Here is a 115343-nt window from a genome sequence, read left to right as displayed (position 1 = left end):
TCGTCGGCGCCGCGCTCGCCGCCACGGTCGTCGCCGACGCCGACCCCGCCGACTTCGGCACACTCGTCTCGTCCTGACACGCCGTCAGCAATGCCAGCGCCACAGCCGCGATCGATACTCCGGCGATCCGCTTCATGGGATTCCCTCTTCCCTCGGTGCTACGAGTATTTCGCGAATCACCCGCGAACCGTTGCGCTTCTGTTCGGACGGACCAGCGACTACGCGGCCGGGCCGCATCCTGGATTTCCTCCCGGAGCCCTACCGTGGCCGGATCGAATCCCACAAGGTCGGGTCCACCATCTTCTCCGCCGCTCCCGATTTCGCACACGCCGTACAACCACACCGAATACAAGGAGGCGGCCCGCATCGAGCGGGCCGATGGGTAGGCTGCTGTTCGACGCGGCCGAGTGGCCGGGCAGGGGGGCTGGATCATGCTCGAGGTGTGGGGGCGGCGGAACATCATCCGGTTCGGGGCGGGGCGGCTGGTCACCCAGCCGTTGCAGGCCGACGACGATACGGCGCTCGATGTGCCCGTCTCCGAGTTGCGCCGGGCCCGGCTCGCCACCACCGACGACGGGCGCATCGCGGTGCTGTTGTTCTTCCGGTCGCCGGAGTTCGTGGTGAACGGGGTTGCCACCGAGCATCATCCGGTGCCACTGTTCCTGGAGCCGGAGGTGCGGGAGCAGGCCGCCGAACTAGTGCGGGCCGTCGAGCGGGAACTGCTGGACGCCCAGCGCTTCTCGCCGTCGCGGCCGGATTTCACGCCACCGCCGCTGGAGCCCTCACCGCACGGCCCGATGCGGCGGGACGTCACCTGGGCCGCGCAGCGCATGCGTTCCACGGCCCATACGCTGCGCGAGATCACCGCCGTGCAGACCATCGCGCGGCCGGACGAGTACGTGCTGGAGCTGGCGCAGGCCGGCTATGCCGGTATGCCGGGCCTGATCGCGATCACCACCGTGCGGTTGCTGTTCGTCAGCGCCGCAACGGTTCACGAACTGCCGGTCGCGGCGCTGGACCGCGCGGAGGTGGTGGATCCGCCAGCGCCCGGTGTGGTGGCGACCCTGCGGGTCCGGGCCCACTCCACCGTCCTCGAGTTCATCGACTGGGTACCAATGGATTTCGCGCGGTTCGCCGAGGCGCTGCGGCTGGCCTGCGAGGTCCAGCACGTCGACGGATCGGTCGTCGCGGCGCGGCCGTCCTCGGCGGATCTGTTCGCCGAATGGCAACTGCTGGTGGAACACCGCCGCCTCGGCATGGTCGAGGACGAGCCGTTCCAGCGCCAGGCCGCCGGCATCCTGCTGGCCACGACGAGCTGACTACGGCTCGGACGCTCCGAAGATCGGAGTGCCCGGATGCAGCGCGACCCGTCGCCACGGGCTCGACGGCCGGGTGTACAAGCCGAGCATCATGTCCCGGCGCTCACCCACCTGTTCCCGCGCGGCGGCCAGATCCCGGGTCGCCGCCCAGAAGATCGCTCCGGTCAGGAAGCCCGAGACGAACTGCCGCCAATTGCGGTAGTGCTCCTGCGCGATGGCGAGTCCGGTGAGCATATGTTCCCACGCTTCGTCCTCGGCGAGATAGCCCGCGGTGTGCGCGGAGCGGGCGATGAACACCACCCGGGCCAGATCCCACGCGGTGGCATCGGTGTTCAGCGGCTGCGGCAAACCCTCGACGATGCCGAGTTTGAGGGCCTGCAACCACGCGTCGTAGTCCCGGTCGAGTCCGGCCGCACCCTCGTAGCCCCGGAACTGGGACAGGATCTGGAGGAATTCCCGATGCCCCGCGGCCAGTCCGGGCCGGCCGGGAATGTAGGACTCCCCCGCCGCGGTCACCGCCAGCGGATGGATCAGCGTGAACAGCGGCGCGTGCATACCCGCGAGCAGCCGCCGGATGGTGTCGCGGGCGTCCTCGGCGTTGTCGACGCCCCAGGCCTCGTGCAGGGCCTCGATGGTCGCCTCGCGCCGGGTCTCCGAGCTGCCGGGCAGGTCCGGCGCGAAGGCGACCGTGTCGTTGTAGGCCCGCCAACTGCGGCAGTAGTACGCACCGAGGGCCAGCGCCCGGATCCGGTCGTCGGAGATGTCGGCGCCGGACCACAGGTCGCGCCTCGAACTCACCTCGGACATCGGAAATCCGGTGATCCGCACAGCGCCGCCCGGTCCCACCTCGACCACCAGCCCTACCCCCCTCGCACCCGCGGACACCGAATCCTGCGGGCCAATTCTAACGGCCGGTCCGCCCCCCACCGGCACACAGCCCGGCCTCCCGGACCACCCTTATCCGGACGGATCGATATCGCGTAATGCGTGGCCGATCAACCGAATCGGTTCCGCACAGGACCCGTACCGGGCCCGCGAATCCTTCGCGAGCGATTTGTCCAGAATGGAGGCGACCGCATGCGGAATCCAATGCTGCCGCCGCGACACGTCCGGCGGCTCGGCGGACACCTGGGCCCGCGCGATCGCGTACCGGCTCGACCCCGGAAACGGCGGTCGCCCGGAGAGCAGCTCCACCGCCGAGCACGCCAGCGCGTACTGATCGGTCGCCGGCCCCAGCCGCCCACCGCGCAACAATTCCGGCGCCGCGTACGGAACCGAGGCGACGACGAACCCGTCCCGCACCCCCGACGGCTCGTCGAACCGCCGCGCCGACCCGAAGTCCGTCAACTTCACCGACGCCGGATCTGTCTGGTGCACAAGCATATTCGCCGGTTTGACATCCAGGTGCAGCACACCCCGCCCGTGCAGATAGTCCAGCGCATCGGCGATATCGGCGAGCACCTTCAGCACCACCGCCAAATCCCGGCTGTCGTGCAACGCGGGAGCCAGTGCCGAAGCCGCCACCCCCTCCACATACTCCGCCGCCAGCCACAGCCGCCCCGCGACTTCCCCATGCCCCCACACCCGCACGATATCCGGATGATCCAGTCCCGCAGCGATCTCGAACTCGTGCAGGAACCGGGCCCGCCCCGCCGCCGACCCACTCTCCTCCGCCCCGAGCACCTTCAGCGACACCACCCGCCCCCGCGCCACCTCCTCGGCGAGATACACCTCACCACTACCCCCGGCCCCCAGTAACGCCCGAACAACGAACCCGCCGAACCGATCCCCCGGCTGCACCAACACCACCCCACCCTAAGCCGTCGGTTCCCCAGCCGGATCCGCGGCAGCCCGTCCGTCGGCGGCCTCGCGAATATCGTCCTCGGCGAGTAGATCTCGGGCCAGGAGGGTGGCGCCGGCGACCGCGCCCGGCATGAGGAGGACGGCGACGAACGGGATGAGGAAGGCGGCGGCCAGGGGGGCGCCGAAGCCCCAGACCAGGGCTTTGCGGGAACGCAGGAGGGTCAGTCGGTCTCGGAGGGCGATCGAGCGGCGTTGCAGGGCGATCGCGGTCAGTTCCTCGGTCAGGAAGAATCCGGTGACCAGGATTGCGGCCACGGGAACGACGGTCTGACCGACCACCGGCAGGAAGCCCAGGGCGAACAGCAGGATGCCCCACAGGGCGGTGCGGACCAGGATTCGCAGGCTGTCGCGGGCGGAGATCCACAGTTGCCGCCACAGCGGCAGATCGGATTCGGGGGCGGTGCCGTCCGGCGCGACCGAGCGGTCCACCCGCGCCGACAGCGTTTCGTAGACGGGCTGGCCGAGCAGCAGGGTCACCGCGGTGAAGCAGGCCACGGCCAGGGACAGGAACAGGACGAAGATCAGGACCGTGAGCAACCCGCGGATCAGGCCCGGCCACGGGCTGGGCCAGTGGCCGGCGAAGGTCGTCAGGGCCGTGGACAGGTCGTAGCCCCAGGTGATGAGGGCGGCCAGGGTGGCCAGATACAGCAGCAGGGTGAAAACGCCGGGCAGCAGGCCGAATCGGTAGTCGCGGGCATGCCGGGCCATCCACCGCTGACCGTTCAGCAGGTAGGTGAAGCCCGCCCCGAAATCTCGCACGGCGCACAGCGTAGCGGGGCGGGGCGCGCTCGGCTTCAGACGCCGGAACCGAAGGCGCCGACCATGAATTCGATGACGGCCTCCTGCGCCCGGGGGTCGAGGACGGCGGCCGGTCCGGTGAATCCGGCGCGGGCGAGGATCATGCCGGTGAAGGCCTCGGCGGCCAGTGCCGGATCGAGCGTGGCGGCGATCTCGCCGCGACGCTGCGCGGCCCGGAAGACCTCCTCGACGACGGCCATGCACCGATCGATCGAGTCGCGGCGGAACGCGGCGTAGATGGCCGGATAGTCCTGGGCCTCCTGCATACACCGTTGCAGGATCTCGATCCGGGGGCTGGTGAACACCGCGGCCACGGCGGGCATGAGGGCACGCAGATCCGTGCGCAGCGTGCCGGTGCCGGGCACGATCAGACCGGCGGCCAGCGTGCCGAGGGCGTCGACGACGAGTTGGTCGCGATCGGGCCAGCGGGTGTAGATGCCGCGCTTGTCGATGCCCGCCCGCGCGGCGACGCTGTTGGTGGCGAACCCGGCGATCCCGCGCTCGGCCAGCTCCTCGACGGCGGCCTGGAGTACGCGGGTATCGATCGAGGGGTCGCGGCGGCGGCCACGCCGTGGTGTCGATGCTCCCATTGCCAACTCCGAGTAATTGATGCACCATAGTAGTGCATTAATTGATGCGGGCCGATCCGGATCCGGCATCGGCAGGGAGATCAACTATGCCACCCACAGCGGTCCGGCCGCTGCCGGTGGCCGGTGCGACACCAATTCAGCCATACCACAGGAGAATTCGAGATGTTGCAAGTGGGCGACCAGGCACCCGACTTCGAGTTGCTCGACCAGCGCGGCGAATCCGTTCGGCTGAGCGAGCTACTGACCAAGGGTCCGGTGGTGCTGTTCTTCTACCCGGCCGCACTGAGTCCCGGATGCACGCGGGAGGCCTGTCACTTCCGTGACATCGTCGGCGAATTCGCCGAGCGCGGCGCCGCCATCCTGGGCATCAGCGCCGACGACGTCGACAAGCAGAAGCGGTTCGACGACACCCACAGCCTCGGCTACCCGCTGCTCGCCGACACCGATTCGACCGTCGCGCGCGCCTACGGCCTCAAGCGCCGCATCCCGGGCATCCCGGCCAAGCGCGGCACCTTCGTCATCGGCGCCGATCAGCGCATCGTCGCGGCCATCCACAGCGAGCTGAACATGAACATCCACGCCGACGAGGCGCTCGGCGCACTCGCGCACTGACGTCCGCGCGGTCGTCGGAACATCTTGGCGCACACCGACTCCGGTGAGGCGTGACAAGTAATGTCATCCGCCGATCGGGCTGTGGCGGGACACCCACCGGCGTACCGTGACCCGGTGCGCAGCGGCGGCCCGGTGGTGCTCGTCGGACTCGGCACACCCGAGGTCACCTTCACCACGAACGATCTCGTCGCCCGCCGGGCGACCCTGGCCGGGTCCACTCCCCTGGGCAACCCCGCCGACGTCGAGGCGGTGCTGAACATGATCGCCACCGGCGAGCCGACCATCGCGGTACGGACGATCGGCTTCGACGACATTCCCGGCGGCCTCGCCGAACTCGCGGCGGGCCGGGTGTCCGGACGCCGGCTGGCGGTATCGCCCGCGGCCTGACCGCCGTGGTCGGTGAACGGCGGTGCGGCCCACCGGATGCGGTTACGGTGGGCCGGTGACATCTGTGACTTCCGGTGGCAGGCAATACGGTGGCCGGTCGGTCGCCGATCGGCGCGCCGAGCGTGAGCAGCGTTTCGTGACCGCCGCGATCCGCCTGTTCGCGGAGCGCGGCTACTCCCGATGCTCGCTGGCCGATGTCTGCGCGGCCGCCGGATTGTCGAAACGCCAGTTCTACGAGGTGTTCCAGACCCGCGAAGATGTGCTGATCGCCGCTTACGACCGGATCCAGGACGAGGCTGCCGCCGCGGTCACCCGCGCGCTGGCGGCCCTGGGCGAGAATCCCGATCCGCACGCCGCGGTCACGGCGGTGTTCACCGCCTATCTGATGTCGTTCACCGGCGATCCGTATCGGCCGAAACTGACGCTGATCGAGTCGGTCGGCGTCAGCGACCGGGTCGAGCAGCACCGCCGCGAACGCCGCCGGATGTGGGCCCACCTGCTGACGATGGCCGCGGCCCCCGTCGCGGGTCGCGGCCGCCGCTCGCGCGGCACCGTGCAGTTGGCGGCGGCGGCACTGATCGGCGCCAGCAACGGCGTCGTCCAGGAATGGCTGCTGGCCGACCCTCGCCCGCCGCTGACCGATCTGCTCGAGGTCCTCGTCCCGACCGCCCTGGCCTTCATCGATCCGGCCGGCGACCGGACCGCGGTGCAGCAACATTCCGACAAACTCTGAGACCATGCGGTTTCGCAATATTGCCGCAGGTCTCCGATTGCGTTGCACCACCTGATCTTTCCTCGCCCGATTCCGGGAAAAATGTGAGACCGAACGGCCTCAACGCCTAGAGAAACCGTGTTACTGTTCGAGGGATCGCAGGACGCCCGGACATCTCGTCGGCCGCCACCGCGAGGCGGGACACCGCAGCGACGGCGCCGCGGTGGCGTTCAGGGAGTGTTGCGATGAACAGACGATGCGGCCGCCGAATCTGGTCCCCGATCGGTCGCCGCGTCGCCGGCGCACCCGTGACCGAGAGCAGCTGAGCACTCGGCTACCGGCGAGCATCCTCGCCGCCCGTCCCCGCCCGGCTCGCCGGACCGTCCACCGTTTCTTGCGCACTTCGAGGTGACCCATGACGATTTCGCAACCGGAGGTGACAGCGCCTGCCGCCCGCGGTGCCGGCTTTCCGCTGCGCCGTCCGCCCGCGCGCGGGAAAGTGCCCGCACCGCAACGCGATCACACCGGCCCCGCCCCCGATACGGTGCGCAGGCTGACCGAAGCCCTGGCGGCCTGCGGCGCACTGCCGAGCCGGCTCGTGGCCGGCCGGAACCAGGAACCGGCGGCCGCCGGGCTCGACGGCTACCGGCCCCTCCCGCAGCTTCCACTGCTCGGCCCGGCGGCCGCCCGGTGGGCCCGGGACAACGTGCCGCTCGACGCCCTCCTCCACGCCGTATACGCCGACGCCGGCACCGTGCTGGAGCACGCCGCCGCGGCCGCGACACCCCGCTCCGCGACCCGGGCCGACCTGGACCGCCTCCGCCACACCGGCCACGCGCTCGGCGCGGCGATGCGCACCATCACCACCACCCTCACCGCCGCCTACCTGCGGGAACTTCAGGCCATGGCGGCCGAGCAGCACGCCCGGGCCCTCGCCGCGGCACTGCTCGGCCGGCAACAGCACACCCCCGAGAAGACCGACGCCGTCCCGCCGGCGTCCCGCTATGCCGTTGTCGCGGTACACATTCCGCACCCATCCCGGCGATCCACCCCGGACGCCCGCGACGAGGCGGTGGCCCGGCTGCGCCGAGTCCACGCCGCGCTGGCCCTCTACTACGGCGAACCCACCCCGGCGCTGCTGAGTGTCCACGGCGGGACGATCCTGATCCCGTGCGATCCCGCCGCCGGCGACGACCTGGACGCGCTGCTGGCCGCACTCGACGAGGCCGCGCGCCTGCCGTTGCTCGCCGCCGTCGTGATCAGCGGCCACGACGGCATCGCCGCGGCCGCCGACCACGCGCACCACCTGCTCGACACGGTCATCCGGGCCGGCGCCGCCCGGGGCCTGCACCGGCTGGAAGACCTGGCCGTGGAATATCAACTGGCCCAACCGGGTCCGGGCCGCGACGCGGTGGCCGCGATCCTCGACCGGGTCGAGGACCACCCCGAACTGATGACCACCCTGCGTGCCCACCTCGCCAACAACAGTCAGCGCCGGGTGACCGCGCTGCAACTGCACATCCACCCCAACACCCTCGACTACCGGCTGCGGCGCATCGCCCAGCTCACCGGCTACAACCCCGCCCAGAGCGCCGGGACCTGGCGATTGCAGACGGCCCTGGCCGCCCGCGGCTACCTCGTCACCCCGGGCATGGGGCCCACTCCGCCCGCCCTGCCGGTCCCGCTCGGACCCGGCGACATCCCGGCAGCGGCCGTGACCACAGGCCCCGCGGAACCGGACCGGGCCGGGCACGAATCCACCGCCGACCGCGGCATACCCGACCTCACGACGCCGGCACGGTGAGGTAGGCAGCAGCGCCGTTCGATCGTGCGGGAGCAGAGCATGTCCGCCGAGCTGATCAACCGCCGGATCCTGTTGCGCCGCCGGCCGCCGCGCCGATCCGAATCACGGCCCGGGACCCGTCACAGCAGCCCGATCTGGATCGGATCGGTCACTGCCGCAACGGGTTTCGCGCTATCGGATCACTTGGCCGGGGCCGGCTGGGCCGGGTCCACGCAGTACGCACCCGCACCCGTGCAGGGAGCGGTCACCGTGGTGAAGTACTGGTAGGCCGACCACAGCACGACCGGACCGGTCACCAGCGCTGTACCGGCCAGTGAACCGAGGCTGCCGATCGTGGCGGCGCCGGCGACGCAGCCGACCAGCGCGCCCGGCACCACGCCGGCCAGCAGGGTGGTGATGGCGGTGGACACCGAGCCCACCACACCGCCCGCGACACAACCCACGGTGAGACCGACCAGCGCACCGATCGCGGCGCCCGCCACCGAGGCCACACCGGCCCGGGAGGCGAACAGGCCCAGTGCGCTGGAGTCCCGCGGCGTGAACGATTCGGCCACGTCCTGCGCGCGGGAGACGTCGTGCCCCCTGGCGATATCGGCCGGGGTGATCGGATCCACCACCGGCCGACCGTCGGTCGACGACGGGGTCAGGCGCACGGAATGCGCACCGATCTCGGCCGCGATCGGGAAGACCTGGTCGTCCTTGCGATAGGTCAGCGGCAGCGAATCATTGAATCGCCCTCGGGTGTCGGTGACGACCACGCTGTCGCCGACCGTCTGGAACGCGCCGTCGGGGGCGGTGACGACCAGCGAGCCGCCGTCGCGGTCGAAGGTGAAATGAACGCCGTTGAGTTCCGCGGTCCGGTGCTCCGACACCGGTTGCGGCGCCTGCAACGGTTCGGCGTGGCCGGTACCGGCGGCGATGCTCACGGCGCCGACGATCAGTGCCGCGCCCGCAGTGAATTTCCTCATCTGTTTTCTTTCTTTCATCGGATCACGAGCCGGCGGTGGCGCGTCAATACGCCACGCCACCACCGACTCCGGCCATCCGGGCGGACCGCTGCCCGCGGTCTCGCCCGAATTACTCGCCCCGGACCAGGCGATATCGCCCTGCCATCCCCATGCCGGCGCCCTGCTCCGACCTGGTCGGAGCAGGGCGAAGAAAGCCTTGCCCGAGACGAATTCTCGAATTCCCCGGCCGTCATGGGACAGCGCTGGAGAAAGTGCTACTGCGGCCGAATTGCCGAATCGGTTCGACTCGGTCGCGTCGGCCGTCGGCGCGCCGGGAACCTGCCCGGGCCGGCGCGCCGGATGTCAGTCGATCGTTCCCACACCAGCCCTCATCACGTGAAATGAAATTTCACACATCTGCCCTTGTGTGAATTTTCGGTACGCAACGGATGCTGGCCGAAGAAGATGAACACCGGCCTACCCGGTGGAGAAAATTCGCTGGCGCAACGATGGACACTGTCGGGCCGCGATCCCGCGCATCCGGCGCCACAGACGACAAAAGCGCTGGTCGACCGGTACGGGACCGGTCGACCAGCGCGGGTACTGCGATTCGGCGGCTGCCGAGGGGAACTCAGAGCGTGCCGAAGAACTGCCAGATCACCGCGGCGGCGTCGAACTGGTGGCTGACCTTGCCGATGATCGCCTGCGGCAGGTACTGCCTACCGCCGGGCCAGGTGTGCCCGCCGTCGGTGACCGAATAGAGCTGCACCTGACTGCCGTTGCGGCAGCCGGTCGTCACCGACACCGTGACGGTCGTGCCGTCGTGGGCGGTATCGGGCAGGTCGCTGACCGCCGGAGCCGTGGTGCACCCGTCGAGGGTGCGCCACTGCTGCTGATTCGCGTCGACCGGCAGCACCGGGACGGCCCCGGCCCGGCCGTTGCCGCCGCTGGTGACCCGGACCGGACCGCCGTTGTAGGGCACGATCGGATCCCCGGTGCCGTGGATCTCGAGGACCGAAACCGGTTGCGCCGGTTGACAGGCCGTCGCGCCCGGCTGCGAGAGGGTGCCGGCGACCGGCGCGATGGCGGCGATCCGGCCCGCGAGCCGGCAGCCCAGATCCTCGGTGAAGATCGCGCCGTTGGACATTCCGGTGGCGTAGATCCGGGCCGGGTCGGCATGATCGTCGGCGATCAGGCGATCGATGATCGTCGACACGAATCCGACGTCGTCGATCCCGGCCGCGCCGGCCTTGGTGTCGGCACCCCGGGTGTCGCTCCACGACCGCTCGTACCCGGCCGGATAGACCGCGATGAATCCGGCGGCGTCGGAGAGCTGGTCGAAGCCGCTGTCGCGCTCCATCTCCTGCGCGGTCCCGCCACCACCGTGGAACGCCAGCACCACCGGCAGCGGCCCGGCCGCCGGGCGAGCCGGTGCGTGCACAAGGTATTCCCGCTGGTGGCCGCCGACATCGAGGGTCACCGTCGTCCCCTCGGCCGCGTGCACCCGACCGGCGCAGCCGGCGACGGACCCCACGGCCACACCCACCGATACCGCCACCATCGCCGCCGCTGCGCGCCGTCGCATCATCGTGCCTTCTCCCGCCGTCGCCGATACCGAGCACCGACGCTACGGCCGGCCCATTGCCGAATCGGGAACGTTTCGATGTGAAGACGATGAGAAATGCCGAACGGCGCAGGTCGGGCCGGCGGAGTGACGAGGATGTCACCCCGGCCCGCGGTACCCGATGGGCGGTGAGGAGAGCGAGAACGCTGGAGCAATCCCAATGGGTTAGAAGGAAGCCTTCCCATGGCCTCACCGTCGATCAGCCTACCGGATCAGCCCGGGATCAGCCCACCGAGATTCGCGGGGGTGACGACCACCGAGCCCTCCGGGAGCTTCTCCGGGCGCTCCAGCCCGATGTAGGTGACCGGTTCGCCGACGGTGTCGGGTTCCCCGATCCGGGCGTCCACCAGCTCCGCGAGGTAACCCACGGTCAGGTAGCGGCGGGCGAGGATGCTGCGGACGAGATCCGTTGTCGTGGCCCGGTTGTTCTCCACCTGGTTGAATCCCGGATCCCCGGTCAGGTACAGATGCAGCCAGACCGCTTCCCAGCCGTCGGCGTCGCGGACGAAAACCAGTGGCAGCGCCACCCGGCCCTGGCCGCGCAGCTCGGACTTCATCCGCACGGTCCGCGGCTCGTAGGGCGCGCCCTCCTCGCTCGCGTCGCGGATCATGTATCCGAAGAACGACTCCGCCACCTGCTCGAAGCCCTCACCGTCGTAGATGTTCACCTGCGGCACAACGACACTCGACGGGATCAGCGGCAAGGTCAGGTCGATGAACTCCGACGCGCCCTCCGGCGCCGACGTGATGTCGCCGGAGTGACGGCCACCGAGGGTGCCCAGGTTGGTGAACGACAGCTGCGCCGGATTGCGGAAATCGCTGTCCAGCAACAGCGCCGACAGATCGAAGTCGGTGCGCTGCCGGGCCTGCCGCCAGTGGACGAAGAACCGCAGCAGCTCACCGTCGACCCTCGACCGCGATCCCCGCGGCAGCGTCCCGAACCCGGAGGCGACCGACTTCCCCGAGATCGGCAGCGCCACATCCAGTATCGCCGGATCGACCACCCAGCGGGGGCCGGTGAGGCGCTCGCGGAGGTGACCGTCCAGCGCCGCGGTCAGCGTGGCGACCACCTCGTCCGCGATCGGCGGGCGGGTGTCGTCGGCGATGTGGCCGCGGGCGTGGCGGTTGACGAACACCCGCCGGCCACCGGCGGACCGATCGGCCAGATGCTCACGCAGCGACAGCAGTACACGGCCGGACACTCGGGATGCGCTGTCCGCGAGCCGATTCGCGATCGCCTGCTGCCCGGTGGCGGTGGCGGTGGCCCGCAGCAGCCGATCCGCCGACCGGTACAGCATTCCGGGCGCCGACCGCTGCAACAGCGCCGCCGCCGCATCCGGCTCGCCGGCGCCGAGCAACTCCTCCACCCGCGAGGCCGTCGACCGCACCCGCTCGTCGCCGCGCGCCACAGCGAACACCTCGCCCGCGTGCGGCCACTGCGGGAACTCGTGCGGATGCAGGCGCTCGCCGAGCCGCTTCCACTGCTCCCGATAGCGATTCACGTCGGCGAGCGCATCCCGGTTCGCCGCGATCACGCCGTCGAGCGCGGCCAGCAACCCCCGCCGCGTCGCGCGGCCGAACGGCCGGAATCGGGTCGGCTGGGCCAGCGTCACGTCACCGTCGGAGAGCGCGCACGCCAGTCGCAGCACATCGGTCACCGTATTCGCCAGAACCGGCGCACCCGCGGCCAACCGCACGGCATTGATCAGCGCCCGGTTCTCTCGCACCGGAATGTCCTGCGGCTGAACCTCATCGGAGGCGCACCGCGCGGCCAGCACCCGCAGCGCGGCGCGATCGTCGTCGTTACCGGGCGTGGTCGCCCCGGCCATCCGCAGGTAGAGTTCCCGCGCCGCCACGACCGGATCCCCTCCGCGCGCAAGGACTGTCACCCGATCCCCGGCGCCGTGGACGAATTCCGCATGGGCGGCCAGCATTTCGTCGTAGCTGTGCAGATATCGGCCGTAGCGCGGCAGGCTCAGCAGGTTCAGCGTGCCGAGCAACGCGGTCTCACCGTGGACGCGGGCCGCCGCCTCCGGATCAGCGAGCGCCTCGAGCAGGCATTCGGTCCAGAACTCCATCGTGTCCGGCACATTGCGCGGGAAGTCCCGGAAATAGACATTGTGCTGAACGTGATCGCCGACCAGCCGGCGGACCGTGTCGAGCACCCGCACCGCGAGATCGAGCACCGCACCGGCCGACAGCGCGCACAACCCGGCGAACAGCTCGGGTGAGAGCTTGAATCCCACCGACATCAGGGCCGCATCGAACTGGCGGGCCACGGCCGAACCGTCACCCGCCGGTCCGTCCGGTATCGGAACACACAGTGTCCGCTCGATGATCAGTCGCTCGACATCGGTACTCATGAGGGCAGTCTCCCCTGCTTTCCCGCGTCCGTCACCACGATTTCCGTTGTGCCGGTGTTCAGTCCGTCCGCGGCCCGCAGGCGAGCCGTCGCGGCCGCGGCCGGGATCTCCCCGCCGCGACGGGCACGGCCGCGGCGGGGTTCCCCGGTCAGCCCTTGCGCGCCCGCCGCGAGGACTGCACGGCCAGGGCCACGGCGACGATCAGGACCACGCCCTCGAACAGGTCGCTGATCCACGCCTGCGAGGGCCATTTCAGTTTCAGGCCCTTGACCCCGACCGCCAGCAGGTAGATCGCGATCACGGTGCCCCACACGTTGAACCGGCCCGGCCGGACCTGGGTGGCGCCCAGGAAGGCGGCGGAGAACGCGGGCAGCAGGTAGGACGCGCCCGCGTTGTAGGGGGCGTTGCCGAGCTGGGCGGCGAAGACCACCCCGGCGAAACTGGCGACCGTGGCCGAGACGATCAGGCCGGTCCACTGCAACCGCAACACTTTCAGGCCCGCCAGCCGCGCCGCGGCGAGATTGGCGCCCACCGCGTACAGATACCGGCCCGACGGGCGGTAGTTGAGGAAGTACCACAGCGCGAGGGCGATGAGGGCGAAGAAGTAGACCGGCAACGGGATCGAGGCGATCTTCTCGTTCCCGAAATCGACGAATCCGGCCTGGATTCCGGTGGTGACCGCCTGACCGCCGGTGAGCCAGTAGGAGACCGCCGCGAGGATCGAGGACATGCCCAGCGTCCCGATCACCGAGTCGACATGCAGCCTGGTCACCACGATCGCGTTGAGGACGCCGATCACCGCGCCGCTCGACACGGTCAGCGCGAGGGCTACGCCCCAGTGGTAGCCGTGCTCCTGGAGGTAGCCGACGAACAGCACCGCCCAGGTCATGTTCGCCGCGATCGACAGGTCGAACACGCCACAGATCAGCGAGACCATCAGCCCGAGGGTGATGATGCCGGTGATCGCCTGGCTGGACAGCACCAGCCGGAAGTTCTGCGAGGTGAAGAAGGTGCTCGGCTCCATCAGGGAGTAGACGACCACCAGGATCACCAGCAGATACAGGCCGCTGAACCGGTCCAGCCCGACGGCGGGCAGCCACTGCCGGGGCGGCCGCGCTCGCGGCGCCGTCGGCCGATCCGTCTGTGCCGGTGATGTTTTCGTGTCGGTCACGCCGATATTCCTTCCTCGGCCACACCGAGGCTCGCCCGGGTGATCGCAGCGCGGGTGATGTCGTCGCCGAGGAGTTCGGCGCTCACGTGGCCCCGGCTGAGCACGAGGACGCGCGTGCACAGCCGGACGAGCTCGGTCTCGTCCGAGGAGGCCACCAGGACCGCCGCTCCCTGGTCGGCGGCCTTGTCGACGAGCCGGTGGACCTCGGCTTTGGCGGCGACGTCCACGCCCTGGGTCGGCTCGTCGAGCAGCAGGACCTTCGGGTTCGTGCGCAGCCATTTGCCCAGCACGACCTTCTGCTGATTACCGCCGGACAGGGCGGTCATGGCGACCTCCGTACCCGGGGTGGCCAGCCCGAGGCGACGGCCCCACTCCACCACATCCGAGCGTTCCCGCTTGGTGCGCAACACGAATGCGGACAGGTAGTCGCCGAGCCGGGGCAGCGTCATGTTCTCCCGGACCGACATCTCCATGACCAGTCCGTGCGCGGCCCGGTCGGCCGGCACGAATCCGATGCCGGAGGCGGCGGCGAGATCGGGGCGGTCCGCCGGGATCTCGCCGCCGTCGACGCGCACGGTCCCGGTGCGCGGGGCGCCGCCGAAGGCGGCCATGGTGATCTCGTCGCGACCGGACCCGTTGATCCCGGCCAGGCCGACGATCTCGCCCGCGTGCACCACCAGGTTCAGCTCGCGCAGCACCCGCGCCGAGACGTCGCGCAGTTCCAGCATCGGATCGCCGAGCTCGCGCACGGCCCGCTCGCCGACGTCCACACGGCTGCCGGCCATCAGGTCGGCCAGCTCACGCGGGCTGGTGTCCGCGACGTCCAGCGTGGTGATCAGGTGCCCGTCGCGCAGCACGGTGACCCGATCGGCCAGCGCGAACACCTCGTCCAGATGGTGCGAGACGTACAGCACCGACGCGCCGCCGGCCCGCACCCGCCGGACCAGGTCGTACAGCGTGTCGACATCGTGGGCGGGCATCGTGGCGGTCGGCTCGTCCAGCACCAGCAGCGCGATCGGGTTCGCGGCGGGGCGCATGGCGCGGGCGATCGCCACGGCCGTGCGCTCCACCGCCGTCAGCTGCCGCATCGGGGCGCGCGGGTCGATGTCGTGCCCGAGGTCGTGCATGAGTTCCCGTGCGTGCCGGTACTGTTCGCGCCACCGGATACCGCCGGTGCGCCCGGTCGGGTAGCCCGCGCCGAGCGCCAGGTTGTCGGCGGTGGACTCGGTCATCACCAGACCGAGGTCCTGATGGACGAACCGGAGCCCGGCGGTGTGCGCCGCCGCCGGGTCACCGGGCGTCAGGACGGTATCCCCGACGCTGATCGTGCCACCGTTGTCGTCCGCCTTGTGGAAGCCCGCGAGGATCTTGATCAGAGTCGACTTGCCGGAGCCGTTCTGACCGACCAGCGCGTGCACCGCACCGGGCCGGATGTCGAGGTGGACCCGATCCAGCGCCACCGTCCCCGGAAAGGTCTTCGACACGTCCCGCAGCGACAGGACCGTGCCGTCGGTCGACTCGGTCATCTCACCCGACCTGCCAGAGCTTCTTGAACTGTGCCGCATAGTCGCTCGGGCTGACCGGCAGCGTCGCGGAGCTGTCGTCGGCGTCGGTCAGGATCTGGATCGGCACGATGTCGTCCAGCGCGGGCTTGCCGGTATCGAAGTACCGGGCCACCAGATCGACCTCCAGCCAGGCCTGCACCTCGGTGGAGGTGGCCAGGTTCGCGACCATCCGCCCGGCCTTCAGATCGGCATAGGTCCCCGCCGACGCGGTGGAGGCGACACTGTTCACCTTGATCCCCGCGGTCTGCAACGCCGCCGGCACCCCGATCGACAGATCCCCGTACGGATAGAAGACGTAGTTCACGCTCGGATTCGCCTGCAACTCCGAAACCACCTGCTGCGGTAACCCGTTGCCGATCTGCTGCAACTGCGCGTTGATCGTGGTCACCGTGCACGCCGGGCACTGCGCCGCCAATTCCTTGGTGAATCCGGCGTTCTCGACGGTGAGCGTCTTCTGATCGGGGACCGTGACGATCGCGATGTTCGCCTTACCCCCCGACGCCTTGATGATGTAATCGGCCGCGATCTTCCCCTCGGTGGTGAGGAAGTTGTTGCCCAGCGAGACACCGGCCGGCCCGCCTTCGGCCAGCGTGGTCGGCGTATTGGGCACCCCACCCACGAACACCGGAATCCCGGCCGCGTCCGCGGCCTGCAACGCCTTGGTGAAGTGCGACTGATCCTCCCCGGACAACAGGATCGCGTCCGGCTTCTCCGAAACAGCCTGCGCCATAGCGGTCGCCAGCGAGGCCGGATCACCGGCATACGTCTCCGTGGTCACCGACCACCCGAGCTCCTTGGCCCCCGCGGTCACATCCTGACCGATGGTGGCCGTGAGCGGAGCCGCGGTATCGGCCAGATACACCAGATGCTTCCCCGGAGCCGGCTTCGCCTTCAAGGGTGGCAGATCCAGCGCCGCCTGCCCGCTGTACTGGCTGACCACGGCACTGACATCGGCAGATACGGCACCGGCCGACCCACCGCTGGAAGCCACGGCCGAGCTCCCGTCCGACCCGCTGCTGCACGCGGTGAGAAATACCCCCACCACACCCGCCGCACCGGCAGCGGCCACGGCTTTGAAGGTCCCGGAAAGGGCGATCGTCTTTGATCTCATGTTCTCTTGTTCTCCAGTAGGCGCAGTATTCACGCGACGGGCGCTATGGTGCGCAGCCCTTCGTTATCGCCGGCGTTACGCCCGTCACACCGGCGTCCCGGTAACGGTGATGTGCCCTCAACAGCATCGATATCCGGTGCCGGCTCGATGGTTCTGCTGCCCTACCGCTTTCGGCCCCACCCCACCTACCGATCGCAGCGGTGAAGTATCCGACCCCGATCACCGGGGAGGCGCGCCCCTCAGCGCAGCGGCGGTTCGGTCCGATAAGCGGGATCACGACCGTGGTTCGGCGTGGTCCGGACACGACATCGACATTGCGTTCCGGCCCCGCCCGGACGGTGGCTTCCACGCACACGTCGGTGTGCAGACCTGCCGTAATGAGCCGGGTAATGCCGCGGCTGCGCAGCATCGGATCCAGTTCGGTATGGGCGAAGAAGCTGTGGCGGGTCTTGTCGAGTACGAGATCACCGTCGTCTTCATGGATGCAAGCCTGTTGTCGTGATCGATCTACGACCCAGCGGATCGGCCGGCTGTCGCTGTACGCCGTACATGACCGACCTGCGTGCGGTCCAGGTGACCGACCGCAGCAGCGCGTCTCACCGATGAGCCGTCGGGCCGGATCCGGTGACAGGGGACGATGGTGTCCATGCAGAGCACGCTGATCGAAGTGAAGACGGGTTCGCGCGAGACCGTTCATGACCTCACGCCGCACTGTTCGGCGTTTCTGCGCGAGGTGTCGGGAGGTGGGGACGGGTTGTTGCACGTCTTCGTCCCGCATGCCACGGCGGGTGTCGCGCTGATCGAACTCGGGGCGGGTAGCGACGACGATCTGCTGGCCGCGCTGCGGGATCTGCTGCCCGCCGACGAGCGGTGGCGGCACGCGCACGGCGCCCGGGGGCACGGGCGGTCGCATGTCATGCCCGCGCTGATCGCTGCGTACGCGAGCGTTCCGGTGCTGGGCGGCGAGATGGCGCTGGGGACCTGGCAGTCGGTCGCGATGGTGGATCTCAACGTCGACAACCCCGTACGGCAGGTGCGATTGTCGTTCCTGGCCGGCTGATCCTCGATCGGGGGTGGTGCGCCGGCTCCGCCGAGGCCACGATGGAACCCAGTGGTGAAGGGAGTTATCGGTGTTCTTCGACTTGGGTGTCCGCGATTTCCTCGATCGCGCCGAAACGGTCTACCCCGATCGCATCGGCGTGATCGACGAACCGGACCAGCCCGCCGCCTCGTGGGGCGCGGTGACCTATCGGGAGATCGCCCGCCGTGCCCGCGCGCAGGCGGCCTGGCTGGACACCCTCGGGGTACCGGTGGGTGGCCGGGTCGCCATCGTGTCGCACAACTCCGCGCGGCTGCTGACCTCGTTCTTCGGGGTGTCGGCGTGGGGCCGGGTGCTGGTGCCGGTCAACTTCCGGCTCTCCCCCGCCGAGGTGGGTTACATCGTGGAGCACTCCGGGGCCGAGGTGCTGCTCGTGGATCCGGAGCTGGGACATCTGCTGGAGACCGTGCACGCGAAACACACCTTCGTGCTCGGCGACAGCGACGATGTCGTATTCGGTTCCACCGCACGGCCCACACCGTGGGCCGGTGACGAATCCGCCACGGCCACACTCAATTACACCTCCGGGACCACCGCCCGTCCCAAGGGCGTGCAGCTGACCCACCGCAATCTGTGGCTCAACGCCACCGTATTCGGCCTGCACACCACCGTCACCGACAACGACGTCCTGCTGCACACCCTGCCGATGTTCCACGCCAACGGCTGGGGCATGCCCTACACCGTCACCGGCCTCGGCGGCCGCCACATCGTGCTCCGCAAGGTCGACGGCACCGAAATCCTGCGCCGCACAGCCGAACACGGCGTCACCCTGCTGTGCGCCGCCCCCGCCGTCGTCACCGCCGCCCTGGACGCGGCGAAAACCTGGGACGGCGAGATCCCGGGCCGCGACCGCGTCCGCATCGTCGTCGCCGGCGCCCCGCCACCGACCCGCACCATCGAACGCGTCCGCGACGAACTCGGCTGGGAATTCATCCAGATCTACGGCCTCACCGAAACCGCTCCCCTGCTCACCATCAACCGGATGCGTTCGGAATGGGCCGAATTCGACCCGAACGAACAAGCCCGGCTGCTCGGCCGCGCGGGCGCCCCCGCACTCGGAGTGCGCATCGCTCTCGACACCGACAACGAGGTCCTCGCCCAGTCCAACCACAATCTCGACGGCTACTGGCAGAACCCGGACGAATCCGAACGCGTCCAGGAAGGCAACTGGTTCCACACCGGCGACGGCGGCTCCGTCACCGACGGCTACCTCACCATCGCCGACCGCAAGAAGGACGTCATCATCAGCGGCGGCGAGAACGTCTCCTCCATCGAGGTCGAAGACGCCCTCAACTCCCACCCCGCCGTCCGCGAAGCCGCTGTCATCGGCATCCCCGACGAGAAGTGGGGTGAACTGGTCACCGCCCTCGTCGTCACCGACGACCCGGCCACAACCGCCGACGACATCATCACCCACTGCCGCAACTACCTGGCCGGCTACAAATGCCCGAAACGAGTCGAATTCGTGGCGGCCCTGCCGCGCACGGCAACCGGCAAGATCCAGAAATTCAAACTGCGGGAACCCTATTGGCGAGGCTTGGATCGAAAGGTGAACTGAGGCCGCACCGGTCACTCAGTCGTCCTCCGACAGCGCGATCGCCAGTGTCGGGCACGCCGCCTCCGCGGCACGCAGATCCAGCAGGACGCTGTGGTCCAGGTGGTCGGCGACGACGTGGGAGAGGTCGTCGTCGCCGACCTCGAATACGTCCGGGGCGATCAGTGCGCACAGGGCATGGCCTTCGCATTTCTTCACATCGATCCGAACTCTCATCGCGATTCTCCGAATTCGCCCGTCGGTTTCGTCATATGTACAGTCCGCCGTTCACACCGATGAGCCGGCCGGTGCGGAAGCCGGCCGCCGCTGCCACCGCGAAACCGATGCCCGAGGCCGCGCCGGTGACAATCGCGACCCGGGCGGAATTATCGTCACGAATCCCGGCCTCGGCCATGTCACGCCCTCGTTTCTCGTGAATCCTCACGACGCGGGGGTGAATTCGATGTGCAGGGACCGCAGGCCACGCGGGATATCGGTCGATGTCACCGTTCGGCTGGAAGGGCAAGGGCGGGAACGGACCCGAGGGTGCGACGCAACTGGAGAAGTGGTCGTGGTTGCGGTACACCTCGACCGCGACGTCGTGGTCGGTCACGGCCAGCACGCCGTGGTGCGGCTCGCGCACGATCGGGCCTGCGGCACGCCGTGATTCGAAGTACGGATACGGGTCGGCGACGATCGAATCGTGAGTGAAGAAATCGATCTCATCGAACATGCTCACGGCTAACTCCTGGCGAGTTGAGTGCAGCATCGGCACGCGGCCACCGGACGACATGTCTGCCTCACAGCGGGCCGGAATCCCGCCACCGCGCTGATCAAGCGCTCAGCAATGCTGTACACATGATTAGCATCCGGTGGTCCGCCGGTCAAGACCACTCTCACCATCGGGGGGAATGCCGTTGCCGGACTTGTCGTTTCACAGCTCCTCCGGCCCCCGCTCAGCCAGCCGTCGCAGCTGCTTCTCGACGAAGGCCAGGGTCTCCTCGTGCGCCTCGGTCATACCGAGGGCGGTCTCGAAGATCATGGCCCGCGAGACGCTGGCCATGACGAACGCGACCACCGGGGCCGGCCACCGCTCGACGTCGATGCCATCTCCACCTCCGCACCTCTCCACCACCCGTCCGCGCAATGCTATCGTCCGCATCGGCATCCGTTCCGCATCCGGCCGCGGGGCCTCGGCCACGCAGGCGGCCCGGTGGCGCCGTCGCCGATCTCGTTCCCAGGCAACCGATCAGCGGCCGGTCCACCCGTTCCGGCCGCTGTCGACCCGACTCCGCCCGACCGACAGCCTCGCGGACTCCGCCCGCGGCTACCTCGACCGTCATCCCGGCACGGCCCTCGCGACCGTCGGCGGGCAGTTCGTCCTCGGCGTCCGCACCGTGCGCTGTCTGGTACTCGACATCTGCACCGGCCGTTTCGCTTTCGAGAAGTTCGTGCGCCAGGCGGCCTTCATGGCGCCGGCGGCCATGCTGCCCACCCTCTTCGTCGCGCTGCCGATCGGGGTGCCGCTGTCGATCCAATCCGGTTTGCCGGCAGCGCAAGTCGACACCCGAACCCGTTGCGCGGAAACGGAAGTGGCTCAACCGCCTCGGGCCGATCGCGCTACCGCTGATCCGGCGGGTCAGGATGCGCGCACCGCCACACCGCGTAACACGGTGTCGCGCACATGGATCAGGCCCCGCTCGGTACCGAGCTCGTGCAGGATGTTCTCCGGAATCCACTGCTCGCCGATCACGCACCGCGCCATCATCTCCGCCGACGGGCCGTCGACGCGCAGCTCACCGGACTTGCGGCCTTCGGACAGCAGCGATCTCATCTGCCGGACCCGGGTCGTGAACGACCATCCCGGATCGGCGATGTCCGGCGGGGAATGCCGCATCCAGGCCAGCTGGATCCGGAACTCGTCCGGAAATCGTTCCAGCGCATTGATGTTCACCCAGCTGAGGGCGTCGAGCTGCTCCAGCGGCGTGGCCGACGACCGCAGCACGGCCGTCCACCCGGCTCCCACCTTCTTGCCGAACGACAGCATGATCGACTTCAGCAGTTCTTCCTTGGAGCCGATCAACCGGTAGACGGTGCCCAGTGTCAGGCCCGCGGCCGCGGCGATGTCGCGCACGGTGGTCATCTCGTAACCGCGGCGGCCGAATTCGGCTCTGGCGACGGCACGGACATGGGCCGCTCGTTCGCCCGCCGCCGCGTCCTCGCCGGCCCAGGTGCCGATCACCTGCTCGGCGGCGGCGAAGGCCGCGGAGCCGTTCAGCGCCGCGTCCGTCGGGGATCGCGTTGCCAGCCCGTGCAATTGGATGGTACCGATCGCCGTGGCGACCTGATCACTGGAGGCCTTGTGCCGGATCACGTCCAGCCCGACGTGCAGCATGCTCTGGCAGATCCGGTCGGCCAGCGTCGGCAGATCCACCTCCGCGCGGATGTAGCCGGCCTCGCGACCGGCGCGCAAGGTGTGCAGCATCGCCTCCTGCGCGGTCGTCCAGCGACGCTGGGTCAAGGCGATGAGTTCGGGATCGGTACCGGGACCTTCGTAGAACGACATCTGCAAGGCGGCCCGGTGCTCCACCGCGCAGCGGGCGATCGCGCGCCCCAGGTCGAGGATCCGCTCCGCGGGCGGCCGTAATCCGGATGCGCCGAGCTGTGCCAGCGCGACCGTGCCGAGGCGATCGAGTTCGTCCTGGTAGCGGCGGACCAATTCGACGAGGATCGCTTCCTTGGAGTCGAAATGATGGTAGAGACTGCCCGGGAGAATCCCCGCCGCATCGGCGATCTGTTGCAGTGACGCGCGCAGGCCCGAGGTGGCGATCACCGCATTGGCGGTCCGCAGGATCTCGGTGCGGCGAGACGCGTCCACCTCCGTTCCGATGGCCGGTACAGCATTCCGGGAACCCGGTGCCGCGGCGCCCCGATCGACACCCGAAGGTATCTGCGCGGTCATTCGACTCCTTCGGGTGTCACCACAACAAAATTCGGCGCCGGCACGTCCCGGCCATCCGCCGAGTTTACCCATCGGCGGGGCCGGGAACGGCGCGGCCGTTTACCGGGCCCGGCTCAGCTCGGCAGATTCGAGACCAGATTCAGCACCGTGACCGTCTCCGTACCGGTCTTGCGCAACCGTTCCGACGAGCGGTAGCCGAGGTCGACCCCGGTGGCCCGGGACCGCAGCGCACCCACGGTGAGCTGTTCGCGGGGATTGTGCCGGAACAGGTCGAACGAATACAGCCGGGCCGCGTTGCGGTGCGTGATCCGGTCGATCTCGTCGTCGGACAATCCGTCGAGATAGATGTCCAGGGTTTCCGGCGCCTGCGGCCAGGTGGAATCCGAATGCGGATAATCGCATTCCCACGAGATCATGTCGAGGTTCAGCTTGCCGCGGCTCTCGACGCCGAATTCGTCGTCGATGAAGCACAGGGCGATGCGCTCCAGAAAGACCTCGCTGGGCAGCCGGTCGCCGAAATCCTGATGGGTCCAGGCGCGATGCATCTTGTACACCCGGTCGATCCGTTCCAGGAAATACGGCACCCAGCCGATGCCCCCTTCCGACAGCGCGAAGGTGAGGTCCGGGAATTTGCGCAGCGTCGGCGACCAGATCAGATCCGCGGCGGCGTTGACGATGCTCATCGGCTGCAAGGTGATCATCGTGTCGATCGGCGCGTCCACGGAGGTGATGACGACCGACGACGACGATCCGATGTGCAGATTCACCACCGTGTTCGTATCGCTGCACGCCGTCCAGAACGGATCCCAGTGCGGATCGTGCAGCGACGGATAGTTGAGCTTGGTCGGATTCTCCGAGAAGGACACCGAGTGGCAGCCCTTGCGCGCCAGCCGCCGCACCTCGTCGGCCATCAGCTGTGGATCCCAGAGGGGTGGCAGGCCCAGCGGGATCATCCGGCCCGGATAGGCGCCGCACCATTCGTCGACATGCCAGTCGTTGTAGGCGCGCAGCACCGCCAGGCCCAGCCCCTTGTCCTGGGCGCGGGCGAAGTACTGCCCGCAGAACTGCGGATAGGACGGGAAGTTCATGGAGGCGGCCACGCCGTTGGCGTTCATGTCCGCGATCCGCGCGTCGATGTCGTAACAGCCCTCGCGGATCTCGCTGAACTTGGTCGGCTCCGCGCCGTATTCGTCCGGTGGCCGACCGGCGACGGCGTTGAGGCCCACATTGGTGGCCTCCTGGCCCTCGAACACCCAGGCGTCGGTACCGTCCTTGCGCTGCACCACCTTCGGCGCCTGGTCGCGATACTTCGCCGGGATGTGGTTGCGGAACATATCGGGCGGTTCGACGAGATGATCGTCGACCGACACCAGTACCAGGTCGTTCATGTCCATGTCGTCCTCCTAGTTTCGTGGGCCGGGAAAGGCGCGGCGGGATCGGTCATGCGTGCCGCCCGACCAGTGCCCGCCCGACCTGTTCCAGATGGCTGTCGGGGCCGCCGAGGAATCGGCTGAAGCTCAGCAGCCGTCGGAGATACGGATGCGCGTCGTGTTCCCCGGTGTAGCCGAGACCGCCGAACACCTGGACGGCCCGATCGCGCACGCCGGCCAGCCGTCCGGCGAACGCCTTCACCCGCAGCGCCGCCAGGTGACGTTGCGCGGGGTCGGCGGCCCAGGAGCCGTACAGGACCGCGCCGCGAGCGAGCTCGACCGTCTCGTCCATGTCGGCGCCGTACTCCTTGCCGAACCGTTCGGCCTCGTGCGGATAGGAGAAATCCACAATCTTCCTTCTCGATGAAGGCAATTGGCCTTGCCCGAAGGCGATTGACTGCCGGTGGTCCGGACTCTACTTTGGAACAGATATTTGGTCAATACCGCGCTCGACGGTGAGGAGTCCCGTGACGGACGAGGTGGAACGATTCACGATGCTGGCCTCCGCCCTGGCGGGCCGCACGGTGGCGGTGGCCGCCGCGGCGGCGGGCGGGCCGGCCTGGACCGACGGGCGGACGGTGTACCTCGATCCCGCGGCCGCCCCGCACATCGGGCTGGAATCGCTTGCGGTACAAGCATCCTTGCTCGCGGCGGGCGGGCTGGAACCCGGCATCGTCGCCCGGCTCGCACGGCGGCGCACGCTCGCCGAGCGGTACCTGGCGGTGGAAGGCCCGCGCGCACTGCTCGCCAACGAGCGGCTGCTACCCGCCGCGCTGCGACCGCTCCCACCGGAACCGATCATGGTCGCGTCACCGGCGGAATCCCTGGCCGTGGCCGCGAGCCGCCGCCCGATCGCGAGCCCGCCGCCGAGCTTCGGGGTGATCCGCCCGGCGGCGCTGCTCGCCGCGCACCGGGCCGCCGGGGCACCCGGCCCGGAGGCCGCGCACCAGCCGCGTCGCCCGAGCACCGACGCACTGCCGGACCTCGATGCGGACGAGGACCCGGAACACGCAGGCACCGATCCGTTTTCGAGCCCGGTCGGCGGGGGCGGCGTCATCGGCGCGGTGCTGGCCCGGCTGCTGCGCCGGACGAGAAGGCTCGGTGGTGGCGGACCGCCGGGGGCGGACGCGCCGACCAACTCCCGGCGCTCGGCGACCGGCGGCGCCGGTGCGGTGGTCTCCACGGCGACCATGAGCGCGGAGGACACCGCCGCGGACAGCGGCAAGACCGGTATCCGCTATCCCGAATGGGACGCTCACCGTGGGCGATACCGGCCGGACTGGTGCACTGTGATCGAAACCGATTCGCCGCGTTGGCAATCCGGATGGTCCGATCCGAGCGACCCGGCCCTGCGCCGGTCGCTGGCCCGCCTCGGCGCCGCCACCGACGCGGCGGCGCTGCGCCGGGTGTTCGGCGCCGCGGCCCATGCGACGCTCGGGCATCCGGAGCAGCTGGGCCGGCTCGCCGGTCCGTTGTTGCGGCCGGCGCTCGACCGCGCGGACATCCGGCGACGGCGGCCGTCGTGAGGACGCGCGCCGATCACACCACCGCATTCCGGTCCGCCGGAACGGTTGTATCAAACATCTGTTCCGAGCTACGCTTCGGGCGGCCCGGTCCGGATCCGCGACACGGGACTCATGAAGGAGAAGTGATGTCTGGCACCGGCGCCGGCCGAACTCCCGGCATTGCGACCCGAAGAGTCCGCGGATGACGATCTCCGCCCCCTCCAAGCCGCGCCCCGACGCGGCCGCGCCACTGCCCCGCCCGTACTACGTCCCCGTACTCGACGAGGAAGCGGTCTTCAAAGCCGCTCACCGGCAAGGACTTTCGATCGTCCTGAAGGGCCCGACCGGCTGCGGCAAGACCCGGTTCGTCGAGGCGATGGCACACGATCTCGGGCGACCGCTGATCACCGTCGCCTGTCACGACGATCTCACCACCGCCGACCTCGTCGGCCGATACCTGTTGCGCGGCGGCGATACCGAATGGGTCGACGGCCCGCTGACCCGCGCGGTGCGCGAGGGCGCCATCTGCTATCTCGACGAGGTGGTCGAGGCCCGCCAGGACACCACCGTCGTGCTGCATCCGCTCGCCGATCACCGGCGCCAACTGCCGATCGAGCGGCTCGGCGAAACCGTCTCGGCGGCACCGGGATTCGGTCTGGTGGTGTCCTACAACCCCGGCTATCAGAGTGTGCTCGAGGATCTCAAGGACTCCACCCGGCAGCGGATGGTCGCCATCGAGTTCGGCTTCCCGGAGCCGGAGGTGGAGCAGCGCATCGTGGCCCACGAGGCCGGCATCGACGAACACACGGCGGCGATGCTCGTGCAACTGGCCGGGGCGATCCGCCGGTTGGAGGCCGGCGGCGTGCGCGAGGTGTCCTCCACTCGTGTCCTGGTCGCCGCCGGGCGGCTGATCGCCGCAGGGCTCGACCCTCGCGCGGCGGCGGTGGCGGCCGTCGCCGGTCCGCTCACCGACGATCCGCGGGTCACCCGCGGCCTGATCGAGATGATCGACGTGTACCTGCGGGCGCCGGACGAGTGAGCTCGCCCGCCGGATCCGCGGACCGTCATGCCCACTGAAAAACAAATATTCGTTCGTACTACGGGAGGTCACGTGTCGTACGAGAGCACCGCCGAACCGATCAAGGTCGGCTATCTGATGGATTTCACACTGCCACCGGGCTTTCCGCAGCAGATGCGGGACGACTTCACCCAGGTGTTCGACCTGGTCTTCGAGGAGGCCTTCGAACAGGGCCTGATGGACCGCCGGGTGCAGATGATCTACCGCGAGGTGGAGGGCCTGCCCAAGGGCAGTGTCAAGGCGGTCATCGATGCCTACGGCGAACTCGTCGACGCGGGCTGCCTGGTGATCTTCGGCCCCAACATCACCGACAACGCCGTGCCGGTGCGCGAGGCGATCGAGGAGCGGTTCCGGGTGCCGGCGATCAGCGTGACCGGTACCGACGACTGGCTGGGTGAGTGGACCTTCTCGTTTCCGCAGGGGTCGATGACCGACGAGCCGATCTTCCTCGTCGACCTGATCGCCAAGCGCGGGATCAGCACCATCGGCGTGCTGGCCGAGCAGAGCCTGATCGGTGAGAGCTATCTGCGCAATCTGCGGAATGTCGCCCGGCGCAAGAGCATTCGAATCGTCGCCGAGGCGGTGATCGCGCAGACGGCACAGGACATCACCGCCGCGGTGCGCACCCTGCACGAGGCCGGGGCCGGGGGCATCGTCCATCTCGGCTTCGGTTTCGGCATCGTGTTCATCAATCCGGCGCTGGAGGCCACCGGGTGGGATCCACCGCGGTTCACCACGACTGCCTTCCAGAACGCCTGGGTCAACCCGATCATGTGGAACGCGTTCATGGGCTGGGTCGGCGTCGATCAGTACGACGAGGGCAATCCGGTCGGGCAGGCGTTCCTCGACCGCTACGCCGCGAAATACGACGGCCGCCGCCCCGAATACTGCGTGCCGGTGGTGAATCACGACATCGCCGCCACCCTGGTCCACGCCTTCACCGACGCGCATCCGCTCAGCCCGCGCGGAGTGAAGGAGGCGCTGGAGCGGGTCAAGATGCTGCCCGCCGCCTCCGGCGCACCGGGAACCCGTGTCTCGCTGGGCAAATGGACACGCCGGGCCTGGATGGGCGCCGGCTACCTGGTCGCCCGCAGCCTCGATGCCGACGGCGCCAACTCGCACCTCGTCGACCGCTTCGGTCAGGAGTGAACGATGACGACCGAACCCGCACACCGCACCGCCGACCTCCGCGACCCCGCACCCCGAAAACGCCCGCTGTGGCCGGTGATCGGGACCGCACTCGCCCTCGTCGCACTGATCCTGATCGGCTGGAACGCCCGGGTGAGCGCGGTGTCCGCACGCATCCGCACCCCCGGATTCCCGGACGGTCCCGCGCCGCGACCGGTGCAGCCGCTGTTCGGCTACCACCACTGGGTCACGCTGCTGCAAATCCTGACCGTCGTCATGATGATCCAGCTCATCGCGCTCGTGATCTGGGCGGTGCGACGGCATCCCGGCCACCCCTACCTGCTGATGGGCATCGTCACCACGCTGATCGTGTGGCAGGACCCGATCATGAACTGGTCGCCGTACGCGGTCTACAACCCCGATCTGTCGCACTGGCCGGAGGATTGGCCGCTGGTGTCGTTGTCGCCGACGGTCGAGCCGTTCCTGGTGATCGGCTACGCGACGTTCTACTTCGGCCCGTTCTTCCTGGCCAATCCGGTGCTGAGGCGGATTCAGGCCGCGCGGCCGACGGATTCGTTCGTCTGGCGGCATCCGCTGATTTCGCTGGCCTGGCTCATCCTGGTGTTCGGCTTCGTGATGGACATGATCCTCGAGGTCACGCTGGTGCGGACCGGAATGTACATCTACTCGCAGGTCATCCCGTTCGGCTCGATCTTCGTCGGCCGCCCCTGGCAGTTCCCGCTGCTGTGGGAATCGACGCTGGTGTGCGTGGTGATGATTCCGGCCGGTGTGCTGGTGTATCGCGACGATACCGGTCGCACGGTGGCCGAAAAACTCGCGCAGCGGGCCAGGCTGTTCCCACGACGGCCCGCGCTGGGCATGTTCGCGGTGATGTTCGTGATCGTCAACATCGCGTACTTCTGCTACGGCTGGGGATTCCAGCTCATCAAAATCAGCGGCGCGGCCACGTCGGTGGCCTGCCCGTGGCCCTATCCCGAGGCCAAAGTCTACGACCCGCAAGGCATGTACGAGAAGAACGGCCAACCGGGCCCGTATTCGGTGGGTATCTGGTCCACCTGGATGAGCGGGCAGCCGCACGGCCGGCCCGATATCGCCCTGCCTGCCGCCGGCGGCCGCTGCGCGCCGGAGCCGCACCATGGCTGAGCAACGCACCGTCCTCATCACCGGCGCCTCGCGCGGCCTGGGCCTGGCCTCGGCGATACATCTCTACCAGCGGGGGTGGACCGTCGTCGCGGCGATGCGCTCCCCCGAGCCCGGACTCGCCCGTCTTCGCGCTGAAACCGTTGCACCACAGAATGATCCGAGACTCCTCGGCATCCGGCTCGACCTGACCGATCCGGCCTCCATCACCGCGGCGGCGGCGACCGTCCTGGAACGGGTGGGTGCCCCCTACGCGCTGGTGCACAATGCCGGGATCTCCGCCGCGGGCATGGTGGAGGAGGCGCCGCCGGAGCTGTGGGAGCGAATGTTCGCGACTCACCTCCTCGGACCCGTGGCGTTGACCACCGCGCTACTACCCGCCATGCGCGCGGCCGGCCGCGGCCGGATCGTCCTGGTCTCCAGCGCGGGCGGGGTGCGGGGCATGCCCGGCATCGCGCCCTACTCCTCGGCCAAGGGTGCGCTGGAACGCTGGGGCGAATCGCTGGCCGGGGAGATCGCCCCCTTCGGGCTCGGCGTCTCGATCCTGGTGACCGGCACCTACGACACCGACATCATCACCGACGCGGGCACCACCGACGATCGCGACTTCGCCGGGCCCTACGCGCGATTGCACGAATCCACCGACCGGCGGGGCCGATTCGCCATCCGATTCGCCCGGCCGCCACAGCGTTTCGCGGCCGGCCTGAGCAAGGCGCTCGACCACCGCGGCCCGTTCCGCCGCCGCGCCGTCGGCCCCGACGCCCGAATGTTGTTGCTGGCCGCCAGAATTCTGCCGCCGTCGGGCATGCACCAGATGTCCCGGCTGGCGATGGGACTGCCGCGGCACGGCGCACTGCGCGGTGGCCCGGTCCGCGTCACCGCGAGCCGGCGCGCGATGATCACCGCCGCGCGCGTCCTGCCCGCACCCGCAATGCAGCGAATCGCCGTGCTGGCCATGCGTTTCGCACCCCAGCCGAGCGCACCGGAAGGCCCGAAGCCGGACAGCGACACCCATGCCTGACACCCTGAAGGTCGCCAACGACGGTCCCTACGGCCTGGCCGGGAATGTCATGTCGAGTTCGCTCGAACACTCGCCGGCGGTGGCGCGCCGATTGCGCGCCGGATTCATCGGCCTCGGCGGCGGAGCCGGTTACGGCGCCGACGTACCTTCGGCGACAGCACGGCACGGCCGGATTCGGCCGGTACACCGAGACCAAATCCGTCGCCAACCCGGTCGATTGAAAGAGGAATCAGTAATGGAACTGTTCGACGACCTCCAGGATTTCGGCGCCTTCGACGACGCGGTGTCGGGAAATGTCCGCGACCCCTATCCGGAACTGGCCCGGCAGAACCGCGAGGAACCGATCCAGCGCATCGACATCTCGGGGATGCCCGGCGAAGAGGGTAAACCGGTATTCATCGTGTACCGGCACGAGGACATCATCACGATGCTGCGGGACAACGAGACGTTCTCCTCGGCGATCGTCATCAGCGCGTTCGGCGACGTACTCGGCAAACACGTCATGCTCGGCATGGACGAACCGCAGCACCGCCGCCATCGCGCGCTGGTCTCCACATCGTTCTCGGCGAAGGCGCTGGCGCGCTGGGAGGACGAGCTGGTCGGCAAGGTCGGCGGCGAACTGATCGACGGCTTCGCCCCCGACGGCAGGGCGGATCTGGTCAAGCAGTTCACCTTTCCCTACCCCACCCGGATCATCGCCCGGCTGCTGGGACTGCCGCAGGAGGACTATCCGCAATTCCAGCGGTGGTCGATCTCGCTGCTGAGTTTCACCATCAACCCCGAACGCGGCAAGACGGCCTCGGAGGCATTGGTCCGATATTTCGCGCCGATCCTCGAAGCCCGCCGCGCGGAACCGCGGGACGACTTGATCAGCAGCCTCGCCCAGGCGGAGATCGATGGCGAGAAGCTCACCGACGAGGAGATCTACTCGTTCCTGCGCCTGCTGCTGCCGGCCGGTATCGAGACCACCTACCGGTCGCTGGGAAACCTGCTGTACGGCTTGCTGTCCCACCCCGACCAGTTCGAGGCCGTCAAGGCCGACCGATCCCTGCTCCCGCAGGCCATCGAGGAAGTGGTCCGGTGGGACGCCCCGCTGCTCACGATCACCCGGGTCACGACCCGCGACACCGAATTGGGGGGCGTACGGATCCCGGCGGGATGTTCGGTGATGCCGATGCTCGGCGCGGCGAACCGGCAGGAGGACCGGTACACCCATCCGAACGATTTCGACATTTTCCGATCGAGCAGATCCCACGTCGGATGGGGACACGGTGTGCACGTCTGCCTGGGCATGCACCTGGCCCGCCTGGAAATGCGGACCGCGATGAACCTGCTGATCGACCAGCTGCCGAATCTACGCCTGGACCCGGATGCCGAGGACGTCCACATCCGCGGTCAGGTGTTCCGCTCACCCGCCGCGCTGCCCGTCGTATTCGACACTCCCGCATAGCAACCGCTCATCCGTTCCCACCGAGGAAGATCAGATGACAGAGAGCTTGGCCGGTAAGGTCGCGTTCATCACCGGAGCCGCGCGCGGCCAGGGCCGCGCACACGCCCTCGCCATGGCGAGCGAGGGCGCGGACATCATCGCCGTCGACATCTGCCGGAACATCGAGTCGAATCCGTACCCGCTGGCCACGCCGGAGGATCTCGAGGAAACCGCCCGTGGCGTCGAAAAACTCGGCCGCCGCATCGTGGCCCGCATCGCCGACGTCCGCGAACGCCACGAACTCCGGGACGCGATCACGGCGGGGGTGGCCGAATTCGGCACGATCGATATCGTCGTCGCCAACGCCGGAATTCTGCCGATGGCGATGGGCAAACCCGATCCGATGCATTTCGTCGACGCCAGCGATGTCGATCTGCTGGGTGTCATGAACACCGTCGCGGTCTCGATACCGCATCTGCCCGACGGCTCCTCGATCATCGTCACCGGCTCCACCGCCGGAATGATCCGTGGCACCACCGACAATCCCAACATGGGACCCGGTGGCAGCGGATACGGCTGGAGCAAGCGCGTCGTCATCGAATACGTCGAGGAGATGAGCCTGCACCTGGCCCCGCGGATGATCCGGATCAACGCGATGCACCCGACCAACTGCAACACCGCACTGCTACAGAACGACGGCATGTACAGCATGTTCCGGCCCGACCTCACCGCCGTCGGCAAGAAGGCCACCCGCGAGGACGCCGAACCGCTGTTCTCCCTCTTCCAGGCCATGCCCATCCCCTACGTCGAGCCGGAGGACATCGCCCATCTCGCGGTATTCCTGGCGAGCGACAAGAGCCGCTACATCACCGGCCAGCAGATCCGGGTCGACGCCGGCTCGCTGCTGAAGTGGCCCAACGGCCCCGGCAAATAACGGAATACGCGTCCGGGTGCCGAGCGGCGGATCCAGTCGGCACCCGGACGCTCCTGATTCCACATCGAAAGGGATACGGACATGGGCGCTTTCGTCATGCTGGCCACGCTGTTCGGACTGATCCTCCTCGCCTTCGCTCTGGTGTACCGCCTCGACCCGGAAGCCCGCCGGAACTCGGACCGGAAGGGGCAACAGTGAGCGGCTCACTGACGCCGATCATGAAGGCGGGCATCGCCTTCGCCTATATCGGCGGCCTCGGCTTCCTGGCCGCCGGGACATATCTCAGCATCCGTCACCGCCGGCTGCATCCGCTGTTGCTGCTGTGCCTGTCGGCGATCTCGTTCTCCTGGATCGAGGCGCCCTACGACTGGGCGATGTACGCGCAGTTCGCCCCCGCCATCCCTCGCATGCCGTCCTGGTGGCCGTTGAACAAGACCTGGCACGGACTCCCGTCCCCGGTCCCGCCGGGTTACATCTCCTATTTCGTGCTCCCCGCCCTGATCGGCACCGCGCTGGGCCGCTGGACCAGCGCGCGATTCCACTGGCGGCGGCCGATCGCTCTGCTCTCCGTCGGCCTGGTCGTCGGTTTCGTGTGGGCCCTGTGCTTCAACGCGATACTGGGCGCGCGCCTCGGTATCTTCCACTACGGCAAGGTGATTCCCGGACTGGCCCTCTTCGAGGGCAGCACACACCAATACCCGCTCTACGACGCCCTCGCGATGGGCGTGCAGATGATGGTCTTCACCTATCTGCTCGGCCGCACCGACGGCGAAGGCCGCACCGTCATCGACACCTGGGCCCGGACCGTGACCACGAACCGGATCGGCGCGTCGATCCTGTCCGTCGTCGCGGTCGTCGTGCTCGGCAACGTGCTCTACGGCGCGGTCTTCGCACCCCACCTCGCCGCGAAGATCCAGGGCTGGGAGACAGCCGGTCCCACGGACCAGCTGTTCCCGGGCATCCCGAATCAGCCGCGATGAGGGTCGTACAGCGCCGCATGCCCGGCGGAGGCGAAGAACAGCCCGTATTCTTCTTTCCTCAGATCGGCCGCTTTTCGTAGTGCCGAATTCAACGCGACATTGAACGGATGCTCCGGATCATCGAAGACCGCCCTGTCGTCACCCGAGAGAAATCGTTCGGTGAGCGAGAGGTCGTCCACGCCGTAGGTGCCGGTCTCCGTGGCCAGCTCGACCTCGAACCCGGCCTGCGTGAACACCTCGAACGGATGCAGCGCCTCGGTATAGAACAGACCGGTCTTCGTGCCGTCGGGATAGATGACGCCGTGATAGCTGCTGATGGCGATCAGCGCCTTACGGGGAAGCTTCTCGGGCATGATTCACCTCGTCGAGTCGTTTCTCGTTGATCGGCTGCGGCGCGCACCCGCACGTGATTCCGAGCCGACGATCACCCACTCTCGGCCGTTCATTTTACGGGCACCGCGGCCAGGGCCGCCCGCGCGGCCCGCTCGAACGGAGCGCTGTCGGCGGCGGCCCGGCACAGGACCTGTGCCCCCTCGAGCAGCGCGATCAACAATTGCGCCAGGTCGGCCGCCGCTTCCGGGGACATCCCGGCGCCGGCGAGCGCGGCGGTCAACTGCTGCGCCCAGGCGGCGAAGGTCGTCGCGGCGATATCCCGCAGTTCGTCGCCCTCCGCACCGGAGCCGACCGTGACGGCCGCGATCGCACAGCCGCAGCCCCGGACCGAATCCTCGATGACCGGCCGCACCATGGTCAGGAATTCCTCGGCCACCGCGCGCGGCCCGGCGCCGGACAGCTCCGCCAGCCGCTGGTCCACCTCGTGCCCGTGCAGCCGGGCCGCCTCGGCGACGAGTTCGGCCTTCCCGCCGGGAAAGTGGTGGTAGATCGCGCCGCGCGCGGCGCCGCTGGCCGCGAGCACCTCGGTGAACGACATCCCCGCCAACCCCTGCCGGCGCAGGCCGTCCACCGCGGCATCGATCATGCGGGCGCGCGTGGGTTTGGTCATCGATCGCAGCTCCTCACTTGACTAGTACGGCCATACTAGTGGACGATGCAATCGCTAGTACGTACGTACTAGACTCCTGACAATGACAAGGACCCTGTCGTGCCGTTCACCGTCATCGCACCCCGTGGAGTTCTCACCGCATCCGGCGAGCAGCAACTCCTCCCCCGACTCGTCGACGCCTTGATCGAATTCAGCGGCCTGGCGGGCAACTCCTTCTTCGCCCCGATCGTCGGCGGCCACCTCCACCTCCTCGAACCCGGCCACATCGCCACCGGCGGCACGAACCGTCCCGTGCTGCTGATCGAGCTCACCCTGCCGGGCATCGCACTGCCCACCCCGTCCGACCGCGCGGCCTTCATCGCCACCGCCACCGCGGTCGCCGCGAAACACACTGTGCCGCACCACCCGATCGCCGACATCTGGATGAACATCGGCTACGCCGCCGACGGCGGCTGGGGCATCGGCGGCATCGCCTACACCGGCGACGCCCTCGTCGCCGCCATCACCGCCGCCTCCTGACCACCGGTCGCCCGTGCCATCGGCGACCGGTGGCACGGGCGGAACCCGGGGCCGAGTATCCGAGATGGCTCCGAGAAATGGCCACGCAACCGGGTGCGACGTCGCGAAAGCAGCCACAGACCCCTGCGGGAAAAGGTTGCCGGACTGGGCGCGACGCCTCGGCAGCCCCGCACGCTCGTCAGGAAGGTGCCGCCGGTCCGTGCGCGATGTCGTGGACGGCGGCCCGCAGCAGCGCGGTGATGCGCTCGGGATCGGCGTCGGCCAGGCCGTCGAACCGGAGCAGGTGGCGGCCGATCACCACGCCGATGGTGAGCGCGCCGATGAGCCCGGCGCGCAGGTCCGCATCGTCGCCGGCCAGATGCTGCGCGGCCTGCTGCTGCCGGGAGACCATCGCGGACCGGACCTCGGCGGTGGCGTCGGGATGGGTGAACATGGATCGGATCGCGGCCAGCGCATCGATCGGCGTCGCGGCGAGTTTGTGTTCGAGCGCGAGCAGCAGTTGCTCGGCCGCCTGCGCGGGCGTGCCGGTGATGAGCTCCTCCGCCTCGAATCCCGACGCCTGCGCGAAAAGCTGGTCCTTGGAACCGAAGTAGCGCATGACGAGTCCGGGATCGGTCTCCGCCTCGGTCGCGATCGCGCGGACCGTGGCCCGGTCGTAACCGACCTCGGCGAACAATCGCCGAGCCGCCGCCAGGATCCGGGCCTCGGTGCGTCGGCGCTGCTCAGCGCGGCTGACGGGTTCGGAACTCATGAATTCAGTCTACATCGGTTGACCGAATCCGGATCCGCGCGCTAGTCTCAGTCTACGTTTGTTGACCGAATGCCCGGTCGGCGCCTCTTCCTCGAAATACCCTGTGCCACTTGTCGATCAGGAGTAGTCATGACGCCCGCAACCATCCCACCACCCCGCCTGCGTATCGCCGTCATCGGCCCCGGCGGTATCGGCAGCACCTTCGCATTCCAGCTCTCCAGGGCAGGTCACGACGTGACCGTCGTCGCGCGCGGCGCCCGGCTGGAATGCCTGCGCCGCGATCGGGCCATCGTCACCACCACCGGCGAACACGCGGCCGTACACGTCGCCGAGGTATTGGATACCACCGTGTCATGGGACCTGGTACTGGTCACGGTTCTCGTCTCGGAGACCGACGTACTGCTGCCACGCCTGGCAGACTGCGCCGCAGACGCGATCATGTTCATGTTCAACACTTTTCAGCCACTGGACCACCTGCGTGACGCGGTCGGCGCACACCGCACGGTGTTCGGCTTCCCGGCGGTGGTGGCGAGTATCCGCGACGGCCGGCTGGAGTCCGACATCCTGCGCCGCGGTGTCGCCTCCACCGTGTCGGAAAAGCGTTGGGCGACAGTCTTTTCCGACGCCGGAATCCCCGCGGCCGCGCACCCCGACATGCAGAGCTGGCTGCGCACCCATGCGGCGTTCATCGTGCCGGTGCTGCTGGCCGGCCTGAGCGCCCATCGCAGCGGTCACGGCGTGGACCGGCGCGAGGCGACCGTACTGGCCCACGCCCTGCGCGAAGGGCTGGGTCTGGTGCGCCGACTGGGAAACACCGTCACTCCCGGCCCGATTGGCGTCCTCGGCCGGCTCCCCGTGCCGATGATCGCGACCCTGCTGTGGATGGCCACCCGGATTCCGGCGTTCATCCGAACCAGTTCGGTGGCGCCCCCGGACGAGCCCGCGGTACTCATCGACGAAATGATTTCCCTTGCGCCCCAGGACATACCGGCGCTACGCGCCGTCCGCCCCCGATGAGCCCGGCGCCGGCACCGGATCGAACCGCGACCGGTTGATCCTCGCCACCCGCCGGCTCGTCCGCCGCGCGGCGGAACCATCCGTCCCACCATCGAAGCAGTCCGATCCCGACGGGCTCCCGCGATCACCGCGAGGCCGACCAGGTTCCGTGGCAGCCCGCGGGTACCCGGACCGGGAGATACACCCGCGCCACTGCCCGGCGCGGCACCGACCGGCGAACACTATGAACAGCGTTGGCGGACAACGCAAGAGTGAATCACCAGCCCGACTCGACGCACTTGCGCCGCCACGGCCGTGGGACTACCTTGGCCGTTCGAGCCAGTCGGTCAGCAGCCGGAGGTGTTGTTGCAGTGGGAACCTCGACCGGAAGAACAGCAATCGTCACAGGTGCGTCGAGCGGGATCGGGCGCGCCATCGCGTTGCGGCTGGGTGCGGCCGGAATCCAGGTATTCGTGGCGGGCCGCCGGGCAGCCGCACTGGCGGACACCGTGGCGGCGGTGGTCGCCGGGGGCGGCACAGCCACGGCCGTGGCGGCGGATCTGCGCGACCTCTCGGCGATCGAGCGCCTGGTCGACCGGGCGACGGCCGATACGGGGCGGCTCGATGTGATGGTCAACAACGCCGGAGTGTCCTACCGGGGCACCCTCGCCGACGGCGACCTGGACCAGTGGCGAGAGATGCTGGAGATCAACGTTCTCGCGATGGCGGTCGGGTCCCGGGCGGCGGTCCGTGCCATGCGGGCGTGCGGCGCCGAGGGGCATATCGTCAACATCTCCTCCAGCGCCACCCGGCTGGAGTCACCGGGCTTCTACGGCGCCACCAAGACCGCGGCCGACGCCATCACCGCCTCGCTGCGGCGCGAACTGGAGAACGACACGATCCGGGTGGTCAACATCGTCCCCGGGGCGACGGCGACCAATCTCGCCCGTCACCACCCGGAGGTGGTGCTCGGCCTGGCCACCGCGGTCGGCCAGGACATCGAGCCGACGGACGGGTTGTTCACTGATCGAGCGCTGGAGCAGGTCGCGAATGCGGCGGGCCCGGCCCTGGCGCATCCGGACGATGTGGCGCGGGCGGTCCTGTTCGCGATCACACAGCCCATCCAGCTGAACATTTCCGAGATCACCGTGCAGCCGGCCCGGCGTCCGCCCGCCCGGTCGTGACCACCCGCAGCCACCGGCGTCCCGTTCGTGCCCCGATCGAACACGACATGAACACGCGGCGGCCGCTCACCATCCAGCCGGCCCGTGCGGTCGGCAACATCATCGATCACGGAGTCCGGCCGGAGTGCTGGGTGGTACCGAAGATGTTGCTACTTAACCGAATTGGCCAATTGATCGGCGTACGGTGCGATGTACTTTCCGACGATGGGCAACTCGGCCCGGACGCCACCGGTGTTGTTCGCCTGGACCATGGCCATGATCCAGATCACGAGGGCGAAGACGCCGACCACGAGGCTCACGAGGCTGAAAATGATCCCCAGGACTCCGAGGAACGAGCCCACGATGCTCAGGACGACATTGAGAACCGTAACCGCGCCGAAGAAGATAATCGATTGCGAGGCATGGAATTTCACATCGGGATCGTTCTTTCCCACGAACAGGAAGACGATTCCGGTGAGCCAGCCCAATACGTAAGACAGGATCGCGCTGGTCTTTTTGTCGAGACCGGCGGGCGGCGGGTTCACGGGGTGCTGCGGGGACGTCATGATTTCAGCTTTCATGTTCAGGAGGCTGCCGACGCAAGCATTATGAAGTGCCGTGTCCGTTTTCGCCATCGGAATCCGCAATGGTCGGCAACGTTAGTGAGGCAAAGTAATATTCATCGCTCCCGATGCATCGGAACGCGGATGTCATTGCGAGCCTTGCGGTGCCGGTCGGATCGAAGCTGACGCAGATGCGCCACGGAATCAGCGGCGGCCCGGAAGGGACCGCCGCCGCGAACCGATGGTCTCCGGCAGCCGGGATCCACCGCCAGCACCGGGCCGTCCCGCCCGGCGGTCCCCGTGCGGCCCCATTTCCGTGATCCGAAATCGACGATCCCGCGAACGAATCCGGGCGGCGGCCCGTACGGTGTTCCAGGGAACGACCGACGTCACCCGCACCGGCATTTCCCGGCGGGTGTCGCCGCGAATATTCCCGTGCCCCGGTTCCGCTGCGAGGCAGAAAAATTCGCAGCGGCCCGCCGCCGAGCGCCACCCCCTGATCAGCCCGGACACCGCGTATCGAGCAGGCCCGGGAGCCGGACTCCGCGACGGCATTTGCCCGAATTTCAGTAATGTCCAGTATGGTTCTTTCCCCCATGAAAAAGGGGATACGGAAATTTGCGGATGAATATCCGGAATGTTGTAACAACGGCCGCCCCACCGGCGTTTCATGTATTTACAGGAGCGCATTGCCATCGATGCCTCCGCCGGATACACCGTAGGGCGGGAAGGGGGTGAAGACGATGATCATCACGTTCCTCGGCACATTGCTGGCGACGCTGCTCGGCCTGATCGGGCTGTGAGCGCCGCAGCCGGGGACGGCATGAGCCCGGCCGGCGGCCCGTCAGCAGGCCACCGGCCGGATGGAGAAGACCCTCCTGAACCATCCCGAGAGTCGCTGCTCATGATAGACCCGGCCGACCGCCCGCCACGGAGGTTCCGTGGCGGGCGGTCCTGTTCGCCCGAAATCTTCGATCGCGCACACCTCCGGCGCGTAGTGTCCGGACAGAGCGACCTCCGCCCCTACCGCGCCTTGACGCGGGTCCGTGGTCGGCATACGCTCCGGCATTGCCATTGAATTCCCGCGCAGGAATTGCCGTGGCTCGACTACATATCCGCGGAGGAGCGCCATCGTGGCCGGCACCACAAGCACCGATCCAGACCCTGTCACCGTCGCGCGAGCGGCCTTCGCTTCCGGCCGCACCCGGTCGCTGACCTGGCGCCGCGCACAACTCGAAGGGCTGGTGCGGATGCTGGCCGAACGCGGCGACGACATCCGCGCCGCGATGGCCGCCGATCTCGGTAAGAGCGATGTCGAGGCGACCCTCACCGAGATCAGCACCGTGAGCGGGGAAGCCAAACTCGCGCTGAAGAATCTGCGGCGCTGGACGGCCGACCGGCGGGTGCGCGCACCCCTCACGCTGGGGACGGCACGGGCGACGATCCATCGGGAGCCGCTGGGGACCGTCCTGATCATCGGCCCCTGGAACTATCCGTTCCATCTGCTGTTCATGCCGCTGGTGGGCGCGCTCGCGGCGGGCAACGCGGTGGTCCTGAAGCCGAGTGAGGTCGCGCCGGCCTGCTCGAAGGTCGTCGCCGACATCGTGCCGCGCTACCTCGACACCGAGGCCGTGCAGGTGGTGGAAGGCGGGGTGGAGGAAACCACCCGGCTGCTCGACGGCATGTTCGACCATATCTTCTACACCGGCAACGGCCCGGTGGGCTCGATCGTCATGGCCGCCGCGGCGCGCCGGCTGACCCCGGTCACGCTGGAACTCGGTGGCAAGTCGCCGGTCTGGGTCGACTCGTCGCTGCCGGTCGAGCGTGTCGCCGGGTCCCTCGCGTGGGGGAAGTTCGCCAACTGCGGACAGACCTGCGTCGCACCGGATTACGTACTCACCACACCGGAGCTGGCGGAACCGCTGGCCGCGGCCCTCGGGGCGGCGGTGCGGGCCTCGTACGGCGAGGATCCGCTGCACTCCGAATACTACGGCCGCATCGTCAACGAACGGCATGCCGCGAGGCTCGCCGCCCTGCTGCCGTCCGGCCGGGCGGTCGTCGGCGGGACCGCCGAGGCGTCCGCCCGGTACGTCGCGCCGACGGTGCTGCTGGATGTCGCCGCGGACTCGCCGGTGATGCAGGACGAGATCTTCGGTCCCATTCTGCCGATCGTGACCGTGGCGGACCACGACGCCGCCATCGACTTCATCAACGAGCGGCCGAAACCGCTTGCGCTCTATGCCTATACCAACCGCGCGGAGGTCCGGGAGGCGATCATCGCCCGCACCTCGTCCGGTGGCGTGGCCTTCAACACCGTGATGACGCAACTCGGGGTTCCGGCGCTGCCGTTCGGCGGTGTCGGCCCCAGCGGCATGGGGAGCTACCACGGCGAACGCAGCCTGGTCACGTTCAGCCACGAGCGCAGCATTCTACGCAAGCTCCCCGGCCCGGACCTGACCACCATGGCGCGGCCGCCCTTCAACCCGCGCATGCGAAAGATGTTGCTGCGCGGATGATCTCGACTCCGACCGGGGCGGGCCGTCCGCGTCGACCGGCACACGGCGTGGTGGCCCCGGGACCCGGGGTTGCGCGGCCGCCGGGTGGCGGTGATCGGCACCGGAGCCAGTGCGGTCCAGCTCGTTCCCGAGATCGCCGGAGTCGCGGGCGAACTCACCGTCCTCCAGCGTTCCGCCCCGTATGTGATGCCGAAGCCGGATCGGCTCTACTCGCCCGCCCTGGTTCGCCGGTATCGGCGAATCCCGCTGCTGCCGTGGCTGGTCCGGCAGTCGATGTGGCTGGTGCTGGAGGCGTTCACCCTCGCCTTCTGGAAGTGGCCCGGGATGACCCGGACCCTGGAGTCGCGGCACGCGGCCCGGCTGGCGGCCACGGTCACCGACCCCCGTACCCGGGCCGCGCTGACGCCGGACTACCGGGCCGGCTGCAAGCGCATCCTCATCTCCGCCACCTACCATGCCTGCTTCAATCGCGACGACGTCGCGGTGGTGACCGCCCCGATCACCGCGATCGATGCCACCGGCGTCCGGACCGCCGAGGGACATCACGAGGTCGATGTGATCCTGTGCGCCACCGGATTCCGGACCGACACCTTCGTCTCGTCGCTGTCCGTCACCCGGCCGCGGCGGCATCTCACTGCACGAACAGTGGCGCGACGGAGCGCGGGCGTTCCTGGGGATCTCGGTGCCGCGGTTCCCCAATTTCTTTCTCGTGTACGGCCCCAACACCAACCTCGGCTCCGGCTCGGTGCTGTTCATGATCGAAACCCAGGCCACCCACATCCGCACGGCCGTCGACCTGGCGACCGCACCACCCGGTCCCCCCAGGGCGAATGATCAGCAATCACAAGCAAGTATCAAGTATATGGACACACGGACGGCCCTATCCCTAAGATCACGAACATGGCGATCCCGGCGGCCGAGACATGCCACGAATATGTGGACGCGCCACAGGAATTCACTACCCTCGACAGAGTCACCCACCGGGTGTCCGGTCGACGGACACCCTCGCCGCCCTGATCCCGAGCCGGATCGGCGCCGCGGCGGCGCCTGTCGACCGGACACCCGCGGGACAGGGCTCGGCCCCGCGCTCGCCACGAGCGCCGGGCGAGCAGTGTTACAGGAGGACATGCAGTGCAGTCGGCGAATGCGGGGGCACGAGACCGCCGGCGGGTCGTCCGGGTGCGATTGCTCCACGACGTGGCGGACGCGGTGCGTCCCGCCCGCGAATGGTGACCGCCGCCCCGCCACGGACAGCTCCGGCTTCGGCGCTGGCGCGCCGCGTCTTCGCCGCGAACGACACCCGGCGGCGGATGATGTGCGGGCTGCTCACCGCCGGAATCGTCTCGGCGGTGCTGGCGACGGCGAGCCCGCTGCTCACCGGCCGGATCGTCGACGCGCTCGGCCATCACGCGGCGCCCAGGACGGTGGTGGGTCTGGCCGTGGCGGTGGCCGTCGCCGGGGTCGCCGAATCCGGCTGCGACCTGATCAGCCGGACCCTGTCCGCGACCATCGGTGAGGGACTGGTCCTCGAACTGCGCACCGAACTCTTCGATCACCTGCTGCGGATGCCGGTGTCCTTCTACACCGAGACCAGGACCGGCGCGCTGGTCTCGCGGTTGAACACCGATGTGGTCACCGCCCAGTGGGCCTTCGTCGGCACCCTCTCCGGCGCGATCTTCAACATCGTCACACTGGTGCTGATCCTGACCGTCATGGCGGTGATCTCGTGGCCGGTCACCCTGCTCGCCCTGCTGATGGCGCCGGTCCTGGTGGCCACCACCCGGCAGATCATGCCGCGGCTGCGGAACCTCTACCACGAGGCCGCCGAGCTGAACGCCGACCTCGGATCGCATATGACGGAACGGTTCTCGGCCGGAGGCGCGACGCTGCTGAAACTGTTCGGGCGGCCCGAACAGGAATCGCGCCAGTTCACCCGGCGCGCGGAACAGGTCCGCCGGGTCGCCGTGCGGATCGGGATCACCCAGGCCCGCTTCACGGTCGGCCTGACGACGTTGTCGTCGCTGACCATCGCGCTGGTCTACGGAGTCGGCGGCTATCTCGCCGCCAGCGGTCATCTCGCTCCGGGCGCGATCGTCTCGCTCGCCCTGCTGATGATGCGGCTCTATCCGCCCTTGACGTCGCTGACCACCGCCCGGGTGGATCTGACGAGCGCGCTGGTGAGCTTCGAGCGGATCTTCGCCCTGCTCGACCTCGTTCCGGCGATCACCGACAAACCCGGTGCCCGGCAGGTGCCGGAGGGGCCGGTGACCGTCGAATTCGAGGACGTGCGATTCGGTTATCCGACACGGGATTCCGAGGCGCCGGCCGATCCGGAGGCGGCGCCCGCGGACCCGGCCGCGGTCCTGAACGGGGTGAGCCTGCGGGCCGAACCCGGCGAGATCACCGCGCTGGTGGGCACTTCCGGCGCGGGGAAGTCCACCATCGCGGCCCTGGTCTCCCGGCTCTACGACACCGACGAGGGCACGGTCCGGCTGTCCGGTATCGATGTCCGCGATCTGTCGGCCGCCTCGATCCGCGAGACCGTCGGGGTGGTGCCGCAGGACGGGCACCTGTTCCACGACACCATCCGCGCCAATCTGCTGCTGGCCCGGCCGGACGCGGGCGACGATCAGCTCTGGCAGGCCCTGACCCGCGCGCGGCTGCGGGACACCGTCCTGGCCATGCCGGAGGGTCTGGACACCGTCGTCGGCGACCGCGGCTATCGGCTGTCCGGCGGCGAACGCCAGCGGCTCACGATCGCGCGACTGCTGCTCCAGCAACCGCGGGTGGTCATCCTCGACGAGGCCACCGCCGCGCTGGATGCCGTGAACGAAGCGGCGGTGCACGCCGCCATCGTCGAAATCCTGCGTGGCCGTACCGCATTGGTGATCGCGCACCGGATGTCCACGATCACCGCCGCGGACCAGATCCTGGTGTTGCACGACGGCCTGGTGGTGGAACGCGGGCGGCACCACGAGCTGATCGCGACCGGCCGCCACTACACCCGGCTGCACAAAGCCGGATGAGTGGTCCGCCGGGGCGCGATCAGTCCAGGCTTGGCGATCAGTCCAGGGTGGCGAGGCCCTCGGCCAGCGGGCCGAGCACGGCCGGGGTGTGCGGCGGCGCCAGGTAGACGATGGCCAGATCCAGCCCCTCCGCGCCCAGGGCCGCGATATCCTCCAGCGCCGGGCCGATCTCACCGCCGGCGCCCAGCCGGACGTGGCTCGACAGGGTGATCTCCTTCGGGTCGCGGCCCACGTCCGCGCAGTGCGCGTACAGCACATCGCGTTTGCGCGCGAATTCCGCCGCGGTGCCGCCGCCGAAGTTCCAGTGCTGCGCGAAACGCGCCGCGGTGCGCAGCGTCCGCTTCTCCCCGTTGCCCCCGATGCAGATCGGCGGGTGCGGCCGCTGCGGCCCCTTCGGCTCGTTGCGCGCCTCGGTGAGCTGATAGAACCGGCCGTGGAAGGTGGTGGTCGGCTGGGTCAGCAGACCCACGAGCACCTCGCACGCCTCCTCGAGGCGATCGCTGCGATCGCGAATACTGCCGAGCTCGATGCCGTACGCGCCGGACTCCTCCTCGTTCCAGCCCGCGCCGATACCCAACTCCAGCCGACCGCCCGAGACGATGTCCAGGGTCGCCGCCATATTCGCCAGCACCGCCGGATGCCGATAGTGCACCCCCGTGACCAGCGTGCCCAGCCGCAACCGCTGCGTGGCCTGCGCCAGCGCGGTCAGCGTGACCCAGCCCTCCATACAGGGACCGGTCGAATCGGAGAAGATCGGATAGAAATGGTCGAAGTTCCAGCCGGATTCGAAGATCTCGATATCGTCGGCCTCCTGCCAGACGGCCAGCATGTCCGCCCAGTTCGTGTTCTGCGGCGATGTCTTGAAACCGAAGCGCATGTCCCCCAGCCTAGGCGGCGCCACCCGGCGGCACGGCGCTGCACCGGCATCGGCGCGTCGAGCGCCCGGCCCGGCCGTGGTGGACAGGGCTCCGGATGGTGATCTAGAAAAGACCGGAGAGGGTCGCGAGCGCGACCCGGAGTCGGAGTGGGCACGTGACGGATACGGTCGAAGTCACCAGGCACGGGCAGATCACCGTGATCACGATGCGGCGCGAGGCCAAGCGCAATGCCATCGACGCCTCCATCACCGCCGGAATCGACAAGGCGCTCAACGACTTCGAGGACGACCCCGATCAGTGGTGCGCGGTGCTGACCGGCGGCACGCTGTGTTTCAGCGCGGGCGCCGATCTGGCGTCGGGGCCGGGTGAGCCGACACCCCGCGGCGGAATCGGCGGGATCATCACCCGAATCCGGAGCAAACCCCTGATCGCCGCGGTCGAGGGAGTCGCGCTGGGTGGCGGCCTCGAACTGGTGCTGTGCTGCGACCTGGTGGTCGCCGCCACCGACGCGCGGTTCGGGCTGCCCGAACCGAAACGCGGACTGATGGCCGATTTCGGCGGCGCGTTCCGCGTCGCGCGGCACTTCCCGCCCAATCTCGCCCGCGAACTGCTGCTGACCGCGGAGCCCATCGGCGCCGCGCGCGCGGAACGGCTCGGCTTCGTCAACCGGCTCACCGAACCGGGCGCGGCGCTGCCCGCCGCGCTCGCGATGGCCGAGCAGATCTGCGCCAACGCCCCGCTGGCCGTCCGCGCTTCGCTGAAGGTCGCCGAGGCGGCGATCAGCGGCGACGAGTCCGCCCTGTGGGAGCTGTCCGACCGCACCCACGCCGGCCTGCTGCGGACCGCCGATGTGGCCGAAGGCGTCGCGGCCTTCCTGGAGAAGCGCCCGGCACACTGGACCGGAAAGTAGCGGCGGGCCCGGTCAGCACGAGGCCGCGACGGGCCGGGGCGGGGCGGGCTGGTCCTCGTCCCGGGTGCGGAACGGCGCGGTGAGGGTGCCGCGCAGCTGCCGGCGGTTGACGATCAGGGCGACGGCGGCGATCACCAGGTAGACGCCGGTGAGGATCAGGCGGCCGTGGGTGCCGGTGACGGGGAACTGGATCGCGAACAGCGCCAGCAGCGTCCAGGCGGCCCAGCGATGGAAGCGCAGACCGAGGATCACCGCCACACCCATCAGGGTCTGCGCGGCGGTGAGCAGCAGTTCCTCGGTCTGGCGGGAATCCAGGACCAGGCTGCTTCCGCCACCGCCGGCCAGGTGCGCGATCGGCAGCGAACCGATCAGCAGCGTCCACTGGTTGACCTTGCTGGACACCAGGGTGGCCAGCGCGGCGGTGCCCTTGCCGCGCGCGGCGAAGATGCTGGCGATCACGAACTCCGGGGCCTCCGAGGCCAGCGGAGCCAGCCACTGCACCAGCAGGAAGCGGTCGACACCCAGTTCGGTGCCGGCGTCGACGAGGCAGTTGGCGAACGGCTCGGCGCAGGCCAGGATCACCACCGCCGCGACCACGAACATGGCCACCACCGTCGCGCGCCGCGTGCGCGTGGACAGGGCGCCGATGGCCGCCGCGGTGCCGATCAGATCCGGCTCCTCGACCTCGCCGCGGGTGAGTTTGTACAGGTAGAACCCGAACCAGGCCAGCAGCGCCAGCCCGAACACCAGATGGATGTGCCCGGTCGCCGGGGCCAGGAAGGCGGCGATACCGGCGATGAGCAGGAAGCCGAGTTCGACCCGGCTGCCCGGTTCGAGGATCAGCTCCCGGACCCTGCGCCCACCGGCCCGATTCGCGACGGCGACGCCGATCAGCACCACCACCGGCCAGCCCAGGCCCATCAGCAGGCGGTTGGATCCGGTCATGTTCGCCGCGGCGTACTGCACGTACGCCGGGTCGTGGCCGGAGGTGTAGGCGTAGTAGAGGTCGACGGCGTATTCGGGTAGCACCGCGATCAGTGCGAGCACGGCGATGGCCAGCCCGCCGGAGACGTCGACCTGCGCGGCCTCGGCCGCCCAGGCCAGCAGGAAGCTGGCCGCGACCACCGCGGCGCCGTAGAGCGCGAGCGACACCACCGCGTCCGGATGCGCGCCGGAGACCCGCAGCACCACCGCGGGCAGGATGAACACCGCGGCGATCAGCAGGGACCGGATCAGCACGCGCGGGCCGGCCGCCGTCGTCTCGGGCCGGGTAGTGCCGTGGTTCATCGAGGATGTCCTTCGGTGTCACAGCCGGGCCGAAGAACCGGGAAAAGGGGTTGCTTCGGCCGACCACTGGAGTGTCGTCCGAAGGTCTCGCTCGCCGACCGGCCACCGATTCGGTGGCCCGCGGTGGACGACCGGGCACCACCAGGTGGCGCCAGCATGTCGACCGTCCGCCCGGCCGCGCCGGAAATCCGCCGCGGCCGGGGAGCTACTCCCCTTCGCTGCTACGACCGTAACCCGAAAGTGACGACCGCGCAAAATCGGCAACCACACGAAATCCGTTGAACGTGAATCCCAATATAAGAATCAGGGCTGGTCCTCCCGGTGCGGACGGGTACCCGGCCGATCGAGTTCGGGTCACAGAACATTCGGCACCGGACCACCGGATACTTTTCGGCAAACTACAGCGACGAGAACCCGGGGTGCAGCAGCGGCGTCAGCCCCTGCGCGGCGGCGACCCGTTGCAGCAGGCCCCGCAACTGTTCCCGTTCGCCCGGATCCAATCCCTCGCACATCGCCTGTTCGTGCGCCATGCCCACCTCGCGCAGCCGCCCGAGCAGTTCCTCGCCCTGGCCGGTCAGGTACACCGCGTGCAATCGGCGGTCGTCGGGATTGCGGCGGCGCTCGATCAGCCCGCGCCGCTCGAGTGTGTCGGCGAACGGGACGAATCGGCTCGGCGGCAGTCCGAGCGCGTCGGCCAGTTCGCGCTGACTGCGACCCGGCGACACCGCCAGCAGCCGCAGCAGGCCCGCTTGCGGCGGGGTCAGGTCGAGCGCGGCCACCCGTTCGGCGAAGCGGCTCGTCGCCTGCGCCCCGATCTGGGCCAGCAGGAATCCGACGCCGCCACCGCGCGGCGGTCCACCCGTCTCGGGATTCGTTTCCACTTCGGGATCGTATCACCTTGACAATCGTTACAGATTGTAATCATTATATTTAGTATACGAATCCGCTCGAACGGAGGACCCCATGACCGCCACCGCCCCGGAACACCCCACCCCCACCCGGCGCCCGCAGTCCGGACCGCCACTGTGGCTACCCGCCACCGTGTTCGCGGTGCTGACCATCGCCTACGTCGTGGTCAACCGATCCACGCCGCATCCCGACGCGACCGCGCTCGACGTCCTGCGTTACGACGGAGACCATGCGGGCGCACTGAAACTCGGTGCCTTCCTGATGCTCGGATCCGCTGTGCCACTGGCGATCACCAGCGCCGTGACCTACCGCAGGCTGCGCGCGCTCGGCATCACCGCCCCCGGCTCGGCCATCGCCCTGGTCGGCGGCGCGCTGGCGGCGAGCACGCTGATGCTGTCGGCGATGTTCGCCTGGACCGCGGGCCGGCTCGGCGCCGACAGCACACCGGCGCTGGCCAAGGCCCTCGCCGACCTCGGCTTCGTCGCGGGCGGCCCGGCTTTCGCCACCCTGTTCGGCCTGCTCGTGGCGGGTATCGCGGTGCCCGGACTGCTCGCGAGACTGCTGCCCGCCCCGCTGGCCCTGATCGGCCTGGCCCTGGCGCTGGTCGCCGAGGTCGCCAGCCTGGGCCTGCTGGTGCGGGCCCTGACCTATCTGCTGCCGATCGTCCGTTTCGGCGGTCTGATCTGGCTGCTGGCCGCCGCGGCCGTACTGCCGCTGCACCGCCCCCGCCGGACCGCCTGAAACCGCTCCACCACAAAGGATTTCCCATGAAGAGCAGCTATCCGGACCTCGACGGCAGAATCGCGGTCGTCACCGGCGGCTCGCGGGGCATCGGCGCGCAGACCGCGCGCTCGCTGGCCGCGCAGGGCGTCGCGGTCTGCGTCGTCGGCCGCGACCGGGACGCACTCGCCGCGGTCGTCGCCGGGATCAGGGCGACCGGCGGCACCGCTGTCGCCGAGGTCACCGACGTCACCGACGAGCACGCGCTCGAACATCTCCGCGCGGTGGTGGCGGCCGACCTCGGCCCGGTGGACATCCTCGCGGCGTTCGCCGGCGGCGAGGGCTACCCGGTGCCGTCACCGCAGCTCACCCCGCAACGCTGGCGGGCGGTCCTCGAGGCCGACCTCACCTCGGCCTTCCTCACCGTCCACGCCTTCCTGCCCATGATGCTGGATCGTTGCCGCGGGTCGATCATCCTGATGTCGTCGGCCTCCGGCCGTCAGCCCAGCCGCGCCAACCTCGCCTACGGGGCCGCCAAGGCGGGACTCACCATGCTCGGCCGGCATCTGGCCACCGAGATCGGTTCCGCGGGTGTGCGCGTCAACACCATCGCGCCCTCCTCGATCCTGACCGAGAAGTCCGCCGCGAACATGCCGGAGGCGGTCCAGCGGCAGGTGGCCGCCGGCCACCCGCTCGGACGCCTGGGTACCACCGGCGACGTCGCGCAGACCGCCCTGTTCCTCGCCTCCGACGTCTCCTCGTACCTGACCGGCCTGACCATCGACGTGGCGGGCGGGCGCATCACCAACTGACCCGGCGCCGGGCCCGAGGCCGCGAGGCGGTAACGACCTCGTCGCGATCACCACACGGCGCTCCGGCGCCGGTGCGTCAGCGGTCCCACAGGGTTTGCTCGTTGAATACTCGGGGGATGACATCGAGTCGGCTGTCTCGCAGAACTGTGCTGGCACTGGCCGCCCGGCTACCTCTGGGTGTGGTGACGATGGGACACGCGGCAGCCACGATGCCACCGATGCGGTACACGATGACGGCGTTCACCAACACCAGCCAGACCGACGTGTGGGTCTACGAATCCAGCGATGCCACGAATTTCACCCTGGTCCGGGCGGCCGCCTACCGGCCGCCCGAGGCCGACCCCGCCGACACCCCGGCGACGGCGGCCACCGACAAGAAGGGCCTGTGCCGCGACCCCAGCGTGTTCCGCCACACCGACGGCGCCTATTACCTGACCTACACCACCGCGTGGGACGGCAACACCATCGGATTCGCCCGCAGCAGGAACCGGATCGACTGGACCTTCCTGTACGAGTACCCGGTGCCGCTGCCGAATGTCGCCCACACCTGGGCCCCGGAATGGTTCGTGGACGGCCGGCAGCGGGTGCACGTCCTGGTGAACATCGACGACGGCACCGGCTTCCGGCCGCACCTGATGACCGCCACCCGCAGCACGCTCACCCTGGAGCAGTGGGCGGCACCGGTGCCGCTGCTCGGACTCGATCCCGCCGCGGGCAGTCTCGGGTACATCGACACCACGATCGTCTGGTCGCGCGGGCTCTACCACGCCTTCGTCAAGAACGAATCGACCAAGAACGTCGAGGTCGCGGTGGCCGACGACCCGGTCGGGCCGTACAGCCTGGTGCGTACCGGCAACTGGGCGCACTGGGGTGGGCCGGGCGAGGGCGATCCCCGGGAGGGGCAATGCCTGATCCCGCTCCCCGACGGCCGCTGGCGTATCTATCTGGACGCCTACGACCTCGACAATCCGCACCACGGCCGCTATCTCTACAGCGACACGGTGACCACCGACCTGCTCGGCGACTGGACCACCCCCGACGAACTGCCGGTGCTGTCCGGGTTCGTCCGCCACTTCACGGTGTTCCCCGAACAGCTGCCGTCCGCACAATGACGGCAGCGCAACGGTTTCCGGTGCCTCAGGCGCCGCAGACGCTGCTGGTGCCGTAGGACTCCGAGCACCAGAAGTAGCCGACGTTCGAGTCGTTCACCGAGGCGTCGCTGTGGTTGCCGAAGTGCAGCACGGTGACCTCGGTGTCGGGTGCGGTGACCAGCGCCGCCTTCCAGAACACGCCGGAGCTCAGCGCGCCGCCGGTGCCGGCGCCGTACAGCGCGGTCCGGTCCTGCAAGGTGATCGTGACGTCGCCCGCGGCGTCGTTGCGGACCCATTGCACGTTCCACTGCTCACCGTCGGCGGCACCGGTGAACAGCGAAATGGTGCCCAGGCCGTCGTAGTACAGCTCCATGCTGCGGTCGTGGCCCTGCCACTTGTGGTCGTACTCCCCGATGCCGGGCAGCAGAACGTCGATCGGCTGCGCCTGCACGACGGCGCCCGGGGCATCCGCCTGCGCGGCCGCGGTACCACCCAGGACACCGGCGGCGGTGATCGCCGCCACCAACACCGCGCGTGCACGATTCGCGAACATTGTGGTTCTCCTCTGCCGGGATCTTCGGGATTCGTTGTCCGACACAAGAAGTGTCCGGCGCGACGGCCGCGGTGGCCAGACACCCCAGGGTCATGCCGTCCACACCCTCGGTGGTGTCCCGGACCCACACCTTCGGCGCGGCCGGACCGCCGTGCGGGTCAGGACGGTTCGCGCTCGGCCCGGGCGACCTGCCCGCGCATCGACGCCAGCCGAGTTCGGATCAGCCCGAGCGGCATCGGTGACCGATCGGCGCGGGCTTGTTACCGTCGCCCGGTGAATCTGGATCTGGACGGAAAACGCGCCATCGTGACCGGCGGTAGCCGGGGTATCGGACTGGCCGTGGCGCGGGCGCTGGCGGCCGAAGGGGTCGACGTGGTGATCGCGGCCCGCTCGGCCGAACCACTCGAGGCCGCGGCGCGGGCGGTGGCCGGGGAGACCGGGCGGCGGGTGCTCGCCGTCCCCACCGACACCGGCGACGACGAACAGGTGCGGCGGCTGGTGGAACGCACGGTCGCCGAACTCGGCGGGGTCGACATCCTGGTCAATTCGGCCGCGACGCCGTGGAGTGCGGGCGCGAGCACCGATCTGGCCGGGACCGATGACGATCTGGTCCGGCGCGAGGTGGAGATCAAGGTGCTCGGATATCTGCGCACGGCCCGCGCGGTGGCGCCGCATCTGGTGGCGCAGGGCTGGGGCCGGATCGTCAACATCAGCGGACTCGGTGCGCGGCAAGCGAATTCGATCGCGCAGACGATCCGCAACGTCAGCGTCTCGGCGCTGACCAAGAATCTCGCCGACGAACTCGGCCCGCACGGCGTGAACGTGACGGTGGTGCATCCGGGCCTGACCAGAACCGAACGGCTCACCCAGCGATTGGCCACGGAGTCGGCGAAATCCGGCACCCCGCCGGCCGAGCTGGAACGCGACCTGGCGCGAAACTCGTTGCGGCGGATCATCGATGCCGAGGACGTCGCCGCCGTGGTGACCTTCCTGGCCTCCCCGCGCAGCGTCGCCGTCACCGGCGACGCGATCGCGGCCGGCGGCGGGGTCCCGGGGCCGATCTACTACTGAGCGCGGGGACCGTTCCGTGACCTTCGCGTCCGGTTCCGGGGTCCGTGTCACGATCCGTCATTCCCGGATCGCAGCGGCCCCGGTCGGGGACGGCGGCCGATGATCGAGGTCCTAAGACCCTCGGCGGGGTGCGGCCGGGCTCCTACCGTGGACACCATGAACAGTGTCCCTTCCGGAGAAGTCGTCGAGAAGGCGGTCCTGCTGGCCGGTCGCGCTCCCTCGTTGCACAACAGTCAGCCGTGGCTGTGGGTCTTCGAGGGCGGCACCCTGCAATTGTTCGCGGTCCGCGAGCGATCGCTGCCCAATACCGATGCCGGCGGACGGCAACTGGTGCTCGGGTGCGGCATCTCGCTCGGGCATCTGTGCGCCGCGCTGGCGGCGTCCGGATGGCGGACGTCGATCGACCGGCTGCCGGACCCGAATCGGCGGGACCATCTGGCGACGGTCCGCTTCGCCCCGGCGCGGATCGTCACCGATGCCGACCTGGACCGTGCCGCCGCCATCCCGCGGCGGCACACCGACCGGCTGCCGTTCGCCGCGCCCGCGAACTGGGACGATTTCGAGGCCGTGCTGCGGTCGATCATCGATCCGGCGGACGCCGTGCTCGACGTGCTGCCCGAGGACAGCCGCCCGGCGTTGGCCCGGGCGTCGCAGCTGACCGCCGATCTGCGCCGCTACGATGCCGGATACCAGGCCGAATTGCAGTGGTGGACAGGGCATGTCATCGGCTCGACCGGAGTGCCGGCGGACGCGCTGACCAGCGCCGAGGAACAGGTGCGGGTGCCGGTGGGACGGGCGTTGCCGGCGACCACCGGCGCGCCGCGGCGGTCCGAGCAGCCCGCCGACCGGTCCACCCTGCTCGCCTTGTCCACCGAGACCGACGACACGGCGGAGGTGCTGCGCTGCGGGACCGCGCTGTCGACCGTGCTGCTGGAGTGCACGGCGGCCGGCTACTCCACCTGTCCGCTGACCCACGTCATCGAATATCCGCGCAGCCGCGCGATCGTGGCGGACCTGCTCGGCGCGGCCCGGCAGCCCCAGGTGCTGGTCCGGGTCGGGACCGCGCCCGACGACCGGGACGAACCGGCGCCGACCCCGCGGTTGCCGCTGTCGGAGATCCTGCGCTTCACCGCCCCGCCGCCGTGACATCCGCGTTCCGGCCCCGCGAAGCAGCGGCCGCTCATGGAACGCCTCGCCAGGCGGCGCTGTACGCCTCACAGCGGCGCACCGCCGAGGACGCCGGGCACCGAGTTCAGCCGGCGGTCCGCGGCTGGTCGGTGAGCCCGAGCCGGAGGTGTTCGCTGTGGTAGACGGCCTCGTCGAGCAGTTGGGCGACGTGGTTGTCGTAGAGGCTGTAGACGATGCTGCGACCGGTGCGGGTGCCGACGACCAGGCCGAGATTGCGCAGCAGGCGCAGCTGATGCGAAACGGCGGACTGTTCCATGCCGACCGATTCGGCCAGTTCGGTCACCGGCAGCGGCCCCTGCCGTAACCGGCTGAGGATCAGCAGGCGGCTGGGAGTGGCGAGCGCCTGCAATGTGGTGGCGACGTGGGCAGCGGCGTCGGCGTCCAGTCGCGCGACCGGTCGGTCGCGGCCCTCGACTCCGTGTCCCATATCGGTGTAGCCTACCCCACACCATATATATGAAGAGACGTTCATGTCTTCAGTTATTCTCGGAAGCGGACGAATTCCGCACGGTGGAGGTGATTCGGTGGTCGCACCGACGGTGGTACCGCTCGGCCCGGCGCGTACCCGGCCGGTGGCCCGGACCGGACTGTTCGCGGTGCCGGAGGTCCGCTGGGCGGCGGCCGCGCTGGCGCTGTTCGTGACGGGCCTGGCGGTGCACGCGAGCGGGGGCCCGGCCTGGCTGCGCTGGGGTGCGTACCTGGCCTGCTGCGCCACCGGCGGCTGGGAACCCGCTCTGGCGGGGCTGAAGGCGTTGCGGGACAAGACCTTGGACGTGGACCTGCTGATGGTGGTGGCCGCGGTGGGCGCGGTGGCGATCGGGCAGGTCACCGACGGCGCGCTGCTGGTGGTCATCTTCGCCGTCTCCGGCGCTCTGGAGGCGCTGGCCACCGCCCGCACCGAGGATTCCGTGCGCGGGCTGCTGAACCTGGCCCCGGACACCGCGATTCGGGTCACCGCCGACGGCGAGGAGCCCGTGCCGGTCACCGCGCTCGAACCCGGGGATGTGCTGATGGTCCGGCCGGGCGACCGAATCGCCGCCGACGCCACCGTGATCGACGGCGCGGGCGAGGTGGATCAGGCCGGCATCACCGGCGAGCCGCTGCCGGTGGACAAGGTCCCCGGCGACGAGGTGTTCGCGGGAACCGTCAACGGCACCGGGGCGCTGTGGATCCGGGTCGATCGCCGCGCCGCCGATTCGGTGGTCGCGCGCATCGCGGCGCTGGTGGAGTCGGCAGGACGAACCAAGGCGCGCACCCAGTTGTTCATCGAGAAGGTGGAGCAACGGTATTCGACGGCGATGGTGGCGGTGACCGTCGCGGTGTTCCTGATCCCGCTGCTCGCCGGTGATCCGTTGCGCCGGGCTCTGTTACGGGCCATGACGTTCATGATCGTGGCGTCGCCGTGCGCGGTGGTGCTGGCGACGATGCCGCCGTTGCTGGCGGCCATCGCCACCGCGGGCCGCCACGGCGTCCTGGTCAAGTCGGCCGTCGTCATGGAACGGCTCGGCGCCACCACATGTCTGGCGTTCGACAAGACCGGCACCCTGACCCGGGGCGCCCCGGAACTCACCGAGATCCGGGTCCTGGATTCGCAATTCGATGCGGAGCAGGCGCTGCGGCTGGCTGCCGCGGCCGAACATCCCAGCGAGCATCCGCTCGCCGCGGCGATCATGCGGGCCGCGCGCGAGCGTGGGCTGTCCCCCGCCCCCGCCACGCATTTCGCCGCACATCCGGGTCGTGGCGTGACCGCCCGGGTCGACGGTCACGACATCGCCGTCGGCTCGCCCGCGGCGCTGCTCCGCGACGACGAGAGTGCCTCCGCCGCTGTCGAATCCGTGCAATCCGCGGGCCACACGGCAGTGGTGGTCCGCTGCGGGCCCCGCCCGGTCGCGGTGCTGGCGATCACCGACGAGGCCCGCCCGGAGGCGGCCGCCGCGGTGGCGGCGGCGCGGCGGCTGACCGGCGCCACACCCGTCCTGCTGACCGGAGACAACCGGGCCGGCGCCGAGCGGATCGCCGCCCGGCTCGGGATCACCGACGTCCGCGCCGAATTGCTGCCCGACGGCAAGGTCGCCGAGGTGCGGCGACTCCAGGCCCGCCCGGCGACGGTCACGGTGATCGGTGACGGCCTCAACGATGCCCCCGCCCTGGCCGCCGCCGACACCGGGATCGCGATGGGTGGCGCGGGCTCGGACCTGACCCTCCGGACCGCCGACGCGGTCGTCATCCGCGACGACCTCACCGCCGTCCCGGCCGTCGTCGCGCTGTCGCGGCGGGCCCGCCGGATCGTGACCGCCAATCTCGTTGTCGCCGCGACCTTCATCGGCGCGCTGGTGATCTGGGACCTGGTGGGCACCCTGCCGCTTCCGCTCGGGGTGGCCGGGCACGAAGGTTCCACCGTCGTCGTCGGCCTCAACGGGCTACGGCTGCTCCGCACCGCCGCCTGGCGCCGTGCGGCGCGGACCTGAGGGGTGTGCTGACCCGAGTGGCGCCATCGCGCCGCTGCGGACAGCCGGCCCCGCCCGCACCCCGGCCTCGGCCGGTCGCCGTCCGCCACCGGCGCTTCCGGCCGCGCCGATCATTACGCCGATGGCAGGTCCAGGCGCCCCGGGCCGGACAGGGTCACCGTGTCGCCGGGTTCGGTCTCGCCCGCGTACAGCGGATCCTCGGTGGCGAGGACGAGGACGAGGTGATGGCCGAGGGGAACGCGGTAATCGGTTGCCTGCAAACGCACTTCGATCGGGACCGGCTGTCCGGGTGCGGTGGGGTGCACGGTCGCGGGCGCATGCGTGACGATGCGTAGACTGCCGGTGAGCGGGTTGAAGTCGAAGAGATAGACCACGACGGTGACGGCCGCGCCGGAGGTGCCCACCGTGATCCGGAATTCGGGAATGCCCGCGAGGTGGCGTGGTTTCAGGAACGGCGCCGGAGTCCGCCACACCGCGGCCGTGGTGCGGTCGACGTCGGCGAGTTGCTGCCGCACCGGCATCAGCAGCCGCTCCAGAAAGCCGTCGAACACCAGCTGATTCACGGCGTGGACGTGCGGATCACCGGCCCGGATGGTCTGTTCGAACGACGTGGGCTCGGAAACCAATCTGCCGTCCCGGCTTTCGCCGGTGGGCGGCGCGAGGTGATACGACCGGGCCGGCTCGGACCACGACGCCAGGTCGCGGGACGCGGTCATGGTGAAGCTGTACATGGTCTCGGTGTGCACCGCACCGTCGCTGTCGATGCCGTTGTCCACGCCGCGCACGTAACGGTCCAGCCAGTCGTAGGCGGCCTCGGTGGTGCGGGTGTAGACACCCAGCAGCAGACCCGGAATCTCCACCGCGCCATGGTCGCCGACGGCCAGATCGAGGCGTTTGGGTCCGGGGAATCGGGAGAAATAGTCCAGCAATTGATTCTGCGGGAAGATCGTCTCGTGCCAGTAACTGGTGAAAAAAGTGGGCACCGAACGCAGTTCGTGCGGCGGGATACCCGCGGGCGAACGGCGCCGGGCATATTCGAGCACCCGGTCGATATCGACGTTCTCCCGGAAAGCCCGGAGCACGTCCAGTAATTCGGCGCTGGGATGTTCACTGATGCTCGCCAGCGCGTCGGCGGCCATGATGTGGCGGGTGTGGTCGCTGTAGAGCGCCTCGCCGAGGTCGGCCCAGGTGCTCAGGGCGACAACGGCTCTCACCCGCGGGTCGGCCTGGGCGACGAGCTGGCTGATGCCGGAGCCGTAGGAGATTCCGGCCATGCCGATCCGCTCGGGATCGGCGTCGAGGTCGGGATGCGCCAGCGCCCAATCGATCACCCGGCTGCCGTCGACCACATCCTCGGGACCGGCCACGGTCAGCTCTCCCTCGGAACCGGGCAGTCCGCGCTCGGTGTACGCGACGACGGCGTAGCGGCGCAGCAGCAGCCTGATCACGGCTCCCGAGTACATCTTCCAGCCCGTCGGATCGAGTCCGGCGGGCAGTACGATCAACGGGTGCGGGCCACCGGTGAGCGGCCAGGCGGCGATGGCGTCGAGCAGAACGCCGCCGGCGCCCGGTATTTTCACCTGGCCGAACCGGGACAGCGGCCGGATCGCGGCGATGTCCTCGGCCAGATAGGCGGGGACGCCGGTGGCGTCTCCGGTGAGCAGGTCGTCGACGACCGCGAGTACATCGGCTTCCTGATCGGGAGCGAGCAGACGCAGTTGGTCCGGGCGAATTTCGGACATGACCGTATCCTTTCGATTCTGCGTGTATTCCGTTGCGACAGAAATGCTTCACGGCGAAAGGCGATAACGCGGGGCCGGATGACCGGACACCCCACGTACGGCAATCGTACAGCGCCGACGGCCGCAGTACGGGTCGAATCGATCGAACGCGGTTGTCGTACAAATGGTTCAGCGGCGCTGTCTCAAACCTGTTCTGTCTCCCGGTGATACGCCAGCAGGGTGTCGACGAACAGGCGGCGCTGCGCCGGGGTCAGCGGCGCCAGGGCCCGGCGCCAGGCGTGCGCGCCGGGCGCGAGCCAGGTTTCGATGGCGGGGCGATGCGCGTCGGCGATCCCGATGATCCTGCGCCGGCGGTCGCTGTCGTTCTCGTGGCGGGTGAGAATGCCCTTGCGGCTCATGTCGCCGACCATCAGGCTCACCGTCGTCGGGGCCACACCGAGGCGGGCCGCCAGTTCGTTCACCGTCATCGCGCCGTCGAACAGCAACAGCGACAGCAGTGACAGGTGACGCGGGGTCAGCTCCATGGTCCGCAACTCGGGGGGTACCGGCAGGCGCTTGACCCGGCCCATGATGCGCGGCATCAGCAACAGCAGTTCCCGGACCGACGCGTCCAGTTCGCCGTCCGGCCCGAGCCCGGCATTGGTTGACACCGCACCACCCTCCAAATACCTTTGTTTGCAAAGCTGTTTTGCTCTGCGTCGGAGTCTCCGGCGATCCCTCCCGACAGGACCGACATGACCATTCTCGTAACCGGTGTCCGCGGCGGCATCGGCGGCCGGGTCGCCACGCTGCTCGCGGCGGCCGGGCGCCACGTCCGGGGCACGACCCGCACGCTCGACGGACCCCCGGCCCCCGGCGGCGTCGAGCTCGTGGAACTCGACATCGACGACCCGCGTACCGCCGACGCCGCCCTCACCGGCGTCGACACCCTGTTCCTCTACCCGACCAGGGGCGATTGCGAGACGTTCCTCGCCGCGGCGCGGGATCACGGGGTCCGGCATGTCGTCCTGCTGTCGTCGCCGGCCGCGTTCGAGGCCGGTGAGCACGACCGGCTGATCGGCCACATCCACCGCGCGGCCGAGGACCGGGTGCAGCGCAGCGGCCTGCCCGCCACGATCGTCTATCCGAGCTGGCTGGCGACCAACGCCCGCCGCGACTGGGCCGCGCAGATTCGCGAGCGGGACCACCTCGCCCTCGCCTACCCGGACGCGCAGATCAACCCGATCCACCTCGACGATGTCGCGGAGGTCGTCGCGGACCTGCTCACCCGGGACACCCACCGCGCCCGCTGGCACGTGCTGACCGGCCCGGCGGTGCTGCGGGTCCGCGACGCCGTCGCCACCGTCGCCGAGACCATCGGCCGCCCGCTGCGCATCGACGAACTCGACCGGGCACAGGCCCTGGCCACCCGTCCGCCCGCCATGCCCGAGGCGGTCCTGGAAGTGCTGCTGGACGTGGCGGCCACGGCCGTCGACACACCCCCGCTGGTCACCAACGCCGTCGAACGCATCACCGGCCACCCGGCCCGCAGCTTCGCCGACTGGGTCGCCACCCACCGCGAGTCCTTCTTGCCGTGAGCCCGCACTCGCGACACTGCCGGTGACCCCGCAGGTGGTGTCCGGACTGCCGGATCCGCGGCGCGCCGAACCGGGACGACCGTCCGCACCGGCGACGATCGGTGCGGACGTAGGCTGAGTGCTCATGACGCTCGACGAGGTCGCCGCCGAGCTCTACGGGTTGCCACCCGCGGAGTTCGTGGCGGCGCGCACCGAGCGTGCGCAGCGCGCCCGCGCCGCCGCAGACAAGACCCTGGCGTCCGCGATCGAGAAGTTGCGTCGACCCACTGCCGCCGCACAGGCGGTGAATCTGCTGGCGCGAGCCGCGCCCGAGGACGTCCACGCACTGCTGGAACTCGGAGAGCAGCTGCGCGAGGCCCAGCGGCGGCTGTCCGGCGTCCAGCTGCGCACCCTCAGCACCCAGCGGCAGCAGCTGATCAACGCGGTCGCCCGCCGCGCCGCCGAACTCGCCACGGCCGCCGGACGACCTCCGAGCGACGCGACCCTGCGCGACATCGGCACCACCCTGCACGCGGCCCTGGCCGATGCGGCGGTGGCCGACCACGTCCGCGCCGGAACCCTCGCCACGGCGGCCAGCTACGAAGGCTTCGGCCCCGCCGCAACGACGTCCGGGCCCGCTGCCGACACAGCGGAACACCGCGGAGCACCGTCCGCGGACCCGCCGCAGGACAAGCCCGCCCGATCCGGGCCTGCCGCACACCGGGACACCCCTTCCCGGAAACGAGTCGCGGCCGACTCCCGCCGCGAACAGGCCCGGCGCGAGCTCGAGCAGGCGCTCGCCGACATCGAAACCGCCCGCGCCGCAGTCACTTCCGCAGCCACCGACCACGACTCCGCCGCCGCCGAGCTGGCGGGGGCGCAAACCCGGGTCACCGGCCTGCGCGCCGAACTGGCCGAAGCCGAGGATCAGCGCAGGACCGCCGCGACGGCCGAGCGGCGAGCAGCTGTTGCGCCGGGCCGGGCAGCAATGGGAGCGGGCAGAGCAACGCGCCGAGCACCTGCGCACCCGCACCGACGCCCCCTGACCCGGCGACAGTACGGGTACCGGGCCGAATCCGAATCCACCGTCGATCACCCGCGCGCCGAATCGGCCATGGCACCGGATCCTCGCCGCACCGGCCGAGCGCGGTCGATCGTCCGGCGACCGGAGTCCGGTGGCGAGGGTTACCGGCGGCCGCCGGAGCGCCGTCGCTGTCGCCGGGTCCGTGAAGCGCGTCACGCGCTCACATCGGCCGTCGGTCCGAACCCGTCGATATCGACCTCCCGGACCATCTTGCATAAGTGAGCGCTTACTGAGAAGTTGGAGGTGTACAAGGCCCGCCGCCGGCACCGGCCCGCGGCTGCGACGACCGAGGGCCGGACCCAGACATGAGGAGAGCGCACGATGCCGAGGCCGAACTGGCAACTGCTTCCGGATCCGGAACCGCAGGAGCGTAGTTACTCGATCATCTCGGTGGACGACCACCTCACCGAGCCCGCCGACATCTTCGTGAAGCGCTTCCCGGCGAAGCTGCGCGATCAGGCGCCGCAGGTCATCACCACACCCGACGGCTCGGAGGCGTGGGTCTACCGGGACCGGCTCTACCGCGACAACGGGATGAGCGTGGTGGCCGGGCGGCCGCAGACCGAGTGGAGTCTCGATCCGCTCAATTTCAGCGAGATGCGCCGGGCCGCATGGGATGTGCACGCGCGGGTGCGCGACATGGACATCGACGGCATCTGGGCGTCGCTGTGCTTCCCGTCCGGCGCCTGGGGTTTCACCGGCCGGGTGCTGTCGATGAACAACGACACCGAGGTCGGGCTGGCCGCGGTGCGGGCCTGGAACAGCTGGATGCTCGAGGAATGGCACGGGGCCTACCCGGAGCGGTTCATCCCGATGCAGTTACCGTGGTTCAAGGATCCGGTGCTCGCCGGTGAAGAGGTGCGCCGCAATGCCGAACTGGGCTTCACCTCGGTGTCCTTCCTGGAGTCGCCGCATCTGCTGAAGCTGCCGCCGATCACCGACCACAAGCACTGGGAGCCGTTCTTCAAGGCGTGCGAGGAGACCGACACGGTGCTCTCGCTGCATTGCGGCGCCAGCGGTTTCGTGTTGCAGGGCTCCCCCGGCGGCGGCCTGAACGTGCAGACCTCACTGTTCCCCGCCGGCGCGTTCTGCGCCGCCGTGGACTGGGTGTGGGCCGGTATTCCGGCGCTGTACCCCAACCTGAAGATCGCGCTCAGCGAGGGTGGCATCGGCTGGGTGCCGATGGCGATCAACCGCCTCGACTACGTGCTCGAGCATTCCGGCGCCAGCGGCGGGTGGAACTACGACGTGACGCCGAGCGAGGCGCTGCGCCGGAACTTCTACTTCTGCATGCTGGACGACCCGGGCACGCTGGACCAGCGGCACATGATCGGCGTCGATCACATCATGTTCGAAACCGACTTCCCGCACGCCGATTCGACCTGGCCGAACTCACAGCAGTTGCTGCGCAAGCGATTCGCCGATCTGCCGGAGCACGAAGCGGTCGCGATCGCGGGCGGCAATGCCGCCCGGTTGTTCCGGCACCCGCTGCCCCAGGGCGGCGACTGGCCGGCCATCCCGGCGCAATAGCGCCCCGGCCCACCCGGAGCCGCGAGCCCGCCGGGGCCGCAGCTCCGGGGCCGGCCCTACGGCATGCGCCGCTGGGAACACCGTTGCGCCGCAAGGTGATATCGCGGGCGTCAGGCCGGGCAGCTCCCGTCCCGCACCGCGGCGATCGCGCACAGGGTGGCGTGCGGGTAGTACGGGCCCATGATTCCGGCGGCCTGCTCGGCGGTGCCGTCGACCGGCACCTGCTGCACGGCGTACGGAAACTCACCGGCGGGCAGCATGTTCCGCACCAGCATCACCTCGGGGGTGGCGGGGTGCGCGACGGACATCGGCACGAACGTCGCGCCCGGGACGGCCTCGATCTCGGCGCGCTGCGCCTCGGTGCCCACCACAAAGGTGTAGTCGCCCGCGGCATCGAGCGCGGTCTGCTCGTCGGTGCGGCAGCCGTTGTCCGCCGAACCGTCGGCGGCGGGGTTGACCACTACCGGACCGGGCAGCATCGCCAGATTCGTGCAGAACGAGAAGTAGCGGACGTCGGTGCCGGAGCCGGGCGGCCACACCGTCGGCTCGGTCCCCGCGGGAGCCTTCGGCGCCCGGCCCCGCACCACCATCACCCGGCCGTCCGCCGGTGGCGTGAATGTCGCGCTGAGATAGGCGTTGTCGACGTTCGGGAACGCGCCCGCGCCGCTGACCCGGCGGAACTCCTGACCGCCGGAAAGCTTGCCCGGCAGGCCGATTCCGGCATCGCCGAGGACCTGCGACACGGCACCGAGGACGCCGCCGCCGCCGACACACGATCCCAGTGTGCGCGTACCGGATTCGTCGCTGATACGTACCTCCGGCAGCACCGGCCCGGCCCCACCGGCGGGCAGGTATTCGCGGAGGATCAGGTAGCCGTTGCCCGACCGCACCCCGTCCGGCGCGAGCGGGAGGGTGTTGGGCCCGCCCGCGGTCGCGGCGACCGTCACGGTGTAGGCGCCGCCCTCGCCCGGATGCTGCCAGGGGTTGTTCGTCCCCGGATCCGCCTCGATCCGGTAGTCGGGCAGGGCGGAAGCGACGCCGCCCGCGGTGAAACTGCTGAACCGCGCGTCGTAGGTGTTGAACGACATGTATCGCGCCTGCGGGAAGCGGCCGGTGACCGTGATGGTCGTGCCGGGCCGCACCTGATAGGGCATGATCCAGTACCACGCGCCGGTGTCCGGCAGCGCGACGTTCACCTGCTCGATCGTGCGCGGCGACACCTCCGCGTTCCAGGCGCACGACGAATCCGGTTGCGCCACCGGCTCTCCCGCCGACGCCGTGGCGCCGATTCCGGTGGCCGCGACGACGGTGACACCGACGCTCAGGACCGCGTTCACAACATCTCGCACGCGCCTGGATCCTCCTCGTGAACGAACGGCCGATACCGGTTCGGCACCACCGTTTCCCGAAGGCTAGGAATCGCCTTTCGAATTGTCAATCGGACCGCCGGCGATTCCGCACCCGGCCGGAGAATCCTCATCGAAACCTGATCTTTCACCACCGCAAAGGATTTCGGAGCTGCCGCCGGCGAGCCGCCGCGCTCAGGCGTCCGGCGGGTCCGCCGGCTCCGCACCCGCGTACGCGAGGCCGGTGAACAGCCAGGTGAGCGCATCCTCGAACAACTGCTCGGGTACCGCGTCCCGGTCGATGCGGCGCTGCTCGACCAGCCCCTCGTACAGCGCGAACACCACCGTGGCGATCCGCTCGATCGGTGGATGCTCGGCATGCGTTCCGCGCCGCCGGAATTCGGACAGGATGAGTTGTTGCAGCGATCGGTGCGTCGCGCGCATCCCGTCCGACAGCGTGGCCATGACCGCGGGATTGCGGACTGCGTACAGCCAGAATTCGGCGTGCAGCGCGGCGGCCCGCACATCGTTGTCGGCGGCGTCGGCCATGACCCGGCCCAGTCCGCGGGCCGCCGTGTAGCCCTCGCCGCCCGCGGTGGCGATCGCCTCGGCCGCCGCGGCGACCCGGTCGCCGGCCCGGCTGCTCAGCAGTTCCAGGAACAGATGGTCCTTGCCCTCGAAATTCGAGTACAACGCGCCGATCGAATACCCGGCCGTCTCCGCGATCTCCTCGTTCGACACCGCGTACGGCTCGGTCGTCTTCGGCGGCGACACCACCATCACCCCGAACACGGTGACGCTGGCCCGGGGCGCGGACGTGCTGGTCCACGAGGCGATCGACCTGCGCATCGTCGCGGCGAGCGGTCTCAGCGCGGAGCAACTCCAGCATCACCGCAGCGCGCACTCCGATGTGACCCGGATCGGCGGCGAGGTCGCCGCGCCGGCCGGCGTGGGCACGCTCGTGCTGACCCACCTCGCACCCGGTAACACCCAGATCCCCGATGCGAGCTGGCAGGCCCAGGCGAGCATCGGATTCGGCGGCAAGGTCGTGGTCGGCACCGATCTGATGCGGATTCCCTTGCCGCACTGATCACTCGGGACTCTCGGCCTGCTCGTCGTGGATGCGATTGAGGACCCAGGTGTCACGGCCGCTGGCCTTCGCCCGGTACAGGCCGGTGTCGGCGTCGTCGATCAGTTTCTCGGTGTCGACGCCGACGATCGGGGTGAGAACCGCGCCGACACTCGCGGAGATCGACAGCACCTCGTTCGCGCCGATCGGGATGGGCTGCCGCAACGACGCGAGCGCGATACCGGCCGCGCCGTTCACCGCATCGGCGTCACACGGCGGTGAGAGCAGGACGACGAACTCGTCGCCACCGATCCGGGCCAGTGTCACCGTCGGCGAGCCCAGCGCCGCGACCAGCCGCCGGCCGACCTCGATCAGCACCCGGTCGCCGGTGTTGTGCCCGTATCGGTCGTTGATCACCTTGAACGAATCCAGATCGATGAAGCACAGGCCGATCAGGTCGGCGGGGTCCGCGGCGGTCACGATCTCCTGGAGCCGGTCCAGCAGGCACCGGCGGTTCGGCATGCCCGTCAGCGAGTCGTGGTGGGCCTGCCACTGCAATTCCTGTTGCAGTGCCCGGCGCTCGGTGATGTCCTCGCCGACGGCGACGATGTAGGTCTCCGGCGGGGAGGCGCCCTGTACCAGCGTCATCGTCCAGGAACCCCAGGCCAGCGCGCCGTCGGCGCGGCGGAATCGGCCCTCGAAATGGGCGGTGCCGTGGCGGCGTTTGAGCAGCCGAGTGACGGACAGTCGCAATTTCTCCCGGTCGCCGCCCGCCATCAAATCCAGCCCCGACATCCCCAGCAACTCCTCCCGGTCCAAGCCGACCATGCGGGCGGTGGTGGGATTGGCATCGAGGGTGATGCCGTCGATGTCGTAGAGCGCGATCGCCACCGCGGCATTGTCGAACACCACGTGGAAGAGCTGTTCCGCCGTTTTCAGACGGCTGGTGCGGGTGGCCAGCAATTCGGTGGTGTAGCCCCGGCCCAGCTCCGCGACCAGCGACCCCAGCCGCCGCGTCACATCCTGGCTCAGGGTGCGCTCGGCCAGTTCGACCAGCACCGACGAGGTCGGGACCAGCACCGCCGGCGTGGTCAGCTGCGCCCGGACCATGGCGGACCCGATCCGGAATCCCGGCTCCGGATCGAAGTCCTCCGCCGACAACGCGGCATCCAGTTCCGCGATCCAGCCGGCCATCCGATGTTCGATGCCGTCATACGCAGTCGAGGGCACGGAGTGGCAGTCCGCAATGGCGGCCGACCACTTCCGCGCCATATCGATGACCTCGCGACTGTCCACCGCGGGGGAACCTTCCTGCACGGCCGATGTCCGGATACCGTCCACTAACCACCACCCAGCATACGAAACCGGACCGGCTCGCCGCGCCGCCGAGTCACGACGCAGCTACGGCACGGTCGGGGCCGCCACCCGCGCCGGGGCGACCGGGCGGGGCAGCGTCAGCGACACCAGCGACCCGAGCACTATGCCCGCCGCGGCCAGGAGCACGGCGGTGCGGCTCCCGTCGGCCAGTCCGGTGCGCAGTGCGGCGCCGGTGCGCCCGGACAGCCCCGCGCCGGCGATCGCGACGAGTACCGCCAGTCCGATCGCGTTACCGAGATTCAGAGCGGTCGAGGCCATTCCGTTCGCGACGCCCTGCTCATCGCGCGAAACACTTACGGCCGCAGCGATCCACATCGCCGTCCAAGTGGTGCCCTGCCCGATCCCGGACAGGATCAGGCCCGGCACTGCGGCGGGCAACGTGGCGGAGGCCGAAAAGCCCAGGGCCAGAACAGCTGTACCGATCACACCGATACCGAAGCCGAGCGCCAGCGTGACCCGCGTGCCGAGGCGGGTGGTCAGCCGCTCCCCCAGTTGGGTGCCGGTCGCGATGGCGATCGAGGGCATCAGGAACACCAGCCCGGTCCGCAGCGCGGAATACCGGTGCACACTCTGGAACAGTACGGTCAGGAAGTACGGCAGTGTGCCGAAGGTCGCCATGTAGATCGCCGTGGCGAGCACGCCGACCACCAGGCTGCGATTGCGGAACAATCGGAACGGCACCAGCGGATCGGCGCTGCGGGCCTCGATCGTGACGAATGTCCCGAACAACGCTGCCGCGAACCCACCGGCGCCGACGACCACCGGCGCCGACCAGCCCAGCTCCGGCCCCTGCACCAGCGCGAACACCAGCAGGGTCGCACCACTGGTCACGGTCACCGCACCCGGAATGTCGAACCGGCGCGACCGTCGACCGCGAGGATCGCGAGGAACGACCACCAGCGCCGCGACCGCCACCAGCCCGGCCAACGGGACGTTGACGAAGAACACCGCCGACCAGCCGAACGCCTGGGTCAGCAGGCCGCCGAGCAGCGCCCCCACGGTCAGCCCGGCGGCCCCCGCGCCACCCCAGGCCGCCAGCGCCCGATTACGCGCGGGTCCCTCCTCGAACAACGTACCGATCAGCGAGAGGGTCGACGGCAGCAGCAACGCACCACCGACACCCTGCACCGCGCGAGCCACGATGACCACCGCCGGCGCGCCGGCCAGCCCACCGGCCAGCGAGGACACCACCCACTGCTGGGTCTGCTGCGAAAAGCCCAGGGCGCGACCGATTTCCGGTAACGCCACGTACACGATGTTGAGGTCGAGGGAGAAGATCAGCTGGGCCAGCGCCAGCAGTGTCAGCGACAGGCCCAGCCGCGGGGTGGCCGTCCCGCGCAGGTGAATTCGGACAGCGGACATTCGATTTCGCGCACCTTCCACTCTGGGCAGGCATCGTCGGCTGCGCAACAGTTTGATAGTTCGTATGTTTGCGTACAATCGAACGAAAGGCAAGACCGTCCGACAGTACGTATATCCACCGATGGTGGTCTCATAGTGGGTGCGGGCCATGCGGTCCGCACCGAGCGGAAGGAGAGGGCAGCACGTGCCCGCCGAATGATCGCCCAGCACCCCGAACGCGACCAGATCCTGCTCGAGAACGTCCTGTCCGCACTCGGAAATCCCCTGCGGCTGCGGATAGTACGAGTCCTCGCCGAAACCGGCGAGCGTCCGTGCGGCAGCATCCTCGACGGATTGTCGAAATCCACGCTGACCCATCACTGGCGGGTGCTGCGCGACAGCGGCGTCATCTGGCAACGACCGGCCGGCCGGGAGAATCTCCTGTCCCTGCGCCGGGAGGACCTCGACGCGCGATTCCCGGGAATGCTGGACGTATTGCTCGCCGCCGCCGCGCGAAACGAGCAGGGCGGCAATCACATCGACGCATCCTGAGGCGCCGCGGCCCATGGCCCGGCGCGACCTTCGCCGACGCGGTCGTCCGCCCCGCGCGGTCCGCCCCGCACGGCGCACCCCGGTTGCACGCGCTGCTGGACGCCTGGATCGCCTACATCGAAGGGCCGTTGCTGCCCGGCGGCTGCTTCTGGAACGCGAATCCGCCCGAGTTCGACAATCACCCGGGACCGATCCGGGACGCCCTGGTCCGGTGGCGCGACGGCTGGCTGAACATCCTGGCCACGGAACTCGGGCATGCCACCGCCGAGCTGCGGCCCGCGCCGGACCTCGGCCTGCTCGTCTTCCAGCTCGAGGCCGCCGTCGCCGCCACCGATATCGCTCTGCGACTGGGTGATTCCGACGGCGCCGGGCGATTGCGCCGGGTGATCGACGCCCTGGTGCCGCCGAATCCCGATCTGCTGCACGACCGATCGTCGTGACCCGGTCCGGCTTGTGTGCTCTCACAACGGTTCCGCCACGACACCGGCACGGCTGCTAGCGTCGCCGGGTGGGTATACCGAAAGTGACGCGACGACGCGTCCTGACCCTGTCCGCCGCCGCCCTGGGCGCGTTCACCGCCGCCGCGGCCGTCGCGGACGCACAGGCCCCCACCGACGATGCCCGCTACCCGGGCTATTCCGCGCAGGATCGGGCACAGCCGTACGCGCACTACATGGCCGACCGCACGGCCCCACCGCAGGCCGTCGTCACCGACGCCTACGCGGGACCGCCCACCCCACCGGATCGGATCCCGCCGTTCTCGGCGCTGACCACCGACCTCGCCCCGGCGGGCTACTCCCCCGTCGAAACCGGCTACGGCCAGACCGCGGACGGCATCGTCTGGGCGGCAGCCCGCACCGAGATGCCCCGGGTCACGGCGGCCATGTGGGACTGGTGGTTCGGCTGGCACCTGGTGGAATCCGCCCGCTACAAGCTGTGGCATCCGGACGCGCACATGTACGCCGAGGTCGCCGCCGATCGCCTCGGCACCCCGCTGCCCGACCGCGCCCGCTACCTCGACAACATCTCGTACGTCGACGAATACATCGGTCCCCGGCTGCAACAGCTGGCGATCGCCTTCCACGATCCGGTCGCCCACGGCTTCACCGTCCCCGCCGACCACACCATCGTCTTCGGGCGCGTCGGCAGCGGCATCGCCCCCGTGGACCTGGGCTGGCTGGCCCACCAGGTCCGTCCCGTCCCCGGCGGCGCTGAGATGCGCAGCCGCTTCCACCTCCGCCTCTACGGCGCCCACACCCCCGACCCGCTGCACACCGCCCGCGCCGTCGCCCGCGGCGCCGCCGCCGACCCCGGGGACCTCCTCCCCGACCTCGGCCTGGCCCGGGACCTGATGCTGCACTGCGGTCAGGAGATGAACCACCTCTCCCGCTTCCTGCCCGAGCTGTACCACGAATTCGGCGCCTGACGCGATGCGCCGACTCGACGCCGCCGAGATCGAGGAGTTGCTGAGCCGCGACCTCGTCGCCCATCTGGCCACCGTCGACGCCGACGGCTACCCGCACGTCGTCCCGCTCTGGTTCCTCTAAGCGGACAACAGATTCCACCTGACCAGCTACACCGACCGCCCCCATCTCCACCGCATCCGGCACGATCCGCGCGTCGGCCTGACCGTGGACGCCGAGGACCCGCTGCGTCCCGACGGCGAACGCCCGAACCGCCAGCTGCGCGTCGTCGGTGACGCGACCCTGAGCCCGGACCCGGACGGGATCTGGACCGCCCGTGTCCGTTCCAGATATCTCGACGCCCGCATCGCCCCCGGCGCCGCCGGGCGCCCGCCGCCGCGGGCCCGGACGCTGATCACGGTCACTCCCCGGTGCCTGCGCGCAATCGCCAGCGTGTGAACGCCATTCGCCGCCCGCGCCGGGCCGGACCGGACACTGTCACACCGGGGACGACGCCCGCGGGGTGGCGGCTACTTGTCGGTAGGGTCCGATATCGTCGGCTCGCGGATTCGGGTTGGAACCCACGGATGCGAGGCGAGGGAGGGCCCCATGGGCGGGATGAACGTCGGGTCGTACGCGGTACGGCTGGCGGAGGTGATGCGGCACTTCCGCACCGGTGACGAACGGAGTCTGGCGGCCCTGGTCGATGTGCTGGGACCCGAAGTGGATGCGCTGGGCGAGGGCTGGGCCCGGGAGGAGTACGGGCGTTCGCCCCGGGATGTGCTGCGCCACATGGTGCGGGGTGTGAACGACGACGGGCTCGATATTCGGGACGACTGTGCCGACGACTTCCTGTATATCGCCTGCTTCGAACTGGTGGTGCGGCACTACGGGGAACCGCTGGACGGCTGGGATTCGATCCGGTCGAGCTGGTTCGGGCGGGCCGATGGCGTCCTCGACGAGGCGGGGGTCGACTTCTCGATCTCGAACCTCGTCCGCACCGGAATCGACGGAGTGCCGGTGCTGTCGGACCATGCGTCGGCGGGCTGTCTGAGGTACGACGAGATCCCCGCGGCCCATACCGTCCTGGCCCGGCTGCGGCGCGGCGATCTGCCGCTGCACACCATGTATTACGTTGCCGACGTGCGTGATTGGCTACGGCAGTGCCTGGCCGGCGGACGTGATCTGGTCTGCATCGCGGGTGGCCGCCCGACCAGTTCCCGGTCACGCGACCGGCGGCGGCTGTTCCCGGAGGAGCGACCGGCGGGCACCTGGCAGCAGTATGTCGACCAGCAACTGGTGGCGGTGGGCCCGTTCTGCCATGCCGCGATCTACGGGCTGGACGGCCGGAAGTGGGCGGCCAGCCCCGGATTCGAGGTGTCCGCCGCCGAATTGTCCGCGCTGGCAGCGCCGCTCGCGGATCCGAGGCTGCCGACCGCCGGCGGCGTGCGGATCGCGGGCCGGGATTATTCGGCGAGTTCGCCGGTGCAGGGCCGTCTCACCGGTTCCGATCGGACGTGCCTGCTGACGGTCCAGCAGACCAGCAAGGCCGTCGTGATTCTGCTGGAGGCCAGATACCGGCCGTTCAAGGAGAGTTCCGAACTCGAGGAACAGCTGATCGACTTCATCGAGACGTTCGGCTGACGGATCAGCCCGCCGTCTCCAGCACCTCGAGCGCGGCCTCGATCTGCGGGAGTGCCGGCGGGCCGTACCCGGCCACCACCGTGGCCAGCGCCCGCGCCACATGCGGCCCGACGGATGTGGCGGTGAGCAGGTCCTCCGCCAGCACGATGCCGTTGACCACGTGGGCGGCCCGGATGCGCTGGTCGGCGGTGACCTCGTAGCGCCAGTCGCCCAGTTGCAGGCGTTCCGGTTCGGAGCGGAACAGGCTGCGGCGGGCCGGGGTCCGGACCGCGCCGGGCACAGCGGCGAAGACGGTGAACACCAGCCCGGCGCCGCCGGGGCCGTGCAGCGCCGCGGCGATCACGCCGGCCGCTCGCTCCGAATCGAAACTCGGTGCGCCCATGGGCTAATCGCCCATCGGCAGCACGAACTGCGGAGTGATGGTCTCGGGCTCGCCGGTGCGGCGCACGGCGGTACCGGCCGCGTAGAACTCGACCGTGTGGTGGCCCCAGGCGTAACTCTCGATCTGGAAGTGCACGCCGGTCACGCCGATGCCGCCGTCGCGTTCGGCCTCGGCCTGCATCCGGCTCATCGCCAGTTCGCGGGCCTGGTAGTTGCCCTGTGTCCACTGCGGCATCTCGACATTGGTACCGATCTGGCGCATCGACTGCATGAAACCCTGTACGGCGACGTGGAATACGCAGTTACCCATCACGAACGCGACCGGCGCGAAACCGGACCGCAGCAGGGTCACCATGTCCTGACCGGAGAGATGGCTGGTGAATGCCTGCCCGTTGGGCCGCCGGAACTGCCCCGGCTCGCGGACGTAGCGCACGGCGGTGCCGACGGCGATGAACTCCAGATGATTGGCCTCACCGCCGACATGCCGCCACTGCAACCGCACCCCGACGATGCCGTCGGCGCGCAGGGCATCGGCCTCGGCCTGCATCCGCGCCATCGCGTTCCAGCGCGCGCGATAGGTGGCCTCGGTGAGCACCTGGAGTTCGGCCTGCTGCCGCAGCCCGGCGAACTGGAAGCCCACGTGATACACCGACACCCCCATGACCAGGTCGATCGGCTCGAATCCGGCGCCGTGCAGCAGCGCGAACTCGTTGACCGACAGGTCGGAGGTGAAGATCCGCCCGGCATGGGACAGCCGCTCGCCCGCGGTCGGTTCCAGCGGCGGTTCGGAATTCGGTTGCACGCGCCTCACACCTCTCTAGGGAGCACCACCGCCACTGTACGACGCGCCGGTCGTCCCGGGGCGGCGTACACGATGGCGATCTCGTCACGACCGGCAACCTCGGGGCGCACCGGGGAATTTGTCGGTGGGTGTGGCTAGGGTGGGTCTCGATCACGGCAAGGCAATGGGGAGGGCCATATGACCGGATTGACCGAACTGATCACACAGCTGGCACGGGAATTCGCGGAAACCGGCGCCACCGGAGGCACGCTGACACTGCACCACGGCCCCAGCGGTTACGGGGTGAGCGCCGCCGAGGCCGTCGGGATGATGGCGCCGCTCCCGTCGAGCGGCATCGGCGAGGTGGCCGCGGCGGTCCGGGCCGCCCGCGGCGCGGCCGAGAAGAGCACGGTGCACCTGCGACTGCGACTCACCGGCGACAGCTACGAGTGTCAATACCATTGGGAGGCGGGATATCTCCCCAACTTCCGATGGTCCTCGGGCCGGCAGCTCGTGTTCGATCACGACTATCGGTATCCGGGACACGACCTCGCGGCCGCACCGGCTGTCGCGGTGGACGATCGGCCGACCGATCCGGCCCTGATCGCGACGGTCGCCGTGCTGGTCGACGAGTACGTGGCGCTGCGCACCGGGCAGCAGGCCCCCGAACTCGGTCCCGGGGCCGAGGAGGCGGATATCGCGGCCGCCGAAGCGCTGCTGGGCGTCCGGTTGCCGGAAGATCTGCGGGCGCTCTACCGGGTGGTGGGCCACGACTACGACGACCGGGGCCTGCTGGGGTTCACCCGGCTGCTGCCACCGGACCGGGTCGCCCGGGACCATCTCGGTGACGGCCCCGAATTCGAGCGGCTCGAGCCCGGCCGCCCCGCACACGGCGCCTGGGACGACTCGCTGTTCGGATACGAGCGGGTGGTGCTCGAATCCTGGCCGCCCGGCGTGGTGCAGCGCGTGTCCCGCAGCCCGAAGTGGGTGGTCGTCGGCACCAGCGACCGCGCGGTTTTCGCCGTCGATCTCGATCCCGGACCGGCGGGAGCGCCGGGCCAGCTCATCCAATTCGAACCCGGCGGCCATTACTCCGCCGTGCGCCGGGGCGAATCGGTGCTCGCGGTGCTCCGCCGGTCCGTCGCCGAATTGCACACAGGAGATTCCGCTCCCGATCAGGAGGACCGGGACTCGCAGGCTCCACAGTCACAGGTCTTCCTGCGCGGCGCCGACCTGCCGCTCGACTCGCTGCCCGATGTCGCCGCCGTGCAACGACTTCAGCTCGAGGCGGCGGATTCCTTCGACACCCGCGCGCTCACCGCGCTGCCGGCGCTGCGCGAGCTCACGCTGCGCGGCATCCACGCACTGAATATCGCTGTGCCACACGCCGTCCCACTGGAATCGCTGACGCTCGGCGGCCCGCTGATAGCACTGGAGCCGCTGGCCGGGCATCCGACCCTGTGGGATGTCACGCTGACCGCCACGGATCATCCGGTGCACATCGCCGCGCTGGCGAAGCTGCCCTCGCTCCAGCGGCTGGACATCGCGGCGGTCGATATCGCGGATCTGGAGCAGATCGGCACATTCCCGGCGCTGCGAGTGCTGGTGGCCGATGCGCAACAGTGGCGGCTGCTGTGGGCCCGCGGCGCGGTCCCCTCCGGACTCGCCGCCGCACAACTCGCCGGTGACACCCCCTTCGCGGACGAGATCGCCTGGGCCCACGCATTCGGCGTGGAAACCGATGCGGCGACGCTACCGATCGTCCGCGGTACCCTTACCGGTGTGCGGCGGCGCACCGAGCCGTTCGACTTCCGAGCGTATTTTCGGCAAGCACCGGAGCACCGCCAACCACCGGCGCCCTGACCGGATCCCGTACCCTCGCGGATACCGGATGCGTTCGCGCCGTCGGTCATCCGGTTACGAGCGCAGCGCCGGAAGCCAGGAGTTCCCGGTGACGGTCCACTCGCGGGTCTCGAGCATCCGGCGGGCCGCGCGCTGATTTCTGCCGATGAGGCGTTGCAGGTAGAGGCGACGGACAAGGTGGTCGGTCGCGTGTTGCAGGCAGCGGCTGAGGTAGCCGGTGGCTTCGACCACCACGGGCGCGCCCGCCCGGTCGGGAACCACTCCCGGCACCGACAGACAGCCTTCGAGATCGTCCCCCGGGTCCGGCATGGCCTCCGGCAGTTCGGTGGTCGCCAGGATCGGGTTGACGAGGTGACCGAGCATCCGCCCGTCTGATCGATTGATCAAAATATCAGCCGAGCGAGTGCCGCCCGCGCCGCCGCCGCGGGACGCGGCAGCACGCACCGATCACGCCGGGGTCGCAGGATGTCACTGTTTTTGCTGCGGTAGAGCAGTATTCGCACCGAATTCCGCGCAACCCGGCCCGATCGCGGCACAGGACGTCGTGCCGATCTCCGACCGTTGACAGATATCGGCCTCGATGTCACAGTTTGATCGATCGATCAACGACAGTGGTCGAGGGATGATCGGGCGCCGACGGTGCCCGATCGGCGACGAGTGAGGTACTCCATGACAGGGCGGGTCGAAGGCAAAGTTGCTTTCATCAGTGGTGCGGCGCGCGGTCAGGGCCGCAGTCACGCGGTGCGGCTGGCGCAGGAGGGCGCCGACATCATCGCGGTCGACGTGTGCCGGAATGTCAGTGGCAGCCATGCCATCCCGGCGTCGACGCCGGAGGATCTGGCCGAGACCGCCGATCTGGTGAAGGGCCTGGGCCGGCGCATCGTCACCGCCGAGGTCGACGTGCGCGACTACGACGCACTGAAAGCGGCCGTCGACAGCGGTGTCGAGCAGCTGGGGCGGCTGGACGTGGTCGTCGCCAACGCCGGGATCGGCAACGGTGGCGACACGCTGGACAAGACCAGCGAGCGGGACTGGGGCACGATGATCGACATCAACCTCTCCGGTGTCTGGAAGACGGTGAAAGCCGCTGTGCCGCACCTGTTGTCGAGTGGCAACGGCGGGTCGATCGTGCTGACCAGTTCGGTCGGCGGGCTGAAGGCGTACGCGAACACCGGCCACTACATCGCCGCCAAGCACGGCGTGATCGGCCTGATGAGAAGTTTCGCCGTGGAACTCGGCCAGCACTCCATCCGGGTCAACGCCGTCTGCCCCACCAACGTGAACACGCCCATGTTCATGAACGAGGGCACCATGAAGATGTTCCGCCCCGACCTGGAAAAGCCCACCGCCGAGGACTTCGCCCCGGTGGCGCAGTTCATGCACGTGCTGCCGATCGGCTGGGTCGAACCGGTCGACATCAGCAATGCGGTGCTGTTCCTGGCCTCCGACGAAGCCCGGTACATCACCGGGCTCCCGCTGACGGTCGATGCGGGCAGCACCCTCAAATGATCTCGCGCCGTTCCGGTCACCGCGCCGGTGGCCGACGACCACTTCCCTCTGCATCGAAAGCGTGCACGATATGACCGATCCAGTATCGGTGGACTATTTCTCCGATGCGGCCGTCGCCCAGGATCCCTACGAGTATTGGCGCACTCTCCGCGACCGGAATCCGGTGTTCCGCGAACCGCATCACGACGTCGTGGTGGTGACCGGATATCAGGAGGTCAACGAGGCGTTCCGGAATTCCGACGCGTTCTCGGCGTGTATCTCGATCGGCGGGCCGTTCCCGCCGCTGCCGTTCACCCCCGCCGGTGACGACATCACCGCGCAGATCGAGGAGCATCGCCATCTGTTCCCGATCAACGAGCACATGGTCACCATGGACCCGCCGGATCACACCCGCACCCGGGCACTGCTGGCCAAACTCCTGACACCGAAACGGTTGAAGGAGAACGAGGAATACATGTGGGAGCAGGCCGATCGCCAGTTCGACGAATTCCTCGCCGCCGGTCGATGCGAATTCCTCGGGGACTACGCGAAACCCTTCGCCACCCTGGTGATCGCGGATCTGCTCGGGGTGCCGGACAGCGACCGGCACCTGTTCCGGCGGACGCTGGCCGGGACGGCGCCGGGCAGCCGGGTGGGCGCGCTGGACCACGAACCGGTGGGCCTCAATCCGTTGCAGTGGCTGGAGGACACCTTCGGCGGCTACATCGAGGAACGGCGGCGATCGCCGCGCGCCGACATCCTCAGCGTCCTGGCGTCGACCACCTGGCCCGACGGCTCGGCGCCGGAGATCATCGACCTGGTCCGGCCGGCGACATTCCTGTTCGCGGCGGGCCAGGAAACCGTCACCAAACTGCTCAGCTCGGCGGTGAAGATCTTGGGCGAGTACCCGCACTATCAGGATCTGCTGCGCGAGGATCGCAGCCTGATCGGCGGATTCGTGGAGGAAGCCCTGCGATTCGAGAGCCCGACCAAGGTCGATTTCCGGCTCACCCGCACCTCCACCCGGCTCGGCGGCGTCGATATTCCCGCGGGGACCGTCGTGATGCTGTGTATCGGTGCGGCCAATCGTGATCCGCGCAAATTCGAGCATCCGGACGAGTTCCACCCGGACCGGAGGAATGCCCGCGAGCACATCGCCTTCGGCCGCGGAATCCACACCTGCGCGGGTGCGCCGCTGGCGCGGGTGGAGGGCCAGGTCACCCTGAACCGGATGCTCGATCGCCTCGGCGATATCGGCATCGACGCGACCCGGCACGGCGATGCGACGGAACGCCGGTTCGGCTACGAACCGACCTTCCTGCTGCGCGGGCTGCGCGATCTGCACATCACCTTCGCTCCGGTCACCGCCACCGAGGCGGGCGCCGCGCGATGAGGTCTCCGCTGCCGTCCGAAGCGGCCGGGCCGCTCCCTATTGATCGATCGCTCAGTCGTTAGACTGTGCCATGCCCACCACGACGTCAGGCGAGCCGCCCGCAGGCAGCCGGATCCTCTCCGGCCGACCTGCGAGGGCCCGCGCGCATCGGGCCCACGCATGACCGGCGGCAAGGATCCGGGCGCCCGGCTGCGGCTGATGGAGGCGACCGCTCGGATCATCAGCGAGGAAGGGTACGCCGCCGCCACCTCGCGCCGGGTCGCCGCGGCGGCCGGGGTGCGGTCGGCGCTGGTGTACTACTACTTCCCGACGATGGACGACCTCTTCGTCGCGGTCCTGCGCGAGGGCGCCGAGGCCGCGCTGGACCGGATGCGGGCGGCCATCACCGCCGACGACCCGTTGCGGGCCCTGTGGCTGATCAACACCGACACCCGCTTCACCCAGCTCAACCTCGAATTCATGGCGCTGGCCAACCACCGCAAGGCGATCGGCGCCGAACTCAAGACCTACGCCGAACGGGTCCGCGACATCGAAACGGCGGCAGTCACTCTCGTACTGCGCGCGTACGGGATCGATTTGCAGGAATTCCCGCCGATCGTCATGTCCATGCTGCTCACCGGCGCCGCCCGCATCCTGTGCAATGAGGGCGCGGTGGGTATGGAGCAGGGGCACAAGGAACTTCGCGCCTTCGTGGAGCGGTTCATCAGCCGCTTCAACGCGCCGCTCCCGCCGAGATCCGCGGCGGACCGACCGGCGTGACGAGGCGCACCGGCCCGGCAACGGGCGGGAAGCCTGGCCCGGTACTGCACCACACCGCGCAAGACGATCGACCTGGCCGCGGCTCTCGGCATGGAACTGCCGGAACCGCCACGCTAGCAGCGTCATCAGCGCGCTGGTACACAATGCGTAACCTGTGGCCGATCCCCGTCCCCGGCCGGACCACTCGCGCGCCCGCCACCGGACACTGTGCTCGGCCGAGTCCGACTCGCGCACAATGCATGCCGCGCACGAGGCGGCGGAATTCCCGGCGCACCAGCGGTCCTGTCGCGGCAGCGAGCGGGATCACTCAGCGCAGCACGGCCGAGGTGTCGTACTTTCGGCCGATCCCGGGCGGCCGTGGGTTCGTACGATAGATGGGTGCACGGTGTTCTCCGTTCGGTGTGGGATGAGCCGCGGCCGCCCGATCCGCCGCCCCTCGGGTGGCGGGACTGGGCGCTGCTGGTGGTGCTCGCGCCGGTCGCGGTGCTCGAAGGTGCACTGCGGCACGATCTTCCGTGGCCCGCGCTGTCGATCGCGATCGCCGTCGGACTGCTGCCGACCCTGTTGTGGCGGCGCAGCCGGCCGTTGCCGACGGTGGCGATCGCCTTCACCGTCTGCGGGACGGCTCCGCTGCTGACGCACGGGCACTCGCCGGACCTGAACGTGATGGTGTACCTCGTGCTGGTGGTGTACGCGCTGGCCCGCTGGGGATCCGGGCGCGAGATCATCATCGGGTGGCTGATCATGATCGGAAAGCTCGGGCTGTCCTGGGTTTTCGGCGTGGCCGGCTTCACCGGACTGGTCGCCGGCTGCATCATCATCTCCGCCACGGTGGCCGCGGGCGCGGCGGTGCGGTACCGGACCGGGGCCCGGATGCGGGAGATCGACCAGATCAAACTGCTCGAACGCGAACGGCTGGCCCGCGATCTGCACGACACTGTGGCCCATCATGTCTCGGCGATGGTGATCCGCGCACAGGCGGGCCTGGCGACCTCGGCGGCACGGCCGGACGCGGCGACCGACGCGTTGCGGGTGATCGAGGCCGAGGCGTCCCGGGCGCTGGCCGAGATGCGGTCCATGGTGCGGGTATTGCGCCGCAACGAGGCCGCGGAGCTGGCGCCGAGCCCGCGCATCGCCGACCTGCGCCGGCTCGGCGACACCCGCACCGGCCCGGTCGTGGAGGTGCGGTTCGACGGGGATATCGCGGAGGTGCCGCCCGCGGTGGCGACGGCGATCTACCGGCTGGCCCAGGAATCGGTGACCAATGCCCGCCGCCACGCCCGGCGGGCGACCCGGATCCTGGTGCACGTCACCGCCGACGCCGCAGCGGTGCGCCTGCGGGTCAGCGACGACGGCGAGAGCGCAGGTCTGCGGCCGGTGGCTCCGGGCTTCGGGCTGCTCGGCATGATCGAGCGCGCCGAACTGCTCGGCGGGCGCTGCGAGGCCGGACCGGACCCCGGGCGCGGCTGGACCGTGACCGCCGTCCTCCCCCGAACGGGTTCGGCGACATGACGATTCGGGTGCTCGTGGCCGACGATCAGGAGATCGTCCGGATCGGGCTGCGGATGATCCTCGATGCCCGGCCGGGTATCGAGGTGGTCGGTGAGGCCGGGGACGGACACCGGGCGGTGGACCTCGCGCGGCGGATGCGTCCGGACGTGTGCCTGTTCGACATTCGCATGCCCGGCATCGACGGCATCGAGGCGACCCGGCGGCTGGCCGGTCCGGCCGTGCCGAATCCCCTTGCGGTCGTGGTGATCACCACCTTCGACCTGGACGAGTACGTCTATGCGGCGCTGCGGGCGGGCGCGCGGGGCTTCCTGCTCAAGGGGGACAGCCCGGATCTGCTCGCCCAGGCCGTGCACGCCGCGGCCGCCGGTGACGCGCTGATCGCCCCAGGGGTGACGGCCCGGCTGCTCGAAACCTTCGCTGGTGCCACCCGATTCGCCGATCCTCCCGTGCAGCCGATCGAGGCGCTCACCGCCCGGGAGGAGCAGGTGCTCGCCGCGGTCGCGAGCGGGCGCACCAACGGTGAGATCGGCGACGAGCTGCACATCACGCTGAGCACCGTGAAGACCCACGTCGCGAGCCTGATGACCAAACTCGGCGCCCGCAATCGGGTGGAGATCGCCATGTGGGCCTACGAGACCCGACGCGTCGGACCGCGCTGACGCCCGGAAACCACAGGTACCGGCCGAGACTCGCACTTTCGGCCGAGTGCGCGCCCGGTCCGCGGGCCGATGACCGCACCGCCTCGGCACGTCACGATCGTGGCATCAGTTTCCGGCACCACGATTTCGAGGAGATCCGATGAAGGCCATCGTCCAGGACCGGTACGGCGCACCGGAGGTACTGCGGCTGGCGGAGGTCGACGAGCCGGTCACCGGCGACGACGACCTGCTGGTACGCGTGCACGCGGCGTCGCTCAATGCCCGCGACTGGCATGTGATGCGGGGGGACCCGTACCTCGCGCGGGCCATGCCCTCGGCCGACGGCGGGCTGCGCGCACCCAAGAGCGCGATCCGCGGCACGGATTTCGCGGGCCGGGTGGTGTCGGTCGGCCCGAACGTCACCCGCTTCCGGCCCGGCGACGAGGTGTTCGGCGAGGTCCGCTCGGCTTTCGCCGAATATGTCCGCGTCCCTGAGCATCTCGCCGAGCCGGTACCGGCCGGCCTGACCCTCGAGCAGGCGGCCGCGATCCCCCTGGCCGCCAACACCGCCCTGCTGGGCCTGCGTGACGCGGCGCAGGTCCGGCCCGGCCGGCGCGTGCTGATCAACGGCGCCTCCGGGGGCGTCGGCACCTTCGCGGTGCAGATCGCGAAGTCGCTGGGCGCGGAGGTGACCGCGGTGTGCAGCACCCGGAACGTGGACCTGGTCGGCACCCTCGGCGCGGACACCGTCATCGATTACACCCGAACCGATTTCACCCGCGGCGGCGGTCGCTACGACGTCCTGTTCGACCTGGTCGGCAACCGCTCACTGGCCGACTGCCTGCGCGCGGTGACCCCCACCGGCACACTCGTCCTCTCCGGCGGCGGTGTCTCCGAGGGTGGCAGCCTGTTCGGCCCGATCGGCCTGATCATCAAGGCGCAGCTGGCATCCCGATTCGTCCGCCCGCGCGTGGTGGTGCTCGCGGCCACCCCCAGCCGGGAGAATCTGGCGGCGCTGCGCGAACTCGCCGAGGCCGGCGCGATGACCCCCGTCATCGACCGGACCTACCCGTTCGAGCGGACCGCCGAGGCCATCGAATATCTGGAGGGCGAGCACGCCCGCGCGAAAGTCGTCGTCACGCTGTGAACTGCGCGCGCCGCTCCGGCAGGGCAGATATCCCCTGCGGGGCGGGGCGAGTTCGCCGCCGACCGGCAGGGCGGGGTGGTCGGCGCGGCTGCCGTTCTCGCCGTCGGCTCGACCGCCTGATGCGGGCCGCCGCAACCTTCGGGCGATCCGTCGCGGCGCGATGGGCGAACGAAGTTGTTCTTGACGCGGCCGGGGTGCGTGGAGGAAGCTGCTGGAGCCGGAAATTACCGGCAGGTAACAAAGCCGGCGGGCGCGCTGCGGCCCCGGCGGCACGGGGAGGACACGATCATGTGGGACGGCGGGCGAGTGGACGGGGCCGGGCGCTCGGAGAGCTCCCGCGCGCGGCGGGGGGCGACGCGACTGCTCGCGGCGGTCGTCGCGACCGCGGCGGTGCAGTGCGGGTACACCGCGGTGGCGAGCGCGGCGCCGGACGACTTCTTCACCTACGACGACAGCGCGCTCGCCGGGTATGCGCCCGGCACTGTGCCGGAGACCCGGACACTGCCCTATCACCTTGCGGGACTGCCGATTCCGGTGACCGCGATCCAGATCCGGTACCGGTCCACCGATGCGCAGGGGCGGCCCGCGTCGAACATCACCACCGTGCTGGAGCCGCCGGGACCGCGCCGGGCCGGGGAGGCGGTGTCGTACCAGTCGTTCTACGATTCGCTGAACCCCGAGGACAGCCCGTCACGGGCGGTCGCGGGCGGAGTGAGCCTGGGGCAGTTGGTGAATACCGCCGAGGGCTTCTACGTCGCGCAGTTGCTCGCGCGCGGGCTGCCGGTGCTGATCCCCGATACCGAAGGGCAGCAGGCGGATTTCGCCGCCGGACCGGAGTACGGCTACAACACGCTGGACTCGATCCGGGCCGCCGCGCAGGTCGACGGCACCGGCATCGACGACGGCACCCGGATCGGCTTGCTGGGCTACTCCGGCGGCGCGATCGCGACGAATTGGGCTGCGGCGCTGGCGCCTTCGTACGCTCCGGAGGTGAACGACCGGCTCGTCGGCGCCTCCGAGGGCGGGGTGCTGGTCGATCCGGCGCGGAATCTGCTGTACGTGGACGGCAGCATCGGCTGGGCCGGGGTCGCCGGGATGGCGATCCTCGGCGTGGGCCGCGCCTACGACATCGACTTCTCGCCCTATCTCAGCGAGTACGCGACACATCTGCTGCCGCGGATGCGGTCGGCCTCGATCGCCGATGTGCTGTTCCAGTATCCGGGCCTGACCTGGGCCCAGTTGGTGAAACCCGAATACGCCGATCCCGATTCGGTGCCGCCGTACACGGCGGTGACCGCGAAGATCGACCTCGGGAACGCGCCGACGCCGACGGTGCCGATGTTCATCGGGCAGGCCGCCAACGGCGTCCTGGAGGGCACCGACGGCAGCCGGGCCGGGATCGGCCCCGGCGATGCCGTCATGGTGGCCGGTGATGTCCGCGCCCTGGCCCGGCAGTACTGCGAGACCGGCAACACCGCCGTCGATTACGTCGAATACGGCCCGCTGAGCCATATCACGGCCGCGCCGCTGGCGATGCAGGCCGAGATCGACTGGCTCGATCACCGGCTCGCCGGTGAGCCCGCGCCCTCCACCTGCGCCTCGATCGCCCCGGGCAACACCATCCGCTGAGCAGCGGCGGCCGGCACCAGCGCCTCGGCGAGCCGGCGCCACTGCGGCAGCGCCGAGCCGCCGCGTTCCACCCCGATCACCTGCACGCCGACGTGGTCGGCACCGGCCGCCAGCTGCGTGTGCAATTTCTCGACGACGGTGTCCGGGTCGCCCCAGAAGACGAGGTCGTCGACGAGCCGGTCGCTGCCGCCACCGCTGATCTCGTCCTCGGTGTAGCCGAGCCGGCGGAACTTCGCGACGTTGTAGACACCGTTGAGGTACACGGCCAGGTGATCGCGGGCGATCGCGCGGGCCCGGTCCGGATCGGTCTCGAACAGCACCGCCTGCTCGACGCCGAGAAAGGCGTCCGGGCCGAGGATGTCGCGCGCCCGCGCGGTGTGCGCCACGGTGACCTTGTAGGTGTGCGCTCCGGCGGCGCGATCGCGGGCCAGCTCCAGCATCTTGGGCCCGTAGGCGGCCAGGATGCGGCGAATCGGCAACTGCGGCTTCGGGTTCGGCGTATCGAGGGCATCCAGCTCGTCCAGGTACGCGGTCACGGCGGCCAGCGGCGTGACGCCCGGCCGCGGCTTGCCGCCGTACCCCAGCCCGAGCACGTGCCGGCCCGGATAGGCGTCGGCCAGCAGCAGCGCGGCGCCGTGGGTCCACTCGGCCCCGCGCGACCAGATCCCGGCGATACCGTTCACGATCTGGATCCGCTCGGTGCACGACAGCAGGAATCCGGCGTGGGTGAACGCGTCGCGGCCGTACAGTTCCGGAATCCAGAACGCGGGCCACCCCAGTCCCTCCAGTTCCTGGATGGCGTCGCGCATCCGCGCGGCGGGCAGATGTTCGAAGTCGAAGGTCCAGACCCCGAACTTCCCCGTGCGCGCCCTCAGGTCCGGGCCGTCGGTACTTCCCATCGGATGATCTCCTCGCAGCAGTCGCATCCTATGGATCGAAGTATCGCAAATCTTCGATTTGATGCGCAACCGGGGTGCCCGCACACACCGCGGGCGGGCTCAGTCCTCGGGCGTCAGCTCCCGGCCGAGCAGGCCGACGAACCGGGCGATGCGCTGCTCGTCGCGTTTGTAGTGGGTCCATTTGCCGACCCGGGTGGCCCGCACCAGCCCGGCACGTTCCAGTTCGGCCATGAACGCCGACACCGTCGACTGGGCCAGCCCCACCTTGGCCTGGATGTGGCTGACACACACCCCGACCTCGGCCGGATCGGCGATGGCGCCGTCGAGAACGAAGTGCCGCTCCGGATCGCGCAGCCACGACAGCAGTTGCAGGCGCACCGGATTCGACAGTGCGCGCAGCACCCGGACCACCTCGGGGTCCGGTGGGGAATCCACGTCCGCCATAACTCCAGTCCTGGTCCGATCGACGTTTCGCGGGGCTTCGATATGACCGAGTATTCCATGCCCCGCCGACCACCGGATAAACCATTGGCCTCAGCCTGCGTCAATACCTCGCGCCCAGTGGTCCCGGCCGCCACTGTTCATGCAGACGTACGCACATCCGACTTCGACGGAGAGAGATCATGACGGCAACCGACGAGTATCTGGCCAACAACGCGCAGTACGCCGCCGGATTCGAGGGGCCGCTGCCACTGCCCCCGAGCAAGCACGTCGCCATCGTGGCGTGCATGGACGCCCGGCTCGACGTCTATCGGATCCTCGGGCTCGGCGACGGCGAGGCGCATGTCATCCGCAACGCCGGCGGTGTGGTGACCGACGACGAGATCCGCTCGCTGGCCATCAGCCAGCGACTGCTGGGCACGACCGAGATCATCCTCATCCACCACACCGATTGCGGCATGCTGACTTTCACCGACGACGAGTTCAAACGCGCCATCCAGGACGAGACCGGGATCAAGCCGGCCTGGTCCGCGGAGGCGTTCGGCGACCTGGACGAGGATGTGCGGCAATCCATCCGGCGCATCGAGGCCAGCCCGTTCATCGCCGCGACGACCTCACTGCGCGGCTTCGTCTTCGACGTGGCCACCGGCAAGCTCGCCGAGGTCGTACCCGCGTAGACCCGGCGGCACGCCGGCTCGGCGGCCGGTGACGAAACAGCGGCCATCCTTGACACCCGCCTCCCGAAATTGATAGTCGTTTGCTATGACTACGCCCGGGGAATTCGAGTTCGAGGCCGTCTATCAAGCCACCGGAGGTCGGCAGGGCGACGGATTCAAGCCGCCGTGGAGCATCGGCGCGCCGCAGCCGGAACTGGCCGCGCTCATCGACCGGGGCGCCTTCCACGGCGACGTCCTCGATGTCGGCTGCGGTGAGGCGGCCATCTCGATGTATCTCGCCGAGCGGGGCTTCACCACCGTCGGCCTGGATCTGTCGCCGACGGCCATCGAGCTGGCCCGTGCCGAGGCCTCCGAGCGCGGGCTGGCCAACGCCTCGTTCGAGGTCGCCGACATCACCGTGTTCACCGGCTACGACGGACGGTTCGGCACCATCGTCGACAGCACGCTGTTCCACTCGATCCCGGTCGAGGGCCGCACCGGCTACCAGCGGTCGATCGTGCGGGCCGCGGCCCCGGGCGCCACCTATTTCGCGCTGGTCTTCGACCGAGCCGCATTCCCCGAACTGCCCCCGAACGGCCCGGCGCCGTTCACCGCGGACGAACTGCGCGACGCGGTCGCCGACTACTGGGAGATCGACGAGATCCGGCCGGCCCGCATCCATGCCGACATCCCGGCGGAGGTGCTGGAGATGTTCACCAACGATCTGCACATGCGATATCAGGGGCTGCACGACGAGCCGGAGGGCCGCAAGTCCATCCCCGCCTGGTTGCTGTCCGCACATCGGGGGTGACGCTCACGAGCCCGGCCGGGACCAGCTCCCGGCGTAGACACCGTCGTCGGCGGCCACGCCGCCCTCGCCGAGTTGCAGCGGCCGGAAGGTGTCGATCATGACGGCCAGTTCGTCGAAGAATTCGGCGCCCAGCGACCGCTCGACCGCACCGGGTTGCGGTCCGTGGCTGTGCCCGCCCGGATGCAGACTCACCGAGCCCTGCCCGATGCCGGAGCCGCGCCGCGCGGCGTAGTCGCCGCCGCAGTAGAACAGCACCTCGTCGGAGTCGACGTTCGAGTGGTAGTACGGCACCGGGATCGACAGCGGGTGGTAGTCCACCTTGCGCGGCACGAAGTTGCAGATCACGAAGTTGGCGCCCTGGAACAGCTGATGCGCCGGCGGCGGCTGATGGATGCGGCCGGTGATCGGCTCGAAATCGGCGATGTTGAACGTGTACGGGTACAGGCAGCCGTCCCAGCCGACCACGTCGAACGGGTGGTGCGGCACCACATAGCGGGTGCCGGTGATCCCTTGTGGGCCACGATGTTTCACCAGGATCTCGACCTCGGTCCCGTCCGACAGCAGCGGCTCGGCCGGGCCGTGCAGATCGCGCTCACAGTACGGCGCCTGTTCCAGCAGCTGCCCGAACCGGGACAGGTAACGCGGCGGCGGCGTGATATGACTGTTGGCCTCGATCACATACGCCCGCAACACTTCTCCCGGTCCCGGCAGCCAGCGGTGGGTGGTCGCGCGGGGCAGGATCACATGGTCGCCCGGCCGTACCGGCAGCACGCCGAAGACGGTTTCCACTGTGCCGGAACCGGATTCGAGGTACACGCATTCGTCGCCGATGGCGTTGCGGTACAACGGCGACGGCGCACCGGCGACCACGTAGGAGATCCGGACGTCGTCGTTGCCGAGCACCAGGCGGCGGCCGGTGACCGGGTCGGCCGTGCCGCCGGTGGCCGGGAACAGCTCGGGCAGCCGCAGGTGTCGAGGCAGCAGTGGATGATTCGGCGTGAGCGACAGATCGCCGGGCGTCCAGGGCGTCGCGGCCAGCACCGCCGAGGGGATGTGCCGGTGGTAGAGCAGCGCCGAATCACCGACGAAACCCTCCTCCCCCATCAACTCCTCGCGGTAGAGCGCACCGCTGTCGCTCCGGAACTGCGTGTGCCGCTTCGGTGGGATCCGGCCCACCTGCCGGTAGTACGCCATCCGCTCACCTCCTGACGTCGTCGGACATCTGGTCGTCGCGCCGGCCGCTGCTCCTTGCGCCGGGTGGCTCGGTCCGAGGCCGACAGTACCGCTGCGCGGCGCCGATCCGGGCCAACCGGCGAACTCGGCGGTGTGCCCGCGGGACCGGTGCACCCGCGTGATTCGGGCACGCCGGTCCGGGTATCCGGGCGCCGAGTCATCGCAGGAGACAGGAGAGACCATGGTGCGGCAGGTGGGCGACTACGTCCTGGAACGATTACGGGACTGGGGAGTACGGCAGGTGTTCGGCTGTCCCGGCGACGGGATCGACGGACTGGTCGCGGCGTTCGGGCGGGCCGGCGACCGACCAGCGCTGGTCCAGGCCCGGCACGAGGAGATGGCGGCGTTCGAGGCCACCGGATACGCGAAGTTCAGCGGGCAGGTCGGCGTCTGCCTGGCCGCCTCCGGGCCGGGTGCGATCCATCTGCTCAACGGGCTCTACGACGCCGCACTCGATCATGTGCCGGTGGTGGCGATCGTGGGCCGGACCGCGCGCGGCGCGATGGGCGCCGGATATCAGCAGGAGGCCGACCTGCAGAGCCTGTTCAAGGATGTGGCCGGGGCGTACCTGACCGAGGTGAACGTGCCCAGCCAACTGCCCGACGCCATCGACCGGGCCTTCCGCGTCGCCGCGGCGCGGCGGGCGCCGACGGCGGTGATCATCTCGTCCGATGCGCAGGAGCAGCCCTACGAATCGCCCGGATGCGAACGCGCGCGGGTGCCGTCGAGTGCGCCGGGCCCGCTGCGGTCCACCGTGGTGCCCGCGCGGCTGGACATCGAACGGGCCGCGGACCTGCTCGACGCGGGCAACCGGATCGCGATCCTGGCCGGGCAGGGCGCGCGCACCGCCGCCGACGAGATCGCCGAGATCGCCGAACTGACCGGCGCCGGCGTCGCGAAGGCGTTGCTGGGCAAGGACGTACTGTCCGACGAGCGGCCGTACGTGACGGGGACGATCGGGCTGCTCGGCACCCGGCCCAGCTACGAATTGATGCGCGACTGCGACACTCTGCTGATCGTGGGGTCCAATTTTCCCTACAGCCACTACCTTCCGCGCCTCGGCCAGGCCCGCGCGGTGCAGATCGACGTGGACGGGGCCATGATCGGCATGCGGTACCCGACCGAGGTGAACCTGGTCGGGGACGCGAAAACCACGCTGAACGAACTGATTCCGCTGCTGCGGCCCAAGCGCGAGCGCAGCTGGCAGCGGAAGATCGAGGCCGGGGTGGAGCGCTGGTGGGCGGTGGTCGAGCAGCAGGCGATGCTGCCGGCCCGGCCGATCAACCCGATGCGGGTGGTACACGAGCTGTCGCGGCGGATACCCGACGCGGCCATCGTGACCGCGGATTCCGGATCCTCCACCCACTGGTATGCCCGGTGCCTGCGGATGCGCACCGGTATGCGCGGTTCGCTGTCCGGCACCCTGGCCGGTATGGGCGCCGGTATCCCCTACGCCGTCGGCGCGAAGTTCGCCCATCCGGACCGGCCGGTGATCGCCCTGGTCGGCGACGGCGCCATGCAGATGAACGGGCTCACCGAACTGCTGACCGCGATGCGGTACCACCGGCGCTGGCCGGATCCGCGACTGGTGGTCTGCGTCTTCCACAACAACGATCCGAACCGGGTCACCCGGGAGTTGCGGGCCATGGGCGGTGCCCCGGAATTCGAACCGTCGCAGCAACTTCCGGACGTCTCCTACGCCGAGGTGGCCCGCGCGTTCGGATTGCCCGCGCTGGCGGTCGACCATCCGGACCGGATCGGCGACGCCTGGGACCGGGCGCTGGACACCGATCGGCCGATGCTGCTGGACTTCCGCTGCGATCCGGAGGTGCGCCCGATGCCGCCGGACGCCACCTGGGATCAGCTGCGCTCCACCGCGGAAGCGGCGCTGCACGGTGACCCGGCGGCCTGGCACCCGGCGATGCGGGGCGTGACGACCGAGGCCCGGCAATTCGTCCCCGCACCCGACGATCGACGGTGATCGGGGCCCTCGGCGTGTTTCCCGCCGGGCACCGAGGGTAGGCGGACAGTGACAGTACTCGGGCCCGGCGGCTACCACCGCCGGCATAATGGTGGGAGGTTGAGTCCACAGCCGATCGTGGTTGCGCGTGTCGCCGCAGGCGGATGCACCGCGGCATCTCGGATCCCGGTTCCCCGGAGTTCACTCGGAGAGCTCCGGTTCTCGTGTCGGGATCCCTTTCGCGCGTACTACCGAACATCTCGTGCGGAGGTATTCACCATGTCTGCTGTCGCCCTGCTGGACCACGCGATCGACGCCGCGCCGAGCGGTACCGTCCGGCCCGGATCCGGGCCCGGTCACCTCCCCGTCGTGCGTGTCGACGGCGAGTTCGATGCCGCGATCACCGGGCAGTTCCGCGATGCGATCGCGAAAGCGATTGCCGCGGCCGCTGTTTCGGAACGCTCGATCGTCGTGGTGGACCTCACCGGCACCCGGTTCCTCGGCATCGGGGCCGCCGTGGCGCTGATCGCGGCGCGGGAGCCGGCGGCGGCCGCCGCGGTCGAGTTGCGGCTCACCGCCGGCCGGTACGAGGTGGAGCACGTCCTGCGGATAACCGGAGCGCGAGCGCTGTTCCGGCCCTATTCCACCGTGTACGAGGCGGTGCGGAGCTAGATGTCAGGAGCCCGGAGCGAAACGGCCCGGCTCACGCGAAGGGAGATTCACGTGCCGGACCAGGATTGGCTGTCGGAACCGCGGACGCGGATGTCGCCGGTCGGCGTCCGCGTCGACGCCGTCCCCGAACAACTCACCATGCTGCGGGCACTGGCCGAAACCGTCACGCTCATGGCCGATTTCGCACTCGACGAGGTGACCGACATCCGGGTCGCGCTCGACGAGATCGCCACCTGTCTGCTGTCGGCCGCGGTGCCCGGATCCTCGATCGAATGCGAATTCGGCTGCGACGGTGACCGGATGACCGTGCGCGTCGTCGGTTTCAGCACCGTGCCGAAGGTGATCGACCAGACCGGCTTCGGCTGGCATGTGCTGCTCACCATCACCGATACCCTGACCGTCATCGAAACCGACACCGACGGAAACGGTCTCGGCCATCCGGTGATGGTCGAGTTCAGCCGCCGGCGAGGTGCCGCCGATGCCGGCTGAGCGCGGCCGGTCCCGCCGCGACAGTTACGACGACATCGAGCCGGCATTCGCCGCGCTCGCCGCGCTCGCTCCCGGCGATCCGCGGTGCGACACACTACGCACCGAGATCATCGACCGCTGCCTGCCACTGGCCGAGCACATCGCGCGGCGATTCGCCGGGCGCGGTGAGACTTTCGACGACCTGCTCCAGGTGGCCAGTCTGGGTCTGGTGCAGGCGGTGGACCGCTTCGACCAGTCGCGTGGCTCGCCGTTCCTCGCCTTCGCCGTCCCGACCATCATGGGCGAGGTGCGCCGGCACTTCCGCGACAACACCTGGGCGGTGCGGGTCCCCCGGCGTACCAAGGAAATTCAGGGCTCGCTGAGCGGCGTGATCGAGCGGCTGTCGCAGCGGCTGGGCCGGATGCCGCGGGCCCGGGAGATCGCCGCCGAACTGGACGTCGATCTCGCCGAGGTCACCCAGGCGCTGATCGCGAGCAATGCGTATCAGACCTCCTCGCTCGAGGCGGTGTCGGGCAGCAACGACGGTGAGAACTCGCTGTCGCTGCTGGAGGTACTCGGCGACGAGGACGGGCAATACGAGCACGTGGAGCGGTTCCTGGCGGTGCGGCCGCTACTGGCCGCACTGCCCGCCCGCGAACGCCGGGTGCTGATGATGCGTTTCTTCGAACACCGGACCCAGAGCGAGATCGCCGCGGCCCTGGGCGTCTCGCAGATGCAGGTCTCGCGCATCCTGTCCAAGACCCTGGCGAGCCTGCGCGAACAGGTGATGCGCGACTGAGCCCGCCCGGCCGGGTGATGCGCGAACGGCAGCTCAGCGGAAGGCGTCCTCGCCGGTCAGCGCCTTGCCGATGGTGAGCTGGTGCACCTCGGAGGTGCCCTCGTAGGTCAGCACCGACTCCAGGTTGTTCGCGTGCCGCAGCACCGGATATTCCAGGGTGATCCCGTTGGCGCCCAGGATGGTCCGGCATTCCCGCGCGATGTCCAGCGCCTCGCGGACATTGTTGAGTTTGCCGGTGCTGACCTGGTCCGGGGTCAGCTCGCCGCGATCCTTGAGCCGGCCCAGATGATAGGCCAGCAGATGTCCCTTGCCGACCTCCAGCGCCATGTCGGCGATCTTGGCCTGGGTCAGCTGATAGGCCGCCAGCGGTTTGTCGAACACCTGCCGGGACCGCGTGTAGTCGATCGCGGCCTCCAGGCAGTCACGGGCGGCGCCCAGCGCGCCGAACACGATGCCGAAGCGCGCCTCGCCCAGGCTGGTCAGCGGTCCGCGCAGGCCCCGGGCCAGCGGCAGCATCGCGTCGCCGGGCAGGCGGACGCCGTCGAGCACCAGTTCCGAGGTGATCGACGCGCGTAGCGACAGTTTGGCACGGATTTCCGGGGCTGAGAATCCGGGCGTGTCGGTGGGCACCACGAAGCCGCGGATACCGTCGTCGGTCCGGGCCCACACCACCGCGACATCGGCGACCGAGCCGTTGGTGATCCACATCTTGGTGCCGTCGAGCACCCAGTCGCCGCCGTCGCGCTTCGCGTGCGTGCGCATTCCGGCCGGGTTGGAGCCGAAATCCGGTTCGGTGAGGCCGAAACAGCCGATCGCCGTGCCCGCCGCCATCGGCGGCAGCCAGCGCTGTTTCTGCTCCTCGCTGCCCCAGTGGTGCAGGGAGAACATCGCCAGCGAGCCCTGTACCGACACCAGGCTGCGGATGCCCGAGTCGACCGCCTCCAGTTCCAGGCAGGCCAGCCCGTAGGCGGTCGCGCTCATCCCCGCGCAGCCGTAGCCGTCCAGATGCATGCCCAGCACCCCGAGCGACCCGAGTTCCGCGGCCAGATCCCGGACCGGGAGGGCGGCCTGTTCGAACCATTGCGCGATGTGCGGCCGGATCCGCTGCTCACCGAATTTCCGCACGGTGGAACGGATCTCGATCTCCTCCGGCGTCAGCAGCGAATCGAGCGCGAACAACTGGGTCAGGGACTGCGACATGGCACCTCCGGCGTGGGACGACGACGTGCCGACAATTGTCACCCACGGCCCGCCGTCACCCTGATCGCGCCACCGTCAGATCGCGAGCTTGTCCGCCAGGCGGTCCTTCTGGTAGTCGGGACCGCCGAACAGCACATTGCTCACGATGGCGTGCCGGTAGTAGAGGTGGGCGTCGTGTTCCCAGGTGAAACCGATGCCGCCGTGCAGCAGCATGGTGTGTTTGGCGGCGTTCACATAGGCCGGCGAGGTGACCACGCGGGCGGTGGCGGCCGCCGCCGGGAATGCGGCGGGGTCGGTGGCCGCCGCCTCGGCGGCCCGGCGCACGGCCGCGTCGGCCAGCGCCCAGTCGGTGTAGATATCGGCCAGCCGGTGCTTGACACCCTGGTACGCGCCGATGGGGTGGCCGAAACTGAATCGGATCCTGGCATATTCGGTGGTCAGGTCCAGGCAGGCGCGCAACGCACCCACCTGCTCGGCGGCGACGGCCAGATTCGCCAGATCGGCCACCTGCTCCAGGGCGGCCGCGGTGTCGCCGGTCAGCGGCGTCACGGGTGTGCCGTCGAAGGAGACGGTGGCCAGGCTCTTGGTGGCGTCGAGGCAGTTCTCGGGATGCACGAGCAGACCGGCGGCGCCCCGCTCGACCAGATAAATCCCGGCACCGTCGGGGCCGGTCGCGGTGACCAGCAGCAGATCCGCGTCGGCGGCGTGCAGCACCGCGGACTTGATCCCGGACAGCGTGACCGCGCCGGCCGACACCATCGCCGTGGTTGCGGGCCGGTCCGAAATCCATTCGCGCCCATCGGGTTCGGAGACCGCGAGGGTGGCCACCACCGCACCCGAGGACAATTGCGGCAGCCAGGTCTTCTGCGCCGCGACGTCGTCGAGCGCCAGCAGCGTGCCCGCCGCGAGCACACCCGAGGCCAGCAGCGGCGCGGGTACCAGGCCGGCGCCCAATTCCCGCAGTGCCACAGCCAGATCCGCGGCCGTGCCGCCCTGCCCGCCGAACTCGTCGGGCACGAGCAGGCCCGCGAGGCCGAGATCGGCGGCCAGCCCGCGCCAGACGGCGGGATCGAAAGATGTCGGACCGAAGGCTGTTTCACGCACCGCGGCGCGCGGGGTGCGCTCGGTCACGAAGCGCCGCACGGCGTCGGCGAGCGCCTGCTGTTCGGGGGTGTCGATGAGGGTCAAGGCCGGTCCTTCCGGTCGACGGGGCCGCGGGCGCTCAACGGGAGAAACGCAGCTGGTTGAAGGGCAGGTCGCGATCCACGCCCGGATCCTTGGCCAGGCCGAGGACGCGCTCGCCGATGATGTTGCGCTGGATCTCGTTGGTGCCACCGGCGGTTGCCATGCCGGGACCGGTGATGATCGCCATCGCCACCGGATTCATCCGGTCGGATCCGAGCGCCAACTCCTCGCCGAGGATCTCCTGAGCCAGGTCGGCGGCCCACAGTTGCTGTGCGGCGCCGGCCAGTTTGGCCGCGGACCCGCGAGCGCCGATATTGCGGCCCGCGGTGGTCTCCTCGTGCAGCACCCGGCCGTAGGCGCCGAGCGCCGCCTCGCGGGCGTGGATCTCGGCCAGGCGGCGGCGCACCGCCGGATCCCGGTCCAGGCCACGCTCGCGGGCCAATTCCAGCAGCGAGTCGAACCCGAGCGGATTCGACCGCGACCGGGGGCCGGTGCCCAGCGACACCCGCTCGTTGCGCAGCATCACCACCGCCGACTGCCAGCCGCGGTCGACCGCGCCGATCACCGCGTCCGCGGGCACGTCGACATCCTGGAAATGCACCTCGTTGAACGGCGCCGAGCCGGTGGCCACCCGCAGCGGCCGGACGGTCACGCCCGGATGATGCATGTCCACGATGAACATCGTGATGCCCTGGTGTTTGGGTACGGTCGGATCGGTGCGGGCCAGCAGCGCACCGAAATCGCTGACCTGGGCGCCGGAGGTCCAGACCTTGCTGCCGTTGATCCGCCAGCCGGTCTCGGTGCGGACGGCGGCGGTGCGCAGGCTCGCCACATCCGAACCGCCGTCGGGCTCGGAGAACAGCTGGCACCAGATCTCCTCACCACGCAGCATCGGCGGCAGGTGACGCCGCTTCTGCTCCTCGGTCCCGAGTTCCAGCAGCGTCGGGCCGGGCATGCCGAGACCCACCACGAACGGCCACACCGGCAGCACGAAATCGGCGGCCACCTCGTTGAAGGCGAGCAGTTCGGCCACACCGAGCCCCTGGCCACCGTATTCGACGGGCCACATGATGCCCGCGTAACCGGCCTCCCACAGCTTCTTCTGGAACGCCTTCGACACCGCCAGCGGGACCGCGCCGCCCTCGGGATCGGATTCCGTGTCCTGGTCGAAGGCTTTCGCGTTGGCGCGCAGCCAGTCCCGGGCTCCGGCGCGGAACTCATCGATAGTGGTCACCCGGTCACTCCGTTGGACGACGGTACAGTTCCATTTACTGTCGCCGTGCCAGGCTGCTGAGTCAAGGGCGCGTGACACCGTGGCGTCCGTGGTCGGGACTGCGCCGCAACTGCTTTCGCATACACTGGCCGGGGCCGCGCCGCCGGGCCGAATCGCGGTTGCGCCGCCGCCGGGACCCGGGACCGCCGATCTCTCCGACCGGCGCGATCACCGCCCCGCCCGTGCCTTCCGGCGGCCGCCTGGTAAGTTGCGGCGAGTGCCCGCAGCGTAGGTTCGACCCGATGGCGGCCGAGAGTCATCGTCATCGCCGTGGGCTGAAATCGGAGGCCTCGAGATACGGGGGTGAGAATGTCGTTGTCGACGTCCGAACCGGTGGCGGGCACAGGCCCGATCGCGCCACAGCGGCGCACGATCCCCATGCCGGTGGTCTGGGCACTGGTCGCGCTGGGGCTGCCCGCGGGCTTCTACTATCTGGACCAGGTGCTGACCGCGCCCCAGACGATGATGCATCTGGTCGACCTGGGCACCTACCAGATCGCCGGACAGCGCGTCGTGGACGGTGTCTCGGTGTACGACAGTCCACTGCGCGGGCACACCCGCGGGGTGTTCGAATTCGTCTACTCACCGTTCGCGGCGCTGATGTTCGTGCCGCTGGTGGCGATGCACGGGCTGGTGTTCACCTGGATCGGCGGCCTGGTCGACTTCGCGATGCTGATCGGCTCGGTGTGGGCGGCGCTGTCGCTGCTCGGTTACCGGCGTGATCTGCGGATGCTGGCGCTCGGCCCGCTCGTCGCCTGCCTGCTGCTGTGGTGTGAGCCGATCCGGTCGACCATGGCGTTCGGACAGGTCAACATCCTGTTGCTGCTGCTGGTACTGGTCGACATGGCCCTGCCGGACTCGTTCCGCTGGAAGGGCGTGCTGACCGGTATCGCGGCCGGCATCAAACTGACACCGGTCTTCTTCGTGCTGTACCTGCTGGCCACGCGCCGATACCGGGCCGCCGTCAACGCGATCGGCGCGATCGTGGCGACCATGGCGGTCGGGGCGATCTGGATGTGGCGGGATTCGCTGACCTTCTGGGGTGGCGCGTTCGCCGATCCGGCGCGGGTCGGGGTGCCACAGAACTCGCAGAACGAATCGCTGCGCGGCATGATCGCCCGCGCGGTGGGCACCGGTGGCGCCCTCCAGGCCACCTGGCTGCTGGGCGCGATCGTGGTCACGATCGTCTGCCTGATGCTGGCCCACCGGTTGTCGGCGACCGGACGCGAACTGCCGGCGGTGGTGCTGTGCGGGCTGACCACCACGGTGGTCTCCCCGTTCAGCTGGACCCACCACTGGGTCTGGCTGGCGCCGTTGCTGATCTGCCTGGTCGACCTGGCCGTGCGCCGGCCCACGGTGGCGACCGTGGTGAGCCCGGTGGTGGTGGCCGTGATCGTGTCCGACGGCGTGATGAAACTGTTCGGGTTGCACGTCGACAATGTCTTCGGCCTGCCCAATCGGCCGCCGTTCGGCGTGCTCGACCACAACGCGTATCTCTGGCTGACCCTGGTGATCTTCGCGGGGGTGGCGGTGGCGCTGCGGCGCGAGAAACAGGCAGGTGCGGAGGCCGAGGCCGAACCGGCCGAGGTCGCGGCGACGGGGCCGGCGGCGGGCACTGAATGCCGCGGTGGTGTTCGGATCGCACGCGGACGGTGACGCTCGGCCGGGGTGACGAATCCCGTTACGGCGGTACGGTGTCGGCATGACCGAAGCAGGCCGGGTCCGGATCGGAATCCTCGGTGCGGCGCGTATCGCGCCGAACGCCCTCATCTCCCCCGCCCGGGATCACCCGCGGGCCACGGTGGTCGCCGTCGCGGCGCGTGATGCCGGGCGGGCCCGGCAGTTCGCGGACAAGCATCGGATCCCGGTGGTCCACGAGGGCTACGCGGCGCTGCTCGCCGATCCCGAGGTCGACGCGGTGTACAACCCGCTGCCCAACGGCCTGCACGGGCGGTGGACCCGGGCGGCGCTCGCGGCGGGCAAACATGTGCTGTGCGAGAAGCCGTTCACCGCCGATGCGGCCGAGGCGCAGGAGATCGCCGCGCTGGCAGCGGATTCCGACCGGGTGGTGATGGAGGCGTTCCACTATCGCTACCACCCGCTGACCCGGCGTGTCGAAGAGATCCTCGCGGCAGGCGAACTCGGGAACCTGAAGCATGTGGAGGCCGCGATGTGCTTCCCGCTGCCGAAGTTCGGCGACATCCGCTACAACTACGATCTCGCCGGCGGCGCGACCATGGACGCCGGATGCTATGCCGTGCACATGGCCCGGGTCTACGGCGGTGAGGAGCCCGGGGTCGTCTCCGCGCGGGCGAAACTGCGCGGGCCGCAGATAGATCGGGCGATGACCGCCGACCTGCGCTACCCGAGCGGGCACACCGGCCGCATCCGCTGCTCGATGTGGTCCCGGGACCTGCTGAGCGTGAACGCGCGGGTCGTCGGCGAACACGGTGAGCTGCGCATTCTCAATCCCGTTGCGCCACAGGTGTTCCACCGGCTGTCGGTACGCACCGGCGGCGCGCGGCGGGTGGAACGGTTCCCGCGCCGGGCCAGCTACGCCTATCAGCTCGACACCTTCGCAGCGGCCGTCCTGGACGGGGCGCCGGTCGCGACCGCCCCGGCGGATTCGGTCGCGACCATGACCGTGATCGACGCCATCTACCGCGCGGCCGGGCTGCCGCTGCGCAAGCCGACCGAGTCCGGGGAACAGTCATAGGTTTTCGCCCGGGCGACTCTCGTCCGGTCCGGCACCCTGTCATCGGTAGTCGTGGACGCCGCGACCGTACGCATTCCGGCCGGCGCGGCCCGCATGGACAACGGGCACACGGCTTCCGGTCGGGGGCGGGCCGGACCGACGGAGGCACACGGCTTCCGGTCGGGGGCGGGCCGGACCGACGGAGGCACACGGCTTCCGGTCGGGGGCGGGCCGGACCGACGGAGGCACACGGGCATCCGGTCGGGGCCGGCCGCACGGGTGTGGGCTCAGGGCATCCGGTCGGGGCGATCCGCTCGGATGGCGGCAGCGGCAGCGGCCCGGGAGCGAACACCGAGTTTGATCCGGGCGTTGGCGATGTGCCGGTGGACCGTGTGCGGGCTCAGGGTCAGCCGTTCGCCGATCTGGGTGTCGGTGAGTCCTTCCGAGACCAGGCGCAGGATCTCCCGCTCCCGGCCGGTCACCGCCTCGGGGCCCGGCGGGACGGGCCGCAGCGGTACCGGATGACCGAGCCCGCGCAGGGTCGCGCCGGTGACCGCGGCCGCGTCCCCGCGCCACGGGAAGTGATCCTCACCGTGCAGTTCGACGAAGGTCGCCCGGCGCACGCGACGCGCCACATCGGCGCCGAGGGCGAACGGCACCGCGCGATCCTGCCGGCGATGCAGCACCGTCGTCGGCACGGTGACGGCCGCCAGGTACTCGGTCGCGTCGATGTCATAGGTGGCGGCCAGGGACCCGGCGGCCTGTTCGGCCGTCGCGGACAGCCGCTGGAACTGGGCGAACCGCTCACGCTCGGCACTGTCGGCGCCGGGCACGAAAACATCGGCCAGTAACCGGGATCCGAGCCCCCAATGCGCGGAAATGGTGTGCACCATGGCCTGTCGCGCACTGTCCGGCGCGATATCCGCGCCGCGGGCGAACGCACCGTAGAGCACCAGCCGATGCACCCGGCCGGGCAGCCGGGCCGCGAGCCCGGCGGCGACCGCCGCACCCGAGGACGCCCCGAGCACAGCCACCCGCTCCAGCCCCAGCGCATCGATCAAAGCGGTGACCACGGCGATCTCACCGTCCAGATCGAGCGGAGCCCCGCCGCCACCGGACATGCCACGACCGGGCTGGTCGTAGCGAATCACACCGAACCGGCTCGCCAGGCCGGACAGATAGGCCCGGAACAGCGGATCCTCCCAGTTGAGCGCCAGGTGACTGCACCACCACCCGCCGATCAGCAAGGCGGGCCCATTGCCGACCACCGAGTAGGCGACATCCCCGCCACCGGTCTTCACATGCCGGACCACCTGATCCTCGACCCGCAACATGACCCACCTCCCACCGGCCGCTCGCGAAGTCTCCCACGACATCAGAACATCGTGCCGAACACCGTCGGCGCATCACCGGTTCCGGCCACCCAGGATGGCCGGAACCGGCCATGACACCGGCACACCCGGGCCACCAGACTCGTCGGTCATGACCACCGCAACCTTCGGACAACGCTTCTTCGCCGGCTGGTACCCCGGTTTCATGGCCCGCGTCGAACGGGCCGGCCAAGCCGAGGTCCGCCGCACCCAACTCGCGCGAGCCCACGGCCGCACCCTCGAAATCGGTGCCGGCAACGGCGTTTCCGTCCCCCATTACCCCCGCGATCTCGACGCACTCGTCCTGCTGGAACCGAATCCGGCGCTGCGCGCCCGGCTCGCGGCCCGCACCGACCCACCCGCCACGACCTCCATCGTCGACGGCGACGCGCACAACCTGGACTTCCCGGCAGCCAGCTTCGACACCGTCACCGCATCCCTGGTGTTCTGCTCGGTCCGCGACCCGGCCCGCGCCCTGCGCGAAGTACACCGCGTCCTGCGCCCCGGCGGGCAGTTCCTGTTCCACGAACACGTCCGCGGCACCGGCGTCCGCGCCACCTTCCAGGACCTGATCACCCCCCTGCAACGCCGCCTCGCCGACGGCTGCCACGCCAACCGAGATTTCGAATCACTGCTCACCGCAACCGATTTCCACATCGAGGAGATCGAACACACCAGGATGCCGACCCGAGTGGCCAGCATCGTACCCATGGTCGTGGGCAGCGCACGCAAACAATGATCCGCGTATCACCTTGCGGCAGAGCCCATCCCGGCCAGACGCACCACGCCCGGCACCGATCCAACACCGAACGTGGTGCGCCCTCGCGAATCACCCACCGCCACTGCCGGATTCGGATTCGCTGCTCTCGGGAACGAAACTCGGGGTCACGAGGATCACGTTCCGATCGGAATCCCCCGACTTTCAGCTCCCCGCGAATCCCAGGGTAACATCCGGGCCACCCGCACCGAGCCGGTTTCACTGCGAGAATCATTGCCGCCGTGCGTATTTCATCTCCAGTTCGACCGGACCGGTCGGTCGCCCGATGTTCGATCGGCGACTTCCGGGATTCCTGCCCGCAAGCTCATCTCCGGGCTGAAGACAACCATGACATCGTCGGTGCCCAGCCGGAAAGTCGCTGCCGGGCCGCTGCCGGCCGAGCGGCCCGCGGCGATCCAGACCGTAGCTTCCCGAAAGCCGAGCCGGATGGCCGACGGCACTCGGACCGCGGTGCCAGGATCGTGGTTCCAGGAGATATCGGCGGCGATGACCTTCTTGCCGATCAATCCGGCCCAGTCCGGATGGTCCGATACCGGCACCGCCACACTGCCTCCGGGGGCGATGAGCAGGAAGCCGGACATCGGCTTCGGGAAGATCTCGAGTCCGTACTCACCGAAGGTGTTGTTCCAGATCGCCGAGTAGCGGTGGCCACTGCGGAAGATCAGCTCGATACCCATCGTCGGTTCGTGCCAGTCCCCGAAATCCCACTCCCCCGCCAGCTCGCCGTCATCGCCGATGGTCAACGGGTAGTAGGTGACATCGGCGAGACGCCGACCACGCAGCTCGGCCACGATGGCTTCGAGGGACTCCGCGGAGCCGGACATGAACGGCGGTGGCACCACAGCACCAGCATGCGCCGAATCGCCGGATCATGCGGCCCGCCTTCCGGTGCCATGGTCGGCGGCTGTCCACAGCTGACCTGGGTCGAAGATTGATCCGGATCGGCTATCGGCTTCCGCCCGAGGAAAAATGAGGTGTGGCGGAGTGGTCGGGGACGTAGCCTGTACTGGCGTTGGAGGGGAGGTGGGCGTGGTTCGGCGGAGTCCGCAGGAGAAGAAGGCCGTCAGTTGTGTCCGGGATCGGCGGAACGACTACGGGGAGAACGACAAGGGGTCGCGGAAGAGCATTCGGCGGATCGAGCGGATTCGCCGGGTGATCGGAGCGGTGGGATAAACAGCGAGTGGAGGGGACATCCGTTGGGCGACAAGATGGTTCGGCTGATTCGGCACGGGGAGAGTGAGGGGAATATCGGGTTGCCGTCGAGCGGCGGCACCACGCCGCTCACCGCTCGGGGGCATGAGCAGGCGCGCCGGGTGGCCGGGGCGTTCGACGTCGCACCGAGTTTGATCGTCGTGTCGCCGTTGCGGCGGGCGCAGCAGACCGCGCAGCCGACGATCGAGCGGTTTCCGGGTGTGCGGCGGGAGCAGTGGGCGGTGCAGGAGTTCCGCTTTCTGCCGGGTTTCGCCGACGATGTGGTCACCACGGAATCGCTGGCGCCGCATCTGGCCGCCTATTGGGAGCGCGCCGACCCGTTCGAGCGGCATCCGGGGAAGGAGTCGTTCTTCGATCTGCTCGATCGGGCCGAAGCATTGCTGGATGATCTTGCGGCACAACCCGATGGGTTGATCGCGGTGTTCAGTCACGGTACTTTTCTGCGGGCCGTGCTGTATGTCGTGCTCGGGAAGCACGAGCGCAGTTCGGCGGGGATGAGCGCGTTCCACGCCTACCACGAGGCGAATCCGATCGACAACGGCGTTATCGTCGAGTTGGGCTATCCGGGGCCGAATATTGTGCGCGTCGACAACTCTCATCTCGACGGGTAGGAACGCGGCGCGGCAGGCGGGCGATCTCGGTCGCCACGGCGGCGGTCACGTACTTCCCGGCATTCGTCGAGACCGGCGAACGCACCGGCCCATGCTGCCGGCCGGTGCGTCCCGGCGTCTCCGCTCAGCGGGTGGCGATGATGGCCGAGCCGTGGCCGAACAGGCCCTGGTTCACCGCAATTCCGGCGCGGGCATTCGCCACCTGGCGGTCGTCGGCTTGCCCGCGCAGCTGCCAGGTGAGTTCGCAGATCTGGGCGATCGCCTGGGCGGGGATCGCTTCGCCGAAGCAGGCCAGGCCGCCGCTGGGGTTCACGGGGATGTGGCCGCCGAGAGTTGTTGCGCCGCTGCGGAGTAGCGCCTCGGCACCGCCGGTCTCGCAGAGGCCGATGTCCTCGTACCAGTCCAGTTCCAGTGCGGTGGAGAGGTCGTAGACCTCGGCGAAGGACAGGTCGGCGGGGCCGAGTCCGGCTTCCTCGTAGGCGGCGTGGGCGATGGCGGAGCGGAAGGTGTGCGGCGGGGGCGCCACGGCCACGGCGGAGTCCGTCGCGAAATCCGGTAGGTCGAGAACGGTTTTCGGGAAGGTGGGGGTGACCGTGGAGAGCCCGCGGATGCGGACCGGGTCGGCGATGCCGTGGCGGCGGGCATAGTCCATCGAGGTCAGGACCAGAGCCGCACCGCCGTCGCTGGTGGCGCAGATGTCGAGCAGGCGCAGCGGGTCCGAGACGATGGCCGAGGCGGCGACCTCTTGCGCCGACACCTCTTTGCGGTAGCGGGCATACGGGTTGTTCAGGCCGTGCCTGGCGTTCTTCACCTTGACCGCGGCGAAATCGTCGAGAGTGGCGCCGTGCAAAGCCATCCGGCGACGGGCGTAGAGGGCGAAGTAGAGGGGGTTGGTGGCGCCGAGCAGGTGGAAGCGCAGCCAGTCGGGATCATCGCGGCGTTCGCCGCCGACCGGCTGGAAGAAACCCTTCGGGGTGGCGTCGGCGCCGACCACCAGGGCGACATCGGTCAGTCCGGCGAGGATCTGGGCGCGGGCATTCGCGATGGCCTGGGCACCGGAGGCGCAGGCCGCGTAACTGCTCGAGATCCGCGCGCCCGACCAGCCCAGCGCCTGAGCGAAGGTCGAACCGGCGATGAAGCCGGGATAGCCGTTGCGGATCGTGTCCGCGCCGGCGATGTAACCGACGTCGCGGTGGTCCACGCCGGCGTCGGCCAGGGCGGCCCGTGCCGCGACCAGGCCGTATTCGATGAAACTGCGTCCCCATTTGCCCCATTGGTGCATGCCCGCGCCGAGGACGGCGATATCGCGATCGTGCTCAGGCATCGACGGGCCTCCACATCCACACCGTGTGTTCCGCTTCCTCGTCCTCGTACAGCACGCCGAGGGTCAGTTCGACCGGCATGCCGACGGCCAGGTCCTCGACCGTGAAACCGCGGGCGAGCTGGCCGAGGATCACCATCTGCTCGACCTCGAGTTCGACCGCCACCACGACATACGGCTCGAACGGGTCGGCCGAGACGTAGGGCGGGGGTGGCTTGTACCGGGCGTCGGCGTACGACCAGATCCGGCCACGCGTCGAGAACAGGTACTCGGCCAGTTCGGAGCCGTCCTTCGGACCGGCGCACTGCGGATTGCGGCAGGCCAGTGTGTTCCGCGGGAAATACGGTGTGCCGCAGGCATTGCAGCGGCTACCCACGAGACGCACCGAGTCGTCGACCGCAGTGAACCAGTCTGCCACCGCCGGGCGTTGTTCTTTCTGCACACCCCCGACGGTATAGGAACACGTTCTATTTTGGAACGGCAATCCGCCTCGCGGATCCACCGGGAGCGGTACCGTGAGGCGCCGAGGCACTCGAATCGACCGGGAGCACCACCACGACGATGGACACCGAACCCATTGACCCCCAGTCGATCCGCAATGCGACGGTGCTCGGGGAACCGGACGGGACGGCAGCGGTGGTCCGGCGTCTGGGCCGGCGTCTCGCCGGGACCGGATCCGGAACTTGGGAACTGAACGGGTTCGAACACACGGTGCGGCTCGCCGAGCTGTCGAGCCGCGCTCCCCTCGCGGAACTGGAGCGCGCCATCCGGGTGGCCGACGGGGTGGTCGCCGTGCTGGACGCGGCCGTGCCGCGGGCGCCGCGGCTCGAGGCGATGCTGCGGGTGGCCGACGATCACCAGGTCGCACGGTTGTGCCTGGTGACCGGGGTCGATCGGCCCGCCGCCGACTTCCCCGGCTGTGTGCGCGCGATCGCCGATATCCGCGGGGCGGTGCCGTTGACGGTGCAGCTGCCGCTCGGCCGCGGCGCCGGGTTCGAGGGCGTACTCGATCTGGTCTCGATGTGGGCGGCCGACGCGATGGCCGCCGAGTTCCACGGGAGCCGGCGGGAGTTCGCCCAGCAGCAATATCGCCGGCTCACAGCGGCCGTGGTGGAGCAGGACGCGGCGGAATCGGGCATTCCCGGGTTGCGCCGGATCCCGCCCGCGCAGTTGCACGACCGGATCCGGCGCCTCACCCGCGTCGGCGACGCGGTACCGGTGCTGTGCGATGCGGGCCGGTCCGACGAGGATGTCGCACCGCTGCTGGACGCCATCGTCCGATATCTGCCCTCTCCCCTGGACGTCTGCCAGCCGGAGCACGCGCTCGACTGGTGAGTTGCCTGTTGCCTGCTCGATCCGCACCCGGCGAGATCCCGGATCGAGGGGACATCGCCGGACAGCTGGGGCAGGATGGTTGCTGTGCCAGAGGGGAATCCGGAGTTGACGATGCGGGTCGACGGCGGCCCCGACGCATTGTTCGCGCTGCTGGACTGGTTCGACCACGACGACGACCTGCGCGGCCGGGTACAGCCGGTCTCCGCGCGGCCCGTCGAAGGGCAGATGAGCGGCGGCGTGACCGAGGGGCTGCGAGTCGGCCTCGGCACCAGCGGAATCGGCTCCGCACTCCTGCGCTCATTGACGTCGTACCTGACCTACCGCCGCTCGGACGTCCGGATCACCCTCACCCGCAGCGACGGCACCCGCATCGACATCGACGCCACCCGAGTCGATTCCGCGCAGGTGCTGCGGGAACTGCGCACACTGCTGAACGCGCCGGGCGCCGGGTCCACCACGGTGAACGGCGACGGCAACACCATCATCCAGGCCGGCCGTGACGTCACCACCGGCGACCACATCCAGACGGTGAACGCCACCGAAACCGACCGGCTGCCCCAGCCACCGCCGGGGTCCGCGTGAGCGAGGCGAGAATCGAATCCGGTCGCGCCGCGATCCTCCTGGATGTCGACGGAGTACTCAACCCGTTGCACACCGGGAAACCGTCGCCCACCCACATCTCACACCTGTTGCGACCCAAGATATTTCCCGGACTCCCGGCAGCCGTCGTCCACGTGTGGCTGGATCCGGACCACGGCAGGCAGCTACGGGAGCTCGCCGAAGCCACCGGCGCCGAACTGGTATGGGCCACGGCGTGGGAACACGAGGCGGCCCGCTTGGTGGCCCCGATCCTCGGACTGCCGTCGATGGCGGCGATCACCTTCGGAGTGCACGGAACCCACCGCCAGGACGGACATCACGGAAAGACGGTGGCCGTCACCCGATGGGCTGGAGATCGGCCGATCTGCTGGTTCGACGACGACTTCGTAGCGGCTGACCACGACTGGGCCGCCCGGCGCACCGCCGACGGCGCACCGACCCTGCTGATCCCGGTCGAGCCCGATATCGGCTTGCGGGCCGAGCACCCGGCGCGGGCGCGGGCGTTCCTCCTGGCATGACATCGCTTCGCGCTCGACGCTCGCGGTGGATCTCGGAGGCCCAGCGGACATTCCGGTGGCGGGTGGCGGCACCGTGGGTGCTCGGGCCGGTACCCCGGGGGTGGGTGTTCCGCCACCCGGGGTGGGTAGTGACCTGGGGGGCGGGCCGGTGACCATTGAGGAGACTTCGAATTCCCGCGGGGGGCTTGGAGTTACATCTCTCCTCGAACGGAAGGACCGGATCATGCGTACTTTTCTCACCGTCGTCGCCGCTGCGGGGCTCGTGGCCTCGGGGGTCGGCAGCGCCGTATTCATCGCCACCAAGGCCGATGCCCAGGTGCCGGCCGCGCTGGTCGGAACGTGGATCACCGACTCCGATTCCAGTCCGGCCGGGCCGGGAGGCGTGTCGGAGTATCGGTTCGATGCCGACGGGACCTATGTGTTGCAGATGGTGAACAACAACTCCGGCGGCGGGGCGGCGCTGGCCGGGCGGTACAGCGTGGAGGGGAATACCTTGCACGCCACCATCGATCGGTGCGCGCCCTATGCGTGCGGTCCGAACATTCCGCGAGTGACCTCCGATACGATCGGGACGCGCGGACCGGGGACGCTGGTCATCGGGACCGTCACCTACGCGCGCGAGAACTGAAGGGGCGGAGGCGGTCCGGGGTCAGCGGGCCGCGATGACGGCGAAGCGGACGCCGAGGCCGTGGCCGGTGGCGTCGAGGTCCAGGGGGTACGCGCTGTGGCGTTCTATCTCGTGGGAGACGTCGTCGGCGTCCACGTCCAGGCGCACCCACCAGCGGGCGCGGTCGGCGGGTTCGGCGACAACGGCCAGTTGCCAGCCCGCCGGGGAATGATAGGCGCGGGCTCGGGTGGGCAGAGCCTTGTGCGCGGTCAGGGTGGGGCGGATCTCGGCGGTGCGCAGGGCCGGGAAGAACAGGGCGAGGTGGCCGGGGCGGGGCTCGACGATCGCCGCGAAGAGGCGGGTGTCGTCGCGGCGGTAGGTGGCCAGGTCCACGACGGCTCGGCCCTCGTCCAGCAGAGCGGTCAGGTCGTCGGCGGTCAGATCGGTGTGCAGGGTGCGGGCCGGGTCGGTGTCGGTGTCGTCGAGGACCAGGGTGAAGCTGGTCGCGGTCTTGTCGGGGGTGACGTCGACCGTCACCGCCACGGCGTGGGGGGCGTGTTCGCTCGCGGTGGTGGCGTCGGCGTCGATCAGCCAGGTGCGCGGCGGGGCGTCCGCGCCGCCGTCGTCGTGATAGAGGGCGGCGAAGCGGCGGGCATCCCGGGTGCCGCGCCGGTAGTTCGACAGTCGGTGCAGGCGCATGCCGGGCATGGTCAGGGCATCGATCTGATTCGGCTGGATATCGTGGGACCAGAACCATCTGCGCGGCACGGGACGGATCAGCGACATCTCGGGACAGTAGCGCAACGGCCGCGGGACGAGTTCCGGCACCGCGCCGACGGGTCGGGTGGACTACCGGTATTCGGTGCTGCCCGGCACCGGATGTGTGGTGCTGACCAGTTTCGCGTAGCAGTGGTCCCGGTCGAAGCCGTTGCCTGCGCACCAGCCGAGCGCGCCGGCGCCGGTGGGGAATGCGGTGCCGACGACGGTGATCCAGAAGTCGGGCGAGCTGAAGGTGGACCAGGCGCCGGACCACAGGAGCCGGGCATCGGGGTAGCGGCTGCGCAGTTGCAGGTATTCGTGCAGGATTCGGGCGTCGGACCAGGTGACGCCCTCGGCGACCAGGCCGATTCGTTTCGAACTGAGCTGGGGCACCCAGCGATCCGCGAGGTCGCGCGAGACGACGGCATGGTCGGCGTCGGCGATGGCACGCAGGCCGGCGATGGCGGCGGCCTCGGCATCGCCGGCCGCGGGTGCGACGGCGGTGAGCACGGCGGTCTCGCCGGATGACGATACGCTGCCGGAAGGTGGTGTGGCGCCGCTCAATTGATCGGCGTCGACATGTAACCGCGCGACCGGCACGGTGTCCGGCGCCAGCCAGTACATGTCGATCGGGAACCGGAAGGTCCGGCGCGCGGAGCCGGGAGCCGCGGGGACGGTGACGGGTGCGGCCGAGAGGTCGAATATGCCGGCCGCCACGGTCACCGAGGACGACGCCACCGTCACCGACGCGTGGTTCGACGACAACAGGGCGCCGTGCGCACAGGGGGTGGTGAAACCGAGGGTGACCTCGAGCGAATCGGCGGAGAAGCGCGCGTCGAGGACCGAAATCGAGGACACCGCAGTGCAATCCGATTCCGGTGCGGCGGCGGCAGGTTGCGGCGCGACGGGCCGGGCAGTGCCACGGGAGCCGTGGTCCAGGCGCAGGACCGCGGCGCTCAGCAGGACCACGACGAGTGCGAACACACAGCCGGCCACGAGCACGGGGCCGGTACGCCGGGGCGGAGCCGACGGCCCGGGCCGGAAGCCCAGCGGAGGCGGCGGATGGATCGAATCCGCCATGCGCACAGCAGGATCCGTAGCACCCCTCAGCGGATCAGCGCCGGCCGACCGTGGCGGCGCGGCCGCCCTCCGCGGTCCCGCAGCAGCCACACGCGCAGGCTCACCCGCCGGCGAGCTCGGCAGGATCATCGTCGAATCGGTTTCGGACACAGATCGATTCGTCGGCGGGCCCGTCTGCACCTCCGTCGATCCCACGTGTTTCGTTGCGCGCCTGTGTTTCTTGACCAGGCTCACTCGCGGAGATCCGGAAGTGCCCGGGGGCGGCGACTTGTCGCCGAAGCTACTCACGGAACACCTCCAGCGGACAGTCGCAACGGTCTACCTCGTCAGGCTAGGCATCCCGGCGGTGGCGCCGGTATCGGTCGATCGCGTGACACGACCCGCGGCACTGTCGGTCGTTCGCAGGACGGCCGACACCGCCACGGCGGCCCGATAATCGACAACGGCCCGGGAACGCCGGGACGAGGCGGTTGCCGATGCGGGCGCAACGATCACGCAGCGATCAGGAGGTCGTGTGAATTCTCTCGGCCGGGCGCGGAGCTGACCGGTGGGCCTGTTCGAGCCTCGGCGGCAGCACGATCCGGGTTCCGTGGCCGGGCTGGTGCGGCTGCCCGATCCGCATCGGGCCGGCAGTCCGGAGCAGGCGGTCCACCTCGGCCTCGAGCAGGCCACCCGCAATCTGCTGATCTACGGGCCGGGCGACCTGCACGACTGTTTCGCCGCGCTGACGGCCGTGGCGCCGGTGTTCCGGACCACCGAGCCGGTCGCGGATTCGGCCTATCTGGGGCGCTTCCCCGGGCAGGAGGAGATCATCTGGACGGCGGTGGCGGGTCCGGCGGGAGCGGCGGTGATCGTGCACTGTTTCGCCCACTGCGACACCGTATTCGCCCAGACGGCGATCACCGGGCGCGTGGCCCGGCCCGACGGTGGGCTGCGACCGCCCTGGACCTTCGAGATCGGTACCGACGGAGTCCGGGTGCCGGCCGGATTCGCGGAGATCTTCACGGCCGCACAACCGGTCGCGCTCGGCAGCCTGCCCGAGCTGTATCGGCTGCCGGTTCCGGTCGGCGAGCCCGGGACAACCGCGGCGCAGGTCACCGTCGAGGTGAGCTGGACTCCGCGTCCGGGCATCACCGGCGACTACGACATCGACCTCAGCGCGATCGCCACGGACGCCGAAGACCATGCCCTCGCCGACGATTACCTGGTGTTCTTCAACAACATCCGGTCGCCGGACGGTGCGCTGCGGCACAGCGACCCCACCGCGGCCGACGAGATGATCACCGTCGACCTGCCCGCGCTCACACCGGCGGTGTCGAAAGTCGTTTTCGCGGTGTCGATCTACGAGGCGGCCGCACGGCGGCAGTCGTTCGGACAGCTCGCCGACGTGACGCTGCGGGTCTTCGACAGCGCGACGGGCACGGTCCTGACCCGCTTCGACGTGAGCGCGATCGCACCCACCGCACACGCGATGATCGCCGGCGCCCTCCACCGGACGGACCGGGAATGGCTGTTCCGTGCCGCGGGCCGCGAACATCCGGGCGGATTGCTGGGTATCACCCGTGATTTCGGTGTCGACACCTGACCCCGGCGACCGGCGCCGGGCCGGGGGCCTTGTCCGGCATTCGATATACAGACAGCGTGACCGGTTCGTGACAACGTCGAACTCGGTTGCCGTGCAAGAGAATCGCGACCCGCGTGCGGAAGGTCCAGGACCTATGGTGAACCGTCGACAGGTACACGAGGTAATCGTCGCAGCCTCGGCACTGGCCGAACTGATTCTCGCGGTGCACACGGCGGCGGGGCGGCCCGAGGGAGAACCGGGCCGCCGCTGGCGGTACGGCAATGTCGTCGGCATCGGGCGGCCCCGGCTGTACGACCTGGCCCTCGCGGCGGCGTGCACCAGACATCCGGTCGCGGGCCGGGCGGTCGCGGCGGTGACGATCGCCGCCCACCGCCGGGTCGCGGTGGATGTCGTCTTCGCGCTGTCCGGCGCCGATGCGGTGGCCCAGTTCCATTGCGCCACAGCTCGGCCCGAGACGCCCTCGGAACACGAGGCCGCCTGGGCGGACCACCTGGCCGGCACCACCGCGGCGGTGCTCGGCACGGCCCGCGTCCGCACCGAGTATCTGATCCGGTGCGCCGGACCCAGCGACTCGCCGTCGGCTTGACCTGTACGACAACTCTTTTCGGACCATCGGGCGGATCGCCGCGACCGCCGGCCGCGCTGTGCCGAAATCCGCTCGCCGACCACACATGTCGTCCGTTTGCACGATAACGGCGCAGGGGCACATCTCCTTACGCTGGGGCGACTCAGTGATATACGGCTCGACTCGAGTTGGAGATTCGGTGGCTCCTCCGCCAGGCCCAGACAGTTCGTTCGATTTCAGCGGGTACTCCCGGCAGCGGCCGGAACCGGCCGGGTACGACGACGGTCCCGTGAATTCCGCCATGGACCGGACCATCGCGCAGTCGATCGGCAATCCGCCGGTCCATTGGCTCGTGCTGGCGGCGGTCTGTGTGGCGGCGGGGATCGCCGTCGCGGCCGGCACCGGCCGCTCCCCGGTCACCATCGCCGCCTGGGCGCTGGACGGGCCGGTCGCGCTCAGCGTGCTCGCGATCTTCACCCGAGCCGATCTCCAGCAGCGCTCCCGGACCCTCTACAACCCCCGGGTGTACGCGATGCCGCTCTACGCCCTGATCCTGACCGCCGCCGCCGGTGGCGTGTGCTGGAGCGCGTGGCTGTTCGCGAACTGGCTGGCCCGACGATGAACCGCTTCCGGATGCCACGGAGGCCACGGGTACTGGCGATCGCGATCCTGTTGTGCACGATGCTGTTCGGGGCGGCGCCGATACCGGCGCCCGCGCAGCCGCCGCCGGACACCACCGCCGGCACCTCCGCGGTCGTCGACTACGGCGCGTGCCTGGCCGGGCAGAAGCGCGGCGATCTGCTGCTGCTGATGGACGAGTCCTACAGCCTCGGTAGCGCCGACGAGAACCGGCCGGGCACCGATCCGCAGGCGATCCGCGCGCTCGCGGCCCGGCGCATGCTCGCCAAACTGGCCGAATGGGCCGACAATACGCAGGTCGAGCTCGATGTGGCCATCGCCGGATTCGCCCAGTACTACGAACTCCGGCGCGACTGGGTGACCCTGGGCGCTGCCTCGCTGCCCGATCTCGATTCCGTGGTCGACCACACCAAGGACCGGACCCACGGCATCGACACCAATTACGGTATCGCACTGGCCGATTCGCTGAAGTCGTTCACCGACCACCGGCCCGACGCCGGTCCCTCGGCCTGCCGCGCCATCGCCTGGTTCACCGACGGCGAGCTCGACTTCGGCGACAACAATGTGCGACTGAAGCTGATCGACCAGACCAGGAACGCCATCTGCGTGTCCGGCGGAGTCGCCGACCAGATCCGCAGCGCCGGCATCCGCACCTTCGCCATCGGCCTGAGCGGCGCTGCGGAGCCGCAGGATTTCAGCCTGCTGGAGTCGATCGCCACCGGCAAGCCCGGCCCCGCGCCGTGCGGTGACATCGTCACGCCGCGCCCCGGCGAATTCGAGAAGGCCGACAACATCGACGAGCTCTTGGACAAGTTCGCCGCCATCGCCCCCGGGCCACCACCCATCGTCACGACCCACGGTGTCTGCGAGGGTGCGATCGAGCCGGACTGCGAACACCGATTCGTGCTCGACAACTCGGTCCGGGCGGTGAAGGTCGAGGCCGATGCCGGCGCCGACGATCTGGTCCCGGCCCTGATCGCACCGGACGGGACCCGGCAGGATCTGACCCCGGGCACCTCCGGCACCGTGGCGGCGGGCGGTGTCCCGGTGAACGTCCAGTGGACCTCGCGGCACGGGCTGACCCTCCGGATGTCCGAGACCGCCGGCGCCCAGTGGCGCGGCGGGTGGGCACTGGCCTTCGTGGACCCGCGGCACAGCGCGGCGACGGCCCGATCCAAGTCCAGCATCACCATCTACGGCGAGCTGGTGCCGACCTGGGCCGAAACCGGCCGCACGCTGCACTCCGGGGAGAAGACCACGCTGCGCCTCGGCATCGCCGACCGCGCGGGCCATCCGATCGACCCGGCCTCGCTCGACGGCGCGGCCGTACTGTCGGCGTCGATCATCGACCATTCCGGCACCCACCACGACCTGGTCTCGGGGCTCGGCAAGGGCGAGCTCGGCGGCCCGATCGACGTCGATCTCACCGGCGTCCCGGCGGGCTCGTCGAAACTGCGGCTGTCCCTGGCGATCACGACCGCGGCCGCCGGCGCCGAACCCGGAACGGCGCTGAGCCCCGAACTTCTCGACATCCCGCTCACCATCGCGCCACCCGCCGGATTCCCGGTGATCGCACCGTCCTTGGACTTCCACACCCTGGACGGGGCCGGCACCTTCACGGCGACACTCGCGGTGAGCGGCGAAGGGTGCGTCTGGATCTCCCCCGGCCACGCACCGGCGTTCCGGACCAGACCGCCGGACGCGGGTGCGGTCACCGTGACCGGTGCCGCGCCCACCGGACCGGACGGGTGCGTCCCCGGGTCGACGGCCCGGCCGATCCCGGTGGTGCTGCGCGTCGAACACCAGTCCAACGGCGTGGTCACCGGCGTGATTCCGGTGACCGCGGCCCGCGCGAACGAGATCGACGGCGCCGTCACGATCGAGATCCCCTTCCACGCGCAGCTCGAGAAGCTCCCCGACCGGCCGAAGTTCTGGTGGGCGCTGACGATCGCCCTGATGCTCGGGCTCGGCGTCCCGCTGCTGGTGTTCTCCCTGCTGAAGTGGCTGACCGCCCGGATACCCGGGCAGATCCTGAAGGCCCAGCAGATCGACGTGGAGGTGAGCGGCGGGGTGTTGCAGCGCGGTGGCATGCCGTTCGCGTTGCGGGACACCGATTTCGTCGACAGCGTCCAGGGCCTGCGCCGGTCCGCCCGCCGGGTCGACCTCGACGGGATCGAGTTACGGGCCCGGATGGGCTGGTCGCCCACCGCCGCGGGATACGTGGTCGCCCGCGCGCCCGGCAGAGCGGGTGCGTCCAGCCTCGTCGATCGCCGCACGGACGGGCACGGCAACGCGGTCCTGCCGCTGGAACTGCACTCCAGCTGGTTCGTCCTGCACGATCCGCAGGGTCCGGCCGGTATCGCCACGCTGGTGCTGCTCCTGCCCGGGAACGCGAGCCCGGCCCAGCGTTCCCAGCTGGTCGCGGACGCGCGCGACACCGTGCCGGGATTGATCAGCGAACTGCGCGACGGGGGCAACGGCACCGGCGGCGGCGAGGGCGGCGGCGGATCCCGGCCCGATCCGGACCACGATCCGTTCGCCTCCCGGTACGCGAGCACATCCACGGCCGGGGACGACCCCTTCGCGCAGTATCGCGCCGGCGGCGGTACCGACCGATTCGGCCGCTGACCGCGCCACCGGCACACAGCAACCCGCACACAGATCGAATGAAGGATCCAGGATGAAGCGTTTCCTCGTGGTCGGGTGCGGTGGCTCCGGCGCCGTCACCCTCGCGTACATGATGGACCAGCTGCGATCCGACCTGGGACGCTGGAACATCGGCGCCATCCCGGCCGGATGGCAGTTCGTCAGCATCGACGTTCCCACCGCGCCCGGTGGCCTGCCCGCGGGCCTGCGCGACGTGCGCGACCAGGGCGGCAGCTATTTCGGCGCCGCGCCGCAGGGCGAGAAGTACTCGGTACTCGACAACGCGCTCAGCCACCGGTTGCGGCAGAAGGACAAGCTCGGCACGATCGCGACCTGGGCGCCACGCGATCCCGCGGCCGTGCCGGTGCCGGTGACCTCCGGCGCCGGACAGTACCGCGCGGTCGGCCGGATGATCACGCTCAGCCAGGCGTCCGGTATCGCCCAGCGGCTGCGCACCTGCTGGGATCGGCTGCATTCCCAGGAGACCGATTCGGAGATGCGCGGTCTGTCCTTCCCGGGCGGTGATCGGTACGAGCCCGACGACCGTCCGCTGGTGCTGGTGGTCTCGTCGATGGCGGGCGGGTCGGGCGCGTCGATGGCGCTGGACGTGTGCCGACTGCTGAGCATGATCCCGGGGCTGGACCCGCTGTCGATCGGCGTGTTCATGGTGACCGCCGACGTGTTCGACCAGCTCGGGCCCGCCGCCACCGCGGGGGTGCGGCCGAATTCGCTGGCCATGCTCGGGGAGATCATCGCCAGCCAGCTCGGCTCCGCCCGCGATCACGATGTGGACCTGTTGTCCGCCTTGGGCTTACAGCGCGGAACCGGCGACGAGGTCCCCTTCGGGCGGGTGTTCCCGGTCAGCCGCACGATGGGCGCGATGAACGCCCCCTTCGGTGACGGCACCCCCGAGGCGATCTACCGCGGCCTGGCCCGCGGGCTGGCCGGTCTGATGATGAGCGGCCGGGCCGCCGCCCAGTTCGTGGACTACGACCTCACCAACTCCGTCGGCACCGCCGGTGAGCGCGACCATGTCGGCTGGGGCGCGCGGTACTGGGACCATCTGCCCTGGGGCAGTTACGGTTTCTCCAGCCTGAGCATGGGCCGCGAACGCTACGCCGAGTACGCCGCGCAACGGCTGGCCCGCAGCTGCGTCGACCGGCTGCTCGACGGCCACACCGACCCGCTCGATCGCGCGACCGACGATCAGCAGATCGACGCGATCCTGGACAGCCAGTGGGGAACGGTGCTGACCCGCACCGGACTCGGCGCGCACGATCTGGCCCCGCACGACGTACTGGGCTGGCTGACCGGCATCCTGCTGCCCCCGCACGACCTCGACCGGATGATCGACCGGATCGCCGAAGGCGTGCTGCGCCCGGCCATTCCACGCGCCGACGGCATGCACGCCAAACAGTGGGTACCCGACTTCTACGCCGCCATGGACCGCGACGACCTGCGCCGGCGGCTGGTGGCCGCCTGCGCCCGCGAGGCCGATGTCCACGCCTTCGAATGGTCGCGGCGGGTGACCGACGCGATCGTGGCCGAGATCTCCGACGCCATCGCCGCGATCGGGCTGCCCTATGCCACCGCCGTGCGGCACCGGCTGGCCGTGCACATCGGCGACCGGATCCGGGCCGGGGCCGAGGATCTGGCCAAACACCGGCCGGTCGATATCGCCGATCCGCCACCGGCGGCCCGGCAGTTCCTCAAGGGGCTGCGCGGCACGATCAAACTCGGGCGGCCCGTCATCGACTCGCTCGTCGCCGACTACCGGCCGAAGCTGCGGCAGCAGGTGCTGGCCGGGCTGTCGGCGAAGATCGCCGATCTCGCCACCGCGATGGTGCCGGATGTCCTCGGCCCACTGCTCGAGGCGCTCGACGATCCGCACACCGCGCTGCGCGCCGCGCGGCAGAAGCCCGCGCAGGACATCGGCCTGGCACTGCTGGCCACCGACCAGTACGCCGCCTGGCCCGCCGACAGCGCGCACGTCCCGAAGCGTTTCGTGCACGCGAACAACGAGGTGATGCTCACGCCCTCGACACAATTCGCCGCGCAGTACGCCGCGGATCTGCCGCAGGCAGTGGCCGGGGATGCCGCGACGCCTCCCCCGCTGGCCCAGGCCACCCAACTCGCGGCGACCATCGTGGCCACCGGCATCTGGACCACCCGCGACGGCTCGCGGGCCCCCGGCATCCGCACACCGCTGATCGAGCGCACCGCCGTCTGGCGGCCGAAGACCTTCGTGCTCGATCCGGCCACCGGCACCCAGCTGCCGCCGCCGTCACCGGCCCGGTTCGTCGTGCATCTGCGCTCGGACGAGATCATCGACCGGGCACGGGCTTTCGTCGCCCGCCAGGGCGAATCGTTCGACCGGTTCGTCAAGGTCAGCCTGCGCGAATTCCTCGCCGACCGCCGCGAGACGCCGGCGGTGCTGGCCCAGCGCAGCGCCGAGATCCAATCCCGGTTCATCGACGCCCTCGAACTGGCCCGGCCACTGGCCGGGGTGGACAGCGAAGCGCTCGGCATCCTGCACCCGAACCAGCCGCTGTGCTACCGGTACAAGTTCTCCTCGATCCCGTTCGCCGACATGGCGATCGCAGCGGACCTGCTCGCCACGCTGCGCAACAAGACCACCATGGAAACGACGGTCGAAACCTCCTTCACCGCCTCGCTCGACAGCGAGGACGGCCTGACCCGCATCGACATCTTCGGCTCCTTCCCCAACTACTCCCCGCTGGTCTTCCGCTCGGTCCTCGATCCCGCCGCCCGGCAATGGGACGGATCCGCCCGCGCGCAGCAGACCGAGTTCTGGAAGTGGCGCCGCGCTCGCCCGCTGCCGGCCGCGCTGCCCATGCACGACGAGGAACGTCGTGCGATGACCGCCGGCTGGTTCCTGGGCCTGAGCCTCGGACTGATCCAGATCCCCCGCCCGCCCTACGACAAACCGGTCCGCATCTGGGACGACGAACACGGCGAATGGCTCGACTTCCCGCACCCGCTGCTCACCCCACCGGACCGCCTCGGCCCCAACGACTGGCTACCGGCGGTCCTGGAATCGATCCTGCTCGCCATGGCACACGCCCACGACGCACCCGTGCTGCACTCGCTGCGTCCGTACCGGACCCTGCGGGCGATCTACGACGCCTCCCCCTACGATCCCGCCGGCGGACTCACCGTCCGATCCGCGGAAACCCTGGTCACCGACTGGCTGCGCACCGGCAAGACCCGATCCGGCGCACCACGCGGGGCCGGCATCGCCGAGGCCGCCACCATCGGCACCCGCGCCGACGCGCTGATCGAATGGTTCGAATCGGTCCACGAATTCTGCGGCACGGTCTACCTGCCGCGCGGCGCCCGGCACACGCCCGGCGGCAAGTTCTCGGCCATCTCCAGCCGCGAATTGGCCGCGCAGACACCGCTTTTCCGTGATCTGGCACCCGATGTGCACCGGGTGACCGCGGAGCTGGCCGAACTGGTCCGGCGCTGCGCTCCGCGCGCCGCGCAACCCGATTGGCCACAGGATCCGGACGAGGGCGCCGACTCCGAGCCGATCGTGAGCGGCGGGCCGTTCTGATGCGCAGCGTGACGGTGATCGTCGCACCGCCGGGATCGTCGGCGGCGATCCGCGACGTGCTG

The 115343-nt window shown here is 69.7% G+C and carries 111 protein-coding genes and 2 pseudogenes (2 of these 113 cut by a window edge); 65 read left to right on the top strand and 48 right to left on the bottom strand.

What is annotated here, in order from left to right; all coding sequences use genetic code 11:
* Positions 1-136: the 5' portion of an LppP/LprE family lipoprotein gene (locus LBW94_RS01585; protein ID WP_225055687.1), read on the bottom strand. 485 nt of this gene lie to the left of the window's left edge; the window shows 136 of its 621 coding nt (coding positions 1-136); it begins with the start codon at positions 134-136; its stop codon lies beyond the left edge, outside the window.
* A gap of 271 nt (positions 137-407) precedes the next feature.
* On the opposite strand from LBW94_RS01585, the gene LBW94_RS01580 reads away from it, so the two are divergent.
* Positions 408-1319 (top strand): hypothetical protein, encoded by a 912-nt coding sequence (locus LBW94_RS01580; protein WP_225055688.1) that lies wholly within the window; start codon positions 408-410, stop codon positions 1317-1319.
* Here the strand turns inward: LBW94_RS01580 and LBW94_RS01575 are convergent, their stop codons facing one another.
* From LBW94_RS01575 to LBW94_RS01560, 4 genes are all read right to left on the bottom strand, one after another.
* Positions 1320-2117 carry a DUF1266 domain-containing protein gene (locus LBW94_RS01575; protein ID WP_225055689.1) on the bottom strand — a complete coding sequence of 266 codons (798 nt, stop codon included), beginning with the start codon at positions 2115-2117 and terminating at the stop codon, positions 1320-1322.
* A gap of 159 nt (positions 2118-2276) precedes the next feature.
* On the bottom strand, positions 2277-3125 hold the full coding sequence (locus LBW94_RS01570; protein ID WP_225055691.1) for a serine/threonine-protein kinase: 849 nt from the start codon (positions 3123-3125) through the stop codon (positions 2277-2279).
* A gap of 9 nt (positions 3126-3134) precedes the next feature.
* Positions 3135-3941, bottom strand: coding sequence for an EI24 domain-containing protein (locus LBW94_RS01565; RefSeq protein ID WP_225055693.1), 807 nt, complete (start codon positions 3939-3941; stop codon positions 3135-3137).
* Positions 3942-3976: 35 nt separating this feature from the next.
* Entirely contained in the window at positions 3977-4570 is a 594-nt protein-coding gene (locus tag LBW94_RS01560) for a TetR/AcrR family transcriptional regulator (RefSeq protein WP_225055695.1), read from the bottom strand.
* A 165-nt stretch (positions 4571-4735) separates the two neighbouring features.
* On the opposite strand from LBW94_RS01560, the gene LBW94_RS01555 reads away from it, so the two are divergent.
* The 4 genes from LBW94_RS01555 (at position 4736) to LBW94_RS01540 (ending at position 8085) form a co-directional block, all read left to right on the top strand.
* Complete coding sequence (locus LBW94_RS01555) at positions 4736-5182, top strand: peroxiredoxin (protein ID WP_225056196.1); 447 nt, start codon at positions 4736-4738, stop codon at positions 5180-5182.
* A gap of 114 nt (positions 5183-5296) precedes the next feature.
* Positions 5297-5569 (top strand): hypothetical protein, encoded by a 273-nt coding sequence (locus LBW94_RS01550; RefSeq protein WP_225055697.1) that lies wholly within the window; start codon positions 5297-5299, stop codon positions 5567-5569.
* Between the two features lie 55 nt (positions 5570-5624).
* Positions 5625-6302 (top strand): TetR/AcrR family transcriptional regulator, encoded by a 678-nt coding sequence (locus LBW94_RS01545; protein WP_225055699.1) that lies wholly within the window; start codon positions 5625-5627, stop codon positions 6300-6302.
* Positions 6303-6696: 394 nt separating this feature from the next.
* Entirely contained in the window at positions 6697-8085 is a 1389-nt protein-coding gene (locus LBW94_RS01540) for a PucR family transcriptional regulator (RefSeq protein ID WP_225055701.1), read from the top strand.
* Positions 8086-8264: 179 nt separating this feature from the next.
* On the opposite strand, the gene LBW94_RS01535 is transcribed toward LBW94_RS01540, so the two are convergent.
* The 7 genes from LBW94_RS01535 to LBW94_RS01505 all read right to left on the bottom strand — a co-directional run bounded on the left by LBW94_RS01535 (position 8265) and on the right by LBW94_RS01505 (position 17563).
* Entirely contained in the window at positions 8265-9053 is a 789-nt protein-coding gene (locus tag LBW94_RS01535; protein ID WP_225055702.1) for a hypothetical protein, read from the bottom strand.
* Between the two features lie 610 nt (positions 9054-9663).
* Positions 9664-10620: an alpha/beta hydrolase family esterase gene (locus LBW94_RS01530; protein ID WP_225055703.1), complete on the bottom strand. Its 957-nt coding sequence runs from the start codon at positions 10618-10620 to the stop codon at positions 9664-9666.
* A 248-nt stretch (positions 10621-10868) separates the two neighbouring features.
* Positions 10869-13019 (bottom strand): TerD family protein, encoded by a 2151-nt coding sequence (locus tag LBW94_RS01525; RefSeq protein WP_225055704.1) that lies wholly within the window; start codon positions 13017-13019, stop codon positions 10869-10871.
* 148 nt (positions 13020-13167) lie between these two features.
* The gene (locus tag LBW94_RS01520) at positions 13168-14190 is read right to left on the bottom strand and encodes an ABC transporter permease (RefSeq protein WP_225055705.1); all 1023 of its coding nucleotides are present in this window, start codon (positions 14188-14190) and stop codon (positions 13168-13170) included.
* Complete coding sequence (locus tag LBW94_RS01515; RefSeq protein ID WP_225055706.1) at positions 14187-15716, bottom strand: sugar ABC transporter ATP-binding protein; 1530 nt, start codon at positions 15714-15716, stop codon at positions 14187-14189. The genes LBW94_RS01520 and LBW94_RS01515 overlap by 4 nt, the downstream gene beginning before the upstream one ends.
* 1 nt (position 15717) lies before the next feature.
* Positions 15718-16746: a sugar ABC transporter substrate-binding protein gene (locus LBW94_RS01510; RefSeq protein WP_225055707.1), complete on the bottom strand. Its 1029-nt coding sequence runs from the start codon at positions 16744-16746 to the stop codon at positions 15718-15720.
* A 163-nt stretch (positions 16747-16909) separates the two neighbouring features.
* Positions 16910-17563, bottom strand: coding sequence for an isochorismatase family protein (locus LBW94_RS01505; RefSeq protein ID WP_225055708.1), 654 nt, complete (start codon positions 17561-17563; stop codon positions 16910-16912).
* Between LBW94_RS01505 and LBW94_RS01500 the strand changes: the two genes are divergently transcribed.
* Together LBW94_RS01500 and LBW94_RS01495 are read left to right on the top strand one after the other, a co-directional pair.
* A complete protein-coding gene (locus tag LBW94_RS01500) occupies positions 17513-17926 on the top strand; it encodes a secondary thiamine-phosphate synthase enzyme YjbQ (RefSeq protein WP_225055710.1) in 414 nt (137 codons plus the stop codon). The genes LBW94_RS01505 and LBW94_RS01500 overlap by 51 nt on opposite strands.
* 70 nt (positions 17927-17996) lie before the next feature.
* Positions 17997-19523 carry an AMP-binding protein gene (locus LBW94_RS01495; RefSeq protein ID WP_225055711.1) on the top strand — a complete coding sequence of 509 codons (1527 nt, stop codon included), beginning with the start codon at positions 17997-17999 and terminating at the stop codon, positions 19521-19523.
* A 15-nt stretch (positions 19524-19538) separates the two neighbouring features.
* Here the strand turns inward: LBW94_RS01495 and LBW94_RS01490 are convergent, their stop codons facing one another.
* From LBW94_RS01490 to LBW94_RS01460, 6 genes and pseudogenes are all read right to left on the bottom strand, one after another.
* Positions 19539-19736 carry a ferredoxin gene (locus LBW94_RS01490; RefSeq protein ID WP_225055712.1) on the bottom strand — a complete coding sequence of 66 codons (198 nt, stop codon included), beginning with the start codon at positions 19734-19736 and terminating at the stop codon, positions 19539-19541.
* 31 nt (positions 19737-19767) lie between these two features.
* Positions 19768-20274 (bottom strand): hypothetical protein, encoded by a 507-nt coding sequence (locus tag LBW94_RS01485; protein ID WP_225055714.1) that lies wholly within the window; start codon positions 20272-20274, stop codon positions 19768-19770.
* Between the two features lie 159 nt (positions 20275-20433).
* Complete coding sequence (locus LBW94_RS01480; protein ID WP_225055715.1) at positions 20434-20661, bottom strand: hypothetical protein; 228 nt, start codon at positions 20659-20661, stop codon at positions 20434-20436.
* A gap of 477 nt (positions 20662-21138) precedes the next feature.
* A complete protein-coding gene (locus tag LBW94_RS01470; RefSeq protein ID WP_225055717.1) occupies positions 21139-22461 on the bottom strand; it encodes a TetR/AcrR family transcriptional regulator in 1323 nt (440 codons plus the stop codon).
* 113 nt (positions 22462-22574) lie between these two features.
* On the bottom strand, positions 22575-23855 hold the full coding sequence (locus LBW94_RS01465) for an amidohydrolase family protein (protein WP_225055719.1): 1281 nt from the start codon (positions 23853-23855) through the stop codon (positions 22575-22577).
* Between the two features lie 46 nt (positions 23856-23901).
* A pseudogene (locus LBW94_RS01460) lies at positions 23902-24249 on the bottom strand (acyl-CoA dehydrogenase family protein); the annotation flags it as partial.
* A 109-nt stretch (positions 24250-24358) separates the two neighbouring features.
* On the opposite strand from LBW94_RS01460, the gene LBW94_RS01455 reads away from it, so the two are divergent.
* The 8 genes from LBW94_RS01455 (at position 24359) to LBW94_RS01420 (ending at position 33127) form a co-directional block, all read left to right on the top strand.
* On the top strand, positions 24359-25417 hold the full coding sequence (locus LBW94_RS01455) for a hypothetical protein (RefSeq protein ID WP_225055721.1): 1059 nt from the start codon (positions 24359-24361) through the stop codon (positions 25415-25417).
* A gap of 181 nt (positions 25418-25598) precedes the next feature.
* The gene (locus LBW94_RS01450; protein WP_225055723.1) at positions 25599-26435 is read left to right on the top strand and encodes a CbbQ/NirQ/NorQ/GpvN family protein; all 837 of its coding nucleotides are present in this window, start codon (positions 25599-25601) and stop codon (positions 26433-26435) included.
* 72 nt (positions 26436-26507) lie between these two features.
* Complete coding sequence (locus LBW94_RS01445) at positions 26508-27623, top strand: ABC transporter substrate-binding protein (protein WP_225055724.1); 1116 nt, start codon at positions 26508-26510, stop codon at positions 27621-27623.
* A 3-nt stretch (positions 27624-27626) separates the two neighbouring features.
* Entirely contained in the window at positions 27627-28766 is a 1140-nt protein-coding gene (locus LBW94_RS01440) for a spirocyclase AveC family protein (protein ID WP_225055725.1), read from the top strand.
* The gene (locus tag LBW94_RS01435; RefSeq protein ID WP_225055726.1) at positions 28759-29784 is read left to right on the top strand and encodes an SDR family oxidoreductase; all 1026 of its coding nucleotides are present in this window, start codon (positions 28759-28761) and stop codon (positions 29782-29784) included. The genes LBW94_RS01440 and LBW94_RS01435 overlap by 8 nt, the downstream gene beginning before the upstream one ends.
* A 235-nt stretch (positions 29785-30019) precedes the next feature.
* A complete protein-coding gene (locus LBW94_RS01430; RefSeq protein ID WP_225055727.1) occupies positions 30020-31234 on the top strand; it encodes a cytochrome P450 in 1215 nt (404 codons plus the stop codon).
* 34 nt (positions 31235-31268) lie between these two features.
* Positions 31269-32147 (top strand): mycofactocin-coupled SDR family oxidoreductase, encoded by an 879-nt coding sequence (locus LBW94_RS01425; RefSeq protein WP_225055728.1) that lies wholly within the window; start codon positions 31269-31271, stop codon positions 32145-32147.
* Positions 32148-32341: 194 nt separating this feature from the next.
* Entirely contained in the window at positions 32342-33127 is a 786-nt protein-coding gene (locus LBW94_RS01420; RefSeq protein ID WP_225055729.1) for a spirocyclase AveC family protein, read from the top strand.
* Here LBW94_RS01420 and LBW94_RS01415 read toward each other — a convergent pair.
* Together LBW94_RS01415 and LBW94_RS01410 are read right to left on the bottom strand one after the other, a co-directional pair.
* Positions 33115-33480 (bottom strand): hypothetical protein, encoded by a 366-nt coding sequence (locus LBW94_RS01415; protein WP_225055730.1) that lies wholly within the window; start codon positions 33478-33480, stop codon positions 33115-33117. The genes LBW94_RS01420 and LBW94_RS01415 overlap by 13 nt on opposite strands.
* A gap of 89 nt (positions 33481-33569) precedes the next feature.
* Positions 33570-34130 (bottom strand): TetR/AcrR family transcriptional regulator, encoded by a 561-nt coding sequence (locus LBW94_RS01410; protein ID WP_225055731.1) that lies wholly within the window; start codon positions 34128-34130, stop codon positions 33570-33572.
* 99 nt (positions 34131-34229) lie between these two features.
* Here LBW94_RS01410 and LBW94_RS01405 point away from each other — a divergent pair, with 99 nt between their 5' ends.
* The gene (locus tag LBW94_RS01405) at positions 34230-34649 is read left to right on the top strand and encodes a hypothetical protein (RefSeq protein WP_225055733.1); all 420 of its coding nucleotides are present in this window, start codon (positions 34230-34232) and stop codon (positions 34647-34649) included.
* A 178-nt stretch (positions 34650-34827) separates the two neighbouring features.
* Here the strand turns inward: LBW94_RS01405 and LBW94_RS01400 are convergent, their stop codons facing one another.
* Positions 34828-35400, bottom strand: a complete 573-nt coding sequence (locus LBW94_RS01400) for a TetR/AcrR family transcriptional regulator (protein WP_225055735.1) — start codon at positions 35398-35400, stop codon at positions 34828-34830.
* A 129-nt stretch (positions 35401-35529) separates the two neighbouring features.
* Here LBW94_RS01400 and LBW94_RS01395 point away from each other — a divergent pair, with 129 nt between their 5' ends.
* Entirely contained in the window at positions 35530-36417 is an 888-nt protein-coding gene (locus LBW94_RS01395; RefSeq protein ID WP_225055737.1) for a ketopantoate reductase family protein, read from the top strand.
* Positions 36418-36767: 350 nt separating this feature from the next.
* On the top strand, positions 36768-37580 hold the full coding sequence (locus LBW94_RS01390; protein ID WP_225055739.1) for an SDR family oxidoreductase: 813 nt from the start codon (positions 36768-36770) through the stop codon (positions 37578-37580).
* A gap of 149 nt (positions 37581-37729) precedes the next feature.
* Here the strand turns inward: LBW94_RS01390 and LBW94_RS01385 are convergent, their stop codons facing one another.
* Positions 37730-38140, bottom strand: coding sequence for a DUF4870 domain-containing protein (locus LBW94_RS01385; protein WP_225055741.1), 411 nt, complete (start codon positions 38138-38140; stop codon positions 37730-37732).
* Between the two features lie 1115 nt (positions 38141-39255).
* Between LBW94_RS01385 and LBW94_RS01380 the strand changes: the two genes are divergently transcribed.
* The 3 genes from LBW94_RS01380 to LBW94_RS01370 all read left to right on the top strand — a co-directional run bounded on the left by LBW94_RS01380 (position 39256) and on the right by LBW94_RS01370 (position 43664).
* Positions 39256-40638, top strand: a complete 1383-nt coding sequence (locus LBW94_RS01380; RefSeq protein ID WP_225055743.1) for an aldehyde dehydrogenase family protein — start codon at positions 39256-39258, stop codon at positions 40636-40638.
* A gap of 69 nt (positions 40639-40707) precedes the next feature.
* On the top strand, positions 40708-41472 hold the full coding sequence (locus tag LBW94_RS01375) for a hypothetical protein (RefSeq protein WP_225055744.1): 765 nt from the start codon (positions 40708-40710) through the stop codon (positions 41470-41472).
* A gap of 392 nt (positions 41473-41864) precedes the next feature.
* Complete coding sequence (locus LBW94_RS01370; protein WP_225055746.1) at positions 41865-43664, top strand: ABC transporter ATP-binding protein; 1800 nt, start codon at positions 41865-41867, stop codon at positions 43662-43664.
* A gap of 37 nt (positions 43665-43701) precedes the next feature.
* Here the strand turns inward: LBW94_RS01370 and LBW94_RS01365 are convergent, their stop codons facing one another.
* Complete coding sequence (locus LBW94_RS01365) at positions 43702-44541, bottom strand: LLM class F420-dependent oxidoreductase (protein ID WP_225055748.1); 840 nt, start codon at positions 44539-44541, stop codon at positions 43702-43704.
* Between the two features lie 155 nt (positions 44542-44696).
* On the opposite strand from LBW94_RS01365, the gene LBW94_RS01360 reads away from it, so the two are divergent.
* On the top strand, positions 44697-45452 hold the full coding sequence (locus LBW94_RS01360; protein WP_225055750.1) for an enoyl-CoA hydratase-related protein: 756 nt from the start codon (positions 44697-44699) through the stop codon (positions 45450-45452).
* Between the two features lie 12 nt (positions 45453-45464).
* Here LBW94_RS01360 and LBW94_RS01355 read toward each other — a convergent pair whose 3' ends face one another.
* Together LBW94_RS01355 and LBW94_RS01350 are read right to left on the bottom strand one after the other, a co-directional pair.
* Positions 45465-46739 (bottom strand): sodium:proton exchanger, encoded by a 1275-nt coding sequence (locus tag LBW94_RS01355; RefSeq protein ID WP_225055751.1) that lies wholly within the window; start codon positions 46737-46739, stop codon positions 45465-45467.
* Positions 46740-47137: 398 nt separating this feature from the next.
* Positions 47138-47620: a MarR family winged helix-turn-helix transcriptional regulator gene (locus LBW94_RS01350; protein ID WP_225055752.1), complete on the bottom strand. Its 483-nt coding sequence runs from the start codon at positions 47618-47620 to the stop codon at positions 47138-47140.
* A gap of 82 nt (positions 47621-47702) precedes the next feature.
* Here LBW94_RS01350 and LBW94_RS01345 point away from each other — a divergent pair, with 82 nt between their 5' ends.
* The 3 genes from LBW94_RS01345 to LBW94_RS01335 all read left to right on the top strand — a co-directional run bounded on the left by LBW94_RS01345 (position 47703) and on the right by LBW94_RS01335 (position 50292).
* Positions 47703-48389 (top strand): DUF4386 domain-containing protein, encoded by a 687-nt coding sequence (locus tag LBW94_RS01345; RefSeq protein WP_225055754.1) that lies wholly within the window; start codon positions 47703-47705, stop codon positions 48387-48389.
* Positions 48390-48415: 26 nt separating this feature from the next.
* Positions 48416-49180 carry an SDR family NAD(P)-dependent oxidoreductase gene (locus LBW94_RS01340; RefSeq protein WP_225055756.1) on the top strand — a complete coding sequence of 255 codons (765 nt, stop codon included), beginning with the start codon at positions 48416-48418 and terminating at the stop codon, positions 49178-49180.
* A 116-nt stretch (positions 49181-49296) separates the two neighbouring features.
* Positions 49297-50292 (top strand): glycoside hydrolase, encoded by a 996-nt coding sequence (locus LBW94_RS01335; RefSeq protein WP_225055757.1) that lies wholly within the window; start codon positions 49297-49299, stop codon positions 50290-50292.
* A 25-nt stretch (positions 50293-50317) separates the two neighbouring features.
* On the opposite strand, the gene LBW94_RS01330 is transcribed toward LBW94_RS01335, so the two are convergent.
* Positions 50318-50824 carry a hypothetical protein gene (locus LBW94_RS01330; RefSeq protein WP_225055759.1) on the bottom strand — a complete coding sequence of 169 codons (507 nt, stop codon included), beginning with the start codon at positions 50822-50824 and terminating at the stop codon, positions 50318-50320.
* A gap of 273 nt (positions 50825-51097) precedes the next feature.
* On the opposite strand from LBW94_RS01330, the gene LBW94_RS01325 reads away from it, so the two are divergent.
* Positions 51098-51895, top strand: a complete 798-nt coding sequence (locus LBW94_RS01325; RefSeq protein WP_225055761.1) for an SDR family NAD(P)-dependent oxidoreductase — start codon at positions 51098-51100, stop codon at positions 51893-51895.
* 156 nt (positions 51896-52051) lie between these two features.
* Entirely contained in the window at positions 52052-53041 is a 990-nt protein-coding gene (locus LBW94_RS01320) for an Acg family FMN-binding oxidoreductase (RefSeq protein WP_255633892.1), read from the top strand.
* Positions 53042-53147: 106 nt separating this feature from the next.
* On the opposite strand, the gene LBW94_RS01315 is transcribed toward LBW94_RS01320, so the two are convergent.
* Positions 53148-53510 carry an ArsR/SmtB family transcription factor gene (locus LBW94_RS01315; protein ID WP_225055764.1) on the bottom strand — a complete coding sequence of 121 codons (363 nt, stop codon included), beginning with the start codon at positions 53508-53510 and terminating at the stop codon, positions 53148-53150.
* A gap of 97 nt (positions 53511-53607) precedes the next feature.
* Between LBW94_RS01315 and LBW94_RS01310 the strand changes: the two genes are divergently transcribed.
* Entirely contained in the window at positions 53608-55551 is a 1944-nt protein-coding gene (locus LBW94_RS01310) for a heavy metal translocating P-type ATPase (RefSeq protein WP_323137781.1), read from the top strand.
* A gap of 113 nt (positions 55552-55664) precedes the next feature.
* Here LBW94_RS01310 and LBW94_RS01305 read toward each other — a convergent pair whose 3' ends face one another.
* Together LBW94_RS01305 and LBW94_RS01300 are read right to left on the bottom strand one after the other, a co-directional pair.
* Positions 55665-57293: a CocE/NonD family hydrolase gene (locus LBW94_RS01305; RefSeq protein ID WP_225055766.1), complete on the bottom strand. Its 1629-nt coding sequence runs from the start codon at positions 57291-57293 to the stop codon at positions 55665-55667.
* A gap of 182 nt (positions 57294-57475) precedes the next feature.
* Positions 57476-57943, bottom strand: coding sequence for a MarR family winged helix-turn-helix transcriptional regulator (locus LBW94_RS01300; RefSeq protein WP_225055768.1), 468 nt, complete (start codon positions 57941-57943; stop codon positions 57476-57478).
* A gap of 84 nt (positions 57944-58027) precedes the next feature.
* On the opposite strand from LBW94_RS01300, the gene LBW94_RS01295 reads away from it, so the two are divergent.
* From LBW94_RS01295 to LBW94_RS01285, 3 genes are all read left to right on the top strand, one after another.
* Entirely contained in the window at positions 58028-58870 is an 843-nt protein-coding gene (locus LBW94_RS01295) for an NAD(P)H-binding protein (protein WP_225055770.1), read from the top strand.
* Between the two features lie 124 nt (positions 58871-58994).
* The gene (locus LBW94_RS01290) at positions 58995-60155 is read left to right on the top strand and encodes a hypothetical protein (RefSeq protein ID WP_225055772.1); all 1161 of its coding nucleotides are present in this window, start codon (positions 58995-58997) and stop codon (positions 60153-60155) included.
* Positions 60156-60254: 99 nt separating this feature from the next.
* Entirely contained in the window at positions 60255-61463 is a 1209-nt protein-coding gene (locus LBW94_RS01285; RefSeq protein WP_225055774.1) for an amidohydrolase family protein, read from the top strand.
* A gap of 110 nt (positions 61464-61573) precedes the next feature.
* Here the strand turns inward: LBW94_RS01285 and LBW94_RS01280 are convergent, their stop codons facing one another.
* Positions 61574-62812: a hypothetical protein gene (locus tag LBW94_RS01280; RefSeq protein WP_225055776.1), complete on the bottom strand. Its 1239-nt coding sequence runs from the start codon at positions 62810-62812 to the stop codon at positions 61574-61576.
* Positions 62813-63004: 192 nt separating this feature from the next.
* Positions 63005-63589 carry a TetR/AcrR family transcriptional regulator gene (locus tag LBW94_RS01275; protein WP_225056200.1) on the bottom strand — a complete coding sequence of 195 codons (585 nt, stop codon included), beginning with the start codon at positions 63587-63589 and terminating at the stop codon, positions 63005-63007.
* On the opposite strand from LBW94_RS01275, the gene LBW94_RS01270 reads away from it, so the two are divergent.
* Complete coding sequence (locus tag LBW94_RS01270; RefSeq protein ID WP_225056222.1) at positions 63480-63899, top strand: MBL fold metallo-hydrolase; 420 nt, start codon at positions 63480-63482, stop codon at positions 63897-63899. The two genes, LBW94_RS01275 and LBW94_RS01270, sit on opposite strands and share 110 nt — an antisense overlap.
* Here the strand turns inward: LBW94_RS01270 and LBW94_RS01265 are convergent, their stop codons facing one another.
* Positions 63900-65174 carry a diguanylate cyclase domain-containing protein gene (locus LBW94_RS01265; protein ID WP_225055777.1) on the bottom strand — a complete coding sequence of 425 codons (1275 nt, stop codon included), beginning with the start codon at positions 65172-65174 and terminating at the stop codon, positions 63900-63902.
* A gap of 105 nt (positions 65175-65279) precedes the next feature.
* Positions 65280-66617, bottom strand: coding sequence for an MFS transporter (locus LBW94_RS01260; protein ID WP_225055779.1), 1338 nt, complete (start codon positions 66615-66617; stop codon positions 65280-65282).
* A gap of 195 nt (positions 66618-66812) precedes the next feature.
* Between LBW94_RS01260 and LBW94_RS01255 the strand changes: the two genes are divergently transcribed.
* From LBW94_RS01255 to LBW94_RS01235, 5 genes and pseudogenes are all read left to right on the top strand, one after another.
* Entirely contained in the window at positions 66813-67148 is a 336-nt protein-coding gene (locus LBW94_RS01255; protein WP_225055781.1) for an ArsR/SmtB family transcription factor, read from the top strand.
* 83 nt (positions 67149-67231) lie between these two features.
* Positions 67232-67588 carry a TetR family transcriptional regulator C-terminal domain-containing protein gene (locus LBW94_RS01250; protein WP_225055782.1) on the top strand — a complete coding sequence of 119 codons (357 nt, stop codon included), beginning with the start codon at positions 67232-67234 and terminating at the stop codon, positions 67586-67588.
* Positions 67589-67656: 68 nt separating this feature from the next.
* Positions 67657-68574, top strand: a complete 918-nt coding sequence (locus LBW94_RS01245) for a DAPG hydrolase family protein (protein ID WP_225055784.1) — start codon at positions 67657-67659, stop codon at positions 68572-68574.
* Positions 68575-68578: 4 nt separating this feature from the next.
* Positions 68579-69010 (top strand): annotated as a pseudogene (locus tag LBW94_RS01240) (pyridoxamine 5'-phosphate oxidase family protein).
* Positions 69011-69160: 150 nt separating this feature from the next.
* Positions 69161-70195 (top strand): profilin, encoded by a 1035-nt coding sequence (locus LBW94_RS01235; RefSeq protein ID WP_225055786.1) that lies wholly within the window; start codon positions 69161-69163, stop codon positions 70193-70195.
* A gap of 4 nt (positions 70196-70199) precedes the next feature.
* Here the strand turns inward: LBW94_RS01235 and LBW94_RS01230 are convergent, their stop codons facing one another.
* Both LBW94_RS01230 and LBW94_RS01225 read right to left on the bottom strand, forming a co-directional pair.
* Positions 70200-70577: a DUF5073 family protein gene (locus tag LBW94_RS01230; RefSeq protein WP_225055787.1), complete on the bottom strand. Its 378-nt coding sequence runs from the start codon at positions 70575-70577 to the stop codon at positions 70200-70202.
* Between the two features lie 3 nt (positions 70578-70580).
* Positions 70581-71354 carry a heavy metal-binding domain-containing protein gene (locus tag LBW94_RS01225; RefSeq protein ID WP_255633922.1) on the bottom strand — a complete coding sequence of 258 codons (774 nt, stop codon included), beginning with the start codon at positions 71352-71354 and terminating at the stop codon, positions 70581-70583.
* 201 nt (positions 71355-71555) lie between these two features.
* On the opposite strand from LBW94_RS01225, the gene LBW94_RS01220 reads away from it, so the two are divergent.
* Positions 71556-73220 (top strand): SMI1/KNR4 family protein, encoded by a 1665-nt coding sequence (locus LBW94_RS01220; protein WP_225055791.1) that lies wholly within the window; start codon positions 71556-71558, stop codon positions 73218-73220.
* 54 nt (positions 73221-73274) lie between these two features.
* On the opposite strand, the gene LBW94_RS01215 is transcribed toward LBW94_RS01220, so the two are convergent.
* A complete protein-coding gene (locus LBW94_RS01215) occupies positions 73275-73607 on the bottom strand; it encodes a peptide deformylase (RefSeq protein ID WP_225055793.1) in 333 nt (110 codons plus the stop codon).
* 282 nt (positions 73608-73889) lie between these two features.
* Between LBW94_RS01215 and LBW94_RS01210 the strand changes: the two genes are divergently transcribed.
* From LBW94_RS01210 to LBW94_RS01180, 7 genes are all read left to right on the top strand, one after another.
* Positions 73890-74729 carry a mycofactocin-coupled SDR family oxidoreductase gene (locus LBW94_RS01210; RefSeq protein WP_225055795.1) on the top strand — a complete coding sequence of 280 codons (840 nt, stop codon included), beginning with the start codon at positions 73890-73892 and terminating at the stop codon, positions 74727-74729.
* 70 nt (positions 74730-74799) lie between these two features.
* Positions 74800-76101, top strand: a complete 1302-nt coding sequence (locus LBW94_RS01205; protein WP_225055797.1) for a cytochrome P450 — start codon at positions 74800-74802, stop codon at positions 76099-76101.
* Positions 76102-76260: 159 nt separating this feature from the next.
* On the top strand, positions 76261-76860 hold the full coding sequence (locus tag LBW94_RS01200; protein ID WP_225055799.1) for a TetR/AcrR family transcriptional regulator: 600 nt from the start codon (positions 76261-76263) through the stop codon (positions 76858-76860).
* A 378-nt stretch (positions 76861-77238) separates the two neighbouring features.
* Entirely contained in the window at positions 77239-78372 is a 1134-nt protein-coding gene (locus LBW94_RS01195) for a sensor histidine kinase (protein ID WP_225055801.1), read from the top strand.
* The gene (locus LBW94_RS01190) at positions 78369-79031 is read left to right on the top strand and encodes a response regulator transcription factor (protein ID WP_225055803.1); all 663 of its coding nucleotides are present in this window, start codon (positions 78369-78371) and stop codon (positions 79029-79031) included. The genes LBW94_RS01195 and LBW94_RS01190 overlap by 4 nt, the downstream gene beginning before the upstream one ends.
* Positions 79032-79170: 139 nt before the next feature.
* The gene (locus LBW94_RS01185; protein ID WP_225055804.1) at positions 79171-80157 is read left to right on the top strand and encodes an NAD(P)-dependent alcohol dehydrogenase; all 987 of its coding nucleotides are present in this window, start codon (positions 79171-79173) and stop codon (positions 80155-80157) included.
* A gap of 288 nt (positions 80158-80445) precedes the next feature.
* Positions 80446-81786 (top strand): lipase family protein, encoded by a 1341-nt coding sequence (locus tag LBW94_RS01180; protein ID WP_225055806.1) that lies wholly within the window; start codon positions 80446-80448, stop codon positions 81784-81786.
* Here the strand turns inward: LBW94_RS01180 and LBW94_RS01175 are convergent.
* Together LBW94_RS01175 and LBW94_RS01170 are read right to left on the bottom strand one after the other, a co-directional pair.
* Positions 81717-82685, bottom strand: coding sequence for a TIGR03620 family F420-dependent LLM class oxidoreductase (locus LBW94_RS01175; RefSeq protein WP_225055808.1), 969 nt, complete (start codon positions 82683-82685; stop codon positions 81717-81719). The two genes, LBW94_RS01180 and LBW94_RS01175, sit on opposite strands and share 70 nt — an antisense overlap.
* A 99-nt stretch (positions 82686-82784) precedes the next feature.
* Positions 82785-83129: an ArsR/SmtB family transcription factor gene (locus LBW94_RS01170; protein ID WP_225055810.1), complete on the bottom strand. Its 345-nt coding sequence runs from the start codon at positions 83127-83129 to the stop codon at positions 82785-82787.
* Between the two features lie 179 nt (positions 83130-83308).
* Here LBW94_RS01170 and LBW94_RS01165 point away from each other — a divergent pair, with 179 nt between their 5' ends.
* Together LBW94_RS01165 and LBW94_RS01160 are read left to right on the top strand one after the other, a co-directional pair.
* The gene (locus LBW94_RS01165; protein ID WP_225055812.1) at positions 83309-83803 is read left to right on the top strand and encodes a beta-class carbonic anhydrase; all 495 of its coding nucleotides are present in this window, start codon (positions 83309-83311) and stop codon (positions 83801-83803) included.
* Positions 83804-83888: 85 nt separating this feature from the next.
* Complete coding sequence (locus LBW94_RS01160; protein ID WP_225055814.1) at positions 83889-84593, top strand: class I SAM-dependent methyltransferase; 705 nt, start codon at positions 83889-83891, stop codon at positions 84591-84593.
* A 3-nt stretch (positions 84594-84596) separates the two neighbouring features.
* Here the strand turns inward: LBW94_RS01160 and LBW94_RS01155 are convergent, their stop codons facing one another.
* A complete protein-coding gene (locus LBW94_RS01155) occupies positions 84597-85787 on the bottom strand; it encodes a homogentisate 1,2-dioxygenase (RefSeq protein WP_225055816.1) in 1191 nt (396 codons plus the stop codon).
* Positions 85788-86007: 220 nt separating this feature from the next.
* Between LBW94_RS01155 and LBW94_RS01150 the strand changes: the two genes are divergently transcribed.
* From LBW94_RS01150 to LBW94_RS01135, 4 genes are all read left to right on the top strand, one after another.
* Complete coding sequence (locus tag LBW94_RS01150) at positions 86008-87807, top strand: thiamine pyrophosphate-requiring protein (RefSeq protein ID WP_225055817.1); 1800 nt, start codon at positions 86008-86010, stop codon at positions 87805-87807.
* A gap of 258 nt (positions 87808-88065) precedes the next feature.
* Positions 88066-88458, top strand: coding sequence for an STAS domain-containing protein (locus tag LBW94_RS01145; protein ID WP_225055819.1), 393 nt, complete (start codon positions 88066-88068; stop codon positions 88456-88458).
* 51 nt (positions 88459-88509) lie between these two features.
* Positions 88510-88947 carry an ATP-binding protein gene (locus tag LBW94_RS01140; protein ID WP_225055820.1) on the top strand — a complete coding sequence of 146 codons (438 nt, stop codon included), beginning with the start codon at positions 88510-88512 and terminating at the stop codon, positions 88945-88947.
* A complete protein-coding gene (locus LBW94_RS01135) occupies positions 88937-89725 on the top strand; it encodes an RNA polymerase sigma factor SigF (protein ID WP_225055822.1) in 789 nt (262 codons plus the stop codon). The genes LBW94_RS01140 and LBW94_RS01135 overlap by 11 nt, the downstream gene beginning before the upstream one ends.
* A gap of 33 nt (positions 89726-89758) precedes the next feature.
* On the opposite strand, the gene LBW94_RS01130 is transcribed toward LBW94_RS01135, so the two are convergent.
* From LBW94_RS01130 to LBW94_RS01120, 3 genes are all read right to left on the bottom strand, one after another.
* A complete protein-coding gene (locus LBW94_RS01130) occupies positions 89759-90925 on the bottom strand; it encodes an acyl-CoA dehydrogenase family protein (protein ID WP_225055823.1) in 1167 nt (388 codons plus the stop codon).
* Positions 90926-91000: 75 nt separating this feature from the next.
* On the bottom strand, positions 91001-92113 hold the full coding sequence (locus LBW94_RS01125; RefSeq protein ID WP_225055825.1) for an acyl-CoA dehydrogenase family protein: 1113 nt from the start codon (positions 92111-92113) through the stop codon (positions 91001-91003).
* A 34-nt stretch (positions 92114-92147) separates the two neighbouring features.
* A complete protein-coding gene (locus LBW94_RS01120) occupies positions 92148-93344 on the bottom strand; it encodes an acyl-CoA dehydrogenase family protein (protein ID WP_225055827.1) in 1197 nt (398 codons plus the stop codon).
* Positions 93345-93692: 348 nt separating this feature from the next.
* Here LBW94_RS01120 and LBW94_RS01115 point away from each other — a divergent pair, with 348 nt between their 5' ends.
* On the top strand, positions 93693-95039 hold the full coding sequence (locus tag LBW94_RS01115; RefSeq protein WP_225055829.1) for a glycosyltransferase 87 family protein: 1347 nt from the start codon (positions 93693-93695) through the stop codon (positions 95037-95039).
* A gap of 46 nt (positions 95040-95085) precedes the next feature.
* The gene (locus LBW94_RS01110; protein WP_225055831.1) at positions 95086-96099 is read left to right on the top strand and encodes a Gfo/Idh/MocA family protein; all 1014 of its coding nucleotides are present in this window, start codon (positions 95086-95088) and stop codon (positions 96097-96099) included.
* A gap of 266 nt (positions 96100-96365) precedes the next feature.
* On the opposite strand, the gene LBW94_RS01105 is transcribed toward LBW94_RS01110, so the two are convergent.
* Positions 96366-97412: an alpha/beta fold hydrolase gene (locus LBW94_RS01105; RefSeq protein ID WP_225055833.1), complete on the bottom strand. Its 1047-nt coding sequence runs from the start codon at positions 97410-97412 to the stop codon at positions 96366-96368.
* Positions 97413-97560: 148 nt separating this feature from the next.
* Here LBW94_RS01105 and LBW94_RS01100 point away from each other — a divergent pair, with 148 nt between their 5' ends.
* Positions 97561-98187: a class I SAM-dependent methyltransferase gene (locus LBW94_RS01100; protein WP_225055834.1), complete on the top strand. Its 627-nt coding sequence runs from the start codon at positions 97561-97563 to the stop codon at positions 98185-98187.
* A gap of 269 nt (positions 98188-98456) precedes the next feature.
* Here LBW94_RS01100 and LBW94_RS01095 read toward each other — a convergent pair whose 3' ends face one another.
* A complete protein-coding gene (locus LBW94_RS01095; RefSeq protein ID WP_225055836.1) occupies positions 98457-99068 on the bottom strand; it encodes a hypothetical protein in 612 nt (203 codons plus the stop codon).
* A gap of 366 nt (positions 99069-99434) precedes the next feature.
* On the opposite strand from LBW94_RS01095, the gene LBW94_RS01090 reads away from it, so the two are divergent.
* Complete coding sequence (locus LBW94_RS01090; RefSeq protein WP_225055838.1) at positions 99435-100049, top strand: histidine phosphatase family protein; 615 nt, start codon at positions 99435-99437, stop codon at positions 100047-100049.
* A 124-nt stretch (positions 100050-100173) separates the two neighbouring features.
* Here the strand turns inward: LBW94_RS01090 and LBW94_RS01085 are convergent, their stop codons facing one another.
* Together LBW94_RS01085 and LBW94_RS01080 are read right to left on the bottom strand one after the other, a co-directional pair.
* Positions 100174-101373: a lipid-transfer protein gene (locus LBW94_RS01085; protein WP_225055840.1), complete on the bottom strand. Its 1200-nt coding sequence runs from the start codon at positions 101371-101373 to the stop codon at positions 100174-100176.
* Positions 101366-101812 carry a Zn-ribbon domain-containing OB-fold protein gene (locus LBW94_RS01080; RefSeq protein WP_416276838.1) on the bottom strand — a complete coding sequence of 149 codons (447 nt, stop codon included), beginning with the start codon at positions 101810-101812 and terminating at the stop codon, positions 101366-101368. Before LBW94_RS01080 ends, LBW94_RS01085 begins: the two co-directional genes overlap by 8 nt.
* 119 nt (positions 101813-101931) lie before the next feature.
* Between LBW94_RS01080 and LBW94_RS01075 the strand changes: the two genes are divergently transcribed.
* From LBW94_RS01075 to LBW94_RS01060, 4 genes are all read left to right on the top strand, one after another.
* Positions 101932-102705, top strand: coding sequence for a GTP-binding protein (locus LBW94_RS01075; protein ID WP_225055841.1), 774 nt, complete (start codon positions 101932-101934; stop codon positions 102703-102705).
* An 84-nt stretch (positions 102706-102789) separates the two neighbouring features.
* The gene (locus LBW94_RS01070; RefSeq protein ID WP_225055843.1) at positions 102790-103287 is read left to right on the top strand and encodes an effector-associated constant component EACC1; all 498 of its coding nucleotides are present in this window, start codon (positions 102790-102792) and stop codon (positions 103285-103287) included.
* The gene (locus LBW94_RS01065) at positions 103284-103823 is read left to right on the top strand and encodes an HAD domain-containing protein (protein WP_225055845.1); all 540 of its coding nucleotides are present in this window, start codon (positions 103284-103286) and stop codon (positions 103821-103823) included. Before LBW94_RS01070 ends, LBW94_RS01065 begins: the two co-directional genes overlap by 4 nt.
* A 223-nt stretch (positions 103824-104046) precedes the next feature.
* On the top strand, positions 104047-104451 hold the full coding sequence (locus LBW94_RS01060) for a hypothetical protein (protein ID WP_225055847.1): 405 nt from the start codon (positions 104047-104049) through the stop codon (positions 104449-104451).
* Between the two features lie 21 nt (positions 104452-104472).
* Here the strand turns inward: LBW94_RS01060 and LBW94_RS01055 are convergent, their stop codons facing one another.
* The gene (locus LBW94_RS01055; protein ID WP_225055848.1) at positions 104473-105216 is read right to left on the bottom strand and encodes a hypothetical protein; all 744 of its coding nucleotides are present in this window, start codon (positions 105214-105216) and stop codon (positions 104473-104475) included.
* Positions 105217-105279: 63 nt separating this feature from the next.
* Positions 105280-106269 carry a hypothetical protein gene (locus LBW94_RS01050; protein ID WP_225055850.1) on the bottom strand — a complete coding sequence of 330 codons (990 nt, stop codon included), beginning with the start codon at positions 106267-106269 and terminating at the stop codon, positions 105280-105282.
* Positions 106270-106816: 547 nt separating this feature from the next.
* Here LBW94_RS01050 and LBW94_RS01045 point away from each other — a divergent pair.
* The 6 genes from LBW94_RS01045 to LBW94_RS01020 all read left to right on the top strand — a co-directional run.
* On the top strand, positions 106817-107854 hold the full coding sequence (locus LBW94_RS01045) for a TerD family protein (RefSeq protein WP_225055852.1): 1038 nt from the start codon (positions 106817-106819) through the stop codon (positions 107852-107854).
* Positions 107855-107987: 133 nt separating this feature from the next.
* Positions 107988-108440, top strand: a complete 453-nt coding sequence (locus LBW94_RS01040) for a hypothetical protein (protein ID WP_225055853.1) — start codon at positions 107988-107990, stop codon at positions 108438-108440.
* Between the two features lie 178 nt (positions 108441-108618).
* Positions 108619-109041: a hypothetical protein gene (locus LBW94_RS01035; RefSeq protein ID WP_225055855.1), complete on the top strand. Its 423-nt coding sequence runs from the start codon at positions 108619-108621 to the stop codon at positions 109039-109041.
* A gap of 11 nt (positions 109042-109052) precedes the next feature.
* Positions 109053-111686 (top strand): vWA domain-containing protein, encoded by a 2634-nt coding sequence (locus LBW94_RS01030; protein WP_225055856.1) that lies wholly within the window; start codon positions 109053-109055, stop codon positions 111684-111686.
* Positions 111687-111738: 52 nt separating this feature from the next.
* Positions 111739-115281, top strand: coding sequence for a tubulin-like doman-containing protein (locus LBW94_RS01025; protein ID WP_225055857.1), 3543 nt, complete (start codon positions 111739-111741; stop codon positions 115279-115281).
* Between the two features lie 8 nt (positions 115282-115289).
* Positions 115290-115343, top strand: partial view of a hypothetical protein gene (locus LBW94_RS01020; protein WP_225055858.1) — the start only. The gene runs 2571 nt beyond the window's last position; the window shows 54 of its 2625 coding nt (coding positions 1-54); it begins with the start codon at positions 115290-115292; the stop codon falls past the right edge of the window.

The organism is Nocardia sp. alder85J, assembly GCF_020176955.2.
GTDB lineage: Bacteria > Actinomycetota > Actinomycetes > Mycobacteriales > Mycobacteriaceae > Nocardia.
The sequence above is the reverse complement of the archived record's forward strand: the minus strand, read 5'-3'. Positions and strand labels throughout refer to the sequence as shown.

What these genes read in the sequence shown, in the direction of transcription:
- LBW94_RS01135 (WP_225055822.1), top strand. Translation starts at nt 88,937, where the DNA reads ATGCCGGCTGAGCGCGGCCGGTCCCGCCGCGACAGTTACGACGACATC.
- LBW94_RS01275 (WP_225056200.1), bottom strand. Translation starts at nt 63,589, where the DNA reads ATGGTGGTGTCGCCGCCGAAGACGACCGAGCCGTACGCGGTGTCGAAC.
- LBW94_RS01320 (WP_255633892.1), top strand. Translation starts at nt 52,052, where the DNA reads ATGAACAGTGTCCCTTCCGGAGAAGTCGTCGAGAAGGCGGTCCTGCTG.
- LBW94_RS01480 (WP_225055715.1), bottom strand. Translation starts at nt 20,661, where the DNA reads ATGCGGACGATAGCATTGCGCGGACGGGTGGTGGAGAGGTGCGGAGGT.
- LBW94_RS01430 (WP_225055727.1), top strand. Translation starts at nt 30,020, where the DNA reads ATGGAACTGTTCGACGACCTCCAGGATTTCGGCGCCTTCGACGACGCG.
- LBW94_RS01185 (WP_225055804.1), top strand. Translation starts at nt 79,171, where the DNA reads ATGAAGGCCATCGTCCAGGACCGGTACGGCGCACCGGAGGTACTGCGG.
- LBW94_RS01560 (WP_225055695.1), bottom strand. Translation starts at nt 4,570, where the DNA reads ATGGGAGCATCGACACCACGGCGTGGCCGCCGCCGCGACCCCTCGATC.
- LBW94_RS01370 (WP_225055746.1), top strand. Translation starts at nt 41,865, where the DNA reads ATGGTGACCGCCGCCCCGCCACGGACAGCTCCGGCTTCGGCGCTGGCG.
- LBW94_RS01255 (WP_225055781.1), top strand. Translation starts at nt 66,813, where the DNA reads ATGATCGCCCAGCACCCCGAACGCGACCAGATCCTGCTCGAGAACGTC.
- LBW94_RS01090 (WP_225055838.1), top strand. Translation starts at nt 99,435, where the DNA reads ATGGTTCGGCTGATTCGGCACGGGGAGAGTGAGGGGAATATCGGGTTG.
- LBW94_RS01470 (WP_225055717.1), bottom strand. Translation starts at nt 22,461, where the DNA reads ATGACCGCGCAGATACCTTCGGGTGTCGATCGGGGCGCCGCGGCACCG.
- LBW94_RS01180 (WP_225055806.1), top strand. Translation starts at nt 80,446, where the DNA reads ATGTGGGACGGCGGGCGAGTGGACGGGGCCGGGCGCTCGGAGAGCTCC.
- LBW94_RS01355 (WP_225055751.1), bottom strand. Translation starts at nt 46,739, where the DNA reads ATGAACCACGGCACTACCCGGCCCGAGACGACGGCGGCCGGCCCGCGC.
- LBW94_RS01525 (WP_225055704.1), bottom strand. Translation starts at nt 13,019, where the DNA reads ATGAGTACCGATGTCGAGCGACTGATCATCGAGCGGACACTGTGTGTT.
- LBW94_RS01285 (WP_225055774.1), top strand. Translation starts at nt 60,255, where the DNA reads ATGCCGAGGCCGAACTGGCAACTGCTTCCGGATCCGGAACCGCAGGAG.
- LBW94_RS01115 (WP_225055829.1), top strand. Translation starts at nt 93,693, where the DNA reads ATGTCGTTGTCGACGTCCGAACCGGTGGCGGGCACAGGCCCGATCGCG.
- LBW94_RS01440 (WP_225055725.1), top strand. Translation starts at nt 27,627, where the DNA reads ATGACGACCGAACCCGCACACCGCACCGCCGACCTCCGCGACCCCGCA.
- LBW94_RS01345 (WP_225055754.1), top strand. Translation starts at nt 47,703, where the DNA reads ATGACCGCCACCGCCCCGGAACACCCCACCCCCACCCGGCGCCCGCAG.
- LBW94_RS01515 (WP_225055706.1), bottom strand. Translation starts at nt 15,716, where the DNA reads ATGACCGAGTCGACCGACGGCACGGTCCTGTCGCTGCGGGACGTGTCG.
- LBW94_RS01235 (WP_225055786.1), top strand. Translation starts at nt 69,161, where the DNA reads ATGGGCGGGATGAACGTCGGGTCGTACGCGGTACGGCTGGCGGAGGTG.
- LBW94_RS01075 (WP_225055841.1), top strand. Translation starts at nt 101,932, where the DNA reads ATGGACACCGAACCCATTGACCCCCAGTCGATCCGCAATGCGACGGTG.
- LBW94_RS01530 (WP_225055703.1), bottom strand. Translation starts at nt 10,620, where the DNA reads ATGATGCGACGGCGCGCAGCGGCGGCGATGGTGGCGGTATCGGTGGGT.
- LBW94_RS01200 (WP_225055799.1), top strand. Translation starts at nt 76,261, where the DNA reads ATGACCGGCGGCAAGGATCCGGGCGCCCGGCTGCGGCTGATGGAGGCG.
- LBW94_RS01040 (WP_225055853.1), top strand. Translation starts at nt 107,988, where the DNA reads ATGGTGAACCGTCGACAGGTACACGAGGTAATCGTCGCAGCCTCGGCA.
- LBW94_RS01055 (WP_225055848.1), bottom strand. Translation starts at nt 105,216, where the DNA reads ATGTCGCTGATCCGTCCCGTGCCGCGCAGATGGTTCTGGTCCCACGAT.
- LBW94_RS01465 (WP_225055719.1), bottom strand. Translation starts at nt 23,855, where the DNA reads ATGGACATGAACGACCTGGTACTGGTGTCGGTCGACGATCATCTCGTC.
- LBW94_RS01295 (WP_225055770.1), top strand. Translation starts at nt 58,028, where the DNA reads ATGACCATTCTCGTAACCGGTGTCCGCGGCGGCATCGGCGGCCGGGTC.
- LBW94_RS01410 (WP_225055731.1), bottom strand. Translation starts at nt 34,130, where the DNA reads ATGACCAAACCCACGCGCGCCCGCATGATCGATGCCGCGGTGGACGGC.
- LBW94_RS01540 (WP_225055701.1), top strand. Translation starts at nt 6,697, where the DNA reads ATGACGATTTCGCAACCGGAGGTGACAGCGCCTGCCGCCCGCGGTGCC.
- LBW94_RS01340 (WP_225055756.1), top strand. Translation starts at nt 48,416, where the DNA reads ATGAAGAGCAGCTATCCGGACCTCGACGGCAGAATCGCGGTCGTCACC.
- LBW94_RS01315 (WP_225055764.1), bottom strand. Translation starts at nt 53,510, where the DNA reads ATGGGACACGGAGTCGAGGGCCGCGACCGACCGGTCGCGCGACTGGAC.
- LBW94_RS01155 (WP_225055816.1), bottom strand. Translation starts at nt 85,787, where the DNA reads ATGGCGTACTACCGGCAGGTGGGCCGGATCCCACCGAAGCGGCACACG.
- LBW94_RS01165 (WP_225055812.1), top strand. Translation starts at nt 83,309, where the DNA reads ATGACGGCAACCGACGAGTATCTGGCCAACAACGCGCAGTACGCCGCC.
- LBW94_RS01205 (WP_225055797.1), top strand. Translation starts at nt 74,800, where the DNA reads ATGACCGATCCAGTATCGGTGGACTATTTCTCCGATGCGGCCGTCGCC.
- LBW94_RS01260 (WP_225055779.1), bottom strand. Translation starts at nt 66,617, where the DNA reads ATGTCCGCTGTCCGAATTCACCTGCGCGGGACGGCCACCCCGCGGCTG.
- LBW94_RS01400 (WP_225055735.1), bottom strand. Translation starts at nt 35,400, where the DNA reads ATGAGTTCCGAACCCGTCAGCCGCGCTGAGCAGCGCCGACGCACCGAG.
- LBW94_RS01060 (WP_225055847.1), top strand. Translation starts at nt 104,047, where the DNA reads ATGCGTACTTTTCTCACCGTCGTCGCCGCTGCGGGGCTCGTGGCCTCG.
- LBW94_RS01145 (WP_225055819.1), top strand. Translation starts at nt 88,066, where the DNA reads ATGTCTGCTGTCGCCCTGCTGGACCACGCGATCGACGCCGCGCCGAGC.
- LBW94_RS01170 (WP_225055810.1), bottom strand. Translation starts at nt 83,129, where the DNA reads ATGGCGGACGTGGATTCCCCACCGGACCCCGAGGTGGTCCGGGTGCTG.
- LBW94_RS01290 (WP_225055772.1), top strand. Translation starts at nt 58,995, where the DNA reads ATGACGCTCGACGAGGTCGCCGCCGAGCTCTACGGGTTGCCACCCGCG.
- LBW94_RS01210 (WP_225055795.1), top strand. Translation starts at nt 73,890, where the DNA reads ATGACAGGGCGGGTCGAAGGCAAAGTTGCTTTCATCAGTGGTGCGGCG.
- LBW94_RS01030 (WP_225055856.1), top strand. Translation starts at nt 109,053, where the DNA reads ATGCCACGGAGGCCACGGGTACTGGCGATCGCGATCCTGTTGTGCACG.
- LBW94_RS01305 (WP_225055766.1), bottom strand. Translation starts at nt 57,293, where the DNA reads ATGTCCGAAATTCGCCCGGACCAACTGCGTCTGCTCGCTCCCGATCAG.
- LBW94_RS01365 (WP_225055748.1), bottom strand. Translation starts at nt 44,541, where the DNA reads ATGCGCTTCGGTTTCAAGACATCGCCGCAGAACACGAACTGGGCGGAC.
- LBW94_RS01330 (WP_225055759.1), bottom strand. Translation starts at nt 50,824, where the DNA reads ATGTTCGCGAATCGTGCACGCGCGGTGTTGGTGGCGGCGATCACCGCC.
- LBW94_RS01450 (WP_225055723.1), top strand. Translation starts at nt 25,599, where the DNA reads ATGACGATCTCCGCCCCCTCCAAGCCGCGCCCCGACGCGGCCGCGCCA.
- LBW94_RS01505 (WP_225055708.1), bottom strand. Translation starts at nt 17,563, where the DNA reads ATGAACGGTCTCGCGCGAACCCGTCTTCACTTCGATCAGCGTGCTCTG.
- LBW94_RS01085 (WP_225055840.1), bottom strand. Translation starts at nt 101,373, where the DNA reads ATGCCTGAGCACGATCGCGATATCGCCGTCCTCGGCGCGGGCATGCAC.
- LBW94_RS01535 (WP_225055702.1), bottom strand. Translation starts at nt 9,053, where the DNA reads ATGAGGAAATTCACTGCGGGCGCGGCACTGATCGTCGGCGCCGTGAGC.
- LBW94_RS01230 (WP_225055787.1), bottom strand. Translation starts at nt 70,577, where the DNA reads ATGGGCGCACCGAGTTTCGATTCGGAGCGAGCGGCCGGCGTGATCGCC.
- LBW94_RS01160 (WP_225055814.1), top strand. Translation starts at nt 83,889, where the DNA reads ATGACTACGCCCGGGGAATTCGAGTTCGAGGCCGTCTATCAAGCCACC.
- LBW94_RS01190 (WP_225055803.1), top strand. Translation starts at nt 78,369, where the DNA reads ATGACGATTCGGGTGCTCGTGGCCGACGATCAGGAGATCGTCCGGATC.
- LBW94_RS01105 (WP_225055833.1), bottom strand. Translation starts at nt 97,412, where the DNA reads ATGTTGCGGGTCGAGGATCAGGTGGTCCGGCATGTGAAGACCGGTGGC.
- LBW94_RS01100 (WP_225055834.1), top strand. Translation starts at nt 97,561, where the DNA reads ATGACCACCGCAACCTTCGGACAACGCTTCTTCGCCGGCTGGTACCCC.
- LBW94_RS01175 (WP_225055808.1), bottom strand. Translation starts at nt 82,685, where the DNA reads ATGGGAAGTACCGACGGCCCGGACCTGAGGGCGCGCACGGGGAAGTTC.
- LBW94_RS01490 (WP_225055712.1), bottom strand. Translation starts at nt 19,736, where the DNA reads ATGAGAGTTCGGATCGATGTGAAGAAATGCGAAGGCCATGCCCTGTGC.
- LBW94_RS01395 (WP_225055737.1), top strand. Translation starts at nt 35,530, where the DNA reads ATGACGCCCGCAACCATCCCACCACCCCGCCTGCGTATCGCCGTCATC.
- LBW94_RS01110 (WP_225055831.1), top strand. Translation starts at nt 95,086, where the DNA reads ATGACCGAAGCAGGCCGGGTCCGGATCGGAATCCTCGGTGCGGCGCGT.
- LBW94_RS01220 (WP_225055791.1), top strand. Translation starts at nt 71,556, where the DNA reads ATGACCGGATTGACCGAACTGATCACACAGCTGGCACGGGAATTCGCG.
- LBW94_RS01435 (WP_225055726.1), top strand. Translation starts at nt 28,759, where the DNA reads ATGGCTGAGCAACGCACCGTCCTCATCACCGGCGCCTCGCGCGGCCTG.
- LBW94_RS01130 (WP_225055823.1), bottom strand. Translation starts at nt 90,925, where the DNA reads ATGTCGCAGTCCCTGACCCAGTTGTTCGCGCTCGATTCGCTGCTGACG.
- LBW94_RS01385 (WP_225055741.1), bottom strand. Translation starts at nt 38,140, where the DNA reads ATGAAAGCTGAAATCATGACGTCCCCGCAGCACCCCGTGAACCCGCCG.
- LBW94_RS01425 (WP_225055728.1), top strand. Translation starts at nt 31,269, where the DNA reads ATGACAGAGAGCTTGGCCGGTAAGGTCGCGTTCATCACCGGAGCCGCG.
- LBW94_RS01500 (WP_225055710.1), top strand. Translation starts at nt 17,513, where the DNA reads ATGCAGAGCACGCTGATCGAAGTGAAGACGGGTTCGCGCGAGACCGTT.
- LBW94_RS01025 (WP_225055857.1), top strand. Translation starts at nt 111,739, where the DNA reads ATGAAGCGTTTCCTCGTGGTCGGGTGCGGTGGCTCCGGCGCCGTCACC.
- LBW94_RS01150 (WP_225055817.1), top strand. Translation starts at nt 86,008, where the DNA reads ATGGTGCGGCAGGTGGGCGACTACGTCCTGGAACGATTACGGGACTGG.
- LBW94_RS01335 (WP_225055757.1), top strand. Translation starts at nt 49,297, where the DNA reads ATGACATCGAGTCGGCTGTCTCGCAGAACTGTGCTGGCACTGGCCGCC.
- LBW94_RS01415 (WP_225055730.1), bottom strand. Translation starts at nt 33,480, where the DNA reads ATGCCCGAGAAGCTTCCCCGTAAGGCGCTGATCGCCATCAGCAGCTAT.
- LBW94_RS01050 (WP_225055850.1), bottom strand. Translation starts at nt 106,269, where the DNA reads ATGGCGGATTCGATCCATCCGCCGCCTCCGCTGGGCTTCCGGCCCGGG.